Origin of the sequence: Lysobacter sp. OAE881, from assembly GCF_040546665.1 — a bacterium.
In the GTDB taxonomy this organism is placed as follows: Bacteria; Pseudomonadota; Gammaproteobacteria; order Xanthomonadales; family Xanthomonadaceae; genus Lysobacter_J; species Lysobacter_J soli.
Genome location: NZ_JBEPOG010000001.1, coordinates 3,585,589 through 3,699,824, shown reverse-complemented (window position 1 = coordinate 3,699,824; position 114,236 = coordinate 3,585,589). Strand labels below are relative to the sequence as shown.

Below are 114,236 nucleotides of genomic sequence, written 5' to 3'. Positions count from 1 at the left end.
CGAGAGCGGCGACGTGGTGGCCGCCGGCGCACCGCTGGTCACGCTCACCGGCCGCCAGCAGCAGGCCGCGTTCGAACAGGCGCAGGCCACCGCGAACGAAGCCGAGCGCCTCTACCAGCGCCAGCGTGAACTCGCCGACCAGCAGCTGGTCGCGCGCTCCACGCTCGATACGCAGGTGGCGTTGCGCGATGCCGCGCGTGCGCGCGTCGCGCAGATGCGCGCCGACATCGGCGATCGCGTGATCCGCGCGCCGTTTGCGGGCGTGCTCGGCATCCGCCAGGTCAGCCCGGGTGCGCTGGTGACGCCGGGCACGGCGATCGCCACGCTCGACGACACCGCGCGCGTCTACGTCGATTTCCCCGTGCCCGAGGCGATGATCGCCACGCTCGGCGTCGGCCAGCAGGTCGCCGGCACGAGCACGGCGTATCCGGGTCGCACGTTCGAAGGCCAGGTCAGCACGGTCGATGCGCGCGTGGACGAAGCCACGCGCTCGGTCGTGGTGCGCGGCGATTTCGCCAACCCGGACCGCGCGCTGCGCCCGGGCATGCTGCTGCAGGTGCGGTTGTCGCGCCCGGAGCGCCAGGCGCTGCTCGTGCCGGAAATCTCCATCGTGCAGGTTGGTACCGATTCGTTCGTGTACCGCGTGAAGCCCGATTCGTCGGTCGAACGCGTCGACGTGAAGATCGGCGCGCGCCGCGAAGGCCTGGCCGAAGTCACCGAAGGGCTGAAGGTCGGCGACCGCATCGTCGTCGACGGCACCGGCAAGCTGCGTGTCGGCGCGCGCATCGTCGACGCCGCCGGAGACAAGGTGCCGGCGGGCGAAGTCGGCGCGGCCACCAAGAGCAGTTCGGCCAAGGCCGGCTGACCACAGGGCGCATGCGATGAACCTGTCCGACCTTTCGATCCGACGACCCGTCTTCGCCACGGTGATGAGCCTGCTCATCATCGTGCTCGGCGTGATGGCGTTCTCGCGACTGACGCTGCGCGAACTGCCGGCGATCGATCCGCCCATCGTGTCGGTGCAGGTGGAATACCCCGGCGCTTCGGCGGCGGTGGTGGAAACGCGCATCACGCAGATCCTGGAAGACGCGCTCGCCGGCATCGAAGGCATCGAGACCATCGAATCGCGCAGCGTCAACGGCCGCGCCTCGATCAGCATCGAGTTCACGCTCAACCGCGAGATCGAAGCGGCCGCCAACGATGTGCGCGACGCGGTGAGCCGCGTGCTCGACCGCATGCCGGACGAGGCCGATCCGCCGGAAGTGGAGAAGGTCGAATCGGACGCCGATCCGATCCTGTGGCTGAACATGAGCTCCACGCGCATGGACACGCTGCAGCTGTCGGACTACGCCGAGCGCTACGTGGTCGATCGCCTGTCGTCCGTCGACGGCGTCGCGCAGGTGCGCATCGGCGGCCAGCAGCGCTACGCGATGCGCGTGTGGCTCGATCGCGACGCGCTCGCCGCGCGCGGCATCACCGTCAACGAAGTGGAAAACGCGCTGGAAGCGGAGAACGTCGAGCTTCCCGCCGGCCGCATCGAATCCAACGCGCGCGACTTCACCCTGCGCGTGGCGCGCAGCTACCAGAAGCCGGAAGACTTCGCGCAGATCCCGTTGGGCAAGGGCACCGACGGCTACGTCGTGCGCCTGGGCGACGTCTCGCGCATCGAACTGGCCTCGGCCGAGCGCCGCGCGTATTACCGCAGCAACGGCGAGCCGAACATTGGCCTGGGCATCGTCAAGACGTCCACCGCCAACAGCCTCGACGTCGCGCGCGCCGTGCGCGAGGAAGCCGAGAAGGTGCAGAAGACGCTGCCGGAAGGCACGAAGATCTTCGTCGCCTTCGACACGACGATCTTCATCGAGTCCGCCGTCGAGCGCGTGTACCACACGCTGATCGAGGCGATCGTGCTGGTGCTGGTGGTGATCTGGCTGTTCCTCGGCAGCTTCCGCGCTGCACTCATTCCGGCAGTCACCGTGCCGGTGTGCCTGATCGCCGCGTTCATCCCGCTGTATCTGTTCGGGTTCTCGATCAACCTGCTGACGCTGCTCGCACTCGTGCTCGCGATCGGCCTGGTGGTCGACGACGCCATCGTCGTGCTGGAAAACATCCAGCGACGCACGGACCTCGGCGAGCCGCGCCTGGTCGCCGCCAAGCGCGGCACGCAGCAGGTGGCGTTCGCGGTGATCGCGACCACCGCCGTGCTGGTCGCGGTGTTCCTGCCGGTCGGCTTCATGGAAGGCAATACGGGACGCCTGTTCCGCGAGCTGTCGGTCGCGCTCGCCGGCGCGGTCGCGATCTCGGCCTTCGTCGCGCTGACGCTGACGCCGATGATGTCCTCCAAGCTCGTGCGCCCGCATAACCAGGAGAAGTCGAACTTCATCCACCGCTGGGTGAACGCGCGCCTGGACGGCATCACCACGCGCTATCGCGGACTGCTCTCGCGCACGACGGCGCTGGCGACCTCGCGCATCTGGCTGCTCGTCGTCGGCGTGATGCTCGCGACGATCGTCGTGAGCGGCCTGCTGCTGAAGCTGGTGCCGTCTGAACTCGCGCCGGCCGAAGACCGCGGCTCGTTCCAGATCATGATCCAGGGCCCGGAAGGCGCCGGTTTCGACTACACCGTGAACCAGGTGCAGCAGGTCGAGAAGATCGTCGCCGCGCACACGGGCGAGGGCCAGACCATCCAGCGCTACAACCCGCGCGTGCCGGGCGGTTTCGGCGCGAGCGAGGAAATGCACACCGGCCGCATCGCGGTGTTCCTGCAGGACTGGAAGGATCGCAAGACCTCCACCGCCGAGGTCGCCGATTCGCTGCGCGCCGAACTCGGCAAGCTGCCCGGCGTGCGCGCGATGCCGCAGGTCTCCGGCGGCCTGGTGCGTTCGCGCGGCCAGCCGATCAACATCGTGCTCGGCGGCCCGGAATACGCCGAACTGGCGCAGTGGCGCGACAAGCTGATCGCGAAGATGGAAGCCAACCCGGGCTTCTTCTCGGTCGACTCGGACTACAAGGAAACGCGCCCGCAGATGCGCGTGGAGATCGACCGCCAGCGTGCGGCCGACCTCGGCGTGCCGGTGACCGACATCGGCCACGCGCTGGAAACCATGATGGGCAGCCGTCGCGTCACCACCTTCGTGCAGAACGGCGAGGAGTACGACGTGATCGTGCAGTCCGACCGCGAACTGCGCGCCTCGCCGGAAGACCTCGCGGCGATCCAGGTGCGTTCGCGCGACGGCGGGCTGATTCCGCTGTCGAACCTGGTGACGCTGCGCGAGCTCGCCGAACCCGGCAGCCTCAACCGCTTCAACCGCCTGCGCGCGATCACCATCAGCGCCGGCCTGACGCCGGGCTATCCGATGGGCGAGGCGATCAAGTGGCTGGAAGACAGCGTGCGCACGGAGCTGCCGGACCACGCGCAGATCGACTGGAAGGGCGAATCGCGCGAATACATCCAGGCCGGCGGCGCGGTGCTGCTGACCTTCACGCTTGCGTTGCTGGTGGTGTACCTGGTGCTTGCCGCCCAGTTCGAAAGCTTCATCCATCCGTTCGTGATCATGCTGACGGTGCCGCTAGGCGTGCTCGGTGCGCTCATCGGCCTGGCCGCGACCGGCGGCACGCTCAACCTGTTCAGCCAGATCGGCATCGTGATGCTGGTGGGCCTGGCGGCGAAGAACGGCATCCTGATCGTCGAGTTCGCCAACCAGCTGCGCGACGAAGGCCGAAGCATCCGCGACGCGATCGTCGAGTCCTCGTCGGTGCGCCTGCGCCCGATCCTGATGACCTCGATCGCGACCGTCGTAGGCGCCGTTCCGCTGGTACTGGCCGGCGGCCCGGGCTCGGCCAGCCGCGCGACCATCGGCATCGTGGTCATCTTCGGCGTGTCGTTCTCGACACTGCTGTCGCTGTTCGTCGTGCCGGCGTTCTACGTGCTGCTGGCCAAGTACACGCGTTCGCCGGAAGCGGTGAGCCAGGAGCTGGAGAAGCTGGAGGCGAGCACGCCGTCGGTGGGCGGGCACGCTTGATGTGGTAGTTCCTTCTCCGCTCGGATGATTCTGTCCCCTCTCCCGCTGGCGGGAGAGGGTCAGGGTGAGGGCAGCCGGCCGATATCGCTTCGGTTGCCCTCACCCCAACCCCTCTCCCGCTCGCGGGAGAGGGGCTATGAGCGCGGCGCTTCCGTTCGACCTGAACCGCCATTCCGCCACCGAATGGCGGGCCGGTTACCCTGTGCGCATGCCCGCCCTCGCGCCCAGCTCCCGTTTCGAAACCGAACGCCTGACCGGCGAGGGCTTCGTCCTGCGGCCCTGGCGTCCGGCGGACCTGGAATCGCTGCTGCATCACGCGAACGACGCGCAGGTCGTGCGCGGCCTGAGCAGCCGCTTCCCGCATCCGTACACGCGTCGCGACGGCGAGCGCTTTCTCTCCGGCGAAGTGGTCGACCTGGACGATCCGGTGTTCGCCATCGAGGTCGATGGACACGCCTGCGGCGGCATCGCCGCGCGACCCGGCGACGGCGAGCGCGGGCAGTCGGCCGAACTGGGTTACTGGCTCGGCCGCTCGCTGTGGGGCCGCGGGCTGATGACGCGCGTGGTCGCGCTGTATGCGCCGTGGGCGATGCAGCGCATGGCGCTGTTCCGCCTGCAGGCGACGGTGCTCGATTTCAACGAGGCCTCCGCGCGCGTACTGCTGAAGAACGGTTTCATCGAAGAGGGCGTCGCGCGCTGCGCCCTGTTGAAGAACGGCGAACCGCACGACCTGCGCGTGTTCGCCAAAGTGAGAAGGAGTCTGTGTGACGCACCGTGATCCCCCCAGCCGCCCGCCGCGCGGGCCGCGTCCGCCCGGCCCGCCCTCGCGCGATGGCGCCTCCCCGTGGGGCGGCACGCACGTGCGCAGCCGCAAGGAGCGCTTCGAAGACAACACCACGCGGTTCCGCCGCGATCGCGCCGAACACGACGCGCAGACGCACGGCGGCCGTCACCGCGATGCGCCTGCACACGACACGCGTGCGCACGAAGGCGAGCACGACGGCGAACACGCCGCGCATCCCGCGCGCGAACGCCGCAGCGCGGAGCTGCGCCTGTACGGCCTCAACGCGATCCACGCGGTGTTCTCGCGCCGCCCGCAGGCGATCCGCAAGCTGTACCTCGCCGAATCGCGCATCCCCGCGTTGCAGCCGCTGCTGAAGTGGTGCGTCGCCAACCGCGTGGGCTATCGCGTCGTCGACGAAACCGACCTGCACAAGCTCGCCGCGAGCAGCCATCACGAAGGCGTGGTCGCCGACGTGCTGCGCGAGGAGCCGGCCGCGCTGTCGACGTGGCTGCGCGACCTGCCGTCTGGCCCCCAATGCGCGATCTGGCTCGACGGCGTGGGCAATCCGCACAACTTCGGCGCGATCCTGCGTTCGGCCGCGCACTTCGGCGTCTCGGCGATCCTGCTGCCGAAGCATTCCAACCTCGCGTTGTCGGGCGCCGCCGCGCGCGTGGCCGAAGGCGGTGCCGAAGCGGTCCCGCTCGTGCGCCTGGGCCGCGAGGACAACGCCATCGCGCAGTTGCGTAGTGCGGGTTTCACCCTCGCCGCCACCGTGGTGAACGGCGGCACCGACGTCTTCGCTGCGCCGCTGCCCGAACGCACGATCTACGTGCTCGGCGCCGAAGGCGAGGGCATGGATCGCGAACTCGCCGCGGCGTGCGACCTGCGTCTGTCGATCCCGGGAACGGGGCTGGTGGAAAGCCTCAACGTGGCGTCCGCAGCGGCGGTGCTGCTGGCGGCGTGGAAGGCGAAGCGGGGCTGAGGCTCTACAGGCGGCAAGGCCATGTGCGCCGCCGCCCTGGCAAGCAGCGTTCCTGCTCATCGTGCCCGCCCGTCATTCCCGCGAAGGCGGGAATCCAGGGACGTTTCATGCTTTCCCTGTGAGATTGCCGTGGCGTGGCGCACACCACCGCCACCTGATCCATGCCGCGAAGGCGTGGAAAGTCCGTGGATTCCCGCCTTCGCGGGAATGACGGTGGAATGGTTCATCGCATGCGGAGTGCCCGTGCGTTTCGCGCCGGAGTCGAGGGGCTTCACTTCAAGCGGAGTGCCCGAAATGTACGGGCCTGGGTCCCGGCTTTCGCCGGGATGACAGCATCTGCGTGCCGAGGTGCTTCGCCTGCGAACGCACGCAGCCTGCGAACGCATGCCCCCCTACGAACGCGCGTCGCCCACCCGCACCGGCAAGCACGCCCGTATGCACGTCCCCGCACCGGGAACCGTTTCGATGTCGAAGGTGCCGCCCAGGTGCGTGGCGCGTTCGCGCATGGCGATCAGGCCAAGACCGTGCACGTGGTCGGGATCGAAGCCGCGGCCGTCGTCGATGATCGACAGCAGGATCTGATCGCCACGCGGCGCGAGCAGCACCGTCACCTGCGTCGCGCCGGAATGGCGCAGCACGTTGGTCAGCGCTTCCTGCGCGATGCGGAAACACGCCAGTTCGACCCTGGGATCCGGGCGATCCAGCAAAGGCGCGAGGTCCACCTCCAGCGCGGGCGTGCCGCCGCGGCGGAAGAGCCGCTCGCACTGCCAGCGCAGCGCGGCGACCAGGCCGAGCGCGTCCAGCTGCGGCGGACGCAGCAGGATAGAAAGGTCGCGCAGCTTGGCGATGGTCAAATCGGCGATGCCGACGATCTCCTCGACGATCTCGCGGCGGCCCGCCTCGTCCTCGCCTTCGAGGGACGTCGCCGACATCTTCATCGCCGAGATCGCCTGGCCGATGTCGTCGTGCAGTTCGCGCGAGAGCGTGCGGCGTTCGTTTTCCTGCACGTCGATCAAGCGCGCGTTGAGTGCATGCAGTTCTTCCTGCTGGCGTTGCAGGTGCGCGGCCAGTTCGACCTCGCGCGTGTCCGAACACGTGCGCCGCAGCATCGCGAACAGCAGAACCGCCACCAGAGGCAGCGACAGCGCATTGGCAATCCAGTGCGCGGCATCGCCGAAGAAGCGGCGCAGTTCCAGCGCCAGCGCGGGCGCGACGAGCGCCATCCACACCACCGCCAGCGCGGCCATCGCCAGCGACAGCAGGAACCCGTTGCGCCCACGCAAACGGGCGCGCAAACCTGCGCGCCCGTCCGGGGTGTGCCCTGGAGACCCGGTGGGTCCCGTCGGCGATGGAGGGATCTGGTTCATCCCGTCATGTGGAGGATCAGAAGAGTTCGACGCTACCAGCATCCATCGACTGCTGCATCACGGCCTTGTGAGGCGGACGCTCCCACTCGGACTTCATCTGGGCGATGCGCTGGCCGAGCTGATGCAGGGCCTGGCGGACCTCGGCATCGGCGCGGTCGGCGTTGTGCAGCAGCTGGTGCAGGGCGGTGGCTTCGCGGTTGATCGCGCTCAGGCGGTCCAGGTGCGTGGTGGCCGCGCCCAGGGCCTGGGTGGCGATGTCCTCGAACTGCAGCGAACGCACGGCCTCGGCGACGGAACCGTCGATGGCGCGACCGCAGTCGGCGATCTCGCGCATGCCGTTGCCCAGGCCACGGTTGATGCCGTCCACGCGTTCCAGCATCGCGGCGGCTTCGGCGCGGGCGCCGCGGGAGCGGTCCATGTCGCGGGAAGCCATCGTGGTGACGGTGTCGCGGACGCGGGCGATGGCGTCCTTGGAGCTGTGCGCGAGCTTGCGGATCTGTTCGTTGAACGCGGTCGAGCGCTCAGACAGGTTGCGCACCTCGTCGGCGACGACCGCGAAGCCGCGGCCCGCCTCGCCGGCACGCGCCGCTTCGATCGCGGCGTTCAGCGCGAGCAGGTTGGTCTGGTCGGCGATGGACTTGACGTCTTCCAGCAGCGCGAAGATGCCGTCCAGGTGCTCGGCCATCGCGTCGATGTGCGTGACGGTGGTGGTGCTCTGGCCGCTGACGGCTTCCAGCGCTTCCACCAGCTGTTCCATCTGCTGGCTGGCCTGCAGGGCGAAGCGCGAGACATCCACGCCGCCGTGTTCGCCGTCGGTGCGGTCGATGATGCGCGAGACCACTTCGCTCTGTTCGCGCGACTTGCGGTTCACCGCTTCGAAACTGGTGCCGAGCTTGGCGACCGATTCGCGGATCAGCACGCGGGTGCGGTCGATCTCGCCGCGCGAGCCCTGCACTTCGGAATTGACGAAGTTGCGCAGGTCATCGAGCAGGCGCGTCTGTTCGCGCAGCATCGCCGCGTCGTTATGGCTGGGACGCTGCATCGTCCAGGCGAAGCCCAGCCACGCGAGCGTCATGGCGACGAGCGCGCCCCATTGTACGGCGGCGGGCCAGTCCATCGCTTCGGCGGCGATGAGCAGGGTCGTCAGCACCAGCGGTGCTGCAAGGCGAATCAGTACGCGGGAATCCATCTTCGATCTCACCGAATGGGGCAACCTAGATAACGGCGGGCGGGGGCGGTGCTTTAGGTGAAAAGCGCTTGATTCGTGCGGCGTGTCGTGGCTGTGACGTGCTGCGCGTTTTGACGTTTCTTCGACAGCGCTCGGGTGCGGGGAGGCGAACCATGTCGCGGTGCGTTCGTCTTGCTTGCTGTCATCCCCGCGAAGGCGGGCATCCAGGCTTGCGCGCGTCAACGCTTCCGAAGGACGTGACGCGCCGGAGACATGGATTCCCGCCTTCGCGGGAATGACGGCACAAGAGGTGGCGTGACGGCGAAGCGCCAACGCCCGCCCGCAAGCCGTTACTCGTGCGCCGTTCCCGTCAGCAGCTTCTGCGCGACCAGCGAAAGCGGCACGGTTTCCTGCGCGGCGCCCAGCGCGACTGCGGCGCCGGGCATCCCCCAGACGACGCTGCTGGCTTCGTCCTGCGCGATCGTGGCCGCGCCGGCCTTGCGCAGCGCGAGCAGGCCGCGCGCGCCGTCGTCGCCCATGCCGGTCAGCAGGGCGGCGCTGGCGTTGGCGCCGACGTGTTCGGCGACCGAATCGAACAGTGCGTCCACGCTGGGGCGATGCCGGCGCACCGGATCGTCGTCGCCGAGGCGGCAATGCCAGCGCGCACCGCTGCGGTACACGCGCAGGTGGCGGCCGCCCGGGGCGACGTAGGCGTGGCCGGGCAGCAGTTCCTGGTCGCGCTCGACGTGGATGACCGTCATGCGGCTGTGGCGGTCCAGGCGGTCGGCGAAGGGCGCGCTGAATGCGCCCGGGATGTGCTGCGCGATCACCGTCGCGGGCGCGTCGGCGGGCATCTGCGAGAGCACTTCGCGGATCGCCTCCGTGCCGCCGGTGGACGCGCCGATGGCGATCAGCCGGTGCGTCGTGCGATACGCCACCGGCGGCGTGGCGATCGTTTCGCCCGCGCGCACCGGTGCGGGCGCGACGACGCGCGCCTTCGCGGCCTGCTTGATCTTCTCGATCAGCAGCCCCGCGTATTCGGTCAGGCCGCGCGCGACGTCGAGCTTGGGCTTGGCGATGAAATCCACCGCGCCGAGCGCGAGCGCATCCAGCGTGACCTGCGCGCCGCGCTCGGTCAGCGTGGACACCATCACCACGGGCATCGGGCGAAGGCGCATCAGGTTGCGCAGGAACGTCAGGCCGTCCATGCGTGGCATCTCGACGTCGAGCGTGAGCACGTCCGGATCGAGCTGCTTGATCTTGTCGCGCGCGATGTACGGATCGGCCGCGCTGCCGACGACGCGGATGCCGGGATCCTCTTCCAGCAGCTGCGTCATCAGCTGGCGCACCAGCGCCGAGTCGTCGACGACGAGCACGCGGATCGGGCCACGCGCGGCGGGATTGCCCCGCTCGGAAAGACGGACCGCGTTCATCAGAACAACTCCACGCTGCCGCTGGCGACCGGCTCGCGGGCGAGGCGACCGTAGTAGGCGCGTTCGGCGTCGACGATCACGTCGTTGCGCGCCGACGGCAGGCGCTTGACCAGCGTGCGCCCGGTCTGCGCGAAGAAGCAGACCTTGCGCGGGTGGATGTCGCCCAGGTCCTGCGCCATCACGGGGATCTGTTCGGCGCTGAGGTACTCGAGCACGAAACTCGCGTTGCGCGTGCCGATTGGATCGCTGTAGAAGCCCGACAGCACGTTGCCGCCGCCGAAGACCTTCGCCATCAGGCGCGAGCGTCGCGCGCCGCGCTTGAGCAGGTCGTTGATCAGCAGTTCCATCGCGTGCGCGCCGTAGCGCGAGGACACCGAACCGGCTTCGCCGCCGGGCAGCATGAAGTGGTTCATGCCGCCGACCTGCACCAGCGGGTCGTACAGGCACGCGGCCACGCACGAACCCAGCAGCGTGACCAGCGCGATCGGGCGGTCGGTGACGCGGTAGTCGGCCGGCAGCAGCTTGATCGCCTCGGTCTGCAGGACCGGATCGAAATAGCTGCCCGGTTCGACGGCGGGGCGGGCGGGGCTGATGGCGACGTTCATGGCGGTCACTTGCGGCCGGCGGGGCGGTAGGTCGTGCGTCCGCACGCGGTGACCAGGTCGTGCGCGTGGCCGAAGCTTTCCGAATGGCCGGCGAAGAGCAGGCCGTCGGAGGCGATCAGCGGCGCGATGCGCGACAACACCTGGTACTGCGTGGCCTTGTCGAAATAGATCATCACGTTGCGGCAGAACACCGCATCGAAGCCGCCACGCAGGCCGTAGTCGTCGTCGAGCAGGTTGAGCGGGCGGAATTCGATCAGCGCCTGCAGTTCGCGCTTCACGCGGCACAGGCCGGCGTTGTCGCCGCTGCCGCGCTGGAAGAACTGGCGTCGACGCTGCAGCGACAGGCCGTTGATGCGTTCCACCGGATACACGCCGCGCGCCGCGGTCTGCAGCACGTTGGTGTCGATGTCGGTGGCCAGGATGCGCACCGGCGGCGTCATGGTGCCGTACGCCTCGCAGGCGGTGATCGCCAGCGTGTACGGCTCCTCGCCGGTGGAGGCGGCGTTGCACCAGATCGACGCGCCGTCCCTGCAATGCGTGCGCAGGTGGTCGGCGAGCATGTCGAAGTGGTGCGACTCGCGGAAGAAGGAGGTGAGGTTGGTCGTGAGCGCGTTGATGAAGCCCTGCAGCTCGGCGTCCGGATCGGACTCGACGTAGTCGAGGTAATCGCCGAAGCGGTCCAGGTCGAGCGCGCGCACGCGCCGTGCGAGACGGCTGTACACCATGTCGCGCTTGTGCGGATGCAGGTGGATGCCGGCGTACTCGCGGATCATCTTGCAGACGCGGCGGAAATCGCGGTCGTCGAAGGTGAATTCGCGGTCGTCGGAGGTGCGCGGGGAAGGACGCATGGGCGTGATGGAGTGGGTGCGATCAAGCGCCTGCGTTCCGGCTCCTCCCCCTGCGCGCAGGGGGAGGTTGGGAGGGGGTCGTGAGGCGCGTCAGCGCCGAGCTCGCCGCGTTGCGGCGTCGCGACCCCTCCCCAACCCTCCCCTGCAGGCAGGGGAGGGAGTCACTGCATGTGGAACTGTTGGATCAGAACTCCTGCCAATCCCCGTCCGCGCTGTTCGCGGCGGCGGTGGCGCGGACCTTGCGGGCGGCAGGCTTGGCGGCCGGTGCGGCGGTGCGGGCGCGCGCGGGCTTGGCCTGGGGCATCTCGACCACGGTGGCCTGCGCGGCGCGCACGGCCTGGGCCGAATGCGCCAGGCGGAACACCGCGACCGTCTGCACCAGCTGCTCGGACTGCTGCTCCAGGCTGCGCGCGGCGGCCGACGCCTGTTCGACCAGCGCCGCGTTCTGCTGCGTGCCTTCGTCCATCTGCGTGATCGCGTTGTTGACCTGCTCGATGCCCGAGCTCTGCTCCTGCGACGCCGCCGAGATGTCGGCGATGATGTCGGTGACCTTCTTCACGCTGGTCACGATCTCGTGCATCGTGCGGCCGGCCTGGTCGACCAGCTGGCTGCCTTCCTCGACCTTGCCGACCGAGTCGCCGATCAGCTGCTTGATCTCCTTCGCCGCGTTCGCCGAACGCTGCGCGAGCGAGCGCACTTCACTGGCGACCACCGCGAAACCGCGGCCCTGTTCGCCGGCGCGCGCGGCTTCCACCGCGGCGTTGAGCGCCAGGATGTTGGTCTGGAACGCGATGCCGTCGATCACGCCGATGATGTCGGCGATCTTCTTGGACGACTGGTTGATGGCGTTCATCGTGTTCACGACTTCGCCCACCACCACGCCGCCCTGGCCCGCGACTTCCGCCGCGCTCTGCGCCAGCTGGTTGGCCTGGCGCGCGTTGTCGGCGTTCTGGCGGACCGTGCTGGTCAGCTCTTCCATCGACGAAGCGGTTTCTTCCAGCGACGCGGCCTGCTGCTCGGTGCGCTGCGACAGGTCGTTGTTGCCGGCGGCGATTTCCGCGGCGGCCGAGCTGATGGCGTCCGAACCCTGGCGGATCTGGCCGACGATCTGCGCGAGCTGGTCGACGGTGCGGTTCGCGTCGCTGGCCAAGCGGCCGAACTGGCCCGGCAGTTCCACTTCGACGCGACGGTTGAGGTCGCCATCGGCCACGGCCGACAGCAGCGTGCCGACTTCGTGCAGGCCTTCCTCGGCGGTGGCCATCAGCTGGTTCAGCGACTGCACCACGTCGTGGTAGACGAACTCGAAGCGCGAGGCATCGCCGCGGCGGCTGAAGTCGCCGGCGACAGCGGCGTCGACCAGCGTCTTGATCTCGGCGTTGATCGCGTTCATGCCGTTCTTGACCGAGTCGACGGCATCGGTGATGCGCGCCTTCTGGCCCGGCAGGCGGTCCATGTCGTGCGACAGGTCGCCGCGGGCGTAGGAGGCGACGATCTCGATGGCGCGCGTGTTCACCTGGATGTGCGAATCCACCAGCGTGTTCACTTCACCGGCCATCTGGCCGTAGGCGCCCGGGAAATCCTCGCTGCGCAGGCGGCGGTCGATCTCGCCCGCCTGGTGCGCTTCGAACAGGTCTCGCTGCGCGCCGGCGAAGTTGCGCAGCGTGTTGATGGCGCGCTCCAGGCCGCGCGCGATGTCGCGCACTTCGTCGCGGCTGTCCACGCGCACCGCGTCGGGGAATTCGCCGCGGGCGAGCAGGTCGGAGGCGTCCTGCACTTCCTTCAGCGCCGAACGCGTGCTGCGGCTGAAGCCCAGGAACAGGTACGTGGCCAGCGCGAGGATCAGGATGCACGAGCCCAGCGTCCACGCGGTGCGCTGCTGCAGGCGCGCGATCTCGGTCGTGGCGGCGTGGTTGAGCGAGGTGCTCGACGCCGACAGCGCGGAAGCCAGCGCAAGGCGCGTGGCCTCGGTGCGCGCGGCCATGATCTTCACCGGCAGCACCGGCGTTTCGGCGTCGAGGATGTGCTTCTGGATGTCGGCGTTCTGCTTGGCGACCGCGTCGAGCGCCTTGCGGAACGGCGCGCCCATGCTCGCGCCGAGCGACGCCATTTCTTCCTCGGCGTCCTTGATCTCGATTTCCGAACGCGTGCGGACGTAGTCCTGCATGTTGCGCGAGACGGCCAGGCCGGTGCGGTCGTCGACCCAGATCGCGCCGTCGCCCAGCACGCGCAGCGCGGTGGCGCTCTGCTGCTGGGTGTATTCGGCGAGCGTGGGCACCCACACGGTGGCGGCGCGGCCCATGTAGAGCACGGCGGCGTTCTGCGCCTGTGCCAGGCCGGTTTCGTCGGCGATCAGGCCGTGCACTTCACCGAGCTTGCGCACGGCGGCGGCGTGGTCGGTCGCGGCGGCGGCCGAATCGGCGTGGTCGCCGTTGGCCTTGTCCCACGCGGCGCGCGCGTCCTTCAGCGCGGCCGGCAGCGCCGACTCGGCCAGGTTGCGCGTCTGCCAGGCGGTGAGGGCGTCGAGCTCGCGGTTCACCACCGCGGCCGATTCCTGCAGCGTCTGGTCGGACACTTCGTCCTTGGCGAACTTGCGCACGACCTGCAGCTCGTGCTGCTGGATCGCCAGCATCGCGCGGTGCAGGTGCGACAGGCCCTGGACCGCGTCGCGCTGCTTCGTCGCGGCGTTGACCTCGGCGTTGGAGCGCACCACCAGGATGCCGGCGAGCACGCCGCAGGTGAGCATGAAAGCCGCACCGATGACCATCGCCTTCTGGTTGAAGCGAAGCTGGGACATCAGGCGGGTGGCCGGGGCCAGGAAGCGGTCCAGCAACGTGGCGGACGGCCGGGTGTGGGCAAGCGTGGACATGGATCCTCTCGGGCGGAACGGACCCTTTCGGGTCGACACCCGTTGCATCGGCGCCGCGCGAGGAAACTTTAGTGGATGAAGCCCCTCTCCCGCTGGCGGGAGAGGGGTTGGGGTGAGGGCGAAGGGTGCTTGTCGCGGCCGGTCTGCCCTCATCCGCCTGCCGGCAGGGCCGCTTTCATGGAGGCGGCAGGGAAGGGGCCCTAAAGATTCCGAAAACCCGGCCGATGACCCCGATGTCGCCCGACATCATCCCCAAGGAGTCATCCCATGCGCCGTTCCCTTCTGACCGCCACCGGCCTCGCCGTGCTGGCCCTGTCCTTCGCCGCCCCGGCTTCGGCCGACCTCAAGCCGACCAAGCGCGTCGAGCCGCAGTACCCGGCTGAAGCCGCGCGTGCCGGCACCCAGGGCTTCGTCGAAGTCGAATTCGTCGTGGACGAAGGCGGCAAGGTCGCCAGCGTCTCGGTCGTCAACGCCAAGCCGGCCCGCGTGTTCGAGCAGTCGGCCGTGCGCGCCGTGAAGCAGTGGGAGTTCGCTCCGGGCGGCGGCAAGGGCAAGGTCCGCCTCGACTTCTCGCTGTAAGCGATCGACGGCCTCTCCCGACATCGCCGTTTACAGGAAGGCGCGCCGGAAACGGCGCGCCTTTCTTTTGTCGAAACCGCGCGCGGCTCAGAAGCGGTGCGCGTTCGCGCAGGCGGCGACGTGGTTGTAGTCGCTGGACATGCAGCGGTAGAACGCCTGCTTCTCGCCGGTGGCAGCGGCGCAATCCTGCGGCGTCACTTCGGCCAGCGCCGCGCGCAGCTTGACTGCCTGGGCTTCGAAGCCGGCGCGGTCGATGTAGCCGCCGTCGGCGTTCTTCTGGCCGACTTCGAGCATCGTTTCCAGCCCGTAACGGGCGTTCTCGACGGCCTTGCCGCAGGACAGCTCGACGTCGGTCTCCTGCACCTGCAGCAGCCCCTGGGCGATGCCCTCGACGGTGGCCTGCACGTCGGGCGGGAGCTGTTTCGTTCCGTCGTCCTTCGCGACGGCGGCGAAGGCGCAGGCGAGCAGCAAGCTGGCGAACGACGCACGCAGCGCCGTGGTGATGCGGATGTGGTCCATCGAGTTTTCCCCTGTGCGGCTTCGTGCCGCGAGCGGGGAGCTTAACCCGAGCGTCTGATGGGTCCGCTATGGGGCGTTCTGGCGCTCTGCCGTCCGTAATGCGTCATCGGTCATCCGTCATCCCGGCGAAAGCCGGGATCCAGGCGCGCAACGTTTGGGCTCTAAGAAGTGAACAACCACACCGTCATTCCGGCGAATGCCGGGACCGAGGCCGGTCACGTGTGGGCACTCCGGATGCGACGAACCACCGCACCGTCATTCCAGCGAAAGCTGGAATCCATTTTGATTCCGCGCTCGACGTGAGAAGCAACATCGCAGCGCGGTACGGAAACCGTCGTTTACCGCCACCGCTCCGTTGCCCCTCACCCCAACCCCTCTCCCGGTGGGAGAGGGGCTCAACCGCCGTCCTCCCGGCGAAAGCCGGGATGACGGAGGTCACGTGTGGGCACTCCGGATGCGACGAACCACCGCACCGTCATTCCAGCGAAAGCTGGAATCCATTTTGATTCCGCGCTCGACGTGAGAAGCAACATCGCAGTGCTGTGCGGCAACGGTCGTTCGCCTGTCCCGCTTCGTTGCCCCTCACCCCAACCCCTCTCCCGGTGGGAGAGGGGCTCAACCGCCGTCATCCCGGCGAAAGCCGGGATGACGGAGGTCACGTGTGGGCACTCCGGATGCGACGAACCGCCCCATCGTCATTCCAGCGAAAGCTGGAATCCATTTTGATTCTGCGCTCGGCGTGAGAAGCAACATCGCAGTGCTGTGCGGCAACGGTCGTTCGCCTGTCCCGCTTCGTTGCCCCTCACCCCAACCCCTCTCCCGATGGGAGAGGGGCTTAAAGCACGTCATCCCGGCGAACGCCGGGACCCAGGCGCGCAACGTTCGGGCTCTAGGAAGTGAACAACCACGTCGTCATCCCGGCGAAAGCCGGGATCCAGGCCGGTCACGTGTGGGTACTCTGGCGGCGGTGAACCACCGCACCGTCATTCCAGCGAAAGCTGGAATCCATTTTGATTCCGCGGCTGAGTCACGAAGCAACATCGCAGCGCTGTGCGGCAACGGTTGTTCGCCGCAGAGGCTCCGTTGCCCCTCACCTCACCCCTCTCCCGTGGGGAGAGGGCTTAAAGCACCGTCATTTCGCGAAAGCGGGATCAAACGCCAGCGTCAGACTTCGACACCAACCTCACCGCCGCCCCGCGATCCGCGCCAGTTCCGCGCCCAGGGCAACGGCGCTCGGGCCCGCGCGGCCGACGCGGAACACTGCCACCGCTTCCACCAGCTGCGCGGCCTGCTGTTCCAGGCTGCGGGCAGCCGCGGCGGACTGCTCGACCAGTGCGGCGTTCTGCTGCGTGCCTTCGTCCATCTGCGTGATCGCGCCGTTGACCTGCTCGATGCCCGCCGTCTGTTCGTTCGATGCAGCCGAAATGTCGGCGATGATGTCGCTCACCTTGCGCACGCTGGTCACGATGCCCTGCATCGTGCGACCGGCCTGGTCGACCAGCTGCGTGCCCTGCTGCACTTCCACCACCGAGTCGGTGATCAGCTGCTTGATCTCCTTGGCCGCGTTCGCCGAACGCTGCGCGAGCGAGCGCACCTCGCCGGCGACGACCGCGAAGCCGCGGCCCTGTTCGCCCGCACGCGCGGCTTCGACCGCGGCGTTCAGCGCCAGGATGTTGGTCTGGAACGCGATGCCGTCGATCACGCCGATGATGTCGCCGATGCGGCTGGACGATTCGCTGATCGCGCTCATCGTGCGCACCACGCGGTTGACGATCGCGCCGCCCTCGGACGCGACCTGCGCCGCTTCGCGCGCCAGTTCGTTCGCATCGCGCGCGCTGTCGGCGTTCTGGCGCACGGTGGAGGTCAGTTCCTCCATCGACGAGGCCGTTTCTTCGAGCGCGGCCGCCTGCGATTCGGTGCGTCGCGACAGGTCGTCGTTGCCGGCGGCGATTTCCGACGCCGCGCTGCCGATCGCATCGGCGCCTTCGCGGATGCCGCCCACGATCTGCGCAAGGCGATCCACGGTCTCGTTCGCGTCCTGGCTCATGCGCGCGAACACGCCGTTGAAATCCCCGCGCATCCGCGACTGCAGGTCGCCCTGCGCCAGTCCACGCAGCAGGGACGACAGCGCGGTCAGGTTTCCGTCGGCGGTCGACATGAGGCGATTGAGCGTCTCCACCATCGTGCGGAAATCGTGGTCGAAGCGCGTCGCGTCGCCGCGCGCGGTGAAATCGCCGTCCGCGGCGGCGGCCGAAAGCCGCTGGATTTCCGCGTTGATCGCACGCAGGTTGGCCTTCACCGAATCCATCGTGCGCGTCAGCACGGCCTTCTCGCCGGGCAGGCGGTCCATGTCCTGCGACAGGTCGCCGACCGCGTAGCGCTCCATGATCCGCAGCGCACGCTGGATCGACTCGATGTGCGAGGCGACCAGCCCGTTGGTGTCGCGCACCATCGTGCCGTACGCGCCGGGGAAGGCCGATTCGTCGATGCGGAAGCTGATCTCGCCTTCATCGTGACGGCGCGCCATCTCGCCCTGTGCGAGCGAGTAGTCCTCCAGGCGGCGGCACATGCGCTCGAGCGCCTGCTGCAGCTGGCCGATCTCGTCGCGCTGTTCGGTGTGGATGACGAGGTCGAAGCGTCCGTCGGCCATGGCCTGCGCCGCCTGCGTCGCGCCGCGCACCGAACCGGCGATGTTGCGCGCGATCAGCACGCTCAGCGCGATCACGGCGGCCAGCGCGAAGAACGCGGCGATCAGCAGCGTTCCACCGAACCGCCACGCGCGCGCGGCGATGTCGTCGGTGTACTCGCCGCTGCCGATGACCCAGCCCCAGCGCGGGAGGTGTGCGACGTAGGAGATTTTTTCGACCGGTCCTTCGACGCCGGGCTTGGCCCACTGGTAGTCGACGAAACCGCCGCCGGCGCGCGCGACCTTCGCCATCTCCACGAAGATGCGCTTGCCGTCGGGGCTCACGTAGTCGGTGAGGTCCTTGCCGTCGAGCTGCTTCTGGTGCGGATGCATGAGCATGCGCGGATGCTCGTCGTTGACCCAGAGGTAATCGGTGCCGCCCTTGCTGCGCAGCGTGGAGAGCGCGTGGAGCGCTTCGCGTTTTGCGACGTCCTCTGGAAGCTTGCCGGCCTGTGCGAGGTCGGCGTAGCGCTGCACGAGCGCGAGACCGGCGCCGACACGCGTATGCAGCCGCGCGCGCTCATCGGCGATCTGGCCGTGGTAGTTGCGTTCGACGGCGATGCCGGTGAGCACCACCAGCCCCAGCGACAGCGTGACGATCATCCACGCGAACTTCGCGCGCAGCGAAAGGGAAGAGAAGCGGAACAGGTTCGACATGCACTACACCGCGATTGGTTACTCGACGCGGGAGCGCGTCTTGCACGTGTTATCGGCAGCGGACGCGTTTGATGCAGATCAAATCCGCTGGATTGGGCAAGTTTCTGGCTGAATGGGCGAAGTGGGGTGTGGGTCGCGGTCTTGAAGCGGCGAACCACACTCGTCATTCCAGTGGAAGCTGGAATCCATTTTGCTTCTGCAGCGAACGCACGAAGCAACAGCGCAGCTGTGCGGCGGTGGCTGTTCACCACGGTCGCTCCGTTACCCCTCCCGGCCCGAACGCATAGCGTTCGGGCGTTCGAAGGCGCGCGAACCAGTGGTTCGCGAGCAGCGCCTTCTCACCCCCAACCCCTCTCCCGATGGGAGAGGGGCTCAATGCACCGTCATCCCGGCGAAGGCCGGGATCCAGGCCTGTAGCGTGTGGGCACTCCAGGCGTAAGCGAATGACCACTTCGTCATTCAGCGGAAGCTGGAATCCATTGGCTTTTGCTCTTCGACGTACGAGCAACATCGCAGCGCTGTGCGGCAACCGTCGTTCGCCGGTACGGCTTCGTTGCCCCTCCCCGGCCCGAACGCATAGCGTTCGGGCGTTCGAAGGCGCGCGAACCAGTGGTTCGCAAGCTGCGCCTTCTCACCCCCAACCCCTCTCCCGATGGGAGAGGGGCTCAATGCACCGTCATCCCGGCGAAGGCCGGGATCCAGGCCTGTAGCGTGTGGGCACTCCGGGCGAATGACCGCTTTCGTCATTCCAGCGGAAGCTGGAATCCATTTTGCTTTTGCTGTTCGACGTACGAGCAACATCGCAGCGCTGTGCGGCAATCGCCGTTCGCCGGTACAACTCCGTTGGCCCTCACCCCAACCCCTCTCCCGATGGGAGAGGGGCTCAATGCACCGTCATCCCGGCGAAGGCCGGGATCCAGGCCTATAGCGTGTGGGCACTCGGGGCGTAAGCGAATGACCACTTTCGTCATTCCAGCGAAAGCTGGAATCCATTTGGCTTCTGCACCGAACGTACAAAGCAACAGCGCAGCGCTTTGCGGCAGTGGGTGTTCACCGGTATGGCTTCGTTGCCCCTCACCCCAACCCCTCTCCCGGTGGGAGAGGGGCTATAGGTCAATCATTCGCCGCCCGCAGATACTGCGGCGCGTTCGAACTCAGGCGGAAGGACGCGACGGTCTGCATCAGGTCCGATGCCTGTTCCTCCATGCTGCGGGCGGCGGCGGAGGCTTCCTCGACCAGCGCGGCGTTCTGCTGCGTGCTCTGGTCCATGTGCGCGATGGCCTGGTTGATCTGCTCGATGCCGGCGCTCTGCTGTAGCGTCGCGGCGCTGATGTCGCCGATGAGATCGGCCACGCGCTTCACGCTGCCGACGATCTCGTCCATCGTGCGGCCCGCGCTTTCCACCAGTCGCGTGCCGGCGCCGACGCGTTCGACCGAATCGCCGATGAGGTGCTTGATTTCCTTGGCCGCCGTCGCCGAACGTTGCGCGAGCGAGCGCACTTCGCTGGCGACCACCGCGAATCCGCGGCCCTGTTCGCCTGCGCGTGCGGCTTCCACGGCGGCGTTGAGCGCGAGGATGTTCGTCTGGAACGCGATGCCGTCGATCACGCCGATGATGTCGGCGATCTTCTTCGACGACTGGCTGATCTGCGACATGGTGTCGACCACGCCGTGCACCGCATCGCCGCCGCGCGAGGCGATCACGGTGGCCTCGATCGCCAGCTGGTTCGCCTGGCGCGCGTTGTCGGCGGTGTGGCGCACGGTGCTGGTGATCTCGTCCATCGACGAGGCCGTTTCCTCCAGCGACGCCGCCTGCGATTCGGTGCGCTGCGACAGGTCGGTGTTGCCCGCGGCGATCTCGCGCGCGCCCTCGCCGATGGTGTCGGCGGCGACCTTGATCTGGCCGAGGATGCCGGCCATTGCATCGACCAGCGAGTTGATGCCCTCGCACAGCTGCGCGATCGAACCGGTCTTGTCGGCGGTCTCGATGCGGCGCGTGAGGTCGCCGTCCTTCGCCGCGTTCACCACCACGTGCGTCTGCTCGACCGCGCGCTGCAGCGCCTGCGTGTCGCGCACCTGCGCGGTGATGTCGGCGGCGTACTTGACGACCTTGAACGGCTTTCCGTTCATGTCGAAGATCGGGTTGTACGACGCCTGGATCCACACTTCGCGACCGCCCTTGCCGAGGCGGCGATACACGCCGGCGTCGAACTGTCCGCGACCGAGCTTGGTCCAGAACTCGCGGTACCCGGCGCTGTTGCGGTACGACTCCTCGGCGAACATCGAGTGATGCTGGCCGCGCACTTCGTCCAGCGTGTAGCCCGTGGTGGCCAGGAAGTTCTCGTTCGCCGAGAGGATGCGGCCGGTCAGGTCGAATTCGATCACCGCCTGCGACTTGCTGATCGCCGCCAGCTGCCCGGCGAAATCGGCCGCCTGCATCTTCTGCGCGGTGATGTCGGTGGCGAACTTCACGACCTTGCGCGGACGGCCCGCACTGTCGAACACCGGGTTGTACGAAGCCTGGATCCAGATCTCGCGACCGTCCTTGCCGAAACGGCGGTACTGCCCGGCATCGAATTCGCCGCGCGCGAGCTTGGCCCAGAACGCGCGGTATTCGTCGCTGCCTGCGTGCTCGCGGTCGACGAACATCGAGTGATGGCGGCCCTGGATCTCGTCGAGCCGGTAACCGAGCGTGCGCAGGAAGTTCTCGTTGGCGTGCGTGATCGTGCCGTCGAGGTCGAACTCGATGACCGCCTGCACGCGGTCGATCGCGCGGATGCGGCCTTCCATGTCATGGATGCGCGCGTCGTTGGCGGGCGAGGGCGCGCGGGTGGCGGAGAACGCCGAGACGAGGCGACGGAGAAGCGACGGGGCCGCGGGCACGGAAAGCGCTGCCGCGGCGGGCTGGCGATTGGAACGCATGGCGGGTCCTCTTTATTCCATGTGAAACAAATCGAACGCGCCGCAGATCCCATGCGGCGCAGGACATGGCGTTGATTTGTGGACTCACGAAAGATCGCCCTGGGGGCGGCGGACCTTGGGTGGGGCACAACGCGGCTGGCTTGGCGGATTCGCTCCGCCTGGCGTGCTTTTTGGCGTTGTTTTTGTTTTCGGTACTGCGTGATGCGTGATGCTTTGCTGTTCTGTGTCGCTTCGTGCTGTTGCTAAGCCCCTCTCCCGCGTGCGGGAGAGGGGTTGAGGTGAGGGCAATCCAGCGATGTCGTCCTACTCGCCCTCACCCCAGCCCTCTCCCGCAAGCGGGAGAGGGGGCGTTTCGTTTTAATCATCAAGCCGCGTTCGCGTGCGCGACCAGGCCCATCTCGGCGCTGGTCATCAGCTTCTCGATTTCCAGCAGGATCAGCATGCGCTCGCCGTGCGTGCCGATGCCGGTGATGAACTGGCGGTCGATCGTCGCGCCGATTTCCGGCACCGGGCGGATCTGTTCGGATTCCAGGCGGACCACGTCGGAGACGCTGTCCACGACCATGCCCACGACGCGGTCGGCGACGTTGAGCACGATCATCACCGTCAGCGCGTTGTATTCGGCCTTCGCGAGGCGGAACTTCAGGCGCATGTCGATGACCGGCACGATGGTGCCGCGCAGGTTGATCACGCCCTTGATGTACTCGGGCGCGTCGGGGAGGCGGGTGACGGTGTCGTAGCCGCGGATTTCCTGGACTTTCAGGATCTCCACGCCGTACTCCTCCTCGCCCAGTGCGAAGGTGAGGTACTCGTCGGCCGATTCGATGGTGGCGGTGATGTCGTTCATGTGGGTGTCTCGTTCGTATCCGGTTTGCTGCTGTTCGATCACGCCGCCTGCGGCATGCGCTGCGCCTGCACCAGGCCGCCGACGTCGACGATCAGCGCGACGCGGCCGTCGCCCAGGATCGTCGCGCCGGAAATGCCCTGCACGCGGCGGTAATTGGCTTCCAGGTTCTTCACCACGACCTGCTGCTGGCCGAGCAGTTCGTCCACTTCCAGCGACAGGCGCTGGCCGTCGGCTTCCACCACGACCGCGATGCCGTTGCTGGCGTGGGTGCCCGGCTGCGATCCGGACAGTCCGTACTGCGCGGCGAGGTCCACCAGCGGCAGGTAGTCCTCGCGAACGCGCAGCACGCGCGCCTCGCCGGCGATGGTGCGGATGTCGCCCGCGGCCGGCTGCAGCGATTCGATCACCGAATTCAGCGGCAGGATGAACACTTCGCCGCCGACGGCGACGGTCATGCCGTCGAGGATGGCGAGCGTCAGCGGCAGGCGGATCGACACCGTGGTGCCGGTGCCCTTCTTCGAGCGGATCTCGACCTGGCCGCCGAGCGCGGCGATGTTCTTCTTGACCACGTCCATGCCGACGCCGCGACCGGACAGGTCGGTGAGCTGTTCGGCGGTGGAGAAGCCCGGGTGGAACACGAGGTCCCACACCTGCGCGTCGGTGGGATTGTCGCCGATCGGCAGGCCGCGTTCGGCGGCCTTGCGCAGGATGCGTTCGCGATCCAGGCCGCGGCCGTCGTCGGTGATTTCGATGACGATGTGGCCGCCCTGGTGCTGCGCGTTGAGGCTGATCGTGCCGGTTTCGTCCTTGCCGGCCGCGCGGCGGTCGGCGGGCGATTCCAGGCCGTGGTCGATCGAGTTGCGCACCAGGTGCACGAGCGGATCGACGATCTTCTCGATCACGCCCTTGTCCAGTTCGGTCGCTTCACCGCTGGTGCGCAGGCGCACCTTCTTGTCCAGGCGCGCGGCGAGGTCGCGCACCATGCGCGGGAAGCGGCTGAAGGCGAATTCCACCGGCAGCATGCGCACGCCCATCACGGCTTCCTGCAGGTCGCGCGTGTTGCGGTCGAGCAGTTCCAGGCCGGACAGCAGCAGTTCGTTGGCGACCGGATCCAGCTGCGTGGAGCGCTGGCGCAGCATCGCCTGGGTGATGACGAGTTCGCCCACCAGGTTGATCAGCGCATCGACCTTGTTGACGGCGACGCGGATCGAGGTATCGCCGGCGTCGGCGGTCGTGGCCTTGCGCGCGTCGCTGTTCGCGCGCGTGTCGAGCGCGACGACGTTGTCGCTGTCGACCGGTGCCGGCGGCGGCGCGATGGCGGACGTCGCGGGAATGCCTTCGATCGCCAGTTCGCACTGGTCCTCGACCCACGCGAACGCGTCGTCGATGGCGCTGCGCGGCACGCTGCCGGGCAGCATGAGGTCCCACGCGATGTAGGCTTCGTACGGATCGAGTTCGGAGAACTTCGGCAGCGTGTTGTCGAGCGCGGTGACGCCCAGTTCGCCGTGGGCCGGCCAGTTCGCGCAGGATGCGCAGCGGGTCGTTGCCGGACAGGAACAGCGACGGCGCCGGCTTGAAGCCGATGCGCCACTCGGCGATTTCCGGTTCCTTCGATGCGGCCTTCGTCGTGGCGGCGACTTCGCGGCCCATCATCTTCGCCAGGCCGTCGTGCGCGCGCTTGAGACCTTCGGTGTCGATCGCATCGCCGTGTTCGGCGGCGGCGAGCAGGCCGCGCAGCGCATCGCCCGAGACCAGCAGCGCGCCGATGGCGTCGGCGTCGAGCTGGCGGCGGCCGCTGCGCGCTTCGTCCAGCAGCGTTTCCAGCTGGTGCGTCAGTTCGCTGATGGCGGTGAAGCCGAATGTCGCCGCGCCGCCCTTGATTGAATGCGCGGCGCGGAAGACGACGTTGATGGTCTCGCCGTCGGCCGAGCCGGATTCCATCGCGAGCAGGCCCGCCTCCATGGCATCGAGGTTTTCGCGGCTTTCCTCGAAGAAGGCGGCGTGGAAGCGGGTGATGTCCATCGTGACGGCTCGGTTGGTCGGATCAGGCGGAAGGACGGAGACGGATCAGCCCAGGACCTTGCGGACCGTGGCGAGCAGCTGCTCCGGATCGAACGGCTTGACCAGCCAGCCGGTCGCGCCGGCGGCCTTGCCTTCGGCCTTCTTGTCGCCGCCGGATTCGGTGGTGAGCATCAGCAGCGGCGTGAAGCGGTAGTCCGGCAGCTGGCGCAGCTGGCGGATCAGTTCGATGCCGTCCATGCGCGGCATGTTCACGTCGGTCACCACGGCGTCGAAACGCTGGGTCTTGGCGACGTCGAGCGCGGCCTGGCCGTCCTCGGCTTCGCGGACGTTGAAGCCGCCGCCGGTCAGGGCGAAGGCGACCATCTGCCGCATGGAGGTGGAGTCGTCGACGATCAGCAGGTTCTTGGACATCGTGGCCGGCTTCTGTTGGAAGTTGAAAGGAGAGGTGGGGATGGGGTCAGGCGGTCGGCGCGTCGACGCCGAGGCTCTTGGCGAGCGCGAGCTGGCGCGCGGCGTCGGCGAGCACCGGCGATGCGCCGGTCACGACCGTCGCGAGGCCAAGCGCGGCGCGTTCGCGCACGAAGGCATGGAGCATCTGCAGCCCGGCCGTGTGCACGCGCTCGACGGCATCGCCGGTGAGCGACAGCGGTTCGGCGTCCTCCAGGTGCGGGCGCAGCGCGGCCTGCAGGTCGGCGACGTGTTCGATGCCGAGGTCGGAGGGTAGGGACAGTGCGTTCATGGCTGTGTGCGGTTCGCCGTGGTCATTCGAAGGGGATAACGGCGCGGGAAGCGGGGACTTGAGCGGCGGCGTGGCGGGCGTTGTGGCCGGGCTTCGCTGGGCGTCCGTGGGCCGCGGTGTAGCCCCTCTCCCGCTTGCGGGAGAGGGGTTGGGGTGAGGGCAGGCACCCGCTCCGCTCGCCCTCATCCGCCCTTCGGGCACCTTCTCCCGCACGCGGGAGAAGGGAGCAGCAAATGCCTGCCATCACCCAAACAACGCATTCGCATCCAGCAACACCGTCGGCTTCGCCACCACGCGCGCCACGCCGACGATCGCCCGCGACGGCGAGGCCATCAGCGGCGGTTCGATGCGGTCGGGGCCCAGCGTCACGACGTCGTCCACCGCGCTCACCAGCGCGCCGATCAGTTCGTTGTCGCGTTCCACCACGACGATGCGCGCGCGCTCGTCGGGCGTGACGCGACCGGTGCCCAGCCACAGGCCCAGGTCGAACACCGGCACGATGCGGCCGCGCAGGTTCATCGCGCCCAGCACCGACGGCGCGGCGCCGCGCATGGCGACGATCGGCACGGTGCGGCCGACTTCCTGCACGCGCAGCAGTTCGACGGCGTAGCTGTCCTCGCCCACGGCCACGCGCAGCCAGCGGTGCGTGGTCGTCACCGTCGGCATCAGCGCGGGCGGCGTCACTTCGACCGGGCGCAGGCCGCGCGCCTCGGCCGGTGGCATCGCGTTGCGCGGCGCGGCCGGTGCCGGCCGCGGCGCTGCGACAGGCGTCGGCGGCGCGGGCGGCGGCGACGGTTCGGCCATGGCCGCGGCGAAGAGCGGATCGGATTCGAGTTCGGCGAGCAGGCCCGGATCGATGCCCGGAATGTCGGGCCTCGAGGTTTCGTTCGACGCCAGCATCGCGGCGAACAGCGGATCGGAATCCAGTTCGGCCAGCAGGCCCGGATCGATCTGCGGCATCGCGGGCGCGACGTCGTTCGCGACCGCGGGTGGCAGCGCGGCGAACAGGGGGTCGTTGTCGAGCTCGGCGAGCAGGCCCGCGTCGATGAGCGGCACCGCGGACGTTTGGGGTGCTGGCGCCGCGAACAGCGGATCCGAATCCAGCTCCGCCAGCAGGTTCGCATCGATGCCGGGCGGCAGCGCGACCGGTGCCGGAATGTCGGCATCGACCGGATCCAGAGCGGGCTCATCGACCGCCGCCATCACCGGCGCGTTCGCCGCGACGGGCGCGGGCGCGACCGCGTCGACGTTGAGGTCGAGCAGTTCGTCGAGGTAGGCGTCGAGGGCGGGGTGGTTCATGTCAGATGTCCAGCAAAGAGCGCGTCGTCCCCGCGCGGGCGGGGAGCCATGGACGTTGCCCTGCGAATCGCATGCCAGCGGACGGCCATGGGTTCCCGCCTGCGCGGGAACGACGGTGAGGGGTCACGCCGCTTCCTTGTGCTGTTCGCCGGCGGCTTCCTGCTCCAGCAGCCACTTCAGCGCGCGGCGGTACATGTCGACGCCGCGGCCATCCGGCGGCGCGGCCTGCACCAGCGCCGAGGCGTCGCGCAGGCGCGTGTCCATCGGCACGGCATACGGCCAGACGCGGTCGCCGTAGCGGTCCTGCAGCTCGTACAGGCTCGCGACGCCGGTGCGCGTGCGGCGGTCGAACAGCGTCGGCAGCACGTGGCGCGGCAGCGGGCGACGGCGCGAACGCTCGACCATCTCCGCCGTGCGCAGCATGTCGGCCAGGCCGTGCAGCGCGAGCGGGTCGGTCTGCGTCGGCACGATCAGGCGATCGGCCGCTGCCAGCGCGTTGACCATCAGCAGGCCGAGCGTGGGCGGGCAGTCCATCAGCACGTAGTCGTAGACCTCGCGCACGGTGTGCAGCGCGCGACCCAGCGCGAGGCCGAGGCCCGGCTGCGTGGCGCCGCGGCGTTCCAGCGTCGCCAGCGCCGGCTGCGCGGCCACGACCTGGAGGTCGGGCACGTGCGTGTAGCGCGCCAGTTCGAGCAGGCCCACGCCGTTGCCGACGAACAGGTCGTGGGTGCCGGACGGCGGCGGATCGGCGGGGATCTCGAAGGCGCGCGTCAGCGATGCGTGCGGGTCGAGGTCGAGCAGCAGCACGCGGTTTCCCGCCGTGGCAAGCCCGCGTGCGAGGCAAAGCGACGTGGTCGTCTTGCCGACGCCGCCCTTCTGGTTGGCGATAGCCCAGGCGCGCATCAGCCCGCTCCCGGTTGAGTGGTGGAGGAATTGGTTCGTGCCGCCGCGGCGGCGCGTGCGGTGTCGGCGGCGATGCCTTCGTTTCCGGCGGCGTGCGCGCGTGCGGCGGCCGCCGCGGCGCCGGGCGCCTTCACCGCCGGGTAGAGGTCGGCATCGACGCCCGGTGCTTCGTCGGCCGGCTCGTCCATCGCGATGTTTGCCGGGCCGCGGTCTTCGATCGCATCCGGCCCCTGCGGGCTGGCGAGGATCACCAGCAGCACGCGGCGGTTCGCGTTGCGGCCTTCGGGCGTAGCGTTGTCGGCGATCGGCTGGTACTGGCCGTAACCGACCACCGCGAGCCGGCTCGGCGAAATGCCGGCCTGCGACATCACGTGCACGATGCTCGCCGCGCGCGCGGTCGACAGTTCCCAGTTCGACGGGAACTGCGCCGTCGCGATGGGCATGTTGTCGGTGTAACCCTCCACGCGCATCGCGTTGGGTTCGCCGGCCAGCACGGTGGCGATGCGGCGCACGGTGTCCACGGCCTGCGGATTGGGCGCGGCGACGCCGCTGGCGAAGAGGATGTCGCTCTGGATCTCGACTTCCAGGAAGTTGTAGCTGCGGCGCACGGTAACCAGCTTCTGCTTCACCAGTTCCGACAGCGCTTCCTGGATGCGCCGGCCGATCGAATGCAACTGCTCGCCCTGCGCGGATTCGCGCTCTGACACTTCGCGCGCGGCGTCCTTCCCGCTCGCGCCGAAGGTCGGCATGTCCAGCACCTGCTTCATGCGCGGCGAGGCGATGGGCGTGGACGAGGAGGGGCCGGACTTGGAACCTGGCGTCACCAGCGACGGCCGGTCGAACGCCGAACCGCGCAGCTGGTGCATGCCCAGCTGGATCGGCGAGACCGTGCGCGGCGGGCCGCCGAACGCGGAGGACAGCGCATCGGCCAGCACGCGGTACTTGCCCTCGTTGATCGAGGAGATCGCGTACATCACCACGAAGAAGGCCAGCAGCAGCGTGATCAGGTCGCCATAGGGAATGGCCCACGCTTCGTGGTTGGCGTGTTCTTCGTGCTGGTGGCGGCGGCGCCCGGCCATGGCTGTGCGTGCTCCGTCAGACCACGAAGCCGTTGAGGCGCGCTTCGATGTTGCGCGGGTTCTCGCCCTGGGCGATGCCGATGAGGCCTTCGATGATCATCTCGCGCTCGTCGGCCTGCTGGTTCACCAGGCCCTTCAGCTTGGCCGCCATCGGCAGCAGCATCAGGTTCGCCAGGCCAATGCCGTAGATCGTCGCGGTGAACGCGGCGGCGATGCCGTGACCGAGCTTGCTCGGGTCGGCGAGGTTCTTCATCACCGCCATCAGGCCCAGCACCGCGCCGATGATGCCCAGCGTCGGCGAATAGATGCCGGCGCCCTCGAACACCTTCGCCGCGGCGAGGTCGCGCTGCGACTGGCCGTGCAGTTCGATTTCCAGCATCGAGCGGATGTGCTCCGGCTCCACGCCGTCGACGACCATCTGCAGGCCCTTGCGCACGAACGGATCGTCCTGCGCGGCGACTTCGGCCTCCAGGCCCAGCAGGCCCTGGCGGCGCGCGACGGTGGACCACTCGACCAGGCGCGCGATCATCGCCGGGCGATCCTGCACCGGCGGACGGAACACCCAGCGCACGATGTTCAGCGCACGCTTGAACGTCGCCATCGGCGTCTGCACCAGGATCGCGGCGATGGTGCCCAGGATCACGATGACGAACGCCGCCGGCGACCACAGGCCGGACAGGCCCGCACCCTTGAGGATGCTGCCGCCGATCAGCGCCACCAGCGCCAGTACGATGCCTATGAGGCTGAGTCTGTCCATCGTTGGGAACGTCCGTGAAGGGTTGGGCTGTCATTCCCGCGAAGGCGGGAATCCATGGTTCCGGCGTGGCAGCCTCGACGGAGGGCATGCAGCGCCTGCGAGCTGGATCCCCGCCTGCGCGGGGATGACGGCATAAGTCTTGGCTCGGAGCTTGTTCGTCTTAACGGTCCCTGCCCGCACTACTTGAGCCGCGCAGTCCCGTTCTGAGCAGCGCGTCGACATCCAGGATCAGCGCCATGCGGCCGTCGCCGACCAGGCTGGCGCCGGCATAACCGGCCAGGCCGCGCAGCGTGCGGGGCAGGGCCTTGATGACCACTTCCTCGCGACCGCGCACGCGATCGACCGTCAGGCAGAAGCGCGAATCGCCCGACTGCAGCACCACGCAGGTCGTCGCCGCGCCGGGCTGCGGCGCAAGGCCGAGCCAGGTGCGCAGCTCGATGAGCGGCAGGGGCTGGTCGCGCAGGTCGAGCATGCGCTGGCCGTCCACCCACAGCGGTTCGATGCGGTCGTGCGCGAGCACTTCGACCACGCGCACCAGCGGCAGCGCGTAGACGTCTTCTTCCAGTTCGATCAGCAGCGTCGGCAGGATCGCCAGCGTCAGCGGGACGCGGATGGCGAAACGCGAGCCGCGACCGACTTCCGAATGGATCTGCACCTGGCCGGACAGTTCGCGGATCTTCGACTGCACCACGTCCATGCCGACGCCGCGCCCGGACAGGTCGCTGACTTCGCTTCGCGTGGAAAAACCCGCCATGAAAATGAGGTTGAGGCATTCGTCCGAGGTCAGGCGCGCGGCCGCATCGGAATCGATCAGGCCCTTCTTGATCGCGCTGCGGCGGATCTTTTCCGGGTCGATGCCGGCGCCGTCGTCGCTGACCTCGATGGAAACATGGTCGCCTTCCTGCTGCGCCGACAGGCGCACGGTGCCCTGTTCGGGCTTGCCGGCAGCGCGGCGTGCCTCGGGCGATTCGATGCCGTGGTCGATCGCGTTGCGCACCAGGTGCACCAGCGGATCGGCCAGCGCTTCGACGAGGTTGCGGTCCAGTTCGGTCTCGGCGCCGACGATTTCCAGTTCGACCGACTTCTTCACCTGCCGCGCGACGTCGCGCGCGAGTTTCGGGAAGCGCGCGAACACGCGGCCGACCGGCTGCATGCGCACCATCATCACCGCCGACTGCAAGCGCGAAGTGGCGACGTCGAGCGCGGTCACGGCGCGGTCGAGGTCTTCGTCGCGCAGGCGCGGGCGGATGGTCTTGAGGCGATTGCGCGCGAGCACGAGTTCGCCGACGAGATCGACCATCGCGTCCAGGCGGCGCACGTCGACGCGGACGGTGGGATCTTCGGCCTTCGCAGGTGCGTTCGCGGCGGGCGCCTTCGCCTGTCGCGCAGGCGCCGGCGCGGCGGCCGGCTTCGGCGCCGTGCCGGGAGCACCATGCAGCTGGTCGAGCATCGCGTCGAATTCGGCGTCGAGGTCGCCGTGCGCGGGCGCGGCTTTCGCCGGCTTCGGCGACAACGTCGGCATGTGCGTCGCGCCGGCACCGGTGCCGTCGCGCAGCGACTTCAGCAGCGCGGGCGGTGCATGTTCGGGTTCCTCGCCGTTGGAGATGGCGGCGAGCATGTCCACCAGCAGGTCCAGCGACTGCTGCGCGCCGTCGAACGCCTCGGCATCCATCGGCACGGTGCCGTCGCGCGCGACGTTGAGGCGATCCTCCACGGCGTGGCAGATCTCCACCATCGGGCCGAAGTCGAGGAAGCCCGCGCCGCCCTTGATGGTGTGGAAACCGCGGAAGACGGCGTTGAGCGCGTCGCGATCGGTGTGCGCGTGTTCCAGCGCGACCATCTGCTCGCCGAGCTGGTCGAGGATCTCGCGCGCTTCGATCAGGAAGTCGGCGGCGATGTCGTTGGCGATGGCGCTCATGTGGATCTCATTCCAGTTACGTCATTCCCGCGGAAGCGGGAATCCAGTGACTTCGCCCCGGCGCACGCAAGGCGCTGGATTCCCGCCTTCGCGGGAATGACGAGCAGGAGCGAAGGCACTGAGTGCATCTCAAAGCCCCAGCGACGACAGCAGGTCGTTCGCGTCTTCCTGCGTCGCAGGCGTCGGGTCCACGCCCGCCACCGACGGGCCGTAGCCGCGGTTGTTGTGGTTGAGGTGGATCGGCGTCGCCTCGCTGTCGGTGATCTCGCCCAGGCCGGCGTGCACCGCGCGGACGAGTTCGACGACGCGGCGGATGATCTGGCCCGTCAGGTCCTGGTAACCCTGCGCGGCGGTCATCTCCGACATGCGCGAGCGGATCGCGGCGATGGTCGCGGCCTGTTCCTCGGTCGACGCATCCGGCAGCGTGCCCAGCAGCACGCCGCATTCCTGGATGAGGTCGAGCGTGCGGTGGCTCGCGTCCTCGCTCACGTGCACGACGTGCTCGAGGCGCGCGCAGGCTTCGGGCAGCGAGGCGTTCGGGTTCGCGCTGCCATTGCCGAGCGCGGTGTCGAGCTCGCGCGCGAGCTTGGCCAGGCCCTGCACCAGCGGCTGGCTGCGCCACTGGATCAGCGCGTCGACGTTGCTGCGCCAGCCGGCGAGGTCGTCGTGTTCCAGCGCCCACAGCGCCGCATGCAGGCGGCCGATGACGGCCTGCCTGTCTTCACCGCCGAGCGCCTTCTCGCAGGAGGGCGCGTCGATCACGCGGCCGCTCCCAGGCGTTCGAACACCTTGTTGAGCTTGTCTTCCAGCGTGGCGGCGGTGAAGGGCTTGATGACGTAGCCGTTCACGCCGGCCTGCGCGGCTTCGATGATCTGCTCGCGCTTGGCTTCGGCGGTGACCATCAGCACCGGGATCTTCGCCAGCGACGCGTCGGCGCGGATCGCCTTGAGCAGGTCGATGCCCGGCATGCCCGGCATGTTCCAGTCGGTCACGACCAGGTCGTACGGCGCCTTCTTCAGTTCCACCAGCGCGGTCATGCCGTCGTCGGCTTCGGCGGTGTTGAAGAAGCCCAGGTCGTTGAGCAGGTTCTTGACGATGCGGCGCATGGTCGAGAAGTCGTCGACGATGAGGATGCGGATGTTCTTGTCCATGTGGGCTTGCTCGTTACGAAGGTGGAAATCAGAGGGGCGAACTCCCTCCCCTGCGTGCAGGGGAGGGTTGGGGAGGGGTGAAGTGCACAGCGCCGCTCCATCCGGTGCAGTGCCTGTGCCCGGCGCTGGCGCGCCGCTTACCCCCTCCCAACCTCCCCCTGCACGCAGGGGGAGGGGCGAAAACCATCAAAACTCGTCGTCGTCGTCGTTGTGCGAGCCGCGCCATTCGCCCAGTCGCGAACGCAGGCGCAACATCGCCTGGCCGTGGATCTGGCAGACGCGCGATTCGGAAACGTTGAGCACCGCGCCGATCTCGCGAAGGTTCAGTTCCTGCTCGTAGTACAGCGACAGCACCAGCTGCTCGCGCTCGGGCAGGTTGCCGATGGCGGCGCCGAGCGCCTGCTTGAAGGCGACCTGTTCGAACTCGCGCGCGGGCGTCGCACCGGCGTGGCCGCCCAGGTGCGGTTCGCCGTCGTGTTCGTCGACGTGCGCTTCCAGGCTGATCAGCTGGCCGCGCGCGGCGTCCTCGAGCATGCGGTGGTATTCGTCGAGCGGAACGGCGAGCCGGGTGGCCACTTCCTGCGCGGTCGCGGCGCGGCCGGTGCTCTGCTCGACCTCGCGCGTGGCCGCGACGACGTCGCGATAACGGCGATGCACCGAGCGCGGCACCCAGTCGCCACGGCGGATCTCGTCGATCATCGCGCCGCGGATGCGGATGGACGCGTACGTCTCGAACGCGGCGCCCTGGTCGGCCTGGAAATTGCGGGCGGCGTCGATCAGGCCGAGCATGCCGGCCTGGATCAGGTCGTCGATCTCGACGCTGGCGGGCAGTCGCGCGGCGAGGTGGTGCGCGATGCGGCGCACCAGTTCGCCATGCTTCTCGACGACTTCCGTCGCGTTGACCGTGTCGGCCGCGCGCTGGGTCGCCTTGTAGTGCTGGGCGGCGGCGTTCATGCGACGGCGCTCCTCAACGGATCGTTGGTGCTGGCGGCGCTGGCGCCGTGGGCGACGAGGCGCTCCATGAAGAACTCCACGCCGCCGCGCGGGCCGACCGGCGACTGCCAGCTGTTGGCGCGGCGCGCGATGTCGCGGAAGGCCAGCGCCGACGGGCAGCCCGGGAAGGCTTCGACGACGGCTTCCTGGCGCTGGATCGCGCGGCGCAGCCATTCGTCGCGCGGCACCGCGCCGAGGTAATGCAGCGTGACGTCGAGGAAGCGCGCGCTGACGCGTTCGAGCTTCTCGAACAGCTGCTTGCCCTCGATGGCGTTGTTGACCTGGTTGGCGAGCACCTGCACGCGGGTCACGCCGCGCTCGCGGCTGAGCACCTTGATCAGCGCGTAGGCGTCGGTGACCGAGGCCGGTTCGTCGCAGACCACCACGATCACGTCCTGCGCGGCCTGGCAGAAGGTGAGCACGCTGTCGGAGATGCCGGCGGCGTTGTCGACCACCATCGCGTCCAGCGGCAGGTCGAGCTGGCAGAAGGCGTGCACCAGGCCGATGTGCTGCTGCGGGAGCAGTTCGGTCATGTGGCGCTTGCCCGATGCGGCCGGCACGACCCAGAGGCCGCGCGGGCCTTCCAGCAGCGTGTCCTGCAGCTCGCAGCGGCCGGCGAAGACGTCGGCGAGCGTGAACTGCGGCGACAGGCCGAGCATCACGTCGACGTTCGCAAGGCCCAGGTCGGTGTCCAGCAGCAGCGTGCGCTGGCCGGCGTGGACCAGCGCCATGGCGAGGTTCACCGATACCGAGGTCTTGCCGACGCCGCCCTTGCCGCTGGCCACGGCGATCACGCGCACGGGCGGGCGTGCGGTGCCGTTGGCGGCGGGAATGGCGTTGATATCAGCTGGCGAATGCATGTCGGTCCTCGGTGGGGAGGGTCACGGGGCGGGGCTTGAGTTGCGTCAGTTCGAGAGACCCGAGGGGGTTATCGGCAGCACGTCGCACTTTCTCGAGGGTCGAAACCAGACGAGTTGCGTCGGCGGCGGCGATGTCCGTCGGGACGGCCTGTCCGTCGGTGGTGTAGGCCAGGCTCAGGCCCTGCTGGACCAGCACCGACAGGGGCGAACCCAGGCGGCCGGTCTCGTCGAGCTTGGTCAGCACCACGCCTTCCGGCGAGGCCGGGCGGTAGCGGCGGACCACTTCGCCCAGGTCGTGGGCGTTGGTGTTGGCGGGCAGGACCAGCAGGCTGCGCACGCGCTTGGCGGCGCGCAGCCAGAGGATCTGGCCGAGCAGGGCGCGGTCGCGCAGGCCGTGGCCGGCGGTATCGACCAGCACCAGCGGGTAGTCGGCCAGCTGGTCGAGCGCGTCGTTCAGCGCCTCCGGGCCGGCGGCTTCGCACACGGTCACGCCGAGGCGGCGGCCGAGGATGTGCAGCTGTTCCGTCGCGCCGGGGCGTTCGGTGTCGGTGGTCACCAGGGCGACGTCGCGTGCGCGGTGGCGCTGGGCGAAGCGCGCGGCGAGCTTGGCCGCGGTGGTCGTCTTACCGGCGCCGGTCGGGCCGACCAGGGCGATCACGCCGCCGTCGTCGATGGGTTCGTGGCGGGCGACGGAAATCGCGCGCGCCAGTTCTTCCAGCATCGGTTCGCGCACCTGCGCCGGATCGAGTCGGGCGTCGATGCGGCCGGCGATCGTCTGCGCCAGATTTTCGTCGCAGCCGTACCCGACCAGCATGTCGAACGCCGCCGCACGCGCCGGCGAACCGCGCAGGCGCTCGACGGTGAGCTGCCCGAGTTCGCGCTCGATCAGCGCGCGCATCGTCGCCAGTTCGTCGCGCATGGCGATGAAGGACGGATCGCGCTGGTCGGCAACGGCGTGGAGGTGCGTCGGGGCTGCTTCAGCCCCTCTCCCCTCGGGAGAGGGGTTGGGGTGAGGGGCAACGGAGTGGGTCGTCAGCAGATCGACGTAAGAGGCAGAACCCCCAGCGGCAGCGTTGTCCGCGGCCTGATGGCTGCCTTCTTCCTTCATGTCCAAAGAGGGAAGCGAAGCCTCATCGCTCCACAGATCCGCCAGGCTGCGATATTCGTGCGCCGGGTCGGCCGCTGCGACCTGCGTCGCGGAAAGCGCGGCCGGCACTTCAAACTCCGCCGCCTGCGCCGATAGAGAGGGTGCAGCGTCACCGATCACGACCGCAGCCGTGGGCGCGACCCGTGTCGGATCGGTGACGCTGTCCCTTGTTGCTTCTTGTGCGACCGCGGCCTGCGCAAGCGCAGCCACCGTCGCCTCGAACTTTTCGCCCTGCGGAATCAGTGCGGCCATCATCGCGTCGAAGCGCGAGGTGTCCGGCGGCGGCAGCGATGCCGCGACCCGCGTTTCGTCCTTCGGTGCGCGCGGCGCGGTCGGCACCGGCGTGCCGTCGCCGATGGCGAACACGGCGCGGCCGCGGATCGGCGACTCGGCGACCTTGGCCTTCGCCTTGGCCGACAGCGCGACCACGGCCGGTTCCTCGCGTTCGACTTCCACGCGCGTGGCGTGCGCGGGTTCGGATTGCGTCATCTCGATGCGCTCCACGGTGGCGCGGGTGTCGGCCTGCTGCGTTGCGTCGGTGGCCGGCGCGTCGTTCGACGGCGCCGTCCACGCGGCCTTGGATTTCGACGGCTTGGTGAGCAGTGCGGCGAGCGAACCGAAGCGGGTCTTCTCTTCGGTGTTCGCGGCCGCGCGCAGCGCTTCGGCCTCGCTGGAGATGGACGCGCGCGACGCATCCATCGCCGGCTGCGACGTGCGCATCGTCGGCACCGCGGCCACCGTCGCCGGCGTGACCGGCGAGGCCACCGGCGACGGCGCGGCCGGCATCGACGGCAGCGCGGCGCGCAGGGCCTGCTGCGCCAGCGATTCGTCGTAGTCGGTGGCCGCGACGATCTCGATACCGTCCTCGGTCGGACGGTTCGACAGGATCACCGCGTCGGGACCCTGTTCGTCGCGCACCATGCGCAGCGCGGTGCGCATGTCGGGAGCGGTGAAACGTTTGATTCGCATGGTGGGAGGCCGTGATTCGTGATTAGTGATTCGTGATTCGCAAAAGCATTGGGTGACTGCAGCGGTGATGCGCTTCGTAACCTGTGAGTCATCGGCGTTTGCTTCTGACGAATCACAAATCCCGAATCACGAATCACGGCTCAAACTCACCCGACCGCCCCCACCAACCGCAACCGCTTGTCCTCCGGCACCTCGCCGTAGGCCAACACGGTCAGCGCGGGGACGCTGTGCCGCACGAGCCGGGCGATCGCCGAACGAATCCCGCCTGGGACCAGCAGCACCGCGGGTTCGCCGCGGCCTTCCTGGCGGGTGACGCACTCGCTGAGGTTCTGATGCAGACGCTCGGCGAGTCCGGGTTCCAGCGCGGCGCCCTGGCCGCTGACGGAGTCCTGCAATACCCGTTCCAGAGCCGGCGCCAAGGTATAGACGGGCAGCTCGGCGCCCAGTCCGTTGAGTTCCTGCACGATGAAGCGGCCCAGCGCCGTGCGGACGGCGGCCGTCAGCAGCGCCGGGTCCTGCGTGTGCGGACCATGCTCCAGCAGCGCCTCGACGATCTGCCGCAGCTGGCGCACCGGCACGCGTTCGGCCAGCAGCGACTGCAGCACGCGCACGATCGTCGACAGCGGCAGCAGCTTCGGCGTCAGGTCTTCGACCAGGCGCGGCGAGGCCTTGGCGAGCGTGGCGAGCAGCTGCTGCACCTCCTCGTGGCCGAGCAGCTCGGCGGCGCGCTCGCGCACCAGGTGCGAGAGGTGCGTGGCGACCACGGTGGCGGCATCGACGACGGTGTAGCCCAGCGATTCGGCCTGCGCGCGCTGGCTCGGCTGGATCCACACCGCGTCCAGTCCGAACGCCGGATCCTTGCCGGGAATGCCTTCGATCTTTCCGTACACATGGCCCGGGTCGAGCGCGAGGTGGCGATCAGGTTGAATCTCGCCGCTGGCGATCGGCACGCCGTGCACCAGCACGCGGTACGTGCCCGGCGCGAGCTCGAGGTTGTCGCGCACGTGAACGGCGGGAATCAGGAACCCCAGGTCCTGCGTGAGCTTGCGGCGCACACCCTTCAGGCGCGCCAGCAGTTCGCCGCCCTGGTGCTTGTCGACCAGCGCGATCAGGCGGTAGCCGACTTCGAGCCCCAGCGGCTCGACCGGACGCAGTTCGTCCCAGCTCAGCTCGGGCTGCGCGGCGGCGGTGGCAGCCGCTTCGGCTTCGGGCGTGTCTTCCTTCGGCGCGAGCGCGCGCTTGTGCATCTTCCACGCGGCAAAGCCGAGCAGCGCCGCCAGCGTCAGGAAGGGCAGGTTCGGCATGCCGGGCACGATGCCGACCAGCCCGAGCAGCGCGGCCGAGACCGCCAGCGCACGCGGATGCAGCACCTGCGTGGTGACCGCCTGGCCCATTTCCTGCTCGCGCGTGGCGCGCGTGACGAGCATCGCGACCGCGGTGGAGATCAGCAGCGCCGGCAGCTGGGCGACCAGGCCGTCGCCGATGGCGAGCAATACGTAGGTGGTGCCGGCGTCCTTCAGCGCCATGTCGTGCTGGAGCACGCCGATCAGCACGCCGCCGATGATGTTGATCGCCAGGATCAGCAGGCCGGCGATGGCGTCGCCGCGCACGAACTTGCTGGCACCGTCCATCGAACCGTAGAAGTCCGCTTCGGCGCGCACTTCCTCGCGGCGCAGCTTGGCGTCCTCGCGCGACAGCAGGCCGGCGTTGAGGTCGGCGTCGATCGCCATCTGCTTGCCGGGCAGGGCGTCGAGGATGAAGCGCGCCGACACTTCCGAGATGCGCCCGGCGCCCTTGGTGACGACGACGAAGTTGACGATGGTCAGGATCGCGAAGACCACGATGCCGACCGCGAAGCTGCCGCCGATGACGAACTGGCCGAAGGATTCGATGACGTGGCCCGCCGCCGCCGGGCCCTGGTGGCCGTGCAGCAGCACCACGCGGGTGGAGGCCACGTTCAGCGCCAGGCGCAGCAGCGTGACCAGCAGCAGGACGCTGGGGAAGATCGAGAACTCCAGCGGCCGCCGGACGTACACCACCGCCAGCAGCACCACCAGCGACATGGCGATGTTGATGGTGAACAGCGCATCCAGCACCAGCGGCGACAGCGGGACGATGACCATCGCCAGCATGGCGAGGACGACGATGGGCGTGGCCAGGCCGCTCTTCACGGCGTGGCCCATGCTGGAGAGGGACAAACCTCCGCCGGAAGCCTGACTGCTCATGCTGTCGGGTCTTTGACGGTGGAGTCACCGTCCGCCAGGCCCTTTTCGACAGACACATCGCCCAGCGTGGGCATCGGCCCATGCGCCGGGTGCCAGCGCTTGAGCTGGTAGACGTAGGACAGCACCTGCGCGACGGCGGCGTAGAGCTTCACCGGGATCTCCTGGTCGATCTGCGCATGCCGATACAAGGCGCGTGCCAGCGGCGGCGCCTCGATGATCGAGACGCGGTGCTTGCCGGCGACGTCGCGGATCGCCAGGGCGATCTCGTCCACGCCCTTGGCCACAACCTTGGGCGCGCGCATCTTCCCGGCCTCGTATTTGAGGGCGACGGCGTAGTGGGTCGGGTTGGTGACCACCACGTCGGCGGTGGGCACGGCTTCCATCTGCTGGCGGCGCGACAGCTGCGCGGCGATCTGGCGCACGCGCGCCTTCACTTCCGGGTTGCCTTCGCTTTCCTTGTACTCGTCGCGCAGCTCCTGCTTGCTCATCTTCAGGCGGTTGCGGTACGACCAGTGCTGCCACGGCACGTCGATCAGCGCGAGCAGGCCCAGCGCGCCGACCATCGCAATCACCGCCTTGGTGATCAGCGACAGCCCGACGGCCACGCCTTCATGCAGCGACATGCCGGCCATGTCGGTGAGGTGGCGGAACGCCCCCCACACGACCATGCCGGCGAGCCCGCCGATCAGCAGGACGCGCAGCACCGAGCGCACCAGCTCGGCGAGGCTTTCCTTGCCGTACATGCGCTTGAAGCCGTTCATGGGGCTCAGGCGCGCGAAATCCGGCGCCAGCGACTTGCTGGCGAAACGCAGCCCGCCCATCACCATCGGTGCGATGAAGCAGGCGCCCAGCGCGGCGAGCAACACCGGCAGCATGGGCTTCAACAAACCCAGCAACAGCGAGGCGGCGTGCGGAACGAGGCGGTCCGGCTGGTCGAGGATCGCCGGATCGATGGTGAGCGCCTGCCGCAGCCAGTCCTGCGATGCGCTGCCGATGCCCGAGCCGGTCGCCACCAGCGCCATCGCCGCGCAGCCCAGCACCGCCACGTTGCCCAGTTCGCGCGATCGCGGGACGTCGCCGCGTTCGCGCGCCTCGCGCAATCGTTTCTCTGATGGCTGTTCGGTCTTGTCTTCCTGGTCTTCGCTGGACACGGTGCGCTTCCGTTAACCGTCATCCCCGCGAACGCGGGGACCCAGCGACGTTCAGTCCATCAGAAGCGAAGGCGCTGGGTTCCCGCTTTCGCGGGAATGACGAAAATCTTCGTCATGCGGTGACTGCGCGTGCCGCCTCGAAGGCGGAATCGAACAGACGCTCCACCGGACCCTGCATCTCGCGTGCCAGCAGCATCAGCAGCACCAGGCCCACCAGCAGCGCGACCGGAAGGCCCAGCTGCACCGGGTTGAGCTGCGGCGCCGCGCGGGCCAGCACGCCGAAGGCGAGGTTCACCGCGAGCATCGCCACGATCACCGGCAGCGCCAGCAGCAGGCCGGCCTGCAAGGCGGCGGTGAAGAACGTCGGCACCACCGACAGGAACTGCTGCACGTCGGGAATCGGCGTGCCAAGCGGCAGCGCGTGGTAGCTGTCCAGCAGCAGCCGCACCAGCGCCAGGTGCGCGTCGAAGGCGAAGAACAGCAGCCCGAAGACGAGGTAGAACCACTGCGACAGCACCGGCGAGGACGCACCGGACAGCGGATCGGCCATCGTCGCGAACGACAGGCCCATGCCTTGCGATACCAGTTCGCCGGCGAACTGCCCGGCTTCGAACGCGAGCCGCAGCACGGTGCCGATCGCAAGGCCGACGGCGAATTCGCGCACGACCGTCAGTACCGTGGCGGCATCCACGCCCGCCGCCGGCGGCGTGGGCAGCAGCGCCGACAGCGCGCCCGACAGCGCCAGCGTGATCATCAGCCGCGCGCGCATCGGCACGCCGCGCCCGCCGATCATCGGCATCGCCTGCATCGCCGCGCCGATGCGGATGGCGTGCCACAGCACCGTGGCGAGCATGCCGAACAGGTTGAGGCCGTCGATGACGGTGGCGGAGGTGGGTTCCATCAGGGCACCTGCCGCAGGTCCGGCATTGCCTTCCGAGCCGTCATTCCCGCGAAGGCGGGAATCCATGTCTCAGCCGCATCAGGCCTGACGTAGGCGGTGACACGTCGGATGGATGGATGTTCGGCTTCGCCGAAGTGAAGCGCGAGCCCGCCTGCGCGGGAATGACGAGCAAGAGCATCACGCCTCACCGCCATCACCCCACGATGTGCGGAATGCGATGAAACAGATCCGTCGTGAACCCGACGAGCTTTCCGAGCAGGAAGTTGCCCGTCAGCGCCAGCGTCGCCACCAGCGCGATGGCCTTCACGACGAAACCGATCGTCGGTTCGTTGAGCTGCGTGGCAGCCTGCACGATGCCGACGACCACGCCGACCACGAGCACCGCGATCAGCGGCGGCGCGCCGAGCAGCAGCGCCATCTGCAGGCCGCGGCCGATTTCGGTGAGTGCGGTTTCGGGCGTCATGGCGGCGCCCTCAGACCGGGTTGAACGAGGCGGCGAGCGAGCCCACCACCAGCACCCAGCCGTCCACCAGCACGAACAGCAGGATCTTGAACGGCGCCGAGATCAGCATCGGCGAGAGCATCATCATGCCCATCGACATCAGCACGCTCGCCACGACCAGGTCGATGATCACGAAGGGGATGTAGATCAGGAACGCGATCTCGAACGCGGTCTTCAGCTCGCTGGTGAGGAAGGACGCGGCGAGCACGCTGAACGGCACGTCCTGCGGCGTCGCGTACGGGCCGCTGTTGGACAGCCCGGCGAAAGTCATCAGGTCGTTCTCGCGGATCTGCGCGAGCATGAAGCCGCGGAACGGCTCCGACGCGGCGGTCCACGCGCTGCGGAAATCCATCTGGTCGTTGAGATACGGCGCGATGCCCGCGGCCCAGGCCTGGTCGAACACCGGCATCATCACCATCGCGGTGAGGAACAGCGCCAGCGCGAGCAGTACCTGGTTGCTCGGCGTCTGCCCGGTGCCCAGCGCCTGACGCAGCAGGCCCAGCACGATGATGATGCGCGTGAACGCAGTGAGCCCGAGCAGCGCCGCCGGCAGCAGCGTGATGCCGGTCATCAGCAGCAGCACCTGCATCGGCATGCTGACCGGCTCGCCACCGACCTTGCCGACGGTGACCGACGGCAGCGGCTTGTTCAGCGAGGGCAGGCCCGGTGCGGACAGCAGCGCGGTGGGTTGTGCGGTCGCCTGCGCGGCGACGGGGTCGGGGAGGGCCTGGGCGTTGGCGGGGCCGGTCATGACCAGCGTGCCCAACACCAGCAACGCGATTGCAAACGCGTGGGTCGCCAGCAACAAGCGCTTGCGCACCATAGCTGTCATTCCCGCGAAGGCGGGAATCCATCTGTCGGTGGCAGCACGCTCCACGAAAGACGTGATACCTCGGATGGTTGGATATTCGGCTTCGCCGAAGTGGAGCGCGAGCCCGCCTTCGCGGGAATGACAGCTCAAAGCGGAGGAACGGTCGGGCGTCACGGCTTCTTCCCAAGATGCTTGGCCAGCAGCTGCGCGAAAGGCGTCGCGAGGTTCTGCAGGTTGGGCGTTCCCTGCGAAGGTTGTGCCACGGGGAGCGGTTCGCTGAGCGTGTGCAGCGTCGTCATGCCGTTCTGGCCGACGCCGAGCAGCAACTGCGTGCCGCCCACGTCCACCACGACGACGCGATCGCGCGGTCCGAGGCTGAGCGAGCCGACCACGCGCAGGCCGTTGCCGCCGGCCACGCGACCGAAACCCGGCATGCGTTTGGCGAGCCAGCCGAGTCCAAGGATCAGCGAGACGACCAGGATCAGCGCGAACACCGCGCCGCCGACGCCGGGGCCCTCGGCGGGCTTGGCGAAGGCTTGCGGTTTGGTGGGCTGGCCCACGGTTGCGGTGTGCGCGGTCGCGGGCTTTTTCAGGACCTGCGCGGCCGTGGGTGCGGCTTGCGGTTCTGCCGGATTCGACGCGACGGCTCCGCTCGTGCCCTCACCCTGGCCCTCTGCCGCAGGCGCGGGAGCGGGGGCAGGAGCGGGGGCAGGAGCAGCGGCCTCGACCGTGTTCACCGTCGTGCCGATCACGATGTCGGAGCTGGAGCCAAGCCCCTCTCCCGCCTGCGGGAGCGGGGCTGGGGTGAGGGCCACCGCGGCGGCCGCCTCGACAGAACCCGAACCGCTCATCGCAGCCTCTTGATCCGTTCCGCCGGGCTGACGACGTCGGTCAGGCGCACGCCGAAGCGGTCGTTCACCACCACCACTTCGCCCTGCGCGATCAGCGTGCCGTTGACGTACAGGTCCAGCGGTTCACCGGCGGCGCGCTCCAGTTCCACGACCGAACCCTGGTTGAGCTGCAGCAGGTTGCGGATCGGGATGCGCGCGCGGCCGACTTCCAGCGACAGCGTCACCGGCACGTCGAGGATCACGTCCAGGTTGAGGTCGCTCGTCAGGCCGCCGGTTTCGGCGGTGAGCGGATCGAACGCGGCGCGTGCGGCGGAATCTTGGTTGTTCATCGGCATCAGGCCTGGGTGAGCGCGGTGTGGACCGCGATGGAATCGGGATTGGTCGGATCGAACACCGGCTTCTCGCGCACGGCGTGCACGGCGTTGACCTTGATGGCGTTGCGGCCGTTGTGCGTACCGAATTCGCCGGAGAACAGCGGCATCTGCTCGACCTTCAGCGTGGCCGTGCCGGGGATCTCGATCGGGATCACGTCGCCCACGCGCAGGCGGCAGAGGTCGCGCAGGCTGATCGAGCGCTGCGCCAGCACGCTGGACAGCTCGATCTCCGCGTCGTGCAGCTGCGAGCGCAGCGCGACCGTCCAGCTTTCGTCGCGTTCGATGCGGTCGCTCTGCACGCCGGCGTCGAGCTGCTCGCGGATCGGTTCGAGCATCGCGTACGGGAAGGAGACGTGGAACTCGCCGCCGCCGCCTTCCAGTTCGACGTGGAAGCGGCACACCACGATGTATTCGCGCGGGCTGATGATGTTGGCGAAGTGCGGGTTCACCTCGGAATTGAGGTATTCGAACTCCACCGGCATCACCGGCGCCCACGCGTCCACCAGGTCGGCGAAGGTCTGCTTGAGCAGCAGCTGGATCACGCGCATCTCGGTGGGCGTGAACTCGCGGCCTTCGATGCGCGTGTGGTACTTGCCCGAGCCGCCGAAGAAGTTGTCCACCACGGTGAACACCAGGCGCGGTTCGAACATCACCAGCGCCGTGCCGCGCAGCGGCTTCATCTTCACCAGGTTGAGGTTGGTCGGCACCTGCAGCGAGTGCATGTACTCGCCGAAGCGGATCAGGTCGATGCCGCGCACCGACAGGTCGGCCGAACGCCGCAGCAGGTTGAACAGGCCGATGCGCCAGGTGCGCGCGAAGCGCTCGTTGATCATCTCCAGCGTCGGCAGCTTGCCGCGGACGATGCGGTCCTGGCTGGCGAAGTCGTAATTGCGTGCCTCGCCCGGCGCCGGCGGCGGCTCGGTCTCGACCGCGCCGCTGTCCACGCCGTGGAGCAGGGCGTCGATCTCGTCCTGTGAAAGCAGGTCGGTCATCATCGAAATCGCGCTCCGGCGCTGTTTACTGCGTGACCAGGCTGGTGAAGAACACGGCTTCGACCTTGTCGGGCGCGCGTTCGGCCTTCAGCACGTTGCGTACTTCGGCCAGCGCCTGCTGCTGCAGGCGTTCCTTGGCCGAGCGCTGCGCGAGCTGCGCGGCGGTCTGCTGCCCGAACAGGAGCAGCAGGCGGTTGCGGATGGCCGGCGTGTGCAGTTCGAGCGCGGCGCCGGTGGCTTCATCGCGCGTCATCACCTGCACGTCGGCCTGCAGGTAGCGCACCGAGGAGGTGTCGGCGAGGTTCACCACGAACGCCGGCTCCAGCGCGTAGTAGCGCGCCGGCTGCGTGGCGGCGGATTCGGGCTTGTCGGCGGCATGCGCTTCGCCGCCGCGGCCCTGCAGGAACCAGAACGCACCGGCACCGGCCAGGCCGATCGCCAGAAGGGCGATCAGGATCCACAGCGCGAGGTTGTTGCTCTTGGGCGCGGGCGGAGCGGCTTGGGCGGCAGGCTTGGACATTGCGGTGGAACTCGGCGAATGGGGATGCCGGGTCCGTGCAAGGGGTGTGCCGGTGGGTTTGATGCAGGCGCGTTCCGCACCCTGCCAGTCGCCCCTGCGGGTCTAGCCCCTCTCCCGCTCGCGGGAGAGGGGTTGGGGTGAGGGTCGGCGTAGTGGCGACGCCACACTTCGCGCGGTTTTGGCCCCTCTCCCATCGGGAGAGGGGTTGGGGTGAGGGTCGGCGGAGGGGGGGGGACGGCGCAGGTCGTTGTTGCCTGCTTCTGCGCTTCAGAAGCAAAGAACCTAGCGCTGCAATGCACCGCCTCGCCAGCGCTGCGGCTTCGTTGCCCCTCCCCGGCCCGAACGCATAGCGTTCGGGCGTTCGAAGGCGCGCGAACCAGTGGTTCGCAAGCAGCGCCTTCTCACCCCCAACCCCTCTCCCGCGGGGAGAGGGGCTCAAGAGCGCCGGGCTTTTGACGCAAGGCGAGCGTCAGACTCCCGACAGCCCCTCGCGACCCCCTACGCGTACTCGTCCAGCAACCCCCGCGACGCGCGCACCGCCGGGCCGCGCGACCAGCCGGCGTCGTTCGCCGCCTCGCCACGCTCGTTCGAACCGACGAACGAAGCCGCCTGCCCGTTCGACTGCTGCTGCGCCTGGCGCTGCCCCACGTCGGCCTGGCCGAGCTGCAGACCCTGCTGGCCGAGCATGTCCTTCAGGCGCGGCAGGCTGGATTCCAGCGCGTGGCGCACGTCGGGCTGGGCGCTGTGGAATTCGGCGTTCACCCGGTTGCCGTCCAGTTGCAGGCGCACGTCGATCGCGCCGAGGTGATCAGGCGTGATGCGGATTTCGGCATGGCCGATCTTCTGGTCGGCCAGCCACGCGATGCGCGAGGAGAAGCCGTCGTCGAAACCGTTGTCCAGCGGAATCGGCGTGTTCGCCTGGACCGCCGCCGCGACACCGCGCGGAAGCGGATGGTTCGTCATCGTCGATACCGACGGCAGCGACGCGGACGTCGAAGCCGTATCGCCGATGCCGATCGAATCCAGCGCGGCGGTATCGGTAGCGCCCGAGGTCTTCGTGTCCGCCGAAGCGGCCGCGCCCATCGCCATCGCGAACGCCGCCGTGGCGTCGCCATCGGTCGGCGCAGCAGTCGCGGCTTGCGTGCCGGGCAGCGTCGGCAGGACCGGCGCGGTGGCATTGCCGCCGCGCGGATCGGAAGCCGTCGCCACGGCAACGTCACGCAGCAGGCCGGGCGGCTGCGCTTCGGGGGCAACGGCGAACGACGTCGCGGCGGCACCCGTGCTGGCGCCCGCCAGCCCGTTGAGCAGCGCCAGCATCTGTTCGGGAAGCGCCGGCGTCGTCGCATCGCCGGGCGCGGCCGTCGGAGCGGTCGAGGTCGTGTCGCTGGCGGCCGTGGCGTCTTCCGAAGCGGTCGCAGCGGGGTCGGACCCGGAACCGCCATCGCTCGCGTCGCGCGGTGCATCGTCCCTGGACTCGGCACGCGCGGTCTCGCGCGACGCGTCGTTCGATTTCGTCTCGTTGGACTTTGTTTCGGACGACTTCGATTCCTCCGACGCACGCGGCGATTCCGCATCGCGCGGTGACGCGTCCTTCGCCTTCGCCTGCGTGGACGCATTCGGCGATTCGTTCATGCGCGGCGCCGTGTTCGACGCGCGCGAACCCTGGGCCTGCAGCATCCGGTCGAATCCGCCCGACGAAGCTACGCCGTCATGCGCGTTCGAAGAACGCGAGGCATCCGGAGTCGTGTTGCGCGCCGGATTCGCGCGCTGCCCGCCGAAGAGGGCGTCGAACGCCTGCATCACTCCGCTCCGTCGCTGCCGTTGGTGCGGCGGCGGCCGCCGAGGTCGTCGAGTTCGCGCTGCACGCGCTGTTCGGCCACGCGCGATTCCTGCGCGCGGTAGCTGTCGGCCAGCTTTTCCAGCACCTTGTTGTCGCGGCTGGCGAGCATCAGGCGCGTGCGTTCGACGTCGCGGTTCTGGCGGCTGGAATCGACGATGCGCGTCTGCTGGTCCACGGCGGTTTCGAGCTTGGCGCGGAACGCGATGCGGTTGGCGAGCAGCGCCGGGGCGATGGTCGCCTCGCTGGGCGTGATCGCGTATTCCTCGGCGTAGCGGCGCAGCGCGTCCAGGCGCTGTTCCTGTTCGGCCAGCTGGCGGTCGCGCTCGGCGACGTCGCGCGCGGCGGCGTCCTGGCGCTGCTGCATCAGGTTCAGGAGCGGATCGAGGCGTTGGGAGCGGGTCATGCAGTCTCCATTGGTCGGGCGACAACGGGTTCTCGGACATCGTCGAGCAGGCGGGCGAGCGCGTCGCGGCTGGCGGCGACATCCGACGCCTCGCTCACGTCCTGGCCCAGGAAATTCAGGATCGCCGGCCAGCGCGCCAGCGCTTCGTCGACGACCGGGTCGTTGCCGCGCTGGTAGGCGCCGATCGCGATGAGGTCGCGCTGCGCGTTGTAGGCGGACATCAGGCGCTTGAGCTTGCGGATGCGCTCGCGCCACGGTGCGTCGGTGATGTCCTGCATCACGCGGCTGACCGAGACTTCCACGTCGATCGCCGGGTACTGGCCGGCATCGGCGATGCGGCGCGTCAGCACGATGTGGCCGTCGAGGATCGCGCGCGCGGCATCGGCGATGGGTTCCTGCTGGTCGTCGCCTTCGGTGAGCACGGTGTAGAACGCGGTGATCGAACCGCGCCCGTCGGCGCCGTTGCCCGCGCGTTCGACCAGTGCCGGCAGTTTCGCGAAGACCGACGGCGGATAACCGCGCGTGGTCGGCGGCTCGCCGACGGACAGGCCGATCTCGCGCTGCGCGTGCGCGTAGCGGGTGAGCGAATCCATGAGCAGCAGCACGTGCAGGCCCTGGTCGCGGTACCACTCGGCGATCGCCGTGGCGCGCAGCGCGCCGTGCAGTCGCGCCAGCGGCGGTCGGTCGGCCGGCGCGGCGACGACGACGGCGCGACGCAGGCCTTCCTCGCCGAGCGTGGCTTCGACGAAGTCGCGCACTTCGCGGCCTCGTTCGCCGATCAGCCCCACCACGATCACGTCGGCGGCGGTGAAGCGGGTCATCATGCCCAGCAGCGTGGATTTACCGACGCCGGAACCGGCGAACAGGCCCACGCGCTGGCCGCGGCCGATCGGCAGCAGCGCGTTGATCGCGCGCACGCCGACGTCGAGCGAGCGCGTGATCGGTTCGCGCATCAGCGGATTGACGGATTTGCCGGCCAGGCCGACCCAGCTTTCGGCGCGGATCGGGCCGCGGCCGTCGAGCGGCACGCCGTCGGAGTCGATGACGCGGCCGAGCAGGCCTTCGCCAACGGCGACTTCGCCACGCTGGCGCGAGGGCACGACGCGCGCGTTCGGAAGCAGGCCTTCGAGGTGCGCGCTGGGCATGAGGAACGTGCGGTCGCCCGAGAAGCCGACGACTTCGGCATCGACCCACACGCCGCCATGCGTTTCCACGCGGCAGCGCGAGCCGAGCGGCGCGCTGCAGCCGGAGGCTTCGAGCGTCAGGCCAACGGCGCGACGCAGCACGCCTTCGCGCGCCAGCCCCATCGAGACCGGCTGCGACGACGAAGCGCCCAGCCGCGCGGCGAGGCGGAGATTGCGGGCGTCCTGCCAGTGGGAGGCGGGGGTGGTCATGGGACGGTTACTGCAAGTCCCGTGCCCTTGAGCCCCTCTCCCGCGTGCGGGAGAGGGGTTGGGGTGAGGGCAGGCGGAGTGATGCCGCCCGCACTCGCGACAAAGCGCTCGTATCGGGACGCATGGCGACCATCGGCGCATCGCACGTCCCGACCCTCACCCTCGATCCCTCTCCCGGAGGGAGAGGGAAGCAAAGCGATGGCGGCGTCACCGCGCCACCCCATGCGCCGCGATGGTGCTTTCCAGCGCCGCCTGCAGGCGGGCGGCGAGCGTGCCGTCGATGCGCACGCTCTCGCTGTGCACGCGCAGTTCGCCGCGCGCCAGCGTGGTGTCGTTGGTCAGGCGCACGCCGTCCAGGCCGGCCAGGTGCGGGTACAGCACGCCCATGTCGTCCGGGTGCAGGCGCAGTTCGACGCCGCGCTGGCTGGTGCCGACGGCGTCGAGCGCTTCGCGCACCAGGTCGGCCAGCAGCGACGGATCGGCCGTGTACGCCGGGCCGATCAGCGAGCCGGCCACGCGCACGGCCAGTTCGGCGAGCGCTTCGGAAACCTCGTCGTCCAGCCGCGCGAGCGGACGCGTGAAGCCGTCGAGGATGCCTTCGATCTGCGCGACCAGCCGGCGAACTTCGGCCTGGCCCGTCGCGAAGCCTTCCGCGTGGCCGCGGGCGAGGCCGTCGGCGTAGCCCTGGTCGTGCGCGGCCTGTTCGATCTGCTGCAGCTCTTCCACGCTCGGCGGCGGCGGAAGTTCGACGACGGGCTCGGGCTCGACCGGCTCCAGTCCCGGCGCGGTCCAGCGCACCGCGCCGGCCATTTCGGTGTTCCACGCCGCGGCGGCACTCGCGAAGGCCGGACTCATACGAACGCTTCAGCCTTGGCCGCGAGCTGGATCGTGCCGGCGTCGGCCATCTTGCGCACGAGCGAGAGGATTTCCTTCTGCGCCGCTTCGACTTCCGCCAGGCGCACCGGACCGCGCGCTTCCATGTCTTCCACGAGGATTTCGGCCGCGCGCTGCGACATGTTCGAGGTGATCTTCTCGCGCACCTTCGCCTCGGCGCCGCGCAGCGCGACGGACAGCTTGTCGTTCGGCACTTCGCGCAGGATCGCCTGCATCGCGCGGTCGTCGATCTCGGCGAGGTTGTCGAAGACGAACATCAGGTCGCGGATGCGCACGCCGAGCTCGCCGTCGACCTCACCGATGGCGCCGAGGATCTGCTCGTCCTGGCCCGAATCCATGAAGTTGAGGATGTTCGCGGCGACCTTCACGCCGCCGACGGAGGACGACTTCAGGTTCTGCGCGCCGGCGAACTGGCGCGCCATGACGTCGTTGAGTTCGTTCAGCGCGTTGGGCGGAATGCCGTCGAGCGTGGCGATGCGCAGCAGCACGTCGGCGCGCACGCGGTCGGGCAGGCACTTGAGCGCCTCGGCGGCCTGGTCGCTTTCCAGGTGCGCCATGACGATCGCGATGATCTGCGGGTGTTCGTTGCGCACCAGGTCGGCGATCGCGCGCGGTTCCATCCACTTCAGCGTGTCCAGGCCCGACGTGTTGCGGCCCAGCAGGATGCGGTCGATCAGGCCGCTCGCGCGTTCCTCGCCCAGCGCCTGCACGAGCACGGCGCGCACGTATTCGTCGGCGCCCGAACCCAGCCCGCTCGGCTGTGCGAGCGTGTCGACGAACTGGTCGATCACCTTGCCCACCGATTCGCGCGAGACGCCGCTGACGGAGGTCATCGCGACGCCCAGCTTCTGCACTTCCTTGGCGCTCATGTGCTTGAGCACCTCGGCGGCCTGCGCTTCGCCCAGCGAAAGCAGCACCACCGCGGCGCGCTGCACGCCACTCAGTCCGGTCGTATCAGGCATCGGATTCCACCCAGTCGCGTACCACCTGCGCCACACGCTTGGAGTCGTTGCTGACCGCCGCGCGCGCCACTTCCAGCTTGTCGTCGAAGGTCATCGCGCCCGGCGGCAGCGCGGGCGTCGCCGCTTCCTGCGCCGGCGCGGACAGCGCGACGGAGATTTCCTCGTCGTCCACCGGGATGACGGTGGCTTCGGCCAGGGCCTTCTTGTTCTTCTTCGTGTCGGGTTTGGCGCCCATGAGCTGGCGGAACATCGGGCGCAGCACGAACAGGATCAGCGCGAGCACCGCCAGGCCGCCGACGATGATGCGCAGGAATTCCATCGCGCGCGGGTGTTCCCACAGCGGCGTGTTCTCTTCCTCGCCCATCGCCGTGATGTCGCGCGCGAACGGCGCGTTGACCACCGACACCGCGTCGCCGCGCTGCTGGTCGAAGCCGATGGCCTGCTGCACCAGCGACTCGATGCGCTTGAGTTCGGCTTCGTTGAGCGCGCGCAGCGACGGCTTGCCGTCCTTGCCCATCGCGGCGGGCACGTTGTCCACCAGCACCGCGGCGGTGACGCGGCGCACGCGGCCCGGACCCTGGCGCGTGTGCGTCAGCGTGCGGTCGATTTCGTAATTGCGCACCGAGCTGCGAGAAGACGGCCCGTTCGGCGCGGCCTGCTGCTGTTGCTGCGCGACGGCGGCGGCGTTGGGCGTGTTGGCATTCGGCGCGGCATTGGCCGGCGGTGCGGCGGCCGGCGTGTTGCTCGCGCTGCCGGGCACGCCCTGCGGCGCGTTGCCGCCACCGGCGCTGGATTCGGACAGCTGTTCGCTGCGGATCATCGGTTGCTGCGGGCCGTAGACCTCGCGCGCTTCCTCGGTCTGGGCGAAGTCCATGTCGACGCTGACCTGCGCGCTGACGCGGCCGTTGCCGGTCATCGGTTCGAGCAGTTCGTGGATGCGCTGGACGTAGGTCGCTTCGAGGCGATGCTGCTGGTCGAACTGCTTGGCGCTGATCGCCGCGTCCGAATCCGGATCGACGTTCGACAGCATGCGGCCGTACTGATCGACGACGGTGACGCGTTCCGGCGGCAGGCCGGGAATGCTCGACGCGACCAGGTGCACGATGGCGTCGACCTGGCCCTGTTCGAGCGCCGCGCCGCTGTGCAGCTGCAGGACGACCGACGCGCTGGCCGGCTCCTTCTGCCGCGTGAACGCCGACGGCTTGGGCATCGCCAGGTGCACGCGCGCCTCGCGTACCGGGCGGAGGTTGGCGATGGTGCGGGCGAGTTCGGATTCCAGCGCGTGCTGGTAGCGCGCGTTCTCGATGAACTGGCTGGTGCCGAAGCCCTGGTCGCCCTTGATCGCCTCGAAACCCGAATCGGCCTTGGCCGGCAGTCCGGCCGCGGCGAGCGCGAGCTTCGCGTTGCCCAGCTGGTCCTGCGGTACGGCCAATGCGCCGGAACCCGGATCGATGCGGAAGGGAATCTGCGCGGTGGTCAGCAGCTCGGAGGCTTCGCTGGTCGACTTCGGATCGAGCCCGGCGAAGACCGGCACGTAATCGGGCTTCTGCGTCCAGAAGAACATCCACAGCCCCAGCGCGATGACCGCCGCCACCAGCGCGAACAGCCCCAGCTGCCGCACGACCGGAATGTCCTGCAGCCCGCGCAGTTCGCGCAGCTTGGATTGGTTGGGGAGGGTGATGACGGCCATGGTTGTGGTTCGTGATTTGTGATTGGTGATTCGTGATTGGTGTTGCGGGCGCGAGGTGGTGGGCTGGCGATCAGGCGGTCGTGCGGTGGCTCTTTCGAATCACCATTCACGAATCACCAATCACGGTCATCAGACCGGCATGTTCATGACGTCCTGGTACGCCTGCACCAGCCGGTTGCGGACTTCGACCGTGGCGCGGAAGGCGACCTGCGACTGCTGCATGGCGACCATGACGCGGGCCAGGTCCGCGCGCGGATCGCCCAGTTCGAACGCCTGCTGCAGCGCGCCCGAGGTGTTCTGCGCGCGGCTCACGCTGTCGATGGCGTTGTTGAGCGTCTGCTGGAATCCCGGCGCGCCGGCCGCCCCCGTCGCGCCCGACGCCGCACCCGGGGCGAGCGCCGACGGGGCAATGGCATTGCCCGGCGCGGCGTCCGGCCCGCGCATGCGCATTTCGTGCGCGCGGATCTGGGACAGGATGGAGGAGATTGCGTCGGTCATGGTCCGTGGCGTGGCACGTTCAGGTCGTCCTGCGAGGTACAGGCAAGCGGCGTGCCACGGTTCATGAACGGGTTATTGGCGCGCGCCTGTGTCGCGCTGCGTCGCAAATCCGTCGCGGTGCTCTGAGCCCCTCTCCCATCGGGAGAGGGGTTGGGGTGAGGGTCTGGGGCGTGCGATGTGTTGGCGCTCGCGTCGGGGCACGGCGCTGTGCGCTCGCCTTAGTCGGGCGGCTCGGTCGCGCGCGGCGACTACAGGATCAACATCACGAGCAACAGCTTCCGCCCTGAAGGGCGGGTCACTTTTGTCTTGGCAAAAGTAACCAAAACCGTTCGCTCCCGACGCGAGCCGCCGCTGCGCGGCGGTGCCCTGCGCTCCTCACTGGAAAGGGGACGTCGCCCGAACGGACCTCGCCACATCCATGTGGCGAGCCTGCGCTTTGCGCCGGCGCCTGCGGCGGTCCAAATCGTTCCAGACGATTTGTCGCTACGCTACGCTCCGCTCAGACAGTGCGCGGCTCTTCGTCCCCTTTCCAGCTCCGGTGCTCGGCTCGCTTTAAGTCGCTGGGAAAGGCAGAAGCAACCGCAAAAGCGACAAGCGCAGTGGCCAAAGCAACAGCAACAGCAACAGCAACAGCAGGCTTGACGCTACTGGCGCGATGGCGCCGCTTTGAGCCCCTCTCCCATCGGGAGAGGGGTTGGGGTGAGGGGTAACGAAGCCTCTCCGTTGAACGATCGTTGCCGCACAGCGCTGCGCAGTTGCGTCTCGACCGAACGCAGAAGCCAGATGGATTCCAGCTTCCGCTGGAATGACGGTGACGTGGGTTCGCCGTGCAGGGAGTGCCCGTGCGTTACGGGCCTGGGTCCCGGCTTTCGCCGGGATGACGGCTTTCAGCCCCTCTCCCATCGGGAGAGGGGTTGGGGTGAGGGGTAACGAAGCCTCAGCGGTGAACGGTCATTGCCGCACAGTGCTGCGGTGTGGCTCCTCGACTCGAACCGGATGCCAGATGGATTCCAGCTTCCGCTGGAATGACGGTGACGTGGTTCGCCGTGCAGGGAGTGCCCGTGCGTTACGTGCCTGGGTCCCGGCTTTCGCCGGGATGACGGCTTCGGTGACGCATCCCGCTTCCCGCTTCCCGCTTTCCGCTTCCCGCATCACGAATCACGAATCACGAATCACGAATCCCGAATCCCGAATCCCGAATCCCGAATCCCGAATCCCGAATCCCGAATCCCGAATCCCGAATCCCGAATCCCGAATCCCGAATCCCGAATCCCGTTGCGAGCGCTACCACCGCCCGCCCAAAAAATCAGAGCTCCGCCAGCTCCATCGTGTCGCGTTCGATGCCGTACTTGCGCAGCTTTTCCACCAGCGTCGTGCGACGCAGGCCGAGCAGCGGCGCGGCGTGGGCGACGACGCCGCCGGTCTGGGCGAGCGCGGCGCGGATCAGGTCCAGTTCGATGTTCGCGATGTGGCCGCGCAGGTCGATGCCCTGCGGCGGGAGCGTCGTGGTCGGCGACAGCGTCGACGGATCCGGCGCCTCGGCTTCGCGCATCAGCGCCATTACCGGGGCCGGCTCTTCCGGCTGGATCGCGTCGATCGAGGCCAGCGTTTCGGCCGGCAGCGTGCAGCGGTAACGCGCCGGCAGGTCGTCGGCGCGCACCAGGCCGTTGGGATGCAGCACGGACAGGCGTTCGAGCAGGTTGCTCAGCTCGCGCACGTTGCCCGGCCACGCGTACTGCTGCAGCATCGCGACCGCATCGCCAGCCAGCGTCACGCGGCCGCGGCCGCTGTCGGACAGCTGGCGCGAGATCGCGTTGATCAGGTCCGGCAGGTCGGCGGCGCGCTCGCGCAGCGACGGCATCTCGATGGGGAACACGTTGAGGCGGTAGAACAGGTCCTCGCGGAACTTGCCTTCGGCGATGTGCGATTCCAGGTTGCGGTGCGTCGCGGCGATCACGCGCACGTCGCACTTCATCGTCGCGCCGCCGCCGACGCGCTCGAAGCAGCGTTCCTGCAGCACGCGCAGCAGCTTGACCTGCATCGCCATCGGCATGTCGCCGATTTCGTCCAGCAGCAGCGTGCCGCCTTCGGCCATCTCGAAGCGGCCCTTGCGCTGCGTCAGCGCGCCGGTGAAGGCGCCCTTCTCGTGGCCGAACAGTTCGCTTTCCAGCAGGTCCGGCGGGATCGCGCCGCAGTTGATCGCGACGAACGGCTTCTCGCGACGCTTGGAACGCGCATGGATCGCGCGCGCGGCGACTTCCTTGCCGGTGCCGGATTCGCCCAGGATCAGCACGGTCGTGTCGAAGTTGGCGACCTGGTCGATCATGCGGTTCAGGCGCAGCACGGCGGCGCTGCGGCCGGTCGGGCCGACCTGCGGGATCTCGCGGCGCGCGTCGTCGTCCAGGCGCTTGAGGCTCGCGCGACGCAGCACGTCCTGCAGCTGCGTGCGACGGATCGGGTAATCCAGCGCCCAAACCTGATCGGGGTGGAACTGCACGCGCCAGGTGGCGTTGTCGCCATGGCCCGGCAGTTCGAGCACCGGCGGATGCATCGGGTGCGAGCCCAGCCACGCTGCAAAACGGTCCCATGCCGCCGCGTCGCCGCTGGTGTCGCCGGCGATGACGGCGACCCAGTCGGTGGCGCGCGCGCGATCGAGGTTGATCTCGCTCGCGTCGGCCGCGATGCGCGGGGTGAAGTCCATGAACTCGAGCAGCGTCGCCACGCGCTCGGCGCGCGCAAGGTCGTTGTCGATCAGGAGGATGCGGGACTCGCTCATGGGGTTTCTTCCGTGGCCAGGCGCTCCAGCAGCGGGAGCACGTCCTGGATGTAGGCCAGCTTGCTGACGAAGGCATCGGCACCGGCGCGCAGGGCGTGCTCGCGGTGCTCGGTGTCGTCGAAATGGCTTGCGATGACGATGAAGGGCAGGGGTTCGTCCTGCGCCTTGATCAGGCGTGCGGCCTGCAGGCCGCCCATCTCCGGCATCGCCATGTCCATCAGCACCACGTCCGGACGCAGCGTCTCGCACTGGGTGATGGCTTCGATGCCGTTGCCGGCGGTGCCGACGACGTTCGCCCACGGCTGCTTGCGCAGGTGGCGGATCGCCGCGCTGATGAAGCCCGGATGGTCGTCGACGATGAGGATTCGCAGTTCACGCATGATGGTTTCAGCCCGCCTTCGCCATGAGAGCGGCCGGACGGCGGCGCTGGCGCGCCGGCGCGATGGCCAGCTGGTCACGGTACTTGGCGACGGTGCGGCGCGCCACGCGCACGCCCTGGCGGGCGAGCAGGCCGGCGATGGTGTCGTCGGCGAGCGGCGCGTGCGAGGGTTCATCGTCGATCAGGCGCTTGACCATCGCCTTGACCGCGCTGCCGGAGACTTCCGCGCCGTCCAGGCGCACCGCGAACAGGCGCTTGAGTTCGATCGTGCCGCGCGGCGTCTGCAGGTACTTGCCGCTGGTGATGCGCGAGACGGTGGATTCGTGCATGCCGATGGCGTCGGCGACTTCGCGCAGCGTCAGCGGGGCGATGGCTTCCTCGCCGCGCTCCAGGAACGCGCGCTGGCGTTCGACCAGCACCTGCGTGGTGCGCAGCAGCGTGTCGTTGCGCATCGCCACGCCGCGCACCAGCCAGCGCGCTTCATCGAGCAGGCCGCGCAGCGCGGACACGTCGCCCGGCGCATCGGCCAGGGCGCGTTCGCAATGCGGCGCGATGCGCAGGCGCGGGGCGGTGCGGCCGTTCAACGCGACGTGCCAGCGGCCGTCGGCGCGCCAGGCGACCACGTCGGGCACCACGATGTCGCGTTCATTCACCGCGGCATCGGCGATGGGATGGGCGCGCAGCGTGAGGATCAGCGCGACGGCGGCGCGCACGGCCTCGGCGTCGGCCTTCAGCGCCTTGGCGAGCGCGGCTTCGTCGTGCATCGCGAGCAGGTCGATGTGATCGGCCAGGATGCGCGCGGCGAGCGTGCGCGCTTCGGATTCGGGCTGCAGCGAGAGCTGCGCATCGAGGCATTCGGTGGCGTCGCGCGCGGCCACGCCGGGCCATTCGCCGTGGAGCAGGCGCTGGCGGACGATTTCCAGTTCCGTGGCATCGACATTGCAGGAGCTGGCACCGAGCAGGTGCAGTTCGTCGAGCGGGGCTTCGAGGTAGCCGCGATCGTCGCACTGGTCCAGCCACCACGCGGCCAGTTCGACGTCGCGCGGCTTCCACTGCAGCGACAGCGACTGCAGCAGGCGCACGCGCGGATCGCTCGATTCCCCGTCGGCGATACGCGAAGCGGCGTCGTCGTCGAACTCGCCGCCGCCGTTGCCGCCGGACAGGAACGACGGCTCCGGAAGCTCGTCCCATGCGGCCGCTTCCTGCTGCGCGTCCGTCGCCGAGTCGACCCCCTCGTCCTCGGCTTCGTCCTGTTCGAGCAGCGGGTTGCGCTCCAGCGCCTGGCGGAGCTCGAGTTCGAGCTGCGGCGCGGTGAGCTGCAACAGGCGGATCGACTGCAGCAGTTGCGGCGTCAGGTTGACGCCCAGCCCGAGCTTCGGGCTCATCGTTGCTTTCACGGTTGTGTCCCCATCCGCCGGAGCCGGCGGCACGGAAGTCATCGTGATGTGAAGGTGACGGCAAACGAATCAGGGCGTGCCCGGACATCTCTCGGGGCAAACCTGTCGTGTTGTAGGGGTGGCCCTTACTTTGCGACGTGTTCCTGACTGGCCCTGTGCGCCTGCGTCAGGCAGTGACGCGGGTGGGCACGGAGATGGCGGTCACAATTTGGCTTTGTGACGAGGAATTGGCGCCGGGGGTGTGACGGGTTCGTGGCGTCGCGGGGGTGTTGCAAGGGGTGGGCCAGAAGGGGCCCTGCCTTTTGCCTTTGCCCTCGCCTTTGCCTTTGCCTTTGCCTTTGCCTTTGCCGTTGCCGTTGCTGTTGCTGTTGCTGTGGCTGTGGCTGTGGCTGTGGCTGTTGCTTGCGCCTTGATCAGCGACTTAAAGCGAGCCGAGCACCGCAGCTGGAAAAGGGCGAAGAGTCGCCCGCTGTCTGAGCGTAGCGAGTTCGGGCGACGTCCCTTTTCCGGCGAGGAGCGCAGGGTACCGCCGCGTAGCGGCGGCTCGCGTCAGGAGCGAACGGTTTTGGTTACTTTTGCCAAGACAAAAGTAACCCGCCCTTCAGGGCGGAAGCTGTTGCTCGTGATATTGATCTTTGTTGTTGCGGACCGCCCTTCAAGCAGCAGCCAAGCAGCAGCCAAGCAGCAGCAAAGCAGCAGCAAAGCAGCAGCACTCAAGCAAGTGCAAAGCTTCCGCTCGCAAGCGAGCGGGTTACTTTTGTTTAGGCAAAAGTAACCAAAACCATCCGCTCCTGACGCGAGCCGGCGCCGCTACGCGACGCCGGTCCCCTGCGCTCCTCGCCAAAGAGGGGTCGTCGCCAAAACTCGCTGCGCTGCGCTCCGCTCAAACAGTTGGCGACTCTTCGCCCCCTCTTTGGCTGCGGTGCTCGGCTCGCTTTAAGTCGCTGATCAAGATCAACAGCAACAGCAAAGCAAAAGCAAAGCAAAAGCCACAGCCGGGGCGACGGCTTTGAGCCCCTCTCCCATCGGGAGAGGGGTTGGGGTGAGGGGTAACGAAGCGCTACCGGTGAATGCTCATTGCCGAACAGCGCTGCGGTGTGGCTTTAGACAGAACGCAGAAGCCAGATGGATTCCAGCTTCCGCTGGAATGACGAGGATGATGGTTCGCCAACGTCGGAGTGCCCAAACCCTACAAGCCTGGATCCCGGCCTTCGCCGGGATGACGGGTTCTTGAAGGCCAGGCCGCGGCACATGAAGTACGCCGGCTGCGGGAAGCGCAGACGTGCGCCGACCCTGCGTACAGCTGGCGGTAGGCCGCCACCCGGCGAAGAAAAACCTTAGCCCGTCGGCCGATCGTGCAGCCGCATCGCCATGCGCAGCAGTTCGATCGCGTTGCGGCAGCCGAGGGTGGCCATGATGCGGGCGCGGTGGGTTTCCACCGTCTTGACGCTGATGCCGAGGTCGGCGGCGATCTGCTTGCTGGTGCGACCGGCGCCCAATGCGGCGAGGATCTCGCGCTGGCGCGGCGGCAGGGCGTCGACGCCTTCCTCGCTGCGCGGGCGCGCGAACAACTGCGGCGCCGAGACCTGCGGGCTGAGGTAGGTCCGGCCGGCGGCCGCGGCGCGGATGGCGATTTCCAGTTCGGCCGGCGCGGCTTCCTTGACGACGAAACCGCTCGCACCTCGGGCCAGGGCTTCACGCACGTGGGTGGGATCGTCGTGCATCGACATCACCACCACGCGGCAGTCCGGATGGTCGCGGCGCAGTTCCACCAGCGCCTCGAAACCGCTGCGGCCGGGCATGGAGAGGTCGAGCAGGACGATGTCCGGCTGGTGCTGGCGCGAGCCGACCACGGCCTGGTCGGCATTGGCGGCTTCGGCCACGACTTCGATGTCGGCGAAGGACTCCAGCAGACGCCGCAGTCCAGCCCGCACGAGTGTGTGGTCGTCGCATATCAGTACGCGCAACAGCCCCGAGCCCAACTCCGTTCCCCAAAAGCGTCAACTCTCCGTCGGGGCACCTTAGCCGAGGTGACGCGAAGGGACCATTCGCTCACTTCCGGAATGTGACGGGTCTGACAAATGTTTCACCGTGCCCGCGAGGACCGGACGCACCGGTATGGGCCTTTTTGTCAGGCCTGTCGCATTCATTTTGGGGATTGAAGGCCCGGCGAACGCGAATGTTCCACGCTCCGGGTGTCGCGGGGGTCAGCGCAGGCGCCGGCTCTCGGCGACCTGCTTGCGATGTAGGCGGAACAGGTGACGCTCCAGGGCGTCGGCCAGCGTCGGTGCCATCGGTTCGAAGGCGATCCAGACGCGGGCGCCTTCGGCGGCGATCACGTGCGCCGGCAGTTCGATGCAATCCGGCAGCCAGTCGGCCGGCTGCACGCGCAACGTGCCGCGGGCGCCGGGACGGATCGCCAGCGCGTCGCCGAGGACGTCGATGCGCGCGCCGCGCGTGGACCAGCGCAGCACGGTCGGCGGCGGAAGGTCGCCGCGGTCGCGCAGCATCGTGCCGAGCAGGCCCAGCACCAGGTCGAGCTTGGCCTCGACGCGTTGCAGCGCGGAGGACGGTTCGGCGTGTTCGTCGCCGTCCTCGCTGCGCGCGTTGTCGCTCAGCGCCAGCGAGGTGAGCAGCATTTCGGCATGCGCCGCGGCGACGTGCGCGGCGGCGGTGTTGGTCGGACCGGGCAGGAACGCCGCCGGACGCCGGTCCTGGTGGACCAGCACGTCGTCGAACAGTTCCAGATCCGCCGACTGCGAGGTCATCCGGCCAGGCTCCGGTAGGCGAGGGCGCCGCGACGTTCGCGGCCCATGCGCGCGAGGATCGCCGCGGTTTCGTCGCGCATCACCACCAGGTCGGCCAGCAGCGCCTGCTGCTGCGCCAGCAGGTCGCGCCACGGTTCGGCCGACAGGCCCGACAGCTTTTCCGAACCGAGCGTCTCGCGGAGCACGCGGTCGTGCTCGGCGAGCAGTTCGATCGCCAGCTCCCACTGCTGCGCGTGCATCGCCGCGCGCACCTGCGCTTCGGGCAGGGCGGGAACGGCAGGCGTGGCGGCGTGGGTCATGGCGTGGTTCATGGCTTGGGCGCGATGGCAAGCCAGGCCGATTCGATGTCGCCCAGCAGGCCGTCCACTTCGGTCAGCGCGGCGGCGTCGTTGTCGCTGTTGGCGATCAGCAGGCGCTGCTGCGCATAGTCGTACAGCGACTGCAGGCCCTGCGCGATCTCGCCGCCGGCGTCGAGGTTGAGCGCGCCGCTCAGGCCGGTGATCAGGCCGCTGGCGTCGCTGATGGCCTTGGCCTTGCGCGGGATGTCGCCGCGTTCCAGGCACGCGCCGGCCAGGCGGATGCGATCGCGCGCACCCGACAGCATCAGCGCGACGAGGCGATGCGGATCGGCCTCCAGCACCGCGGCGCTGACGCCGGTGCTGCGGTACTGGTTGGCGTAATTGCGGTTGGCGCCGAGCATGACGATGAGCTCCTGGTATTTCTTTTAGCCGAATTGCTGCGAAAGGAAGCCGCTGGAGCCCTGGAGCTGGGTGACCATCTGCTCCATCGCGGTGAACTGCGCGGTGTAGCGGGTCTGCAGCGATTCCATGCGGCGATCCAGGTCCTCGTACTGCTTGTCGTACGTCTTCAGGCGCGCGTTGAGGCTGTCGCTGCGCGAGTCGAGCAGGCCGTCGGTTTCCAGCACGCTGTCGAGCATGCCTTCCAGGTCGGCGCCGTAGCCTTCCTCGCCCGAGAACAGGCGCGACAGCGCGCCCGGATCCTCGCCCAGCGCCTTGGTCAGCGTGCTGGTGTTGAGCGCGAGGGTGCCGTCGGTGTTGATCGACAGACCCAAGGCCTTGAAGGCGACCACGTTCTCGCTGGCCATGTTGCGCAGCGAGCTCTGCAGGCCGCGCACCATCGAATCGCCGGTGAGCGCCGAGGCGGTCTTGGTCTCGGCGTTGTAGGCGGTGAGCGACTTGGTGAGGCTGATCGAGGCGTTGTATGCGGTGACGAACGCCTGCAGCGTCTTCTGCACCGCGGCGTCGTCGGTGGCGACCTTCAGGCTGAAGGTTTCGCCGGGCTTGGCTTCGGTGAGGTTGAGCGTCACGCCGGGCAGCAGGTCGGTGAGGCTGTTGCTGCTGGACGTGCGCGTCAGGCCGTCCACCTTCACCACGGCGTCCTTCGCCGCGACGGTTTCGGTCATCGACGTCTGCACGCCCGGGTCGTAGACCAGTGCCGACAACCCGCCGTCGCCACCGCTGGTGGTCACGCGCAGCTTGCCTTCCAGGCCCGAATCGACCGCGGTGAGCACCAGGTGCTGGCCGCCGTCGGCGTTGACCAGGCTCGCCTGCACGCCCTTGCCGGCGGCGGCGGTGTTGATGGCGGTGCGGATGTCCGACAGCGTGTTGCGGCCGTCGGCGATGTCCACTTCGATCTTCGTGTCGCCGGCCTCGATGACGAGCTTGCCGGTGCCGATCTTCGCGTCGGCGGCCTTCGCCGGCGAGGTGAGGCGGTGCGCGCTGGCGAGCGATTCGACTTCGATCTTGTACTCGCCGACGGTCGCGGTGGTGTCGGCCGAGGCGGTGAAGCCGGCCTTGTCCTGCACGGTGGCCGTGCGGGCGTCGGTGCCGCCGTCCTTGCGCAGCTTTTCCAGCGAGGTCTGCAGGCTGGAGAAGATGCTCTTGAGCGAGCCCATCGCCGACAGCTGCGTCTTGGCGGCGTTCTCGCCGCGCGCGATGCGGCTTTCGATCGGGGAGCGTTCGGCGGCGACGAGCTGGGACACCAGCGACGGGATGTCGATGCCCGAGCCGAGCGTGGAAATGGCCATGACCGCTTACCCTCCGCGTCGACCGTGCACCGCGCGCGGCGGCAGGGGACGGGGCGAACGATGAGCGGTCATGGCGACTCCTTTCGGAAAAAGCCGGAGGGATGCGTTCGCGCGCATCCCACCGGGGTGCCATCGGGGCGCGGTTCGCGCGCCCCTTCCGGCGGTGGATCAGCCCAGCAGGCTGAGGACGTTCTGCGGTACGGCATTGGCCTGGGCGAGCATCGCGGTACCGGCCTGGCTGAGGATCTGCGTGCGGGTCAGCTCGGCGGTTTCCTTGGCGTAGTCCGCGTCACGGATGCGGCTGCGCGAGGCGCTCAGGTTCTCGCTCGTCGCCTGCAGGTTGGCGATGGTCGAGGTGAAGCGGTTCTGCACCGCACCCATGTCGGCGCGGGCGGAGTTGACGCTGGTCAGGGCCTTGTCGACGATTTCCATGGCCTGCTGCGCGCCGGTGAAGCTGGAGATGTCCAGGTCCTTGATGTACTTCGTGCTGCCCGCCGAGGCGGTGGCGGTGGCGGCGATGCCGGCTTCGGCCATCGTGATGCCCGTGCCGCCCGTCAGCGTGCCGGCGGTGAACGAGAAGTCCTTGCCCGCGGTGATCGAGGTCAGCGTCAGCTTGTTGCTGGAATCCAGCGAGGCGTAGACGCCGGTCTGGTCCATCTTGTCGTTGATCGAAGCGGCCATCTTCTTGGCCACGTCGGCGCCCGTGTCGCCCACGCCGATGTCGACGGTGTCGATCGTGACGCCGTTGACGGCCATGCTGGCCAGCGTGCCGGTGGCGGTCGCGGTACCGGTCGAAACGGCGGCGGTCGAGGTCTGCGCGGCGGCGAACTGGGCCTTGCCCAGCGCGTTGGCGTTGGCGTCGACGATGCTGTTGACGGCGATGGTCTGGCCCGAGTTGGCGCCGACCTGGAACAGCGCGCCGGCGAAGGAGCCGTCGAGCAGCTTGGTGCCGTTGAAGTTGGTCTGGTTGGCGACGCGGTCGATTTCCGAGACCAGCTGCGTGACTTCGGCGTTCAGCGCGTCACGGTCGGACTGCGAGTTGGTGGCGTTGGCCGACTGCACCGACAGCTCGCGGACGCGCTGCAGGTTGTTGCCGATTTCGACCATCGCGCCTTCGGCCGACTGGGCCAGCGAGATGCCGTCGTTCGCGTTGCGCACGGCGACGTCGAGGCCGCGGATCTGCGTGCTGAAGCGCTCCGAGATCGCCAGGCCGGCCGCGTCGTCCTTCGCGCTGTTGATGCGCAGGCCCGACGACAGGCGCTGGATGGTGGTGCCGAGGCTGGCGCTGCTGGTACCCAGGTTGCGCTGGGCGTTGAGCGACATCACGTTGCTGTTGATGACTTGTGCCATGGTGATTCTCCGTAGGTTTCGGTTAGGGCACCGGCGAAGCGCTCGCCGGCCGGCAAATACCGCAGTGGTTGGTCGGTGTTGCCGGCCCTTGCCGCTGCTGACCTAGATATCGGTGCCCCTGGGGAAACCTTTAGCTCCTGGTTGACACAAGCCGTGATTGGGGAGTCGGGATTCGGGATTCGTGTGAAACGTCACGGTTTCGACGTCGATCCTGGTTCCAACCCTGCTTCTTCGCCGTCATTCCCGCGAAGCGGAATCCATCGCTCGAATACGCCAGCTGCTGTAGCCCGGGTACGCGGAGCGCACCCGGGGTTTACCTCGCCGGAGCCGTTGCCCCGGGTGCGGCCTTCGGCCTTACCCGGGCTACAAACGCCGGTTTTTCCGTATCACGAATCACCAATCACGAATCACGCAGCTCGAGAACGTCACATCAGATCGAACAGCGAACTCGACTGCAGCCGCATGAAGGCCTGCTGCGCCGCCTGCAATGCCGTGCTTTCCAGCTGGAAGCGGCTGATCGCCTCGGCGTAGTCCAGGTCGCGGATGCCCGACAGCGTGGTTTCCAGCGTGACCGACTGCGCTTCGCGCAGGTCGGCCGCACTGTCCATCGCCGCCAGCTGGGCACCGCCGGTGGCGCGCCCGTCGATGAAGTGCTCCTGCGCCGTCGCCGCATCGCGCAAGGAGGCTTGCAGCGCGTTCTGCTGCGCCGCGCGCTGCTGCGGGGAGTCGTCGGGCATTTCCAGCGCGCCGACGAGGTCGTCGATCATCCCGAACACGTCGTTGGTCTTCGCCGGGCCGACGGAGAAGCTGTCGCCCGCGGCCGGTGCGCCGTCGATGCGCAGGTTCAGGCCGCCGACGTTGATGCCTTCGCCGCTGGCGTAGGTGCCGGTGCCGATCACCGCACCGCCCGCATCGCGCAGTTCGTACGCATCGGGCGCGGTGAACACGACGCTGTAGCTCGCGCCGTTCCAGCTGCCCGAATCGTCCAGGCCGAATTCCATCAGCACGCCGCTGCCGGCGTTGGTCGTGGCGGCGCTGCCGTCGATGCGGCCGTCGCCGGTCTTGACGCGCATGAACAGCTCGCTGCCCGGCAGCGTGTCGGACACGAACTGGTCCGGTGCGATCTCGACCTCGCGCTGGCGCTGGTCGCCGGTGTAGCTGACGTTGCCGCCGCTCACCACGAACGGCGCGTGATCGTCGGCGGTGCCGCCGAACAGATAACGACCGCTGCCGTCCTGGCTGTTGGCCAGGCCGATGAGTTCTTCGCGGATCACCTTCAGTTCGGCGGTGATCGCCTTCTTGTCGTCGCTCGACATCGCGGCGTTGTTGGCCTGGATGGTGAGCTCGCGCACGCGCGCCAGGCGATCGCCAGCCTGCGCGAGCACGCTTTCCTGGAGGTTCAGGCGATTGCCGAGCAGGTTCGCGTTCTCGCCGAAGCGTTCCAGCTCGGCCGTGGCGCGATCGAGCGACACCGCGGTGCCGGCGGCGACCGGATCGTCCTTCGCCGTGACCAGCCGCTGGCCCAGCGCGAGCTGCTGTTGCGTGTGCGACAGGCCCGCCTGCTTGCGCAGCATCGTGCCCAGTTGCAGTGAGTAAGCGCCGGCCGTGGAAATACGATTGTTCATCCGCGCACCGCGCTGAGCAGGGACTGGAACATGGTGTCGGCGGTTGAGATCACCTGCGCGGCGGCCTGGTAGGCCTGCTGGAATCGCAGCATGTTGGCCGCCTCCTCGTCGAGGTTCACGCCGGAAATCGAATCGCGCGCGGCCTGCGCCTGGTCGTACAACACCTGCTGCGCATCGGCGGCGTAGTCGGCCTGGCGTGCGGCGGAACCAATGGTGGTGGTGAGGCCGCCGATCGCGCCGTTGAGCGACACCGTGCCGCCGTTCAAGGCCTTCGCATCGTCGAGGTTGCCCAGCGCGATCGCGTTGCCGTTGTCGCTGGAACCGGCGCCCGTGCTGCCCACGCTGAACCTGTCGCCCGCGGCGGGAACGCCGTCGAGGCTGAGGCTCCAGCCGTTCGCGTTGATCGGCTGGCCCGGCGTGTAGGTGAAGGGTCCGGTGCCGTTGACGGTGTACTGCGTGCCGTCGATGAATTCAATGTCGGCCGGCGTCAGCAGGTTGGCGTTGGTCGAATCGGTGACCTTCACCGAACCGATCCGGCCGGTGCCGACGTTGTCCAGTTCGGCCTTCGCCTTCACCGGAGTCGCTGCTGCTATCCGGTTGGGATCGTCGATGGCGACGTTGATGCCGCCGGCCGCGCCCGCAGTGGGCTGCAGCAGGAAGCGGTCGCCCGACGCCGGTGCGCCGCCGACGACGAGTTCGACGCCGTTGATCACCAGCGGATCGGCGGCGGTACCGGTACCGGTGAGCGGCACATTCGCGCCGGTGTCGGAACGCGTGGCGCTCCACGCGGTGCCGTCGAATTTCAGGACGACGTTCTGCGCGTCGAGTTTCGACAGATCGCCGACGCTCGCCGTCAGCGTGCCGGTGCCGGTGTTGTTTGCGTTGCCGTTCACGCGCGGCGCGGGCACGGTGAAGAAGTCCGTGCCCATCTGGCCGTTGAGGTCCATGCCGGCGCGGTGCTGCTGGTTGAACGCCTCGGCGAGCCCCACCGCGATGCGGCCCAGTTCCGACTGCGCCGGATCGAGCACGTCGCTGCGGAAATCCATCAGGCCGCCGATCTTGCCGCCCAGCGAGGAATCGTTGAGCTGGATCTGCTGGCCGTTGCCGTCCAGTGCAAGACGCACGCGTTCGGGACGATAGGGATCGGTCGCGACGGTGAGCTTCGACGACGTGTTGCCCACCACCAGCGCCTGCCCGCCGGAAGTGAAGACGTTGAGCGAGCCGTCGCCCTGCTGCACGGCGGTGCCGCCGGTGAAGCCGACCATCTGCGAGACCAGGCGGTCGCGCTGGTCGAGCAGGTCGTTGGAGACGTTGTTCGGGTTGCTGACGATCTCCCCGTTGAGGCGCGCGATCTCCGCACCGATGCGGTTGACTTCCTCGGCGCTGCTGCGCAGGCCGCTGTTGACTTCATTGCTCAGCGAATCGAGCTGGTTGTTGAGCTGCTTGAAGCGCGCGGTGAGCGCCTTCGCGTCCGACAGCACGTCCTCGCGCGCGGCGGACGATGCCGCGTTGCTGGTCAGTCCGGTCGTGGCGTCGAAGAAGTTCGACCACACGCCGGCAAGGCCGGTCGCCTTGTCGGAGAACAGCGTGTCCACGCGCGAGGCCAGGCCCGACAGCTGCTGCGCGCGGGCGAGTTCGCCGCCGCTTTCCAGCAGTCGCGTGTTCGCGAGCTGGTCGGCGATGCGGCGCACGTCGCTCACCTGCACGCCGTTGCCGACGTAGCCGTAGCCCATGTCGGTGGGCGAGCGCGTCGACAGTTCGACGCGCTGGCGCGAATAGCCTTCGGTCGCGACGTTGGCGACGTTGTGGCTCACGGTCGCCAGCGCGCGCTGGAACGCGATCAGGGCGCCGGTGCCGGTGGACAGGACATTGGCCATCGTCAGCCTCTCGTGTTGCCATCGAGCGCGGCGAGCGCGCGGTTGAGCGTGGCGCCTTCGGCGATCGCGTTGATCTTCGCGGCGTAGGCGGGGTCGGTGGCGTAGCCGGCCTTCTGCAGCGCCTGCGCGAACTGGCGCGTGTCGCCGCCGGCCGCGCGCGCCTGCGCGTAGCGCGGGTTGTTCAGCAGCTTCGCGTAGTCGGCGAAGCTCTCGCCGATGGAACCGTAGGCGCGGAAGTCGGCGCGCTCGCTGACGCGCTGGCCGTCCACGTATTCGTGCGTGCCGGCGTTGACGCGGTTGCCGCTCCACTTCGAACCGGCCTTGATGCCGAACAGGTTGTGCGAGGTGGCGTCGCCGCCGCCCTTCGCCAGGCGACGGCCCCAGCCGGTTTCCAGCGCGGCCTGCGCGACCAGCGCCTTGGGATCCACGCCCAGTTCCTGCGCCGTGCGCTGCGCGTGCGGCCAGACCGAACGCACGAAGGCTTCGGGGCTGGAGCAGTCGAGCTTTGCGTTGGGATCGCATTCGACCTGCGGCGTTTCCACGCGCGGCAGGGCGGGCGCGGCGATGCCGGGCAGCGATACGCCGTCGCTGCTGGGCGTGAGCGACAGCGACATCGGCGAGGCGGCCGGCGTCATCGGGAAGCCGCCTTCGGGCGTCACGGTGGCGCTGGCGCCGCCGGCGTTGCGCGTGAGCTGCTGGACGATGATCGGCGCCAGGCCCAGGCCGCGGCCCTTGGCGATCTCGCGCGAGAGCTGCTGGTCGTACATGTCGCGGTAGGTCGAGTTGTCGCCCATCAGCGAATCGCCGAAGGACGCGCTGCGCATCGACTTGACCAGCATCTGCGCGAACTGCGCTTCCAGTTGCTGCGCCGCGTATTCCACGCGCGAACGGTCGGCGCGCGGGGCGTCGGTCGTCGAGAGCGGCTGTGCGGTGGTCGGGCGCAGGTGCATGGTGGGGTCAAGGCAAGAGTTGTGCCGTGACGCGATGTGGCGGGCGCACCTTCAACGCGCGAAACCCGGAGGCGCGATGCGACCCCGGGTTCCGGATGCGGCGCTGGCGGGCCAATGCCACTCAGATCACCTCCAGCTCCGCCCGAAGCGCGCCGGCGCGCTTGAGCGCTTCCAGGATCGCCACGATGTCTCCGGGCGCGGCGCCCACGGCGTTCACCGCGCGGACGATCTGCTCCAGCGACGTGCCGCCCTGGAACAGGAACATGCGACCGCCGTCCTGGCTGGCTTCGACGGTGGACTGCGGCGTCACCACGGTCTGGCCGCGGCTGAATTCGTTGGGCTGGTTGACCTGCGTGTTCTCGGAGATCGACACCGTGAGCGAGCCGTGCGACACCGCGGCCGGCAGCACGCTGACGTTGCCGCCCATCACGACGGTGCCGGTGCGCGAATTGACGATGACCTTCGACGCCGCGGCGCCCGGGCTCACGTCCAGCGATTCGAGCTTCGCCAGGAAACCGACGCGGTCGCCGTCGGCCGGCGGCGCGACCTCGATGGTCACCGCGTCCACGGCGCGGGCGCGGCCGTTGCCGAACTCGCGGTTGACCGCGTCGACGATGTGCGCGGCGGTGGTGAAGTCGGCTTCGTGCAGGTTGAGCGTGACGTTGCCCGACGCCGGCGCGCCGGCGACGGCGCGTTCGACGATCGCGCCATTGGGAATGCGGCCGCCGTTGGGCGCGTTGACCGAAATGCGCGAGCCGTCCTTGCCCGACGCGCCGAAACCCGACACGACCAGGCTGCCCTGCGCGATGGCGTAGACCTGGCCGTCGACGCCCTTCAGCGGCGCCATCAGCAGGCTGCCGCCGCGCAGCGAACCGGCGTTGCCGATCGACGACACGGTGACGTCGATCGGCTGGCCCGGCTTGGCGTACGGCGGAAGTTCGGCGTGGATCGCGACGGCGGCGACGTTCTTCAGCTGCGGGTTCACGCCCGGCGGAATGCTGACGCCGAGCTGGTCGAGCATCGTCTTCAGGCTCTGCACGGTGAAGGGCGTCTGGCTGGTGCGGTCGCCGCTGCCGTCCAGGCCCACGACCAGGCCGTAGCCGATCAGCGGATTTCCGCGAACGCCGGCAACCTGCGCGAGGTCCTTGATGCGCTCGGCACGCGCCGGCGGAACGACGGCGAGCGTGAGCGCGAGGCCGGCGATGGTGCAGGCGAGGGCGTAAGCGATGAGGCCGGAGCCTTTGGGCCACTTCCGCACACCGTCATTCCAGCGAAAGCTGGAACCCATTTTGATCTTCGTTACCAGGTGGGACAGCCCGAGGCTGCCGCGCTGCACTGTCACGGAACGACGGTTCACCGCGTCCGCTTCGTTGCCCCTGCCCGGCCCGAACGCACAGCGTTCGGGCGTTCGAAGGCGCGCGAACCAGTGGTTCGCAAGCGGCGCCTTCTCACCCCCAACCCCTCTCCCGTGGGGAGAGGGGCTCGAAGCCCGTAGTTGCCGGGAGGAATCACGACTGTCCATGGCCCCTCCTCAGTACGGGTAAACGGCGGAATTGAAGAACCGGCCGAGCCAGCCCATCGCGTTGGAACGCGCGAGCGTGCCGCGGCCGCCATAGACGATCTGCGCGTCGCCCACGCGATCGGAGGAAATGCGGTTGTCGGGACCGATATCGGCCGTCCGCACGATTCCTTGAACCTGGATCAGCTCGTCGCCCTGGTTCAGGCGCAGCTGCTTCTGTCCGCGCACCAGCAGGTTGCCGTTGCCCAGGTTCTGGATGACGGTCGCCGTCACCGAACCGCTGAGGCGGTTGCTCTGCGTGCTGTTGCCGGCGCCCTGGAAGTCGCGCGAGCCCTCGACCGACGCTTCGAGGATCGGGTTGCCCTTGTAGGTGATCGGCACGCCGGCGATGGTCGGCGCGGCCATGTCGATGCCCGATTCCTTGCTCACCGACGTGTTCGCCTGGGCGCGCGCGCTGGTGTTCTCCACCAGCACGATCGTGACGAGGTCGCCGACGTCGCGGGCCTTGTTGTCCTCGAACAGGCGCAGGCTGCGGCTGGCGTAGATGGAGCCTTCGCTGGCGGGCGCGGCCGGGGCGACGATCGCCGTGGGCGGCGCGGCCATCGGCGCGAACGGGCGCACGTCGCCGACGACGGCGGCGCAGCCGGCCAGCGCGAGCGTCGCACCGGCGATGGAAAGACGGAAGAACGCGTTCACGGCTGCACTCACAGATTGTTGTTGAGGAAGCCCAGCATCGAGTCGGTGGTCGAGATCGCCTTGGCGTTGGTCTCGTACGCGCGCTGGGTTTCGATCATCGACACCAGCTCTTCCACGACGTTGACGTTGGAGCCTTCCAGCTGGCCCTGCGCGAGCTGGCCGATGCCGTTGGTGCCCGGCGCGCCCTGCTGCGCCGGACCGCTGGCGCCGGTCTCGACGAACAGGTTCTTGCCGATGGCCTGCAGGCCCGACGGATTGACGAAGTCGGCCAGCGTCAGCGCGCCGACCTGCACGTCGTCGGCCTGGCCCTGCACCTTCACCGACACGGTGCCGTCGGCGCCGATGGTCACGCTCTGCGTGCCTTCGGGAAACTGGATGCCCGGCTGCACCGGATAACCGTCGCTGGTCACCATCTCGCCCTGCGAATTGCGCTTGAAGCTGCCGTCGCGCGTGTAGGCGCTGCTGCCGTCGGGCATGAGGACTTCGAAGAAACCGCGCCCGTCGATGCCGACGTCGAGCGCGCCGCCGGTGACGTTGAGGTTGCCCTGCGAGAACTCCTTCGCCGTCGCCGCCACGCGCACGCCGGTGCCAGTCGACAGGCCGGTCGGCGCCTGCGTCTGCTCGGACGTCGCGCCGCCGGGCTGGCGGACGGTCTGGTACAGCAGGTCCTGGAACTCGGCGCGGTCGCGCTTGAAACCGGTCGTGTTGACGTTGGACAGGTTGTTCGAAATCACCGCCATGCGCGTCTGCTGCGCGTCGAGGCCGGTCTTGGCAATCCATAGAGCCTGGGTCATGGCGTGTGTCTCCTGTTCGATGAAGCCCTTCTTCTTCCGTCATCCCGGCGAAGGCCGGGACCCAGGCTGGGAAGGCGTCAGTGGTCGAGCGTTGTGGATCGATGCGTTACGGGCCTGGGTCCCGGCCTTCGCCGGGATGACGGTGAAGGCGCGGCCCTCAAGAACCGCTATCAGCGCGAGCCCAGCAACGAATTCGCGCTGCGTGCGTTCTCATCCACGCTCTGCAAGACGCGTACCTGCATCTCGAACGCGCGGGCGGTCTGGATCATCTGCACCAGCATCGAGGTCGCCTCGACGTTGCTGTTCTCCACCGCGCCGGGCGTGAGCGAATCGCCCGCGGCGGGGGCGGGCGGCTGGCCGTTCGCCGGGCGCATCAGGCCGTCGTCTCCACGCACCAGTTCGGCGGTGCGCGCCTGCACGACGCCCAGGCGTCCCGCTTCGGCGATGGTGTTGGCGGGCTGGCCCTGGGGAACGATCGAGATCGTGCCGTCGCTGGCGATGTCCATCGACTGGTACGGCGGCACGGTGAGCGGCGCGCCGTCGGCACCGAGCACCGGGCGACCGTTGCTGGTCAGCAGGCCGTTGGCGTTCATCGCCAGGTTTCCGGCGCGCGTGTAGGCGGGGTTGCCCTGCGCGTCCTGCACGGTGAGCCAGCGATCCTGGTTCAGCGCGACGTCCAGCGTGTTGCCGGTATTGAGGATCGCGCCGTGCGTGTCGCTGACGCCGTAGGTCTGGGATGCGGCGGCCACGCGCGAGGCGTGGCCGTTGCCCTTGACCGGCGTGGCGGTGGAACCGGCGAGCGTCGCCTGGAACCCCACCGTGTTCGCGTTGGCGAGGTTGTGCGACACCGACGCCTGCGTCTTCAGCGACGTGCTGGCGCCGGTCATCGCGATGTAGAGCGCGCGGTCGGTCATGGCGGACCTCCTGTGTCATCCCACCCGCGCTTAGCGGATGTTGATGATCGTCTGGGTGACCTGGTCCTGCGTCGAGATCATCTGCGCGTTCGCCTGGAAGTTGCGCTGCGCGGTGATCATGTTGACCAGCTGTTCGGTGAGGTCGACCGTGGACGCTTCCAGCGCGCCGGACTGCAGCACGCCGAAGTCGGCGGTGTCCGGCGCACCGATGCGCGGATCGCCCGACGCGTAGGTTTCGGCCCACACGTTGTTGCCCTGCGGCTGCAGGCCCTGCGGGTTGGTGAACGTGCTCAGCGCGACCTGGCCCAGCGCCTGGTCGGCGCCGTTGGAGAAGCGTGCGTAGACCACGCCGGTGGAGTCGATGTCGATCTCGTTGAGCTTGCCGGCGGCATAACCGTCGGGGTTGATCTCGCGCAGCGCGAAGGCCGAGCCGTACTGCGCCGAGCCGGACAGGTTCAGCGTCAGGTTCATGACGCCTGCGCCGGTGGTCGGGGTGAACGGCGCCATCGTGATCTGGCCGTTCGCCGGCGTCACCAGCGCGCCGGAGCCGTTGAACTGCAGCGTCGTCGGCGCGCCGACGGCGGTGCCGTCGATGTAGTTGTGCACCTGCCACTCGTTCGGGTTGGCGGTCTTCACGAAGTAGGACGTCTGCACGTGGCCGACGCCGAGCGAGTCGTACACCGTCGCGCCGCCGGTGGAGTGGTTGTAGGTATTGGTGTCGGTCGGATCGAACGGCGTGACCGTCGGCGCGGCCGCGTTGCCCGGCAGCGTCACCTGCATGTCGACGTTGCCCGACGCCTGCGGCGGGCTGGTGGTGGTCAGCAGTTGCAGGTCGACCAGGCGGCCGACGTCGAAACCGTTGCCGTTGGCGTTGGGCGCGAACACCTGCAGGCGCTTGCCGTCGGGCGTGCCGATGAAGCCGTTCGGATCGGGCTGGAAGTTGCCCGCGCGCGAATACACGCGCGCGCCGTTGTCGTTCAGCACGAAGAAGCCTTCGCCGTCGATCGCGACGTCCAGGCCACGGCCGGTCGGATCGATGTTGCCCTGCGAGAACTGCTGCGCGACGTTGCTCAGCTTCACGCCCGAGCCGATCGCGTTGCGCGACAGGCCGTACGCGGTCGACGAGAACAGGTCGGCGAACTCGGCACGCGATTCCTTGAAGCCGGTCGTGTTGACGTTGGCGATGTTGTTCGCCGTGACGTTGAGGTCGGCGTTGGCGGCGTTGATGCCGGACAGCGAAGTGTTGAAACCCATTGGATGTTCTCCGGAGAGAGGAAGCCCTTCTCGCGCGAGCGGGAGAGGGGTTTGGGGTGAGGGCTGCGGTTCGTCAGCGGATGCGGAGCACGTAATCCAGCGGTGCCGTGCCCAGCCCCGCCAGGTCGAGGAACACGCCGTCGCTGCCGACGGTCACGCTGTCCACGCGCGACTCGACGTAGGTGCTCAGGTCCTTCTTCGTTTCGCCCGAGCCGATCGTCGCGGTGACGCCGTAGCTGCCGGCCGCGAGGCGGTTGCCGCTCGCGTCCTTGCCGTCCCATTCGAAAGCCACTTCGCCGGCCTTTTCGGCCTGCACGGTGATCTTGCGGACGCTCTGGCCGTTGGCATCGGTGATGTCGAAGGTGACGGTGCCGGCATCGGGCGCGGCGACGACGCCGTTGACGCTGCCCTCGGCGCCCAGCGCCATCTTGGCCGACGGCACCAGCACGCTGCGGCCGACGAGCGAGGCGCCGCGCAGCATCTGGTCGGTGGCGAGCGATCCCTTGAAGCCGTCCATCGACGTCTGCAGACCCTGGATGCCCTGCACGGTGGAGAACTGCGCGAGCTGCCCGAGGAATTCGCTGTTCTCCATCGGATTGAGCGGGTCCTGGTGCTGCAGCTGTTCGGTCATCAGGCGCAGGAAATCGGCCTGCCCGAGCGAGTCGGACTTCTTGGTGGTGTCGGTGCCGGTGGCGCTGGCGCCGTAGGTCGAGACGAAGTCGGATATGGAAGTCATCGGAAGTCCTGGTCAGGTTCGGCGGCGCGCGGTCAACGGCCCATCTGCAACGTCGACAACGCCAGTTCCTTGGCGCTGTTGAACACCTCGACGTTGGCCTGGTAGCTGCGCGAAGCGGAAATGAGGTCGACCATCTGCGCCACCGGATCGACCGCGGGCGCGTACACGTAGCCCTGCGCGTCGGCGAGCGGGTGGCCGGGTTCGTAGCGCTTGAGCGGCGCGTCGGTGCTCTCGCGCACTTCGGTGACGTTGACGCCGGCGAGCGAGGGATCGCCCGGCACGCCTTCGGCGCGGAACACCGGCTGCTTGGCGCGATAGACCTCGTCCGGATTGCCCGCGACGGAGTCGGCGTTGGCGAGGTTGGAGGCGATCGTCGACAGCCGCACCGACTGCGCGTTCATCGCCGAACCGGCGACGTCGAAAATAGGCAGGTTGCTCATGCGCGTTCCCCTTACTGGCCTGTGATCGCGGTGAGCATTCCGCGCACCTTGGATTCGACGAAGGTCAGCGAGGCGCGGTACTCCAGCGCCGCCTGCGCGAACAGCGCGTGCTCGCGCTCGCCATCGACGGTGTTGCCGTCGACGCTGGGCTGGCTGCTGGGCCGGGCGAAACGTGCGCCCTGCGATGCGGCGTCGATGGCGTCGCCGGCGGCGGCATTGGGCTGGAGCGCCGACTGCAGCGCCGAGGTGAAGTCCAGGTCCTGCGCCTTGAAGCCGGGGGTATCGGCGTTGGCGAGGTTGGCCGACAGCAACTGCAGCCGCTGCTCGCGCAGGGCCAGCGCAGTGCCGTGGATGCCAAGGAAATCGGACATGACGCCTCCGGGGTCGGGTTCACCCGGAGCAGAGGCAAGGCGCGTGCCAGAGGGCCGTGATTGGTGATTCGTGATTCGTGATTCGCCGAGGCCGGCGGCGGAGGCTGGTGTTGCGAATCACCCTTCACGAATCACAAATCACGGCTTCAAGCCAGCGCATTCACCCGAGCCGCCACGCGCTGGGCCAGCTCGTGTTCGGAGTACTTGGGCACGAAGTCGTCCGCGCCCACGCGCTCGACCATCGCCTGGTTGAACACGCCCGACAGCGAGGTGTGCAGCAGCACGAACATGTCGCGCAGGGCCGGGTCGCGTCGGATTTCCGTCGTCAGGGTGTAGCCGTCCATGGCGGGCATCTCGATGTCGGAGATGACCATGGCGTAACGCTCGTGGGGGTCGATGCCGCTCAGGACCAGCGCCTGCAGGTGCTCCAGCGCCTGGCGGCCGTCGGACAGCAGGGTCGAGCCCAGGCCCAGCTGCTCCAGCACCAGGCGGATCTGGTTGCGCGCCACGCGCGAGTCGTCGACCACCAGCACTTCGCGCGGGGCGGTCGGGCTGGTGGCGGCAAGCGGGGCGATGCGGTCGGCGTCGCTGGCGCGCGGCGCGGACTCGGCCAGCACGCTTTCCACGTCGATCAGCTGGATCAGCTCGCCGTGGTGGCGCGTGACGCCGGTGAGGTAGTGCTGCTCGGCGCCGTGCTCCGGCGGCGGGTGGATGTCCTGCACCGCGATGTTGACGATGCGGTCCACGGCCGAAACCAGGAAGCCCTGGACCGATCGGTTGAATTCGGTGACCACCAGGTACTTCGGTTCGACCGAGTCGGCGTCGCCATGGCCGATGGCGCGCGCAAGGTCGAGCACCGGGATGCTGCGCCCGCGCACGTCGGCCGCGCCGCTGAAGGCCGGCGGCAACTGCGGCAGGGTGAACAGCGGCGGGCGCGGGAGGACCTCCTGCACCTTGAAGACGTTCACGCCAAAAAGCTGACGCGTTCCCAGGCGGAACAGCAGCAGCGCCAGCCGGTTGTGGCCGGCCAGGCGGGTGCGTTGGTCGATGCGGTCGAGCAGGTCCTGACTCATGGTCGGGTTGTCGGCCGGGGACGGCGGGACTTGAGCATGCCGGCGGCGGTGCAAGGGGCGGGCCGGGAGCGGGATGACGCTGCCGGCCATTCCCCGACGCCCTGGCCCGTCATTCCCTCGATGCTTTTGCTCGTCATTCCCGCGAAGGCGGGAATCCAGGGACTTTCCGCGCTTCACTGGCCAGACGTCAGGTCGCGGGGTCGCGCCTCGCATCCCGCAACTTGCGGCGCTCCGGGGAAAGCATGAAACGTCCCTGGATTCCCGCCTTCGCGGGAATGACGGCGATTGGCGGGAAGGCGTTCCGGCACAAATCCTGCACGCACGCTTCGAATCTCTCCGGAGCCCGCCATGCGCGCCATCCTCAACGTCCTGCTGACCGCCCTCGTGGCGCTGGCGCCGTCGTGGGCGGTCGCGGGCGAGTTCCAGCCGGTCGGGTCCATCCGCGACGCCGCGATCGCCGCCCTCGGCGCGACGGCCGCGAACGGGCAGGCCGAGGCGGCCGTCGATTCGCGACTGCGCATGCCCGCGTGCGCGCAGCCGCTGGCGGCGACCGTCACCGGGCCGACTTCAGTGGCCGTGCGTTGTGCCGATACCCCGGGGTGGCAGCTCTACGTGCCGGTGCGGGTGCGGCGCGAGGCCGATGTGGTCGTCCTCGCCCGGCCCGTCCGCGGCGACGAGCCGATCGGGCCGGAACACCTGGCGGTGCAGCGTCGCGAACTGGGCGCCAGCGAAGGCCCGGTCGTCACCGACCCGGCCGCCCTGGTCGGCAAGCGCCTCCGCAAGGCGATGTCGGCCGGTGCGGTGCTGCAGGCCGACGATGTGGGCGGGGACGACGCGCTCAAGCGCGGCGATCCGGTCACGCTGGTCTCGCGCGCCGGCGGCATGGAAGTGCGCATGGGCGGCCGCGCGATGGGCGCGGGGAAGCTGGGATCGACCATCTCGGTCGAGAACACCGCCTCGCGCCGTATCATCCGGGGCCGCGTGGCGGGTCCCGGGCTCGTGGAAGTCAATTTGTGACGTTCCTTACAAAGTTGTCAGGTTTTCCCCTCAAGTCCGGCCGCGGGCGGCCGTTATCCAGTTCGAACACGTTCTCAAGGAGTCAGCCATGACCCACAAGATCGACGGCGCCATGTCGCCCGCCCTGCGCCAGATCGAAGCGACCGGCAGCACGTCCGTGCAGTCGCGCTCCGGTGCCGACCGCGGCCAGCCTGTCGGCGCCACCGCCGCGGCCGACCAGATGCGCCTGACCGGCGATGCCACGAACCTGCAGGCGCTGGAGCGCGAGCTCGGCGCGGCCCCGGCCGGCATCGACGTGGCGAAGGTCAACGCCATCCGCACCTCGCTCGCCGACGGCAGCTACAAGGTCGACCCGCAGGCGATCGCCGATCGCATGCTGTCGCTCGAGAACGCGCTGTCCAAGTGAGCCACCGCGGATGAACGCGCACCCGCTCGACGCACTCGAGTCCGCCCTCAACGAGGAGCGTCGCGCGCTGCTCGACCACGACGTCGAGGCGCTGCTGCGTTCCACGCAGGCCAAGCTCGAAGCGCTGCGCGCGGCCGAACACGCCGGCGCCGCGGCGAACGACGCACCGCGCGTGCTCGCGCTGAGCGAGCTCAACCATGCCAACGGCGCACTGCTCGCGCGTCGCCGCCGCGAAGTGAACTGGGCGCTGCGCCACCTCGGCCGCCTGGACGCCGACACCACCTACGACGCCACCGGGCAGTCGGGCGCGAAGCCGCACAGCCGGCTCAACGTGTCGGTCTGATTTCCCGACCGGTTCCGCGGCCTCGAACCGCACACGTTGCCGTCATCCCCGCGAAGGCGGGGATCCATGCCGCGAGCGTCACCGCCTTCGAAGGTCGAACATCATTGGATGGTTGGATGTTCGGCTCCGCGTGAATGACGCCTCCGAGCCAAGCCGTGCATCACGCAAACCGCTTCCCTCCCGCTCCGGCGTGATTCCGACACCCCGCATGCGATAAGTTGGCCCGGCCACACGCAGCAGGCCCGGAGCGGGATGAGCGAAACCACGAACACCACCACCGTCGACACCTGGAGCGAAGACATGCTCTGGGCGGTCGCCATGTCGGACCTTGCGGTCTTCCTGCTCGACGACCAGGGGCGGCTGCTGCACAGCAACGACGCCGGGCGCGTGCTCGCGATGCGACTGCATCCGGACGAGCCGCATCCCGATCCCGCGATCCTGCTGTCGTACATCCCCGAACAAGGCTGGCAGATCGCGCAGCGCGACGGTCGCTGGATCGGCGAGGTGCCCACCGCGCTCCCCGGCCTGGTGCTGGAGATCAAGGCGTTCGCCGGTCGCGATCGCGGCCGCTGCCGTCGCTACACGGTGATGACCGACATCTCGGTGCGTTCGGCGCGCGAAGGCGAACTGCGTCGTCGCCACGACGAACTCCAGTCGACCTACGACCGCCTCGCCAGCGCGCAGGAACAACTGCTGCAGTCGGAGAAGATGGCATCCATCGGCCAGCTCGCCGCCGGCGTCGCGCACGAAATCAACAACCCCATCGGCTACGTGCACTCCAACCTCGGCACGTTGCAGGAATACACCAGCGCGCTGCTCGCGCTCGTCGACGGTTACGCCGACGCGCTGCAGTCCAGCGATCCGGCATCGAGCCGCCCGTTGCTGAAGCAGATGCGCGACCGCCTCGACGTCGATTTCATCGTCGGCGACCTGCCGAAGCTGCTGGAGGAATCGCGCGAAGGCATCGAGCGCGTGACCAAGATCGTGCAGGACCTGAAGGAGTTCTCGCACGTCGAGCGCGACGAGCCGATGCGTCCGTCGGATCTTCGCAAAGGCCTGGAATCCACGCTCAACATCGTGTGGAACGACCTCAAGTACAAGGCGAAGGTCGAGAAGCACTACCACGACGTGCCGCTGGTGGAGTGCTACCTGTCGGAGATCAACCAGGTCTTCATGAACCTGCTGATCAACGCGGGGCAGGCGATCGACGACCGCGGGCTGATCACGCTCGCGATGGGCGTCGAAGGTGACGAGGTGTGGGTAAGCGTGGCCGACGACGGCGTCGGCATTCCCGAAGAAGCATTGCAGCGCATCTTCGATCCGTTCTACACGACCAAGCCGATCGGCCGCGGCACGGGCCTCGGGCTGGCGATCGCGTACCGCATCGTCGCCAAGCACCACGGCCGCATCGAGGTGCACAGCCGCCCCGGCGAAGGCAGCACGTTCCGCGTCGTACTGCCGATCTCGCAGCCGGTGCTGTCGCGTCCGCGGGGGAAGTAGCTTCCCCCGTCATCCCGGCAAAAGTCGGGACCTTGGCCCGCAGCGTCCGGGCATTCTCTCGAGGATTCCAAACCTTACCGTCATCCCGGCGAAAGCCGGGATCCGGGCCCGCATCGTCCGGGCACTCTCTCGACGGCTCCAAACCTCACCGTCATCCCGGCGAAAGCCGGGACCCAGGCCCGCATCGTCCGGGCACTCTCTCGACGGCTCCAAACCTCACCGTCATCCCGGCGAAAGCCGGGACCCAGGCCCGCAGCGTCCGGGCACTTTCTTCGACGGTTCCAAACCCCACCGTCATCCCGGCGAAAGCCGGGACCCAGGCCCGCAACATCCGGGCACTCTCTCGACGGCTCCAAACCTCACCGTCATCCCGGCGAAAGCCGGGATCCAGGCCCGCAACATCCGGGCACTCCGGCAGCGGTGAGCCACATCATCGTCATTCCAGCGAAAGCTGGAATCCATCTTGCCGTTGCTTTTGCTCGTCATTCCCGCGAAGGCGGGCCGCTTCTTGGCCGCCGAATGGCGGCACCATCCAAGGACGTTCCACGCTTTCCCTTCAACGCTTAAGAGCAAAGAAGAATCACTAGCCAAGCTTCCGATCGCCTGCGGCGCTCGGGTCACTTTTCTTTGCTCGCACAAAGAAAAGTAACCCAAAGAAAGTGCGTACAAGTCCAACCCAATCCCACGACCGGAAAGCAAAAGGGCGCGCTCGCGATTCGCCATCCATGGCTCATCGCTCACCGCCGCACATCCTGTGCGGCGCCCTTCGGGGCTAGTGACGAATAGGCTGTTCGATAGCAACAGCAACAGCAACAGCAACAGCAACAGCAACAGCAACAACGACAGCGACAGGGACAGCGACAGGGACAGGGACAGGGACAGCGACAGCAGCAACAGCGACAGCGACGGCGACAGAATCGTCATTCCAGCGAAAGCTGGAATCCATCTTGATCTTTCGATTGCAGTTCACGTTGCAATGCCGTTGCCGTTGCCGTTGCCGTTGCCGTTGCCGTTGCCGTTGCCGTTGCCGCGGCCGTTGCCGTTGCCGTTGCCGCTGCCGCTGCCGCTGCCGCTGCCGCTGCCGCTGCCGCTGCCGCCGTCGCCGTCGCCGTCGCCGTCGCTCTTGCTCGTCATTCCCGCGAAGGCGGGAATCCAGGGACTTTTCACGCTTTCCCTGCAGCCCGTCAGAGCAAATCAAAGCAAAGAAGAATCACGAGCCAAGTTTCCAAGCGCCCGCCGCGATCCACGCGTCGCAAACGCATGCCCGCATGAGCCCGCTACCGCGCCGCAAACGTCGACAGGCAAGCCCGGCGCGCACGCGCCATGCTGCACGCGCGATCAGCCCGGTGTCCGGCTTCCCGCGCGCTAGTCCCTCACATCCAGCACCACGCACCGCGCCCGCCGAAAACCTCACGGAATCGCCGGCCCCCACCCCATTCAGCCGCCTACACACCTCACGCGGTGCGTAAGGTTTCAACCGAAACCTGTGGCGCCACCAGCCCGTTGCTGCATTGCACGATGACAAACTCGGCACACTTTGCTTAGTTTTGGTTAAGGCGTCGTGGTAGCGCTATCACAGGGGTGGGCCACCCGACGCCGGGAACACGCGATTACTGCGACTGCACGGGTCACTGGAACCGCAAGGGAAGTCGGTTTTCGAGGTGCGGGACGGGCGACTCGAGCGCCCGGTTTGGAAGCGTGCGGGCGATGCCCGCGGGTGCCCTGGGGAGGGGCGAGACATCCATCGATCGAAGTAGAGGGCAGACCACATGATTTGGTTCCGGTCCGACGCAGCAAGCGCGTCCTGCAAGCAAGCGGCCACCATCGAGCCGCCGTCGCAGGACAAGGTTTTTTCCGATCAACGAGCCGTCCAGCGGAGGGCCGCGCCATGAGCCGCAGGACGTCCAACACGAAGTTCAACAGCCGCATCCTCAAGCGCACGGCGATGTTCACCTTCGTCGGCGGCATGCTGGTGATCAATCCCGCGTTTGCGCAGGACGCCACGCAGGCGACGCAGGGGCAGGTGCTGCAGGCACAGAACCCCGCGGACGAGGCCACCACGCTCGATTCGGTGACCGTCACCGGTCTTCGCAACTCGCTCAACCAGTCGATGGAGCTCAAGCGCGAAGCCGCCGGCGTTGTCGACGCGATCAGTTCCGAAGACATCGGCAAGTTCCCCGACACGAACCTGGCCGAATCGCTGCAGCGCATCACCGGCATCTCGATCGAGCGCCGCGACGGCGAAGGCGCGCAGATCACCGCGCGCGGCTTCGGCCCGCAGTTCAACATGGTCACCCTCAACGGTCGCCAGATCCCGGGCGCGGACGCCTTCGGTGCGCCGGGCCAGATCCCGATCGGCGGCGTCGACGGCGGCACGCGCGCGTTCAACTTCGCGCAGCTGGCATCGGAAGCGATCGACACGCTGGTGGTCTACAAGACCGGCCAGGCGACCGTGCCCAGCGGCGGCATCGGCGCGACGATCGACATCCAGACCGATCGCCCGTTCAATCACCAGGGCGGCAACGTCATCGCCAACCTCGGCGCCAAGGCCGTCTACGACGAATCGCAGCCGTTCGAAACCGACATCACGCCGGAAGTCTCGGGCATCTTCAGCTACGCCAACGCCGACAAGACGTGGGGCGTGGGCCTCTCGGCGAGCTACCAGAAGCGCCACGGCGGTTCGGTGCAGTCGACCGAGAACGCCTGGAACATGCAGCGCTGGACCGGCACCGATCCGGCATTGCGTCCCGACGCGATCGTGACCAACGCGCCGGCGATCGGCCAGCTGTACGGCATGCCGAACGACCTGCGCTACGCCTTCGCCGATTTCGAACGCGAACGCATCAACGGCCAGGCCGTGCTGCAGTTCGCGCCGACCGACGCGCTGACCTTCACGCTGGACTACACCTACTCCAGCAACGAGATCACCGAAGACCGCGGCGAGCAGACGATCTGGCTGCAGCGCGCCAACAGCTTCAGCCACCTCACCTTCGACACCGACGAGGAGGTCGCAACGCCGATCTACCTTCGCGACATCGTCGGCACCAAGGACTTCGGCTACGAGCAGCAGCGCCAGGAGCAGGAATACACGCTCGATTCGATCGGCCTGAACGTGAAGTGGGACGTCACCGATCGCTTCCGCCTGGCCTTCGATGCGCACAACACCACGTCCAAGAGCCTGCCGAACGATCCGGTCACCGGCGGCGGCTCGACGTTCTTCTCCATCGCCGGCACCAACAACTGCACCGTGGGCCCGTACTGCGGCGGCAACTGGGCGCAGGAGCTGTGGTTCAACAACGGCCTGCCGATCGGCGCGCGCACGTGGTACACCGATCCGGCTTCGGCCGCGAGCGGCGCCAACGGCACGGTCAACCCGGACTTCCCGCCGGAGCAGATCGGTTCGCAGGTGCTGCGCATCAACTCCCAGCGCCAGGAAACCGAGGTCAAGCAGGGCCGCATCGACGGCGAATACAACTTCGATGACGGCCGCTTCCTGTTCGGCGTGGATTCGTCCAACGTCACCATGAGGCGCATGCAGGCGACCGAGGCGTATTCCACGCTCGGCGACTGGGGCGTGGCCAACACCGGCAACGAACCGGGCCTGCAGGAACTGCTGACGCCGATCAGCATCGTCGGCATGTTCGAGGACTGGAACACCGACGGCGCGGCGCGCGGTGCATGGCGCGGCAATGCCACGGCCGGCGCGTTGTGGGCGGGCGATTTCTACGGCGCGCAGACGCGTCGCAACGACCAGCTGGCCGCCGACAACGAGATCGAGGAAGACACCGACTCGGTGTACGGCCAGGTCGAAATGGACGGCACGCTCGGTGGTTTCCCGACGCACACGCGCATCGGCGTGCGTTACGAGAAGACCTACCTGACCTCGACGTCGCAGGTCGCCATTCCCACCGCGATCCAGTGGCAGGCGAACAACGACTTCCGCATCCTGCGCGGCGAGGACACGCAGCCCTTCAAGGAAACGCACAGCTACGACTACGTGCTGCCGAACCTGGATTTCAGCATCGATTTCACCGATGAGATCAAGGGTCGCGCGTCGTTCAGCCAGACCATCGCGCGTGCGCCGTACGGCAGCCTGTACGCCGGCCCCACGCCGAACCAGCCCACCGGTTCGATCCTGATCAACCCGTCCACGCGTGCGGACGGCGATGCGCAGAACCCGGAACTGGACCCGCTGGAATCGGACAACCTCGACCTGGCGGTGGAGTGGTACTTCGCCGACGCGAGCTTCGTCTCGGTCACGTTCTGGAACAAGGACGTGAAGAACTTCGTCGGCAGCTCGGTGGTGCGTGAGAACCTGTACGGCCTGCGCGATCCGACCTCCGGTCCGGATGCACAGGCGGCGCTCGCGTTCCTCACCAGCCAGGCGTGCGCGACGCAGGCCACGGCGGCGGGCGCGGATCTCGCGCAGGCGTGTTCGGCCAACGACACCGCGCTGTTCACGGCGGTGGCGATGCTGCGCAATCCGGAAACCGGCGGCCTGGGCGCGTACAACGGTACGTCCGCGCAGTCGCTGGCGATGGAGAACGCCTACGACCTGGTCGGAGAAGCGGATGATCCGTTGTACGAGTTCGACGTGCAGCGTCCGGTCAACCAGAACAACGCCAACCTGCACGGTTGGGAAATGGGTGGCCAGTACTTCTTCGGCGAGTCGGGTTTCGGCATCTTCGCCAACTACACGCTGGTGGACGGCGACGTCGCGTTCGACAACACCGTGGTCGATCGCGACCAGTTCGCGCTGCTCGGCCTGAGCGACACGGCCAACGTGATGTTCATGTACGAGAAGTACGGCTGGTCCGCGCGACTGGCCTGGAACTGGCGCGACGAGTACCTGATCGCGGCCAACGAGAACGGCTCCAACCGCAATCCGTTCTACGTCGAGGAATACGAGCAGTGGGACCTGAGCGTCAACTACTCGTTCAACGACAACTGGCAGGTCGGCTTTGAAGCGATCAACCTGACCGGCGAGGACGTGCGTTGGCACGGCCGCTCCGAGAAGCAGATGATCAAGCTGGTCGACCAGAGCCCGCGTTACATGCTGGGCGTGCGCTGGCGCTACTGACGGCACGCGTACGAGGAAAGGCGGGTGCGGGAGCGGGAGGCGCGATGCGTCCTCCCGTTTCCCGGACTCCATCCAACGCGAGGAACGAGGGGCCATCGCACGCGGCACGGAGGACGCTCTCCCTCCCGTGACGCTCGCGATCCCGCGTTTCTCGCTTCTCGTTTGCGGCGCCGCAATCGCCACATTCCGAAACCCTTGCTTCCGTCGAACGGCAGGCGCATAACGTGCGAAAGCCTGCCCATTGCCAGCCCGACATGGCCCGATACGAACTGCTCAACAACATCACGCACAAGGACCTGCGCGTGGCCACGCGCTTCGGTCGCGAATTCGGCGACGACGTCGGCATGGTCATGGCGTTCCCGACCGAGTTCGCCGAGCTGCAGCGCGAATACCCGATCTTCTTCCGCAAGGATCGCGACAGCGGCCAGTGGCAGGCGGTCGCGCTGCTCGGTTTCGACGCGAAGGAAAACCTCTTCCTGCAGGGCGAACGCTGGAATGCCGCCTACCTGCCCGGTGCGATCGCGAAGGGGCCGTTCCTGATCGGCTTCCAGGAGCAGCGCATCGAAGGCGAACTGCGTCGCGAGCCGGTCGTGCACGTGGACATGGACCATCCGCGCATCCAGGCCGGCGACGGCGAGGCGGTGTTCCTCCCGCAGGGCGGCAACAGCGCCTACCTCGACCACATTTCCACCGTGTTGCGCGGCATCCGCGACGGCGTGGATGCCGGGCAGGCGATGTACGCAGCGCTCGACGCGCTCGGACTCATCCAGCCGGTGTCGCTGGAAATCACGCTCGACGAAGGCCATCGCGTGAGCCTCGCGGGCCTGCATAACATCGACCGCGACCGGCTGGCCGCGCTCGATGCCGACCAACTGCACGCGTTGCATCGCGCTGGTTATCTCGAAGGCGTGTACCTCGTGCTCGCTTCGGTCCACAACCTGCGCCGGCTGATGGCCGAAAAGCAGCGACGACTGCGAGAGACCGCGCAGTGAACGCAATGGCCGGCGACGCGACGATGCATGCGCGCGCCGGCGCGACGCAGCCGATCGCCGAGCTGCACGGCCTGCACGCGGATTCATTGCCGATCGACGAACTGCTCGCGGGCGGCGAACCGGTGGTGCTGCGCGGCATCGCGCGCGACTGGGACCTGGTAAAGGCCGGCGAGCAGTCGATGCAATCGGCGATGGACTACCTGCGCCGTCACGACAACGGCCAGCCGGTGACGTATTCGTGGGGCGCGCCGGAGATCCGCGGACGTCCGTTCTACAACGACGATTTCACGCAGCTCAATTTCGACGTGCGTCGCGGCGTGCTGTCGCAGGTGCTGGACGAGATCGCGTCGCACGCGAACGATGCGACGCCTCCGACCTGGTACGTCGCCTCGCTGCTTATCGACACGCGCCTGCCCGGATTTCGCGCGAAGAACGACATCGGGCTCGCAAGGCAGGGCATCGACGCACCGCCGAGCATCTGGATCGGCAATCGCGTCACCGCGTCGTGCCATTACGATGCGATGAACAACATCGCCGTGTGCGCGGTCGGGCGTCGCCGCTTCACGCTGTTTCCGCCGGAGCAGATCCACAACCTCTATCCGGGGCCGCTGGAACCGACGCCCGGAGGGCAGCAGGTCAGCGTGGTCGATTTCGACGCGCCGGATTTCGCGCGCTATCCGCGTTTCCGCGATGCGCTCGCCGCCGCGCGCACTGCCGTGCTCGAACCGGGCGATGCGATCTTCATGCCGAGCCTTTGGTGGCACCACGTGCAGGCGCTGGAAGCGTTCAACGTGCTGGTGAACACGTGGTGGAGTAGCGTGCCCGCGCACGTGCCCACGCCGATGCATGCGCTGTACCACGCGATCTGGGCATTGCGCGATCGCCCCGAGCGCGAGAAGCAGGCGTGGCGCGAGGTGTTCGATTACTACGTGTTCGGAGATCCGGAACAGGCCGGCGCGCATCTTCCGGCGCAGGCGCGTGGTGCGCTCGCGCCCGTCGACGACGTGCTCGCGCGGCAACTGCGCGCGATGCTGCTCGCCAAACTCAACCGCTGAGCGCATGCGCTCGACATCACGTCACACGAGGGAGTGAAGATGGAGAAGGGCAGGATCCGCAGGGTCGTGATCGCCGGTGGCGGCACTGCCGGCTGGCTGGCCGCGGCGGCGCTGACGCACCAGTTCCGCGATCTGCTCGACGTGGTGCTGATCGAATCCGAGCAGATCGGCACCGTCGGCGTCGGCGAATCGACCGTGCCGCCGATCCGCAATTTCCATCGCTTCCTGCAGATCGACGAGCAGGAGTTCCTGCGTGAAGTCGCCGGCACGTTCAAGCTGGCGATCTCGTTCGAGAACTGGCGCCGGCACGGCGAGCGCTACATCCACCCGTTCGGCATCACCGGGCAGGGCACGCTGGTCGCGGCCTTCCACCACTTCTGGCTCGAAAGCCTGCAGCGCGGCATGGACTCGAAGCTCGGCGATTTCTGCCTGGAAACGCAGGCCGCGCTTGCCGACCGCTTTGCGTTGCCGGCGCAGCCGCAGGTCAACTACGCGTACCACCTCGATGCCGGCCTGTACGCGCGCTTCCTGCGCAAGCGTTCGGAAGCATTCGGGCTCAAGCGCATCGAAGGCAAGATCCGCGAGGTGCGGCAGAACGGCGAGTCGGGTTTCGTCGAAGCGCTGGTGCTGGAAGACGACCAGGTCATCGAAGGCGATCTGTTCATCGACTGCACGGGCTTCCGCGGATTGCTGATCGAACAGACGCTCAAGTCCGGTTACGAGGACTGGCACCAGTGGCTGCCGTGCGATCGCGCGGTCGCGGTGCAGACCGAATCGACCGGCGGGCCGGTGCCGTACACGCGCGCCATCGCGCACGATGCCGGCTGGCGCTGGCACATTCCGTTGCAGCATCGCGTCGGCACGGGCTGGGTGTATTCCAGCCAGCACATGTCCGACGACGAAGCCACCGCGCGATTGCTGAAGGACGCGGCGGCGACGCCGATCCGCGATCCGTGGCGCGTGCCGTTCCGCAGCGGTCGTCGCCTGAAGGCGTGGAACAAGAACGTGGTCTCGCTCGGCCTCGCGAGCGGTTTCATCGAGCCGCTGGAATCGACCAGCCTGCACCTGTCGATGACGTCGATCATCCGGCTGATCGAGGCCTTCCCGTTCGACGGCATCCCCGAGTCGCTGACGGAGATCTACAACGACACCGGGCGTCGCGAGATGGAACACGTGCGCGACTTCATCATCCTGCACTACCACGCCAACCAGCGCGACGAGCCGATGTGGAAGCAGTGCCGCGAGATGGAGATTCCGGATTCGCTGTCGATCCGGCTGCGCGCATGGCGCGATCGCGCGCACGCGTGGCAGGGCGCGAACGAGCTGTTCCGCGTGGATTCGTGGACGCACGTGATGCTCGGCCAGGGGCTTGAGCCGCAGCAGCACCATCCGCTCACGCGCGCGCTGCCCGACGACCAGATGCGCCGCTTCCTCGAACAGATCCGCAAGCCCATCGACGAGGCGGTGGCGAAGTTCCCGACGCAGCAGGAATTCATCGACCGCTACTGCAAGGCCGCGCCGGAAGTGTGGGGCGCGCGGCGGCCGGCGGTCCAGGCATGACGACATCGCACGACACACAGGAGGCGGTACGGTGAAAGCAGGGAACCTCGGTCGGATCGGAAGTGGCGTACTGGTGTCGGCGCTGTTGCTGGCGCTGGCCGCATGCAAGGGCGACGACAAGCCGCAGGCCGGCGCGCAGCCGCAGGCCGGCGCATCGCCATGGCCGGAAGTGAAGTGGCCGCTGCCCGAGGATCCCGCGCTGGAGAAGCGCGTGAACGATCTGCTGGCGTCAATGACGGTCGAGGAAAAGGTTGGCCAGATCGTGCAGGGCGACATCAGCAGCATCACGCCCGAAGACGTGCGCACCTACCACCTCGGCTCCGTGCTGGCCGGCGGAAATTCCGATCCGGGCGGGCGCTACAACGCGACGCCGGCCGAATGGCTCGCGCTCGCCGATGCGTTCTACGAGGCGTCGATCGACAAGTCGAAGGGCGGCAAGGGCATCCCGATGATGTTCGGCATCGATGCCGTGCACGGGCAGAGCAACATCGTTGGCGCGACGATCTTCCCGCACAACATCGGCCTGGGCGCCACGCGCAATCCCGAACTGCTGCGCCGCATCGGCGAGATCACCGCGCTGGAAACGCGCGCCACCGGCATGGAATGGGCGTTCGCGCCGACCGTCGCCGTGCCGCAGGACGATCGCTGGGGCCGTTCGTACGAAGGCTATTCGGAATCGCCCGAGGTCGTCGCCAGTTTCGCCGGCGCGATGGTCGAAGGCCTGCAGGGCAAGGTCGGCACGAAGGAATTCCTCGACGGTCGCCATGTGATCTCGTCGGTGAAGCATTTCCTCGGCGACGGCGGCACCACCAACGGCGAGGACCAGGGCGACACGAAGCTCAGCGAAGCCGACCTCGTGCGCATCCACGCAGCGGGTTATCCGCCGGCAATCGCCGCCGGCGCGCAGTCGGTGATGGCCTCGTTCAACAGCGTCAACGGCGTGAAGATGCACGGCAACAAGGCCTTCCTCACCGACGCGCTGAAGGGTCGCATGAATTTCGGCGGCTTCGTCGTCGGCGACTGGAACGGCCATGGCCAGGTCGACGGCTGCACGCCGAGCGACTGCCCGGCGACGATCAACGCCGGCCTCGACATGGCGATGGCGCCGGACAGCTGGAAGGGCTTCTACGACACCGCACTCGCGGCGGCGAAGGCCGGCACGATTTCGCAGGAACGCCTCGACGACGCGGTGCGCCGCATCCTGCGCGTGAAGTTCCGCCTCGGTCTGTTCGAAGCGGGCAAGCCTTCGCAGCGCGCGGTCGGCGGCAAGTTCGAACTGCTCGGTGCGCCGGAGCATCGCGCGGTCGCGCGACAGGCCGTGCGCGAATCGCTGGTGCTGCTCAAGAACCAGGGCGGCGTGCTGCCGCTGGATCCGCGCAAGCGCATCCTCGTCGCCGGCAGCGGCGCGAACGACATGACCAAGCAGGTCGGCGGCTGGACCTACAGCTGGCAGGGTTCGGGCAGCAAGCGTGAGGACTTCCCCAACGCCGACACGATCTTCGAAGGCATCGCGCAACAGGCCAAGGCGGCCGGCGGCGAAGCGACGATGGCGGTGGACGGGAAGTTCACGCAGAAGCCGGACGTGGCCGTCGTCGTCTTCGGCGAGGATCCGTACGCCGAGTTCCAGGGCGACATTCCGAACCTGATGTATCGCCCGGGCGACGATTCCGATCTCGAACTGATCAAGCGCCTGAAGGCCGCGGGCATTCCGGTGGTGTCGGTGTTCCTCAGCGGCCGTCCGTTGTGGATGAATCGCGAGATCAACGCGAGCGATGCGTTCGTCGCCGCGTGGCTGCCGGGCTCGGAAGGCGCGGGCGTCGCCGACGTGATCCTGCGCAAGGCCGATGGCAGCGTGCAGAACGACTTCAAGGGAAAGCTCGGTTTCAGCTGGCCGCGCACGGCGACCCAGGTGGCCAACAACGTCGGGCAGAAGGATTACGACCCGCAGTTCGCGTTCGGCTTCGGCCTGACGTATGCCGACGACGGCAATCTCGCGCCGCTGCCTGAGGAATCCGGCGTGAAGCCCGGCCAGACCGAAGCCGGCACGTTTTACGCGCGCGGCACGCTCGCCGATGGCCTGCGTCTTCGCCTGAGCAACGCGGCAGGGCAGAACGTCGACGTGACGACGTTGCCGGCGAAGCTGCCCGACGGCAGCCTCACCGTTACCGCGGTCGACCACGAAGCGCAGGAAGACGCGCGGCGCCTCGACTGGTCCGGCGCGCAGGCGGCGACGGCAACGCTGCTCACCGACAAGCCGATGAACCTCATGCGCGAAACCAACGGCGAAGTGATGATCGTGCTGACCACGCGCTTGGAAGCCGCGCCGGCAGGCGATGTGTCCGTCGGCGTGACCTGCGGCGCCGGCTGCAAGCCTGCGAGCCTGCCCGCGCGCGACGCGCTGGCGAAGCTGCCTGCCGGGCAGTGGACGACGTTCGGTGTGCCGCTGAAGTGCCTGGCGACGGCGGGCGCGGACATGCGCAAGCTCGATTCGGTGCTGGTGCTGGAAAGCAAGGGCAAGCTGCAGATGTCGGTATCGCGCATCGCGCTGGGCGCATCGAACGAAGCCGAGCACGTGCTGCCCTGCAAGTGGTGAATCCCAACGCAATGCGTTGAGCAGAAGGCCGGCGATTGCCGGCCTTCTCTTTTTTCCGCCGCGCGATGCGTAGGTCCCCTCACGAACGCGTGAGTGCATGAACGACTGTGTGCGTCGCGCGATCGTCACGCGCAGCGCAAGCGTGCAACGGCCGAGTCCGCACCTCTTGCGCGCTGCTTGCACATTGTTCCGCAGTGCGCGCGCGTTGCGTTCTTCACCGGCATTGGACCTGCCATGTGCCATCGCGACACGTATTTCGTCGCGCGCACACTGAATGCGTAGCGGACGCGACCGCGGCGCGTATGCATCGCGCGAAAAATCGCTGGCATGACGCTTGCGTTGTCCATGTTGTCAGGCAATCCGCCTGAACATCGGAGATGCAGTAATGGCTAACAACAACCAGCGTGAGCAGAACCAGGGCGGCCAAAACCAGAACCAGGGTGGACAGGGCGGCATGCAGGGCCAGGGCGGTGGTGGCCAGCAGGGCGGCGGCCAGCAGGGTGGCCAGCAGGGCGGTGGTGGTCAGCAGGGCGGCCAGCAGGGTGGCGGTGGTCAGCAGGGCGGCCAGCAGGGCGGTGGCGGCCAGCAAGGCGGACAGCAGGGCGGCGGTGGCCAGCAGGGCGGCGGTGGCCAGCAGGGCGGACAGCAGGGCGGTGGTGGCCAGCAGGGCGGTCAGCGCGAGGATGGCGGCGGCCGCGGCGGCAGCCAGCGCGACGAAGAGCGCGGTGGAAGCCAGCGCCGCTGAGTGAAGCCACTGGCCAGGCAACGGCGCCCGGAACGATTCCGGGCGCTTCGCTGTTCGGAGCAAAGAGGACCACGGATGAAGCCATTCGCTGTCGACGATCTCTACCTGCATTCCACGCTGCTTTCGGTGCAGGGAGCGCCGGGGCATTCGATCGCGGTATTCGCACGCTCGCGGCCTTCGCGCAAACGCGACGGCTACAGCTCCACCGCATGGTGCGTGGACACCTCGGGCGATGCCGGGCCGCGTGAGCTGACCTCAAACGAATCCAGCGCCCGCTCGCCAAGACTTTCCCACGACGGAAAAACGCTGGCATTCCTGTCGAACCGGCAGCAGAAGCACGGCACGCAGGTATATCTGCTGTCGCTGTCCGGCGGCGAAGCGCGTCGGCTGACCGCGCTCGAACACTCGCCGGAAATCATCCACGGCTGGACGCCCGACGGAAGCGCGTTGCTGGTGGGCGCGTCCGTGCCGTGGGCCGAAGACGCGCAGGACGATGCAAGCCTTGCAGACGGCACGCGTCCGCTCGTCGTCATGCACCTCCCGTACAAGATGGACGGCAGCGGCCCCGCTGTCGGCAAACGCACGCACGTGTTCCGCATCGATGCGGACAGCGGTGAGGCGACACAGATCACGCACGGCGACTTCGACGTGAAGGAAGCATGCTGTTCACGCGATGGAAAACGCCTCGCCTTCGTGCGCACGCGCGAGGAAAAGCAACGACATCTCGCCGACCTGTGGCTGGCGGACGTCGACGGCGGCAACGCACGTCGCGTCACGACCAAGCTCGCGGCCGTGCAGGGATTGCAGTGGTCGCCCGATTCGAGCCGGCTGGTCTTCGGCGGGAACACGACGCCCGGCGATTCGCTGGATCACCCGTGGCTGCTGCGCGTGGCCGACGACACCCTTACCCAGCTCGGCGACGACGACCTGCACCTGGAAGGCGACCAGTTCTTCTGGCACGAGGACGGCGTGCGCATTGCCACCGTCGTGTCGATCCGCGGCATGCAGGAAATCTGCGTGATCGACAGCGAGCGGAATAGCGCGCGCCACTTCCCGCGCCGGCTGCGCCACGTGATGCAACTGGGCGAAAGCAACGGCCGCCTGATCTTCTCGTGCGCGACGATGCGCAAGCCCGAAGAACTGTTCAGTTGCGACTGGGACGGCGGATCGCAGCGGCGCCACACCAGTTTCAACCGTCCGTGGATCCGCGAGCGTGCGGCGCCGCGCGTGACGGTTCGCTCGTTCGACGTGCCCGATGGCGAAGGCGGGACCGAACGCGTCGATGCCTGGTTGCTGCGTCCGCCGGGCAAGGGCCCGTTTCCGGTCCTGGTCGACATGCACGGCGGTCCGCAGAGCACGGTGCTGGTGGATTACCCCAGCCACGTCTACTGGTACGAACTGGTGTCGCGCGGGTGGATGATCGTCGCGCCCAACGCCGTGGGTTCGGCCAGCTACGGCGCGGAGTTCGCCCGACGGTTGATCGGGCACTGGGGCGAGCGCGACCTGCCGCAGTACCTCGCCATCGTCGACCGCCTGCGCAACGACGGCCTCATCGACGATCGCATCGCCTGCGCCGGCAAGTCGTACGGCGGCTTCCTCAGCGCATGGGCGGTCGGCAACAGCGACGTGTTCCGCGCGGCCGTGGTGTGCGCGCCGGTCAGCGACGTCGAAGCCCACACCGGAACATCGGACACCGGGTTCTACGTGACGCCCTACGCGATGGGCGGCGAGATCGACGAAGCGCGCGAACGCTACCACCGCCTGTCGCCGATCGAGTACTGCGCGCACGTCGATACCCCCGTGCTGATGCTGCAGGGGCAGGACGACCAGCGCTGTCCGCTCGGGCAGTCGGAGGAGTTGTACGCGAACCTGCTGAGGCTTTCCCGCAAGGCGCCGACGATGGTCGTGTATCCCGGCGGCAGCCACGGCCTGTCCGGTAGCGGACGGCCGAGCCATCGCGTCGATTTCCACCGGCGTCTCGTCGACTGGGTGATGCGCTACGCGGGGGACTCGTCGGAACAGCAGGCGCAGCGCGAGGAAGACGAAGCCGCGACTGCGGCTGCGGAGGCGTCGTGACGCGTCAGTACACCGATTCGCCGGCCGCGCGTCGTTCGTGCGCGCGGAAGGCGTCGAGGATGTGCTCGCGCAGTTCCTCGTCGTTCCACGGCTTGGTGAGGAAGCGGTAGATCGCGCCGCGGTTGATCGCCTCGGTGATCGTCGCCAGGTCCGTGTAACCCGACAGCACCATGCGGATGGTGTCGGGGTAGAGGTCGCGCACACGCGTGAGGAATTCGGTGCCGCTCATGTCGGCCATCCGCTGGTCGGACAGGATGACCTGCGCGGTGTTGCTTGCCAGCAGGTCGAACGCTTCGCGCACGCTGTTGGCGGTGAGGATCTGGTAGCCGTCGCGGCGGAACAGGCGCACCAGCGAGCGCAGCACGTTTTCCTCGTCGTCCAGCAGCAGCAGCGTGCGTTCCGGTCGCGTCGCAGCAAACGCGCCCGGCAGCAGGAAGCGCTTGCTCACCATTTCGCCGAGCTGGTCGGCCGGTGCGGACGGGCTGAACAGATAGCCCTGGAAGAAATCGCAATGGTTGCGGCGCAGGAAGCCGAGTTCGGCCTCGCTTTCCACGCCCTTGGCGATCACTTTCATGCCCAGCTGGTGGCCCATCGCGATGATGCCGCGCACGATCGCGGCGCTGCGCGGATCGCTGGCGACGTTGCGGATGAAGCTGCGATCAATCTTGATGCGGTCCAGCGGGTATTGGCCGAGCGCGGCGAAGGACAGCCCGCCCAGGCCGAAGTCCTGCACGGTGAGCGTCGCGCCCATCGCGCGCAGGCCGGCGAGCGTGTCGTGCACGCGATGGCTGTCGGTGACCAGCACGCTCTCGGGAATCTCGAACTCCAGCGCGTTGCCGGGCAGTCCGTAGCGATGCAGCAGCTCGCCGATGCGGTCCAGGCAGTCGCGCTGCACCAGCAGCGGGCCGGACAGGTGCACCGACATCGACAGGTAATCCAGGCCTTCGGCGCGCCATTGCGCGAGCTGCGCGATCGCCGATTCCACCACCCACGCGCCAAGTCGCGCGGCGAGGCCGACGCGGTTGATCGGCTCGAGGAACTGGCTGGGGCGCAGCAGTCCGCGATCGGTCTGCCAGCGCAGCAGCGCGGCGAAACCGGTGACGCTGCCGTCGTGCGCGGCGACCTGCGGCTGGTAGTACAGGCGGAACTCGCCGCGATCGAGCGCCTCGATGAACCGCTGCGCGAAGCCGTCGTTGGGCGCGCCGCGATCCTCCGACGCCGCTGAATACAGGCCGACGTTGTTCAGGCCGTCCTGCTTCACGCGACGCAGCGCTTCCTCGGCCTTGGACAGCAGCGTCGCGGCGTTGGGTGCGTGGTCGGGGAACACGGCGATGCCGATGGAGAGCGTCACCGGCAGCGTGTACGGCGGGATCGACAGCGGCGTTTCGAAGGCGTCGCGCAGACGTTCCGCGAGGCCGGCGCCGTCGAGTTCGCCTTCGCGGTAGCCGATGCCGATGACGAACTCGTCGCTGGTCAGGCGCCAGATCCAGCCGTCGCGCGGCACCGCACGGCGCAGGCGCTGGGCGATGGCGGCCAGTGCCTGGTCGCCGGTCGCCGTGCCCATGTTGGTGTTGATCGAGCGGAACATGTCCACGTCGATGTGCAGCAGCGCGATGCGTCGTCGCGTCGCGCCGGCGACCGCGATGGCGGTCGCCAGGCTGGGTCCGTTGGCGCCGAGGCGGTGGAGCCCGGTGATGGGATCGACCGCGGTATCAACCTTCTCGTCGTACCGCTGCGCCATTTCTTCGGACTACTTCTTTGCTGCCGGGGGAGTTGCGGGTTTCTGCGGGGGCGTGCCGCTGCCGAAGTCGCCGTCCGCGGAGGCCGCCAGGTAGGCGAAGACCGCGTAGGCCGCGACGTTCTGCGCCAGCGCCTGCGGGTCGATCTTATCGAACGTGTCGTCCGGGGTGTGGTGAAGATCGAAGTAATCCGTGCCGTCCTGCGCCAGGCGCGCCCACGCCATGCCCTTCTCGGCCGACGGACCGACGTCCGGCCCCGGGCCGCCCTGGCCGGGCACGTATTCGATGCCCAGCGGCGCGAGCGCCTGCGCGATCTGCGCGTCGGCCGCCTTCGCATGCTCCGGCGCGGAGCTGGAATAGGCGTAGATGCGGCCCGCGCCGAAGTCGCTTTCGGCGCCGATCTGGTGCTTGGCCACGTCCTTCATGTGCGCGTCGGCGTAGGCCTTGCCGCCGTACAGGCCCTGTTCCTCGTTGGCGAACGCGACCACGCGGATCGTGCGCGCCGGATGCTGCTTGAGGTCGCCGATGAGCTTGCCGGCCGCCATCGTCAGGCCGACGCCGGCGCCATCGTCGATCGCGCCGGTGCCGAGGTCCCACGAATCCAGGTGGCCGCCGATCACGACCACTTCGTCCGGCTTTTTCGAACCGCGGATCTCGCCGATCACATTCTGCGAGGTGTACGTGCCGTCCCAGCCGCAATCCAGCGCCAGCTGCACCTTCACCGGCTTGCCGAGCGCGAGCAGGCGGCGGAGCTGGTCGGCGTCGGGCACCGCGAGCGCGGCGGAGGGAATCGGCTTGAGGCCCTCGTCGAAACGGGTGATGCCGGTGTGCGGATTGCGATGCGAATCGGTACCGGCCGAGCGCATCAGGTAGCCGATCGCGCCGGCGCGGATCGCCGCCGACGGCCCCTTGCTGCGCACGCGCGAGCCCGGGCCGTAGCCGGCGCCGTCGCGCGCGCGTTCCATCTTGTAGTCGATGAAGGCGATCTTGCCGGCGAGCGAACCGGCGGGCGCGGCTTCCAGTGCGGCGAGGTCGGCGAAGCGCACGACTTCGCCTTCGACGTTGCCCGGCGGGCTGCCGCCGAGCGCGGTCAGGTGCAACGGCTGCGCGTTTGCGCCGACGACGTGCGCCGACTCGCTGCGGCGTTCCCACTTCGGAAACGTGACCGGCTCGGTCCAGACCTTGTCGAAGCCCAGTTCTTTGAACTTGGCCACCGCCCACGCGACGGCGCGGGCATCGGCCTCGCTGCCGGCCAGGCGCGGGCCCACTTCGGTGGTGAGCGATTCGGTGATGCGGTAGCCCAGTTCGCTTTTGAGCGCGGTTTCGCGCAGCTGCGCGGCGGTGGCGATGGCCTTGTCGGGAATGCGCGTCTCGCGCTCGGCTGCGTGACCGCTTGCGGCGGCGGCGAACAGACAGGTGGCGATCGCCACCGACAGCATTGCGCGCATCGAACAACTCCCCTGGAAGACGGCGTCGAAAGGACGACGAAACCGCGAGCGTAGCAACTCGCGATGCGCGGGCAGGGTGTCGTCAGTCACGCAGCGATGTGGGGCGGTTTGCCGGGTGTGGCTGCAGCAGGATCGCTGTCATTCGGGCGGAGGTCGGGGGCCGGGTCGGAACGTGTAGGTCCTCGGTTTGCGGAGCCCAACACCATCGTCATTCCAGCGAAAGCTGGAATCCATCTGGCTTCATATGGCGGATCTGACTAAATCTAGCGGATCTGACGAAGCAACGCCGCAGCGCTGTGCGGCAGGGGCGGTTTGTTGCGCCAGCTTCGTTGCCCCTCACCCCAACCCCTCTCCCGTGGAGAGGGGCTCAAAGCTCCGCGGTTTCATGGGCTCAAGGCCCCGGCTTGTTCTTCAACTCGTCGCGGATCTCGCGAAGCAGCAGCACTTCTTCCGGGATGGCAGCTGCGGCGGCGGGTGCGCGCACGCGGTTGTATGCCTTGAGGATCAGGAAGATCACCAGCGCGATCAGCAGGAAGTCGATGATCGTCTGCACGAACATGCCGTAGCGGATTGCCAGCTCGGTCGCGACTTCCTTGCCGGCCGAATCCAGCTGCGCCGGCTTGATCACGTACTTCCAGTCGCTGACGCTCACGCCCTTGGTGAATGCGCCGATCGCCGGCATCACGATGCCGTCCACCAGCGCGGTGACGATCTTGCCGAAGGCTGCACCGATCACGACACCGACGGCCAGGTCGACCACGTTGCCGCGTGAGATGAATTCCTTGAACTCGGTGATCAGGCCCATGGCGTCGTGGTCTCCAGCGTTGACGTTAGGCGGCGGCGCGCGCCGCGCGGCTTCGGACTATACCGTCCGACCGGTGACGATCGTCCCGGAATGTTCGGCGATGCCTTCGATGGCGGCGTGGAAGCGATCGCCCGGTTGGAGCGGACCGACGCCGGCCGGCGTGCCCATGAAGATCAGGTCGCCGGCGCGAAGGGCATACAGCTTCGACAGCTCGTGCAGGATGTCGGGCACCGTCCAGATGAGGTCGGCGAGCGAGCCGTCCTGTTTCACCTGGTCGTTGATCGAAAGGCGGATGCGGCGCGCGCCGAGTTCACCGACTTCCGTGGCGGGCACGATCGCGCTGATCGGCGCGGCATGGTCGAACGCCTTGCCGGTGTCCCACGGCAGGCCCTTGGCCTTCGCGTTGCCCTGCAGGTCGCGGCGCGTGAGGTCCAGGCCGACGGCGTAGCCGTAGACGAGGTTCATCGCGTCGGCAGGATCGAGCACGCCTGCGGGCGCGTCCTTGCCAAGTGCGACGACCAGTTCGACCTCGTGGTGCAGGTCCTGCGTGCCGGGCGGGTAGGGCACTTCGGACTGCAGCGCGATCGCGTCGGCCGGCTTGAGGAAGAACACCGGCGTGCCGCGGTCGGCGGGCGAAGCCGGAACGGCGACGCCCATCTCGCGTGCGTGGTCGGCGAAATTGCGACCGACGCAGTAGATGCGGTGTACGGGGAAAGTCTGGTCCGTCCCGCGGACCGGAACGCGCGGCTGCGGCAGGGCCGCGATCACGTCGCTCATGCGGGCCCTTAAAGGGTGGTGTGCGTGCGGGGCCGTTCGATCGCCGGCTGGCCGACGACGCGGAATTCGCCTTCGACGATGCGCGCGTCCTGCTGCGAACGCGCCAGGCGCTTGCCGCGCTGCTTCCACAGCTTGTAGAGCATGCCGGCGGCGATCATCGCCGCGCCCAGCGCCACCGAGAACGCGACCAGCACCGCGAGCACGCCCAGGCCGACGACGCCGAGCGCGAAACGCAGCAGGCGATGGCGCGGCTTGCGCGGCTCGAACGCCGAACGCACGCGCGAATGGAAGTGGGAGGTACCGAAGCGGAAGGTCTGGGCAAACATCGGGTTGCGTCGTGACACAATGCGGCAACAAGCGCCGGGGAGGCGAGTATCGGGCCAGCCATGAGCGAGGGTGTGAGAACTTCGTTAAGCATTTCACACGATGTCGACCGTTCAGCGGAGCCGCTCGTGAAGCTGGAACGCTTGCCTGACGGGGCTTTCGCCGAGGTCGAGGCGGTCGTCGACGGCGATGCGGAAAGCCTGATTGTGTATCGTGACGGCGATCACGTCCGGGCCTGGCTCAACATCTGCCCGCACGCTGGTCGCCGCCTCGACTGGGCGCCGGGCCAGTTCCTCAAAAGCAAGGACGGCCATCTGGTATGTGCCGCGCATGGGGCGAGCTTCGAATTGACCGGTGGCGAATGCGTCGCCGGGCCGTGTCGCGGGGAATCGTTGCGCGCGGTCGGAGTGACGGTGCGCGACGGCGCGGTCTGGCTGGGCGACTGAAGCACCGCAACGCGGCAGCGCCGCATCGATAACAGACGCAACCGGGGACGACATGAGCACGGTGTTGTGGGCCAATTGCCTGGTCGGTGGAGAGGTGTGTTCCGATCAGGAGGATCGCGCGGCGCTGTACCGGCACGCGAAGAAACTCGATGCGATCTCCAGGTCGTTGCGGCTGCCGTCGTTCATGGCCGCCTGCGACGAGACCGACATGCGTTACAACCTCCAGGATCTCGAGCTGCCGGCTGGCATGACCTCGGCCAACGAGGTGATGGCCGCCGACGGTGCCTGGCTTGCGCGCGCCGACGCGTTGGCGATGCTGGAGGGATTGCACGCGCACATCCGCGAGACCAAGCCGCGGTTCGGCCTGCTGAGCGACCAGCACGCGACCATCGTGGACGAGCTTGCCGGCGTGATCGCGTTCGTGCGCTCGCAGCCGGACGCGGAGCGGTTCAACTTTGCCGTCGTGATGTGACCCGGCCGTACAGCCGCAGCGAGGCCCGATGCCTAACCCGCTGATCGTTCCGATGGCCGCCCACGTCGCGTGGGCCGCCTTCCTTTACGTGCTGCTGACCATCGCCCGCGCGCCGGCCGTGTGGGGCATCGGGCAGCGGGCCGACGGCGGCAATCCGTGGGCGAAGCTCGAGCCGCGCATCAGCGCCAATCTGTCGAACCAGTTCGAGTGGCCGCTGTTCTTCCACGTCGCCTGCGTTCTGCTGATCTTCGCCCGCGACATCGGGCCTCTGCCGCAGATGCTCGCGTGGGTCTTCATCGCAGGTCGCGTGCTGCACAGCATGGTGCAGATCTGCACGGCCAATGTGCGGCTGCGAGGACTGGTGTTCATGGTGAACTTCCTCGCCGTGCTCGCGCTGTGGGCGGTGGTGGTCGGAAGATCGCTTCTCGCTTGAGAAGTGCCTGGGCGCAGGCGCGCTGGACGAACCACTTTGCTCGAGCCGTCATTCCCGCGAAGGCGGGGCTCCATGCGTTGGAAGCATCACTTTTGCGCCGCTGACATGGCTGGGTTCCCGCCTTCGTGGGAATGACGATGGTATGGTTTGCAGGTAAGGGTGTGCCAGGCGCTGCGGGCCTGGGTCGCGGCTTTCGCCGGGATGACGGATCACGAACGCCGTAGCCGAATCCCGAATCGATCAATACAGCAGATTCACCATCGCCACGGCGACGACGGTGTAGATCAGCGAGAGCGGGCCGCCGATCTTCCAAAGCTCCTTGCCGCTGTAGCCGGCCGGGCCGGTGATCATCGAGATGACCGGGTTGGACGCGGTCATGAAGTTGTTCGATGCCGACAGCGCGACGATCAGCGCGAACGCCGTCGGGTTGCCGCCCGCGGCCAGCGCGAGGTTGATCGCCAGCGGCACGGTGACGATCGTCGCACCGACGTGGCTGATCACCAGCGAGAACAAGGTCGTGAACAACCCGACCAGGATTTCCAGCAGCCACACCGGCGTGCCGGTCGGCAATCGCTCGATGGTGTGGCCGGCGACCCACGCCGCCGCGCCGCTGGAGTCCATCGCCCAGCCCAGTGGAATCAGGCACGCCATCAGGAAGACGGTCTTCCAGTTGATCGCGGCGTACGCCTCGTCGATATGGATCACGCCGGCGATGAGCATGCCGGCCACGCCGGTCATCAGCGCGATGGACACCGGCAGTCGCGAGGAGAGCGCCAGCAGCATCGACACGGCGAAGATCGCCATCGCGATCTTGAACTTGTGCGGGCGCTGCTCGCCCTTGGGGTAGTCGGTGACGACCACGAGGTCCTTGCTAGCGGCCGCTTCGTGCAGGTCGGTCCAGATGCTGTGGAAGACCAGCATGTCGCCGGCGCGCAGGTTCACGTCGCGCACGTTCTCGCGCAGCACGGCCTTGTCGCGGTTGATCGCCAGCAGGCTCAGGCCCATCTGCTTGCGCAGCTGCAGGTCGCGGCCGTTCTTGCCGATGAACTTCGATGTCGCAGGCACCACCGCTTCGGAAATGCCCGCGCGGCTGGGATTGAACAGATCGCCGAAGTTGCGCAGGCGCGAGGACAGGCGCAGGAAATGGTTCTGCGCGAAGTCGCTCACCTGCTGCTTCGGGCCCATCGCGCCGAGCACGCTGCCGACCCAGATGCGCGTGTCCGCCGCCGGCGCCAGGCGCGCTTCGCCATCGCTCTTGAGCGCCAGCAGCAGCGGCGCGTGGTGCAGCGCTTCGGCTTCGCCCAGCGACATGCCCACCAGCGGGCTGTCGGCGGTGACGGTAAGTTCATACACGTCGCCGTCGATGCCGTAGGCCTTCGCGAAATAACTCTGCGTGCGCGCGGGCGTCGCGCCCGTGCCGTCGTCGTCGTGGCGCAGGCGCTTGTCGCCGAAGAAGTGGAAGTACGCCAGCGACGCGGCGAGCAGCGCGATGCCGATGGGCAGCGGCGCGAACATCTTCAGCGGTTCCAGCGTCGCCGCACCCGAGGGCAGGTTGCTGTTGGCCGCGATCAGCAGGTCATTGAGCAGGATGAGCGGCGAGTTGCCGACCATCGTCAGCGCGCCGCCCATCACGATCGCCGCGGCCAGCGGCAGCAGCAGGCGCGGCAGCGCGATGCCCGTACGCGAGGACAACCGCGCGGCGACCGGCATGTAGAGCGCCATCACCGACGGGTTCTGCATGATCGAGGAATTGATGCCGGCCACGCCGCTGGTGAGCAGCAGCAGTCGGCTCTCCATGCCTTTCGCGCGGCGCAGCAACCAGCCGGCGAGGCGGTTCAGCGCGCCGGTGCGATCCAGGCCGGCGCCGAGGATCATCGTCGCCACGATGCTGATCACCGCGTTACCGGAAAAACCGTTGAACAGTTCGTCCGGTTCGACCAGGCCCGACAGGCCCAGCAGCACGAGCACCACGAGGGCGACGACGTCGGCGCGGATGCGTTCGAAGAGGAACATCACCATCGTGAAGCCCACCAGCCCGAGCACGAGCTTCATGTCGGTGGTGAGCGTCAGCGCGGTGTCCATCAGGCGCGGGTTTGGATATTCGGGATTGGGGATTCGCAAAGGCAGGCATTCGGGCCTGCAGCGTTGCCGGCGTGGACGCAGCTATGGTGGCGGGCGGTTTCCAATCTCGAATCCCGAATCACGAATCCCGGCTTCTGTCGTACAGCAGGTCCCACACGCCGTGGCCGAGTTTCTGGCCGCGGGTTTCGAAATGCGTTTGCGGTCGCCACTGCGGCCGCTCGACGCTGCCGCGCGGACCGGCGCGATTCACCAGGCCGGGCGTGGCATCGAGCACGTCCCACATCTGCTCGGCATAGTCCTGCCAATCGGTGGCGAGGTGCAAGCGGCCGCCCGGCGCCAGTTTGGCCACGAGCAGGTTTGCGAACTCCGGCTGCACCAGCCGGCGCTTGTTGTGCCGCTTCTTGTGCCAGGGATCGGGGAAGTAGATGCGGATCTCGTCGAGCGCGCCGTCGGCGATCTCGTTGCGCAGCACTTCCACCGCATCGTGGTGGTAGAGGCGCACGTGCTGCGCTTCGTCCTGCGCGAGCGCGTTGAGCAGGCGGCCGACGCCGGGCGCATGCACCTCGATGCCGATCAGGTCGCGCGCGTGGTCGTGCTGTGCGGCGAAACGCAGCGCCTCGCCATTGCCGAAACCGATCTCCAGCACGCGCGGCGCGCTGCGGCCGAAAGCGGCGTCGAAATCGCGCGGCGTGCCGGTGTAATCGAGGCCGTAATGCGGCCACAGCGTATCGAACGCGCGCTGCTGCGCTTCGGTGAAGCGGCCCTGGCGCAGCACGAAACTGCGTACCTGGCGACGGCCTTCCTCGAGGGTGAAGGGCTTGGGCGGAAGCTTGCCCTTGGACGACGAATCGCTCATCAGCCGATCAGGCCGTCCACCGGCGACGACGCCGAAGCAAAGCGCTTGCGCGGGATGCGGCCAGCCTTGAACGCGGCGCGACCGGCGTCGACGGCCAGCTTCATCGCGTGCGCCATCAGCACCGGATCCTTCGCGCCGGCGATCGCGGTGTTCATCAGCACGCCGTCGCAACCGAGCTCCATTGCGATGGCCGCATCGGACGCCGTACCCACGCCGGCGTCGACGATGATCGGCACCTTGGCGTTCTCGACGATTTCCAGCAGGTTGTACTTGTTCTGCACGCCCAGGCCCGAGCCGATCGGCGCGGCCAGCGGCATCACCGCGACGCAGCCGATCTCTTCCAGGCGCTTGGCGAGGATCGGATCGTCGGAGGTGTAGACCATGACGTCGAAGCCGTCCTTCACCAGCAGCTCGGCGGCCGCGAGCGTCTGCACGACGTCGGGGTAGAGCGTCTTCTGGTCGCCGAGCACTTCCAGCTTCACCAGCGAATGGCCGTCGAGCAGTTCGCGCGCGAGGCGGCAGGTGCGCACCGCGTCGTCGGCGGTGTAGCAGCCGGCGGTGTTGGGAAGGATCGTGTAGCGATCGGGCGGGAGGACGTCGAGCAGGTTCGGCTCGCCGGGGTTCTGGCCGATGTTGCTGCGGCGGATCGCGACGGTGACGATCTGCGCGCCGGCGGCTTCGGTGGCCAGGCGGGTCTGCTCGAGGTCGGTGAACTTGCCGGTGCCGGTGAGCAGGCGCGACGCGTAGGCCTTGCCGGCGATCACCAGCGGATCGGCCGGAAACTGGGGGGAGTGCGGGGCGGTCATTTCGCTAGTTTAGCAGCCGGGGTGACGGCAGCCCGGCGTGCTGGTGCGCGGGAGAAGCGACGCGTTCTGCGTGGGCATCGTGGCCATCCATGGCGAGGCGCCATGGCTTCGGATCGCCCGGCCCGTCCATCCATGGACGGTCGTTCGGCCGCGCGCGAAACAGTGGTTCGCAAGCGCGCGGCCTCACCCGCCCCCCAAGGCGTGCACGATCTCAACACGATCCCCATCGCTGAGCGCGTGTTCGCCATGCCGCCCGCGCGGCACGATTTCGCCGTTGACCTCTACCGCGACGCGGCGCTCGCCCAGGCCCTCGGCCTGCACGAGCTGGAGCACGGTGGTCTGCGCCGCGATCGCGCGCGGCTCGCCGTTCAATTGGATCTGCATTCGCGTATTGTCGCCGCTCGCCGCAGTGGCGGGCCAGTCGGCACGGTTTTTGACGCAGTGCGGCGTGAGTGCGTTCACGTCGCGTGGTTCGATGCCGCCATCCGCGGGCGTATGTACTCCCGGATCCGCCTCCCACGGCGTCACGACACGTCCATCAAAGCTCATCCACCAAGGAATCGAAGATGACCAAACCCGTCCGCTCCGTGCTCGCCGCCGCCCTTGCGCTGGCGACCGCGCCGGCTTTCGCGCAGGACTATTCGCAGACCGTGTTCTTCGGCGACAGCCTGACGGACGCGGGTTACTTCCGCCCGGCGATCATCGCCCAGGCCGGCTCGGCCGGCGCGCTGCTGGGCAAGTTCACGACCAACCCGGGCCTGGTGTGGTCCGAACAGCTGGCGACGGAGCTGGGCACCAACGCCAGCCCGTTCAACGCCGGTGGCACCAACTACGCCATCGGCGGCGCGATGGTCAGCACCGACCGCGCCGGCCTGACCGCGCAGCTGCCGACGCTCTCCGTGCGTTCGCAGATCACGCGCTATCTCGCCGCCAACGGTGGGGCCGCGGATCCGAATGCGCTCTACACCGTGTGGGGCGGCGCGAACGACCTGTTCGCCGCGGCCGCTGCTCCGGCGTCGGCGCAGGCGATCGTCGGCGCGGCGGTCACCGGCCAGGTCACCAACGTCATGACGCTGCAGAACGCCGGCGCGCAGTACATCCTCGTGCCGAACGTGCCGGACCTCGGCATCACGCCGCAGTTCCGCGCGCAGGGCGCTGCGGGCGCGGCCGCCGGCACGGCGCTGGCGACGGGCTACAACAACGGTCTGTACGCGGGCCTGGCGTCCGCCGGCGCGCGCTTCATCCCGGTCGACACCTTCCACCTGCTGCAGGAAATCGTCGCCAACCCGGCGCCGTACGGCTTCACCAACACCACGGGCACGGCCTGCAATCCGCAGATCACCGCGCAGTCGATCACCTGCAACCCGGTGACGCCGGGCAGCATGGTCTCGCCGGATGCGGCGAACACCTACGTCTTCGCCGACGGCGTGCATCCCTCGTCGCGTGCGCACGAGATCGTCGCCGACTACGCGCTGTCGCTGCTGGAAGCGCCGCGCCAGATCGCCGTGCTGCCGCATAGCGAAGCGATGGTCGGTCGCGCCCGTGCCGAACGCGTCGGTGCGCAGGCGGCCACGCGTCCCGAAGGCGACGGCATGCGCTGGTGGGCCGACGTTCGCGGCGATTCGCAGCGTTATGGCGGCGGCGACAACTACGACGGCTTCGGCCCGACGCTGACCGCCGGCCTCGACTGGGCCAGCGGCAACCTGGTGTACGGCGGTTTCGCCGGCTGGGGCCAGCAGAAGATGGACTGGGGCCTCAATCGCGGCCAGTTCGACCAGGACGACGCGACCCTCGGCGGCTACCTCGCGTGGTCGGCCGGTTCGGCGTGGATCAACGGCCAGCTGAGCTACACCTGGGTCTCGTACGACATCGACCGCCGCGTGAACCTCGGTCCGACCTCGCGCGTGCACAGCGGCTCGGCCGACGGCACGAACCTGACCGCCGCGTTCGCGGCCGGCTGGAACTTCGGCGAAGGCTCGCTCAAGCACGGCCCGGTGATGCAGCTGGTGTCGCAGACGATCGAAGTCGACGGCTTCGACGAAAACAGCAACGAGTCCACCGCGCTTTCCTTCGGCGACCAGGAATTCGATTCGCTGATCGGCAGCCTCGGCTGGCAGGTCAACTACGCGATCAACGAGCACCTGCAGCCGTACGCCAAGCTGACCTACGACCACGAGTTCGAGGATGCCCCGAAGGAAGCCACCGCCTCGCTGCGTTCGCTGCCGGGCGTCGGCGCGTACGCGGTTCGCGGCCTGGAATACGACCAGGACTACGGCACGCTGGTCATGGGCGCGCGCACGGAGTTGTTCGGCCTGCGCACCGACATCGGCGCCAACGTCACGGTCGGCCAGAAGGGCGGCAACGACGCGACGCTGTTCGTCAGCTTCGGCGGCGGCTTCTAAGTCGACGACGACATGCTGAACCGGCACGCGGCGCCGCGGGGATGTCCCGGCGCCGCGTTGCCAAGCCTCCGTGCGGGGGCATAGACTTCATCGCGACGCGGGTGTAGTTCAATGGTAGAACTGCAGCTTCCCAAGCTGCTAGCGTGGGTTCGATTCCCATCACCCGCTCCAAACAATTGCGACGGCGGCCTGCTTTACAGTGGCCGCCGTTTTTGTCTTTCAGGCGAGGTCCTGGAGGCGCGATGGCAAGCAAGATCGTGCTCGGCTGGCGTGAGTGGATAGCCCTGCCGGAACTGGGTATCGAGCGGTTGCGGGCGAAGGTGGACAGCGGCGCGCGCAGCTCCGCGCTCCACGTCGACACGCAGTGGCGGTTCACCGAACGCGGTAGTCCGTGGGTGGGTTTCTGCCTGAGCCCCGGACACGGCGCGCGCGTGATCGAAGCGGCGGCTCCGGTGTTCGACGAACGCGAGGTCACCGATTCGGGCGGCCACTGCACGCGCCGCGTGTTCGTGCGCACGACGCTGGCGGTGGCCGGCATCGAGCGCGAGATTGAAATCAATCTGTCCGATCGCCGCGGGATGCTGTTCCCGATGCTGCTCGGGCGTACCGCGCTCGCACGTGCCTTCACGGTCGATCCGGGACGATCCTTCCTGCACGGCCGGCTCAGCCGGCGCGAGCCGGGTGTCATCTCGCGTCCCGCCGCTCCCGGCGAGGCGCTTCCCTTTCCCACTCAGCCCCCACACCGCCGCCCTTCATGAAACTGGCGATCCTCTCGCGCAACAGCAAACTGTATTCGACGCGCCGCCTGGTGGAAGCCTCGCGCGACCAGGGCCATAGCGTGCGCGTGCTCGACCCGCTGCGCTGCTACATGCGCATCGCCAGCGACGGATTCAGCATGCGCTACAAGGGCAAGCCGATTTCCGGCTACCAGGCGGTGATCCCGCGCATCGGTGCGTCGATCACGCGCTACGGCTCGGCGGTGCTGCGGCAGTTCGAACTGATGGGCACGCTTACGCCCAATTCGTCCGACGCCGTGCTGCGCGCGCGAGACAAGCTGCGCTGCCACCAGTTGCTCGCGGCCGAACGCATCGGCCTGCCGACCACGGTCTTCGGCGACAACCCCGACGACACGCACGACCTGCTGTCGATGCTCGGCGCGCCGCCGCACGTCATCAAACTCAACGAAGGCACGCAGGGCGCCGGCGTCATGCTCACCGAGAAGCCCTCGGCGTCGCAGGGCGTGATCGAAGCGCTGCGCGGCCTGTACGCGAATTTCCTGGTGCAGGAGTTCATCGAGGAAGCGCGCGGCGCCGACCTGCGCTGCTTCGTCGTGGGCGGTCGCGTGGTGGCGGCGATGAAGCGGCAGGCGCCCAAGGGCGACTTCCGTTCGAACCTGCATCGCGGCGGCACCGCCAAGGGCGTCAGCGCGAGCGCGGCGGAAGAAGATGTCGCGATCCGCGCCGCACGCGTGCTTGGCCTCGGCATCGCAGGCGTGGATCTCATCCGCTCCAAGCGCGGTCCGCTGGTGCTGGAGGTCAATGCGTCGCCCGGACTGGAGGGGATCGAGGAGGCCAGCGGCGTGGACGTGGCCGGCGAGATCGTCACCTACCTGGCCGAGCGGGTCCGGCGTAAAGCCTCCAAGCGAGCTGCCGCCCGCTGAGTCCGGTGTTCGCGACGAATGGCTACACGTTCGGCGAACTTCGGCGATCTGGGCGGGTTCAGCGGCTATTTTCCGAGCTGAATAACATCGATTTAACGGGCGTTTTTAACGACGCTTTAATCGAAATCGGCGTAGCCTGTCCCTACCGCAGCACTGCCGCTCTTCCTCGTCAGCAACAGGTCGATGCAGGTTACGGTAATCGGGGCAATACCTTTTTGGCCCAGGCACGGTGGCCCCGTGTCTGGGCCTTTGTTTTGGCTGCTCTCCGTCCGAGGCTTCGTTTCGCGTCATGGCAAACGTGCGTTGCGACGTCAGCGCGCGGTGATCGGCGCACTCCAGCGGCTCTGGCAGAATCGTTAAGCTCCCCGGCAACGCCATCGCGCGCGCATTCAGTTCTCGCACCTCCGGAACTGCCGCGGCGCACGCCGGTCGAAGGCCCATTACCCAGGAAAGGTCACATGCGCATTCTCGTCATCGAAGACAACCAGGACATCGCGGCGAACCTCGGCGACTTTCTCGAGGACCGCGGCCACACCGTCGACTTCGCCGCCGACGGCGTCACCGGCCTGCACCTGGCCGTGGTCCACGACTTCGACGCGATCGTCCTCGACCTCAACCTTCCGGGCCTGGACGGCCTGGAGGTCTGCCGCAAGCTGCGCAACGAAGCGCGCAAGCAGACGCCGGTGCTGATGCTCACCGCGCGCGATTCGCTGGAGAACAAGCTGGCCGGCTTCGATTCCGGCGCCGACGATTACCTCATCAAGCCCTTCGCGCTGCAGGAAGTGGAAGTACGCCTCAACGCACTCTCGCGCCGCGGCCGCGGCGTGCAGACGCGCGTGCTCAACGTCGCGGACCTGGAATACAACCTCGACACGCTCGAAGTTCGTCGCCAGGGCAAGCTGCTGCAGCTCAACCCGACCGCGCTGAAGATCCTGCAGGCGCTGATGGAAGCCTCGCCCGCGGTGGTCACGCGCCAGGAACTGGAAACGCGCGTGTGGGGCGAGGAGCTTCCCGATTCGGACAGCCTGCGCGTGCACATCCATGGCCTGCGCGCCGTGGTCGACAAGCCCTTCGACGTGCCGCTGATCCAGACCCGCCATGGCATCGGTTACCGCATCGCCGCCCCCGACAACGGCTGACCGGATGGCCGAAGCGTCCCCGCAGGAGCCCACTCCGCCGCGCAGGCGAACGCGCTACCGGCGGCAGCTTCGCAGTCGAATCATCCTGGCCTTCGTGCTGCTGGGCTTCGGCCTGACGGCGATGTTCGCGTGGGCGACCAACTGGACGCGCAACCGCGTGGAGAACCAGCTGGTGGAGGACGTGATGAACCGGAACATCGAAATGGCCGCGCGCCAGTTCGAACTGGATCCGGAGAATCCGCAGTTCGCCGTCGACCAGATCCGCGCCTACGTCTATCCGATCGACAAGATCGATTCGGTGCGCGTGAACTGGCCGGAGTGGTACGAACTGCGCGACGGCATCTACGGCATGACCGGCGTCGCCAACGGCGAGCCGTTCGCGTACAAGCTCGCCGTGCGCAAGACGCCGAAGGCGTGGTTCTTCCTCGCCTACGACATGTCGCAGGCGACGCGCGGCGAGGCGCAGTTCCAGCGGGCGATCTGGGCCGCGGTGTTCCTCTTCACCCTGCTTTCGCTGCTGGTCGGCTGGTGGTCGGCCTCGCGCGTGATGAGCCCGGTGACCGAACTCGCCAATCGCCTCAAGCAGTCCGGCCGCAGCGCCGAACCCGAAGGCTTGGCGTCGCACTTCCCGAGCGACGAAGTCGGCCAGCTCGCCGAGGCGCTGGACGACTACGCCGAGCGCCTGACCGAAGTGGTGCAGCGCGACCGCGAGTTCAACGCCGACGTCAGCCACGAACTGCGCACGCCGCTGGCGGTGATCAAGGGCGCCGTCGAACTGCTGCTGTCGCGGCCGGACGTCGACGAGAAGACGCGCAGTCGCCTGCAGCGCATCCAGCGCGCCGAGCAGCAATGCACGGACCTGATCAGCGCGCTGCTGCTGCTCTCGCGCAACGAGCGCGGCCACGGCGCGACCGACGTGGCGAAGGTCGCCGAACAACTGCTCGATGCGCACCGCGCGCAGCTTGGCGGCAAGCCGATGGAACTGCGTGTCGTCGGCGAGCCGAGCCTGATCGTCGATGCGCCGGAGGCGGCGGTGTCGGTCGCGCTCGGCAACCTCATCGGCAACGCGGTGAAGTACACGACCGAAGGCGAGGTCGAAGTGCGCATCGGCAAGCGTTCGGTGGACGTGGTCGATTCCGGCCCCGGCCTCAGCGAGGAAGATGCGGCAAAGCTCTTCCAGCGGGGTTATCGCGGCACGCACGCCGGGCACTCGCAGGGCGGCGGCATCGGCCTGTCGATCGTGCGGCGCCTGTGCACGCTGTATTCGTGGGAAGTCCAGGTGCGCCCGGGCAAGCCGCGCGGCGTCATCGCGACGCTCACGTTCGACGCGCCGGTGCTTTCCATCGGCAAGGCGTGAGGCCTGCAAACCGCATGCAACAAAAAAGGCGCCTTGCGGCGCCTTTTTCATGAGCGGAAGCCTGAGCGCTTAGACCGCTTCCAGCCAGCCGTACTTGTCCGGCGTCTTGCCGTCGAACAGGCCGAAGAACAGCTCCTGGATGCGGCGCGTCACCGAACCGGGCTTGCCGGCGCCGACCTGGCGGCCGTCGACCGAGCGGATCGGCGTGATCTCCGCCGCGGTGCCGCACATGAAGAGTTCGTCGCACAGGTACAGGTATTCGCGCGGCAGGTCGCGTTCGATCACTTCGATGCCGGCGTCGCGGGCGAGGGTGATGATCGTGTTGCGCGTGATGCCGTTGAGCAGCGCCGCGCTCACCGGCGTGGTGTGCAGCGCGCCGTCGAAGACGAGGAACAGGTTTTCGCCGGCGCCTTCCGACAGCAGGCCGGTGGAGGCCAGGGCGATGCCTTCGCCGAAGCCCAGCCGACGCGCCTCGCGCGCGACCAACTGGCCGGACAGGTAATTACCGCCCGCCTTGGCACCGGCCGGCAACGTGTTCGGAGCGAAGCGCTGCCAGCTCGACACGCAGGCGTCGATGCCCTGTTCGAGCACGCTCGCGCCCAGGTACTGGCCCATCTTCCACGTGGCGACGGCGACGTCGGTCGGCGTGTCGGCCGACAGCCCGAAACCGCCCAGGCCGCGGTACGCGACGGGGCGCAGGTAGTCGGTGGTGTTCTCGTTGGCCTTGAGCACTTCGCGGCAGGCCGCGTTGATCTGCTCCAGCGAGTACGGCATCGCCATGTCATAGATCTTGGCCGAGGCGAACAGGCGGGTGTTGTGGTCGGTCAGGCGGAAGATCACCGGGCCGTTGGGCGTCTGGTAGCAGCGGATGCCCTCGAAGACGGACGAACCGTAGTGCAGCGCGTGCGACATCACGTGCGTGGTGGCCTCGGCCCAGCGCTTGATCGCGCCGTTGTGCCAGATCCAGTCGGGGTATTGCATCGCGGCCGTCCGTCAGGGGAAACCGCTATTGTGCCTCGCGGTGCCCCCGCTCCCCAAACCGCCGGGCGTGCCGGTCCGGGCCGCTCAGCCCTTGATCCACCAGCAGCCGAAGTGCTTCTGCAGGCCGAAGACGGTCCGCGACGGCGTGATCCCGTTTTCCTGCGTCTGCTCGACGCGCACCGCCACGGGGGTGCGTGGACGCGGCGGTGCGGCGGGCGCCTCGGGGGCGGCGGGCGACGCCGCGGCGTCGGTGAAGGCGGGGTAGGGCGGCGCGTCGTCGGCGACCGGTGCGACCTCCTCCGGCATTACCGGAACGATGTCCACCAGCGGCCGCTGGACGATCGCATCCAGCCGTTCCATCACGTTGTAGGCCGTGCTGCCCGACATCCCGGTCCAGTGATAGACGCCGGCCAGCCGGTTCGCGTCGTGCGCGCTGAAGGCGGTGTTCATCTCGAACAGCAGGTCGTCGATGTTGCGGGCGCAGCCGGGCGCGCGCTTCTTTTCGACATTGCCCACGACCGGGCGCTGCTCGGTCTGTTCGACGCCGCCGACTTCCGCGCAGCCGCGGTCGGTGAATACGCTCTGCCCGTCGGGTAACACGCAGTGGCGTACGTCCGCCGCTGCCGGGGCGCACCAGGCGAGCAGGACGAGCGCGGAGAGTGCGGCGATCGAACGAAAGTACGGGGCGTGCATCGGCGCAGCCTAGCGGGGCGGTGCGCCCGCAGACAGTGCGTGCATCGCAGTCCTGGCGCCGGCGTTCAGAAGCGCACGAAATAGCAACCGGCGTAACGCTCCACGCCGACTTCCATCACGCGTTGCGGGCGATCGAAGGTCAGCTGCATGGCGCCGCCGCTTCCATCAGCCAGTCCCGGCCAGAAGCTGGCGTCGACCAGCGACGTGCGCGCGAGCTGCATCAGCCGGTTCATCACGACCTGCGCCTGGCGGTGGCGCAGGCCGGGCCAGTGCACGCTTTCGGCGATGCGGTTCACGTCGCCCATGGCAAAGGAGGCGAGCAGGTCCATCGACAGTTGCCCGGGGCTGCGCGCGCATCCGGCCTGCGGCGCGCGACGCACGCGGATGGCCGTCGACAGCGATCGCGCACGCGACGAGTCCGCATTGAACACCGCGTCGTCCATCGCAAGGCGGTTCAGCAGCTCGGTCGACATCGGCGCGGGCTTCGCATCGAATGCGGCGCACGCGCTGTCGGTATAGACGGCCGAGCCGTCGGGCGCTTCGCAGCGATGAAGGCCGCCTGCTGCGTGCGCGGGGGCGAGTGCGCACAACAGCAGCAACACCGGACTCCAGGCGGCCATCGCGCGTGTCATGCGATGACGCAGCGCGCGGTCGATGCGCGCGCGGTGGTGGAACGTGTTCATGTCGGTTCCCGGGGGGAGCGGGTGCGCTCATCGTCCGCCCGGAACCGTCAATGTCGCGTGTGAGATTCCCGCGTTTTCCCGCGGATTCAGCGAATCCGCGCGAGTACCGACAGCGTCGGTTTGGTCAGGTTCAGCGTGTAGAAATGCAGGCCCGGTGCGCCGCCGTCGATCAGGCGCCGGCACATGTCGGCAACGAAGTCGGCGGCGAAATCGCGGATCGCTTCGACGTCGTCGCCGTAGGCCTGCATGCGCTTGCCGATCCAGCGGGGGATCTCCGCGCCGCACGCATCAGAGAAGCGACGAAGCTGCGAGAAGTTCGAGATCGGCATGATGCCCGGCACGATCGGAATGTCGACACCGAGCTTGCGTGCATCGTCGACGAAACGGAAATACGCGTCGGCGTTGTAGAAGTACTGCGTGATCGCGCCGTCCGCACCGGCATCCACCTTCGCCTTGAAGTGGCGCAGGTCGGCGAGCGCGTCATCGGATTGCGGATGGCACTCGGGATAGCAGCCGACTTCGATGTGGAAATAGCCGTCGTGCTCGCGGCGGATGAACTCCACCAGTTCGGTCGCGTAGCGGAAATCCCCGGTGTGGCCCATGCCCGAGGGCAGGTCGCCGCGCAGGGCGACGATGCGCCGGCATCCCATCGCCTTGTAGCGCTCGAGCAGTTCGCCCAACTCCGCGCGCGTACCGCCGACGCACGACAGATGCGGCGCCGCGTCCATCCCGTGTTCGCGATGCAGGCGCTCGACCGTTTCGGGCGTGTAGCTCAGCGTAGAACCGCCCGCGCCGAACGTGCACGACACGTACTCGGGCTCTTGCGATTTCAACTTCGCCGCGGTCTTGTCCAGCTGCGCGCGCTGCTCGTCGGTCTTGGGCGGATAGAACTCGAAGCTGATGGGCGTGGGCATGCGGTCCGCTCGCGGAGGGTTCGGGAGAGTTTATCTCTTCATCGCGATGAATTGAACGCACTTGGGCGGCGCGGGCGGCCGTCCAAAAGAAACGGGCGCCGAAGCGCCCGTTTTCGTGCATCGCGATGCGATACCGCCGTGGATCAGTAGCGGTAGTGGTCCGGCTTGTACGGGCCTTCGACCGGCACGCCGAGGTAGGCGGCCTGCTCGTCGGTCAGCGTGGTCAGCTTCACGCCGATCTTCTCCAGGTGCAGGCGCGCGACTTCCTCGTCGAGCTTCTTCGGCAGGATGTAGACCTTCGGCTCGTAGCTGTCCTTGTTGGCCCACAGGTCGATCTGCGCGAGCGTCTGGTTCGAGAACGAGTTCGACATGACGAAGCTCGGATGGCCGGTGGCGCAGCCCAGGTTCACCAGGCGGCCTTCGGCCAGCAGGAAGATCGAGTTGCCCGGCTTTCCGTCGGCACGATTGAAGGTGTACTTGTCCACCTGCGGCTTGATGTTCAGGCGCGTGGCGCCCGACTCGTTGAGGCGGTCGACCTGGATCTCGTTGTCGAAGTGGCCGATGTTGCAGACGATCGCCTGGTCCTTCATCTGCGACATGTGCTCGAGCGTCAGCACGTCCTTGTTGCCGGTGGTGGTGACGTAGATGTCGCCACGGCCCAGCGTCGATTCGACGGTGTTGACCTCGAAGCCTTCCATCGCCGCCTGCAGGGCATTGATCGGATCGATCTCGGTGACGACAACGCGCGCGCCGTAGGCACGCAGCGAGTGCGCCGAACCCTTGCCGACGTCGCCGTAGCCGCACACGACGGCGACCTTGCCGGCGAGCATCACGTCCATCGCGCGCTTGAGGCCGTCGGCCAGCGACTCGCGGCAGCCGTAGAGGTTGTCGAACTTGCTCTTGGTGACCGAGTCGTTGACGTTGATCGCCGGCACCAGCAGCTTGCCGGCTTCGGCCAGCTGGTACAGGCGGTGCACGCCGGTGGTGGTCTCTTCCGAGACGCCCTTCCAGTCGCGCACGACGGTGTGCCAGAAGCCCGGACGCTCGGCATGCACCTTCTTCAGCAGGTTCTTGATCACCTGCTCTTCGTGGTTGCCCGACGGGGTGTTGACCCAGTCGCTGCCGTTCTCGAGCTCATAACCCTTGTGGATCAGCAGCGTGACGTCGCCGCCGTCGTCGACCACCAGCTCAGGGCCGAGGTACTTGTCGGCGCCCGAACCCGGGAAGGTCAGCGCGGCGAGCGTGCAGTCCCAGTATTCCTCCAGCGTCTCGCCCTTCCACGCGAAGACGGGCGTGCCCGACTTGGCGATGGCGGCGGCGGCATGGTCCTGCGTCGAGAAGATGTTGCACGAGGCCCAGCGCACGTCGGCGCCGAGGTCGCGCAGCGTCTCGATCAGCACGGCGGTCTGGATCGTCATGTGCAGCGAGCCGGTCACGCGAACGCCCTTGAGCGACTGCGCGGCGGCGTACTTCTTGCGGATGGACATCAGGCCCGGCATCTCGTGCTCGGCGATGTCGAGCTCCTTGCGGCCCCAGTCGGCCAGGGAGATGTCGGCGACCTTGTAGTCGCCTTCGGTCGAGAAGGTCTTGATCTGTGCGTTCATCAGATTGCTCCGGTTTGTTTCCCGTTCTCCCGCAAGGGAAGAGGGTGGGGTGAGGGCAGGCCGCGAAGGCTGCCAAACCGGGCGCCGTTGTTCGTGCAGGTCCTGCCGAGCCTGATTCCGAAGCCACGCGATGGTGGGATCCGGACTTGCAG

General features: G+C 68.1%; 100 protein-coding genes, 1 tRNA gene, 1 pseudogene and 1 riboswitch (2 of these 103 only partly in view). Of the genes and pseudogenes, 25 read left to right on the top strand and 77 right to left on the bottom strand.

What is annotated here, in order from left to right; genetic code table 11:
• From ABIE51_RS16990 to ABIE51_RS16975, 4 genes are all read left to right on the top strand, one after another.
• Positions 1-865 carry the 3' portion of an efflux RND transporter periplasmic adaptor subunit gene (locus ABIE51_RS16990; RefSeq protein WP_115843988.1) on the top strand. Its footprint begins 260 nt before the window's first position, so the window shows 865 of its 1,125 coding nt (coding positions 261-1,125); its start codon lies beyond the left edge, outside the window; the stop codon is at positions 863-865.
• 16 nt (positions 866-881) lie between these two features.
• Positions 882-4,022: an efflux RND transporter permease subunit gene (locus ABIE51_RS16985; RefSeq protein ID WP_157031085.1), complete on the top strand. Its 3,141-nt coding sequence runs from the start codon at positions 882-884 to the stop codon at positions 4,020-4,022.
• A 208-nt stretch (positions 4,023-4,230) separates the two neighbouring features.
• A complete protein-coding gene (locus ABIE51_RS16980; protein WP_192631755.1) occupies positions 4,231-4,800 on the top strand; it encodes a GNAT family N-acetyltransferase in 570 nt (189 codons plus the stop codon).
• On the top strand, positions 4,787-5,788 hold the full coding sequence (locus ABIE51_RS16975; protein WP_253337622.1) for a TrmH family RNA methyltransferase: 1,002 nt from the start codon (positions 4,787-4,789) through the stop codon (positions 5,786-5,788). Before ABIE51_RS16980 ends, ABIE51_RS16975 begins: the two co-directional genes overlap by 14 nt.
• 392 nt (positions 5,789-6,180) lie before the next feature.
• On the opposite strand, the gene ABIE51_RS16970 is transcribed toward ABIE51_RS16975, so the two are convergent.
• The 6 genes from ABIE51_RS16970 to ABIE51_RS16945 all read right to left on the bottom strand — a co-directional run bounded on the left by ABIE51_RS16970 (position 6,181) and on the right by ABIE51_RS16945 (position 14,075).
• A complete protein-coding gene (locus ABIE51_RS16970; protein ID WP_192631556.1) occupies positions 6,181-7,083 on the bottom strand; it encodes a sensor histidine kinase in 903 nt (300 codons plus the stop codon).
• Between the two features lie 88 nt (positions 7,084-7,171).
• Complete coding sequence (locus tag ABIE51_RS16965; RefSeq protein ID WP_192631555.1) at positions 7,172-8,344, bottom strand: methyl-accepting chemotaxis protein; 1,173 nt, start codon at positions 8,342-8,344, stop codon at positions 7,172-7,174.
• 329 nt (positions 8,345-8,673) lie between these two features.
• Positions 8,674-9,756: a protein-glutamate methylesterase/protein-glutamine glutaminase gene (locus ABIE51_RS16960; protein ID WP_192631554.1), complete on the bottom strand. Its 1,083-nt coding sequence runs from the start codon at positions 9,754-9,756 to the stop codon at positions 8,674-8,676.
• Positions 9,756-10,349 (bottom strand): chemoreceptor glutamine deamidase CheD, encoded by a 594-nt coding sequence (cheD, locus tag ABIE51_RS16955; protein WP_386840401.1) that lies wholly within the window; start codon positions 10,347-10,349, stop codon positions 9,756-9,758. Before cheD ends, ABIE51_RS16960 begins: the two co-directional genes overlap by 1 nt.
• A 17-nt stretch (positions 10,350-10,366) precedes the next feature.
• Positions 10,367-11,209 carry a CheR family methyltransferase gene (locus ABIE51_RS16950; RefSeq protein WP_157031081.1) on the bottom strand — a complete coding sequence of 281 codons (843 nt, stop codon included), beginning with the start codon at positions 11,207-11,209 and terminating at the stop codon, positions 10,367-10,369.
• Between the two features lie 184 nt (positions 11,210-11,393).
• The gene (locus ABIE51_RS16945) at positions 11,394-14,075 is read right to left on the bottom strand and encodes a methyl-accepting chemotaxis protein (protein ID WP_269750030.1); all 2,682 of its coding nucleotides are present in this window, start codon (positions 14,073-14,075) and stop codon (positions 11,394-11,396) included.
• A gap of 267 nt (positions 14,076-14,342) precedes the next feature.
• On the opposite strand from ABIE51_RS16945, the gene ABIE51_RS16940 reads away from it, so the two are divergent.
• On the top strand, positions 14,343-14,654 hold the full coding sequence (locus ABIE51_RS16940) for an energy transducer TonB (protein WP_115844936.1): 312 nt from the start codon (positions 14,343-14,345) through the stop codon (positions 14,652-14,654).
• Positions 14,655-14,741: 87 nt separating this feature from the next.
• Here the strand turns inward: ABIE51_RS16940 and ABIE51_RS16935 are convergent, their stop codons facing one another.
• From ABIE51_RS16935 to rpoN, 36 genes and pseudogenes are all read right to left on the bottom strand, one after another.
• Positions 14,742-15,173, bottom strand: a complete 432-nt coding sequence (locus tag ABIE51_RS16935; RefSeq protein WP_192631553.1) for a hypothetical protein — start codon at positions 15,171-15,173, stop codon at positions 14,742-14,744.
• 1,183 nt (positions 15,174-16,356) lie between these two features.
• Positions 16,357-18,516: a methyl-accepting chemotaxis protein gene (locus ABIE51_RS16930; RefSeq protein WP_192631552.1), complete on the bottom strand. Its 2,160-nt coding sequence runs from the start codon at positions 18,514-18,516 to the stop codon at positions 16,357-16,359.
• Positions 18,517-19,629: 1,113 nt separating this feature from the next.
• The gene (locus tag ABIE51_RS16925) at positions 19,630-21,438 is read right to left on the bottom strand and encodes a methyl-accepting chemotaxis protein (RefSeq protein WP_354504575.1); all 1,809 of its coding nucleotides are present in this window, start codon (positions 21,436-21,438) and stop codon (positions 19,630-19,632) included.
• A 364-nt stretch (positions 21,439-21,802) separates the two neighbouring features.
• On the bottom strand, positions 21,803-22,285 hold the full coding sequence (locus tag ABIE51_RS16920; RefSeq protein ID WP_115844928.1) for a chemotaxis protein CheW: 483 nt from the start codon (positions 22,283-22,285) through the stop codon (positions 21,803-21,805).
• A 38-nt stretch (positions 22,286-22,323) separates the two neighbouring features.
• A pseudogene (locus ABIE51_RS16915) lies at positions 22,324-24,307 on the bottom strand (chemotaxis protein CheA).
• A 45-nt stretch (positions 24,308-24,352) separates the two neighbouring features.
• Positions 24,353-24,718: a response regulator gene (locus ABIE51_RS16910; RefSeq protein WP_115844924.1), complete on the bottom strand. Its 366-nt coding sequence runs from the start codon at positions 24,716-24,718 to the stop codon at positions 24,353-24,355.
• Between the two features lie 46 nt (positions 24,719-24,764).
• Positions 24,765-25,046 carry an STAS domain-containing protein gene (locus tag ABIE51_RS16905; protein WP_115844922.1) on the bottom strand — a complete coding sequence of 94 codons (282 nt, stop codon included), beginning with the start codon at positions 25,044-25,046 and terminating at the stop codon, positions 24,765-24,767.
• 243 nt (positions 25,047-25,289) lie between these two features.
• The gene (locus ABIE51_RS16900) at positions 25,290-26,345 is read right to left on the bottom strand and encodes a chemotaxis protein CheW (RefSeq protein ID WP_192631550.1); all 1,056 of its coding nucleotides are present in this window, start codon (positions 26,343-26,345) and stop codon (positions 25,290-25,292) included.
• 123 nt (positions 26,346-26,468) lie between these two features.
• The gene (locus ABIE51_RS16895) at positions 26,469-27,248 is read right to left on the bottom strand and encodes a ParA family protein (RefSeq protein ID WP_115844918.1); all 780 of its coding nucleotides are present in this window, start codon (positions 27,246-27,248) and stop codon (positions 26,469-26,471) included.
• The gene (motD, locus tag ABIE51_RS16890) at positions 27,248-28,327 is read right to left on the bottom strand and encodes a flagellar motor protein MotD (protein WP_192631549.1); all 1,080 of its coding nucleotides are present in this window, start codon (positions 28,325-28,327) and stop codon (positions 27,248-27,250) included. Before motD ends, ABIE51_RS16895 begins: the two co-directional genes overlap by 1 nt.
• 16 nt (positions 28,328-28,343) lie before the next feature.
• Positions 28,344-29,084 carry a flagellar motor protein gene (locus ABIE51_RS16885; RefSeq protein ID WP_115844916.1) on the bottom strand — a complete coding sequence of 247 codons (741 nt, stop codon included), beginning with the start codon at positions 29,082-29,084 and terminating at the stop codon, positions 28,344-28,346.
• Between the two features lie 160 nt (positions 29,085-29,244).
• Entirely contained in the window at positions 29,245-31,002 is a 1,758-nt protein-coding gene (locus tag ABIE51_RS16880) for a chemotaxis protein CheA (protein ID WP_192631548.1), read from the bottom strand.
• A 129-nt stretch (positions 31,003-31,131) separates the two neighbouring features.
• Positions 31,132-31,764, bottom strand: a complete 633-nt coding sequence (locus ABIE51_RS16875; RefSeq protein ID WP_157031072.1) for a protein phosphatase CheZ — start codon at positions 31,762-31,764, stop codon at positions 31,132-31,134.
• On the bottom strand, positions 31,761-32,153 hold the full coding sequence (gene cheY / locus ABIE51_RS16870) for a chemotaxis response regulator CheY (protein ID WP_115844909.1): 393 nt from the start codon (positions 32,151-32,153) through the stop codon (positions 31,761-31,763). Before cheY ends, ABIE51_RS16875 begins: the two co-directional genes overlap by 4 nt.
• Positions 32,154-32,339: 186 nt before the next feature.
• On the bottom strand, positions 32,340-33,107 hold the full coding sequence (locus ABIE51_RS16865; protein WP_115844907.1) for an RNA polymerase sigma factor FliA: 768 nt from the start codon (positions 33,105-33,107) through the stop codon (positions 32,340-32,342).
• Positions 33,104-34,006, bottom strand: coding sequence for a MinD/ParA family protein (locus tag ABIE51_RS16860; RefSeq protein ID WP_115844905.1), 903 nt, complete (start codon positions 34,004-34,006; stop codon positions 33,104-33,106). Before ABIE51_RS16860 ends, ABIE51_RS16865 begins: the two co-directional genes overlap by 4 nt.
• Positions 33,990-36,122, bottom strand: a complete 2,133-nt coding sequence (locus ABIE51_RS16855) for an AAA family ATPase (protein ID WP_192631547.1) — start codon at positions 36,120-36,122, stop codon at positions 33,990-33,992. The genes ABIE51_RS16860 and ABIE51_RS16855 overlap by 17 nt, the downstream gene beginning before the upstream one ends.
• A 146-nt stretch (positions 36,123-36,268) precedes the next feature.
• Positions 36,269-38,305, bottom strand: a complete 2,037-nt coding sequence (gene flhA, locus ABIE51_RS16850) for a flagellar biosynthesis protein FlhA (protein WP_253338038.1) — start codon at positions 38,303-38,305, stop codon at positions 36,269-36,271.
• 38 nt (positions 38,306-38,343) lie between these two features.
• Positions 38,344-39,498: a flagellar biosynthesis protein FlhB gene (flhB, locus tag ABIE51_RS16845; RefSeq protein ID WP_192631545.1), complete on the bottom strand. Its 1,155-nt coding sequence runs from the start codon at positions 39,496-39,498 to the stop codon at positions 38,344-38,346.
• A 112-nt stretch (positions 39,499-39,610) separates the two neighbouring features.
• Entirely contained in the window at positions 39,611-40,399 is a 789-nt protein-coding gene (fliR, locus tag ABIE51_RS16840) for a flagellar biosynthetic protein FliR (protein ID WP_192631544.1), read from the bottom strand.
• 193 nt (positions 40,400-40,592) lie between these two features.
• Positions 40,593-40,862 (bottom strand): flagellar biosynthetic protein FliQ, encoded by a 270-nt coding sequence (locus ABIE51_RS16835; RefSeq protein ID WP_115844895.1) that lies wholly within the window; start codon positions 40,860-40,862, stop codon positions 40,593-40,595.
• Positions 40,863-40,872: 10 nt separating this feature from the next.
• A complete protein-coding gene (gene fliP / locus ABIE51_RS16830; protein ID WP_192631543.1) occupies positions 40,873-41,724 on the bottom strand; it encodes a flagellar type III secretion system pore protein FliP in 852 nt (283 codons plus the stop codon).
• A 158-nt stretch (positions 41,725-41,882) separates the two neighbouring features.
• Entirely contained in the window at positions 41,883-42,272 is a 390-nt protein-coding gene (gene fliO, locus ABIE51_RS19365; protein WP_192631751.1) for a flagellar biosynthetic protein FliO, read from the bottom strand.
• 287 nt (positions 42,273-42,559) lie between these two features.
• Complete coding sequence (fliN, locus tag ABIE51_RS16820; RefSeq protein WP_115844942.1) at positions 42,560-42,892, bottom strand: flagellar motor switch protein FliN; 333 nt, start codon at positions 42,890-42,892, stop codon at positions 42,560-42,562.
• A gap of 5 nt (positions 42,893-42,897) precedes the next feature.
• Positions 42,898-43,929, bottom strand: a complete 1,032-nt coding sequence (fliM, locus tag ABIE51_RS16815) for a flagellar motor switch protein FliM (RefSeq protein ID WP_115844891.1) — start codon at positions 43,927-43,929, stop codon at positions 42,898-42,900.
• Positions 43,930-43,954: 25 nt separating this feature from the next.
• A complete protein-coding gene (locus ABIE51_RS16810) occupies positions 43,955-44,449 on the bottom strand; it encodes a flagellar basal body-associated FliL family protein (protein ID WP_157031066.1) in 495 nt (164 codons plus the stop codon).
• A 498-nt stretch (positions 44,450-44,947) separates the two neighbouring features.
• On the bottom strand, positions 44,948-46,249 hold the full coding sequence (locus ABIE51_RS16805) for a flagellar hook-length control protein FliK (RefSeq protein WP_354504564.1): 1,302 nt from the start codon (positions 46,247-46,249) through the stop codon (positions 44,948-44,950).
• Positions 46,249-46,692, bottom strand: a complete 444-nt coding sequence (fliJ, locus tag ABIE51_RS16800) for a flagellar export protein FliJ (protein ID WP_192631542.1) — start codon at positions 46,690-46,692, stop codon at positions 46,249-46,251. The genes ABIE51_RS16805 and fliJ overlap by 1 nt, the downstream gene beginning before the upstream one ends.
• Positions 46,689-48,086: a flagellar protein export ATPase FliI gene (fliI, locus tag ABIE51_RS16795; protein WP_192631541.1), complete on the bottom strand. Its 1,398-nt coding sequence runs from the start codon at positions 48,084-48,086 to the stop codon at positions 46,689-46,691. Before fliI ends, fliJ begins: the two co-directional genes overlap by 4 nt.
• A gap of 207 nt (positions 48,087-48,293) precedes the next feature.
• Positions 48,294-48,896 (bottom strand): FliH/SctL family protein, encoded by a 603-nt coding sequence (locus ABIE51_RS16790; RefSeq protein WP_115844940.1) that lies wholly within the window; start codon positions 48,894-48,896, stop codon positions 48,294-48,296.
• Between the two features lie 41 nt (positions 48,897-48,937).
• The gene (gene fliG, locus ABIE51_RS16785) at positions 48,938-49,924 is read right to left on the bottom strand and encodes a flagellar motor switch protein FliG (RefSeq protein ID WP_115844938.1); all 987 of its coding nucleotides are present in this window, start codon (positions 49,922-49,924) and stop codon (positions 48,938-48,940) included.
• A gap of 10 nt (positions 49,925-49,934) precedes the next feature.
• The gene (fliF, locus tag ABIE51_RS16780) at positions 49,935-51,632 is read right to left on the bottom strand and encodes a flagellar basal-body MS-ring/collar protein FliF (protein ID WP_192631540.1); all 1,698 of its coding nucleotides are present in this window, start codon (positions 51,630-51,632) and stop codon (positions 49,935-49,937) included.
• A 129-nt stretch (positions 51,633-51,761) separates the two neighbouring features.
• Positions 51,762-52,130, bottom strand: coding sequence for a flagellar hook-basal body complex protein FliE (fliE, locus tag ABIE51_RS16775; RefSeq protein ID WP_115844879.1), 369 nt, complete (start codon positions 52,128-52,130; stop codon positions 51,762-51,764).
• A 1,306-nt stretch (positions 52,131-53,436) separates the two neighbouring features.
• Complete coding sequence (locus tag ABIE51_RS16770) at positions 53,437-54,906, bottom strand: sigma-54 dependent transcriptional regulator (RefSeq protein WP_192631539.1); 1,470 nt, start codon at positions 54,904-54,906, stop codon at positions 53,437-53,439.
• Complete coding sequence (locus ABIE51_RS16765) at positions 54,903-55,286, bottom strand: response regulator (protein WP_115845006.1); 384 nt, start codon at positions 55,284-55,286, stop codon at positions 54,903-54,905. Before ABIE51_RS16765 ends, ABIE51_RS16770 begins: the two co-directional genes overlap by 4 nt.
• A gap of 7 nt (positions 55,287-55,293) precedes the next feature.
• Positions 55,294-56,682: an RNA polymerase factor sigma-54 gene (gene rpoN, locus ABIE51_RS16760; protein ID WP_192631538.1), complete on the bottom strand. Its 1,389-nt coding sequence runs from the start codon at positions 56,680-56,682 to the stop codon at positions 55,294-55,296.
• 241 nt (positions 56,683-56,923) lie between these two features.
• Here rpoN and ABIE51_RS16755 point away from each other — a divergent pair, with 241 nt between their 5' ends.
• The gene (locus tag ABIE51_RS16755; RefSeq protein ID WP_192631537.1) at positions 56,924-57,457 is read left to right on the top strand and encodes a hypothetical protein; all 534 of its coding nucleotides are present in this window, start codon (positions 56,924-56,926) and stop codon (positions 57,455-57,457) included.
• 562 nt (positions 57,458-58,019) lie between these two features.
• Here ABIE51_RS16755 and ABIE51_RS16750 read toward each other — a convergent pair.
• The 18 genes from ABIE51_RS16750 to ABIE51_RS16665 form a co-directional block, all read right to left on the bottom strand.
• Positions 58,020-58,649 (bottom strand): response regulator transcription factor, encoded by a 630-nt coding sequence (locus ABIE51_RS16750; RefSeq protein ID WP_192631536.1) that lies wholly within the window; start codon positions 58,647-58,649, stop codon positions 58,020-58,022.
• A gap of 240 nt (positions 58,650-58,889) precedes the next feature.
• Positions 58,890-59,450 carry a PilZ domain-containing protein gene (locus tag ABIE51_RS16745; protein ID WP_115843548.1) on the bottom strand — a complete coding sequence of 187 codons (561 nt, stop codon included), beginning with the start codon at positions 59,448-59,450 and terminating at the stop codon, positions 58,890-58,892.
• Positions 59,447-59,749: a hypothetical protein gene (locus ABIE51_RS16740; RefSeq protein WP_157031060.1), complete on the bottom strand. Its 303-nt coding sequence runs from the start codon at positions 59,747-59,749 to the stop codon at positions 59,447-59,449. The genes ABIE51_RS16745 and ABIE51_RS16740 overlap by 4 nt, the downstream gene beginning before the upstream one ends.
• A gap of 8 nt (positions 59,750-59,757) precedes the next feature.
• Positions 59,758-60,150, bottom strand: a complete 393-nt coding sequence (fliS, locus tag ABIE51_RS16735) for a flagellar export chaperone FliS (RefSeq protein ID WP_115843544.1) — start codon at positions 60,148-60,150, stop codon at positions 59,758-59,760.
• A 24-nt stretch (positions 60,151-60,174) separates the two neighbouring features.
• Complete coding sequence (gene fliD, locus ABIE51_RS16730; RefSeq protein ID WP_115843542.1) at positions 60,175-61,497, bottom strand: flagellar filament capping protein FliD; 1,323 nt, start codon at positions 61,495-61,497, stop codon at positions 60,175-60,177.
• Between the two features lie 168 nt (positions 61,498-61,665).
• Positions 61,666-62,847 carry a flagellin gene (locus ABIE51_RS16725; RefSeq protein WP_192631535.1) on the bottom strand — a complete coding sequence of 394 codons (1,182 nt, stop codon included), beginning with the start codon at positions 62,845-62,847 and terminating at the stop codon, positions 61,666-61,668.
• Positions 62,848-63,272: 425 nt separating this feature from the next.
• Positions 63,273-64,472 (bottom strand): flagellar hook-associated protein FlgL, encoded by a 1,200-nt coding sequence (gene flgL, locus ABIE51_RS16720; protein WP_192631534.1) that lies wholly within the window; start codon positions 64,470-64,472, stop codon positions 63,273-63,275.
• Positions 64,469-66,349 (bottom strand): flagellar hook-associated protein FlgK, encoded by a 1,881-nt coding sequence (flgK, locus tag ABIE51_RS16715; RefSeq protein ID WP_192631533.1) that lies wholly within the window; start codon positions 66,347-66,349, stop codon positions 64,469-64,471. Before flgK ends, flgL begins: the two co-directional genes overlap by 4 nt.
• A gap of 2 nt (positions 66,350-66,351) precedes the next feature.
• Entirely contained in the window at positions 66,352-67,299 is a 948-nt protein-coding gene (gene flgJ / locus ABIE51_RS16710; protein WP_192631532.1) for a flagellar assembly peptidoglycan hydrolase FlgJ, read from the bottom strand.
• A 121-nt stretch (positions 67,300-67,420) separates the two neighbouring features.
• Positions 67,421-68,557, bottom strand: a complete 1,137-nt coding sequence (locus ABIE51_RS16705; protein ID WP_502913311.1) for a flagellar basal body P-ring protein FlgI — start codon at positions 68,555-68,557, stop codon at positions 67,421-67,423.
• Between the two features lie 273 nt (positions 68,558-68,830).
• Entirely contained in the window at positions 68,831-69,514 is a 684-nt protein-coding gene (gene flgH / locus ABIE51_RS16700; protein ID WP_192631530.1) for a flagellar basal body L-ring protein FlgH, read from the bottom strand.
• Between the two features lie 8 nt (positions 69,515-69,522).
• A complete protein-coding gene (gene flgG, locus ABIE51_RS16695; protein ID WP_115843532.1) occupies positions 69,523-70,308 on the bottom strand; it encodes a flagellar basal-body rod protein FlgG in 786 nt (261 codons plus the stop codon).
• 170 nt (positions 70,309-70,478) lie between these two features.
• Entirely contained in the window at positions 70,479-71,222 is a 744-nt protein-coding gene (locus ABIE51_RS16690) for a flagellar basal body rod protein FlgF (RefSeq protein ID WP_115843529.1), read from the bottom strand.
• 30 nt (positions 71,223-71,252) lie between these two features.
• On the bottom strand, positions 71,253-72,476 hold the full coding sequence (flgE, locus tag ABIE51_RS16685; RefSeq protein WP_115843527.1) for a flagellar hook protein FlgE: 1,224 nt from the start codon (positions 72,474-72,476) through the stop codon (positions 71,253-71,255).
• 73 nt (positions 72,477-72,549) lie between these two features.
• On the bottom strand, positions 72,550-73,212 hold the full coding sequence (locus ABIE51_RS16680; protein WP_192631529.1) for a flagellar hook capping FlgD N-terminal domain-containing protein: 663 nt from the start codon (positions 73,210-73,212) through the stop codon (positions 72,550-72,552).
• A 32-nt stretch (positions 73,213-73,244) separates the two neighbouring features.
• Positions 73,245-73,652: a flagellar basal body rod protein FlgC gene (gene flgC, locus ABIE51_RS16675; protein ID WP_115843523.1), complete on the bottom strand. Its 408-nt coding sequence runs from the start codon at positions 73,650-73,652 to the stop codon at positions 73,245-73,247.
• 11 nt (positions 73,653-73,663) lie between these two features.
• A complete protein-coding gene (gene flgB / locus ABIE51_RS16670; RefSeq protein WP_115843521.1) occupies positions 73,664-74,023 on the bottom strand; it encodes a flagellar basal body rod protein FlgB in 360 nt (119 codons plus the stop codon).
• Between the two features lie 146 nt (positions 74,024-74,169).
• Positions 74,170-75,096 carry a chemotaxis protein gene (locus ABIE51_RS16665; protein ID WP_115843519.1) on the bottom strand — a complete coding sequence of 309 codons (927 nt, stop codon included), beginning with the start codon at positions 75,094-75,096 and terminating at the stop codon, positions 74,170-74,172.
• 348 nt (positions 75,097-75,444) lie between these two features.
• Here ABIE51_RS16665 and flgA point away from each other — a divergent pair, with 348 nt between their 5' ends.
• The 4 genes from flgA to ABIE51_RS16645 all read left to right on the top strand — a co-directional run bounded on the left by flgA (position 75,445) and on the right by ABIE51_RS16645 (position 78,362).
• Positions 75,445-76,113, top strand: a complete 669-nt coding sequence (gene flgA / locus ABIE51_RS16660) for a flagellar basal body P-ring formation chaperone FlgA (RefSeq protein ID WP_192631528.1) — start codon at positions 75,445-75,447, stop codon at positions 76,111-76,113.
• An 88-nt stretch (positions 76,114-76,201) separates the two neighbouring features.
• Positions 76,202-76,519 (top strand): flagellar biosynthesis anti-sigma factor FlgM, encoded by a 318-nt coding sequence (flgM, locus tag ABIE51_RS16655; protein ID WP_115843515.1) that lies wholly within the window; start codon positions 76,202-76,204, stop codon positions 76,517-76,519.
• Positions 76,520-76,529: 10 nt separating this feature from the next.
• Positions 76,530-76,862, top strand: coding sequence for a flagellar protein FlgN (locus ABIE51_RS16650; RefSeq protein WP_192631527.1), 333 nt, complete (start codon positions 76,530-76,532; stop codon positions 76,860-76,862).
• 252 nt (positions 76,863-77,114) lie between these two features.
• Positions 77,115-78,362 (top strand): ATP-binding protein, encoded by a 1,248-nt coding sequence (locus ABIE51_RS16645; protein WP_232338450.1) that lies wholly within the window; start codon positions 77,115-77,117, stop codon positions 78,360-78,362.
• A 294-nt stretch (positions 78,363-78,656) separates the two neighbouring features.
• Here ABIE51_RS16645 and ABIE51_RS16640 read toward each other — a convergent pair whose 3' ends face one another.
• Together ABIE51_RS16640 and ABIE51_RS16635 are read right to left on the bottom strand one after the other, a co-directional pair.
• The gene (locus ABIE51_RS16640) at positions 78,657-79,286 is read right to left on the bottom strand and encodes a hypothetical protein (protein WP_192631526.1); all 630 of its coding nucleotides are present in this window, start codon (positions 79,284-79,286) and stop codon (positions 78,657-78,659) included.
• A 42-nt stretch (positions 79,287-79,328) separates the two neighbouring features.
• Positions 79,329-79,529 carry a hypothetical protein gene (locus ABIE51_RS16635; protein ID WP_192631525.1) on the bottom strand — a complete coding sequence of 67 codons (201 nt, stop codon included), beginning with the start codon at positions 79,527-79,529 and terminating at the stop codon, positions 79,329-79,331.
• 721 nt (positions 79,530-80,250) lie between these two features.
• Between ABIE51_RS16635 and ABIE51_RS16630 the strand changes: the two genes are divergently transcribed.
• The 5 genes from ABIE51_RS16630 to ABIE51_RS16610 all read left to right on the top strand — a co-directional run bounded on the left by ABIE51_RS16630 (position 80,251) and on the right by ABIE51_RS16610 (position 89,642).
• On the top strand, positions 80,251-83,442 hold the full coding sequence (locus ABIE51_RS16630) for a TonB-dependent receptor (protein WP_192631524.1): 3,192 nt from the start codon (positions 80,251-80,253) through the stop codon (positions 83,440-83,442).
• Positions 83,443-83,696: 254 nt separating this feature from the next.
• The gene (locus tag ABIE51_RS16625) at positions 83,697-84,434 is read left to right on the top strand and encodes a SapC family protein (RefSeq protein ID WP_115843507.1); all 738 of its coding nucleotides are present in this window, start codon (positions 83,697-83,699) and stop codon (positions 84,432-84,434) included.
• 5 nt (positions 84,435-84,439) lie between these two features.
• Positions 84,440-85,489: a cupin-like domain-containing protein gene (locus ABIE51_RS16620; protein WP_502913338.1), complete on the top strand. Its 1,050-nt coding sequence runs from the start codon at positions 84,440-84,442 to the stop codon at positions 85,487-85,489.
• 39 nt (positions 85,490-85,528) lie between these two features.
• Complete coding sequence (locus tag ABIE51_RS16615) at positions 85,529-87,049, top strand: tryptophan halogenase family protein (protein WP_192631523.1); 1,521 nt, start codon at positions 85,529-85,531, stop codon at positions 87,047-87,049.
• A 31-nt stretch (positions 87,050-87,080) separates the two neighbouring features.
• Positions 87,081-89,642 carry a glycoside hydrolase family 3 protein gene (locus ABIE51_RS16610; RefSeq protein ID WP_354504552.1) on the top strand — a complete coding sequence of 854 codons (2,562 nt, stop codon included), beginning with the start codon at positions 87,081-87,083 and terminating at the stop codon, positions 89,640-89,642.
• A 214-nt stretch (positions 89,643-89,856) separates the two neighbouring features.
• Here the strand turns inward: ABIE51_RS16610 and ABIE51_RS16605 are convergent, their stop codons facing one another.
• On the bottom strand, positions 89,857-90,498 hold the full coding sequence (locus ABIE51_RS16605) for a hypothetical protein (RefSeq protein ID WP_192631522.1): 642 nt from the start codon (positions 90,496-90,498) through the stop codon (positions 89,857-89,859).
• Here ABIE51_RS16605 and ABIE51_RS16600 point away from each other — a divergent pair.
• The gene (locus tag ABIE51_RS16600; RefSeq protein ID WP_192631521.1) at positions 90,463-92,463 is read left to right on the top strand and encodes a S9 family peptidase; all 2,001 of its coding nucleotides are present in this window, start codon (positions 90,463-90,465) and stop codon (positions 92,461-92,463) included. The genes ABIE51_RS16605 and ABIE51_RS16600 overlap by 36 nt on opposite strands.
• A gap of 4 nt (positions 92,464-92,467) precedes the next feature.
• Here ABIE51_RS16600 and ABIE51_RS16595 read toward each other — a convergent pair whose 3' ends face one another.
• The 5 genes from ABIE51_RS16595 to ABIE51_RS16575 form a co-directional block, all read right to left on the bottom strand.
• Complete coding sequence (locus ABIE51_RS16595; protein WP_115843501.1) at positions 92,468-94,204, bottom strand: EAL domain-containing protein; 1,737 nt, start codon at positions 94,202-94,204, stop codon at positions 92,468-92,470.
• A gap of 9 nt (positions 94,205-94,213) precedes the next feature.
• A complete protein-coding gene (locus tag ABIE51_RS16590; protein ID WP_192631747.1) occupies positions 94,214-95,641 on the bottom strand; it encodes a M28 family peptidase in 1,428 nt (475 codons plus the stop codon).
• Between the two features lie 400 nt (positions 95,642-96,041).
• Positions 96,042-96,455 (bottom strand): large-conductance mechanosensitive channel protein MscL, encoded by a 414-nt coding sequence (gene mscL, locus ABIE51_RS16585; RefSeq protein WP_115843497.1) that lies wholly within the window; start codon positions 96,453-96,455, stop codon positions 96,042-96,044.
• A 57-nt stretch (positions 96,456-96,512) separates the two neighbouring features.
• Positions 96,513-97,232, bottom strand: coding sequence for a fumarylacetoacetate hydrolase family protein (locus tag ABIE51_RS16580; protein ID WP_192631520.1), 720 nt, complete (start codon positions 97,230-97,232; stop codon positions 96,513-96,515).
• A gap of 8 nt (positions 97,233-97,240) precedes the next feature.
• Entirely contained in the window at positions 97,241-97,558 is a 318-nt protein-coding gene (locus ABIE51_RS16575) for a hypothetical protein (RefSeq protein ID WP_192631519.1), read from the bottom strand.
• A 60-nt stretch (positions 97,559-97,618) separates the two neighbouring features.
• Here ABIE51_RS16575 and ABIE51_RS16570 point away from each other — a divergent pair, with 60 nt between their 5' ends.
• The 3 genes from ABIE51_RS16570 to ABIE51_RS16560 are packed head-to-tail and all read left to right on the top strand — an operon-like array spanning position 97,619 to position 98,907.
• Complete coding sequence (locus ABIE51_RS16570) at positions 97,619-98,002, top strand: Rieske (2Fe-2S) protein (RefSeq protein ID WP_192631518.1); 384 nt, start codon at positions 97,619-97,621, stop codon at positions 98,000-98,002.
• 52 nt (positions 98,003-98,054) lie between these two features.
• A complete protein-coding gene (locus ABIE51_RS16565; RefSeq protein ID WP_192631517.1) occupies positions 98,055-98,474 on the top strand; it encodes a hypothetical protein in 420 nt (139 codons plus the stop codon).
• A 52-nt stretch (positions 98,475-98,526) separates the two neighbouring features.
• Positions 98,527-98,907: an MAPEG family protein gene (locus ABIE51_RS16560; RefSeq protein WP_354504547.1), complete on the top strand. Its 381-nt coding sequence runs from the start codon at positions 98,527-98,529 to the stop codon at positions 98,905-98,907.
• Positions 98,908-99,147: 240 nt separating this feature from the next.
• On the opposite strand, the gene ABIE51_RS16555 is transcribed toward ABIE51_RS16560, so the two are convergent.
• The 4 genes from ABIE51_RS16555 to thiS all read right to left on the bottom strand — a co-directional run bounded on the left by ABIE51_RS16555 (position 99,148) and on the right by thiS (position 103,035).
• Complete coding sequence (locus tag ABIE51_RS16555) at positions 99,148-100,989, bottom strand: SLC13 family permease (protein ID WP_115843483.1); 1,842 nt, start codon at positions 100,987-100,989, stop codon at positions 99,148-99,150.
• 118 nt (positions 100,990-101,107) lie between these two features.
• A complete protein-coding gene (gene trmB / locus ABIE51_RS16550) occupies positions 101,108-101,845 on the bottom strand; it encodes a tRNA (guanosine(46)-N7)-methyltransferase TrmB (RefSeq protein WP_192631515.1) in 738 nt (245 codons plus the stop codon).
• Entirely contained in the window at positions 101,845-102,651 is an 807-nt protein-coding gene (locus tag ABIE51_RS16545) for a thiazole synthase (protein WP_192631514.1), read from the bottom strand. The genes trmB and ABIE51_RS16545 overlap by 1 nt, the downstream gene beginning before the upstream one ends.
• Positions 102,652-102,834: 183 nt before the next feature.
• Entirely contained in the window at positions 102,835-103,035 is a 201-nt protein-coding gene (thiS, locus tag ABIE51_RS16540; protein ID WP_115843562.1) for a sulfur carrier protein ThiS, read from the bottom strand.
• A gap of 182 nt (positions 103,036-103,217) precedes the next feature.
• On the opposite strand from thiS, the gene ABIE51_RS16535 reads away from it, so the two are divergent.
• The 6 genes from ABIE51_RS16535 (at position 103,218) to ABIE51_RS16510 (ending at position 109,209) form a co-directional block, all read left to right on the top strand.
• Positions 103,218-105,053: an autotransporter domain-containing protein gene (locus tag ABIE51_RS16535; protein WP_115843477.1), complete on the top strand. Its 1,836-nt coding sequence runs from the start codon at positions 103,218-103,220 to the stop codon at positions 105,051-105,053.
• A 97-nt stretch (positions 105,054-105,150) separates the two neighbouring features.
• Positions 105,151-105,224 (top strand) — tRNA-Gly (locus tag ABIE51_RS16530).
• A 71-nt stretch (positions 105,225-105,295) separates the two neighbouring features.
• Positions 105,296-105,811 (top strand): ATP-dependent zinc protease family protein, encoded by a 516-nt coding sequence (locus ABIE51_RS16525; protein ID WP_115843475.1) that lies wholly within the window; start codon positions 105,296-105,298, stop codon positions 105,809-105,811.
• Positions 105,808-106,713 carry a 30S ribosomal protein S6--L-glutamate ligase gene (gene rimK, locus ABIE51_RS16520; protein ID WP_192631513.1) on the top strand — a complete coding sequence of 302 codons (906 nt, stop codon included), beginning with the start codon at positions 105,808-105,810 and terminating at the stop codon, positions 106,711-106,713. Before ABIE51_RS16525 ends, rimK begins: the two co-directional genes overlap by 4 nt.
• A 458-nt stretch (positions 106,714-107,171) precedes the next feature.
• Positions 107,172-107,852, top strand: coding sequence for a response regulator transcription factor (locus ABIE51_RS16515; RefSeq protein ID WP_115843471.1), 681 nt, complete (start codon positions 107,172-107,174; stop codon positions 107,850-107,852).
• A 4-nt stretch (positions 107,853-107,856) separates the two neighbouring features.
• On the top strand, positions 107,857-109,209 hold the full coding sequence (locus tag ABIE51_RS16510; protein ID WP_233433601.1) for a sensor histidine kinase: 1,353 nt from the start codon (positions 107,857-107,859) through the stop codon (positions 109,207-109,209).
• Positions 109,210-109,278: 69 nt separating this feature from the next.
• Here the strand turns inward: ABIE51_RS16510 and ABIE51_RS16505 are convergent, their stop codons facing one another.
• From ABIE51_RS16505 to ahcY, 5 genes are all read right to left on the bottom strand, one after another.
• Positions 109,279-110,190: a branched-chain amino acid transaminase gene (locus ABIE51_RS16505; protein WP_115843467.1), complete on the bottom strand. Its 912-nt coding sequence runs from the start codon at positions 110,188-110,190 to the stop codon at positions 109,279-109,281.
• A gap of 84 nt (positions 110,191-110,274) precedes the next feature.
• Complete coding sequence (locus tag ABIE51_RS16500; protein WP_192631512.1) at positions 110,275-110,883, bottom strand: hypothetical protein; 609 nt, start codon at positions 110,881-110,883, stop codon at positions 110,275-110,277.
• A 65-nt stretch (positions 110,884-110,948) separates the two neighbouring features.
• Positions 110,949-111,566: a hypothetical protein gene (locus tag ABIE51_RS16495; RefSeq protein ID WP_192631511.1), complete on the bottom strand. Its 618-nt coding sequence runs from the start codon at positions 111,564-111,566 to the stop codon at positions 110,949-110,951.
• A gap of 86 nt (positions 111,567-111,652) precedes the next feature.
• Complete coding sequence (metF, locus tag ABIE51_RS16490) at positions 111,653-112,480, bottom strand: methylenetetrahydrofolate reductase [NAD(P)H] (RefSeq protein ID WP_192631510.1); 828 nt, start codon at positions 112,478-112,480, stop codon at positions 111,653-111,655.
• 143 nt (positions 112,481-112,623) lie between these two features.
• On the bottom strand, positions 112,624-114,084 hold the full coding sequence (ahcY, locus tag ABIE51_RS16485) for an adenosylhomocysteinase (protein WP_192631509.1): 1,461 nt from the start codon (positions 114,082-114,084) through the stop codon (positions 112,624-112,626).
• Between the two features lie 72 nt (positions 114,085-114,156).
• Positions 114,157-114,236, bottom strand: a riboswitch (S-adenosyl-L-homocysteine riboswitch) (it continues 14 nt past the right edge of the window).

Bases quoted from the DNA above. Each gene is read 5' to 3' on its own strand.
- ABIE51_RS16985 (WP_157031085.1), top strand. From the start codon at position 882: ATGAACCTGTCCGACCTTTCGATCCGACGACCCGTCTTCGCCACGGTG.
- ABIE51_RS16930 (WP_192631552.1), bottom strand. From the start codon at position 18,516: ATGTCGAACCTGTTCCGCTTCTCTTCCCTTTCGCTGCGCGCGAAGTTC.
- ABIE51_RS16725 (WP_192631535.1), bottom strand. From the start codon at position 62,847: ATGGCACAAGTCATCAACAGCAACGTGATGTCGCTCAACGCCCAGCGC.
- fliE (WP_115844879.1), bottom strand. From the start codon at position 52,130: ATGACCGACGCAATCTCCTCCATCCTGTCCCAGATCCGCGCGCACGAA.
- ABIE51_RS16900 (WP_192631550.1), bottom strand. From the start codon at position 26,345: ATGAACCACCCCGCCCTCGACGCCTACCTCGACGAACTGCTCGACCTC.
- ABIE51_RS16525 (WP_115843475.1), top strand. From the start codon at position 105,296: ATGGCAAGCAAGATCGTGCTCGGCTGGCGTGAGTGGATAGCCCTGCCG.
- ABIE51_RS16960 (WP_192631554.1), bottom strand. From the start codon at position 9,756: ATGAACGCGGTCCGTCTTTCCGAGCGGGGCAATCCCGCCGCGCGTGGC.
- ABIE51_RS16645 (WP_232338450.1), top strand. From the start codon at position 77,115: ATGAGCGAAACCACGAACACCACCACCGTCGACACCTGGAGCGAAGAC.
- ABIE51_RS16945 (WP_269750030.1), bottom strand. From the start codon at position 14,075: ATGTCCACGCTTGCCCACACCCGGCCGTCCGCCACGTTGCTGGACCGC.
- flgG (WP_115843532.1), bottom strand. From the start codon at position 70,308: ATGACCCAGGCTCTATGGATTGCCAAGACCGGCCTCGACGCGCAGCAG.
- ABIE51_RS16745 (WP_115843548.1), bottom strand. From the start codon at position 59,450: ATGACCTCGCAGTCGGCGGATCTGGAACTGTTCGACGACGTGCTGGTC.
- ABIE51_RS16940 (WP_115844936.1), top strand. From the start codon at position 14,343: ATGCGCCGTTCCCTTCTGACCGCCACCGGCCTCGCCGTGCTGGCCCTG.
- ABIE51_RS16805 (WP_354504564.1), bottom strand. From the start codon at position 46,249: ATGCAGGCGTTCGACGCCCTCTTCGGCGGGCAGCGCGCGAATCCGGCG.
- ABIE51_RS16570 (WP_192631518.1), top strand. From the start codon at position 97,619: ATGAGCGAGGGTGTGAGAACTTCGTTAAGCATTTCACACGATGTCGAC.
- mscL (WP_115843497.1), bottom strand. From the start codon at position 96,455: ATGGGCCTGATCACCGAGTTCAAGGAATTCATCTCACGCGGCAACGTG.
- ABIE51_RS16740 (WP_157031060.1), bottom strand. From the start codon at position 59,749: ATGACCCACGCCGCCACGCCTGCCGTTCCCGCCCTGCCCGAAGCGCAG.
- ABIE51_RS16860 (WP_115844905.1), bottom strand. From the start codon at position 34,006: ATGCATTCGCCAGCTGATATCAACGCCATTCCCGCCGCCAACGGCACC.
- flgE (WP_115843527.1), bottom strand. From the start codon at position 72,476: ATGGGTTTCAACACTTCGCTGTCCGGCATCAACGCCGCCAACGCCGAC.
- ABIE51_RS16910 (WP_115844924.1), bottom strand. From the start codon at position 24,718: ATGTCCAAGAACCTGCTGATCGTCGACGACTCCACCTCCATGCGGCAG.
- ABIE51_RS16885 (WP_115844916.1), bottom strand. From the start codon at position 29,084: ATGGACAGACTCAGCCTCATAGGCATCGTACTGGCGCTGGTGGCGCTG.
- flgB (WP_115843521.1), bottom strand. From the start codon at position 74,023: ATGTCCGATTTCCTTGGCATCCACGGCACTGCGCTGGCCCTGCGCGAG.
- ABIE51_RS16580 (WP_192631520.1), bottom strand. From the start codon at position 97,232: ATGAGCGACGTGATCGCGGCCCTGCCGCAGCCGCGCGTTCCGGTCCGC.
- flhA (WP_253338038.1), bottom strand. From the start codon at position 38,305: ATGGGCCACGCCGTGAAGAGCGGCCTGGCCACGCCCATCGTCGTCCTC.
- ABIE51_RS16545 (WP_192631514.1), bottom strand. From the start codon at position 102,651: ATGACCGCCCCGCACTCCCCCCAGTTTCCGGCCGATCCGCTGGTGATC.
- ABIE51_RS16965 (WP_192631555.1), bottom strand. From the start codon at position 8,344: ATGGATTCCCGCGTACTGATTCGCCTTGCAGCACCGCTGGTGCTGACG.
- ABIE51_RS16765 (WP_115845006.1), bottom strand. From the start codon at position 55,286: ATGCGTGAACTGCGAATCCTCATCGTCGACGACCATCCGGGCTTCATC.
- ABIE51_RS16535 (WP_115843477.1), top strand. From the start codon at position 103,218: ATGACCAAACCCGTCCGCTCCGTGCTCGCCGCCGCCCTTGCGCTGGCG.
- fliF (WP_192631540.1), bottom strand. From the start codon at position 51,632: ATGGCCGTCATCACCCTCCCCAACCAATCCAAGCTGCGCGAACTGCGC.
- ABIE51_RS16640 (WP_192631526.1), bottom strand. From the start codon at position 79,286: ATGACGATTCTGTCGCCGTCGCTGTCGCTGTTGCTGCTGTCGCTGTCC.
- ABIE51_RS16595 (WP_115843501.1), bottom strand. From the start codon at position 94,204: ATGGCGCAGCGGTACGACGAGAAGGTTGATACCGCGGTCGATCCCATC.
- ABIE51_RS16950 (WP_157031081.1), bottom strand. From the start codon at position 11,209: ATGCGTCCTTCCCCGCGCACCTCCGACGACCGCGAATTCACCTTCGAC.
- ABIE51_RS16905 (WP_115844922.1), bottom strand. From the start codon at position 25,046: ATGAACGCACTGTCCCTACCCTCCGACCTCGGCATCGAACACGTCGCC.
- ABIE51_RS16630 (WP_192631524.1), top strand. From the start codon at position 80,251: ATGAGCCGCAGGACGTCCAACACGAAGTTCAACAGCCGCATCCTCAAG.
- ABIE51_RS16810 (WP_157031066.1), bottom strand. From the start codon at position 44,449: ATGTCCAAGCCTGCCGCCCAAGCCGCTCCGCCCGCGCCCAAGAGCAAC.
- ABIE51_RS16865 (WP_115844907.1), bottom strand. From the start codon at position 33,107: ATGAACGCCGCCGCCCAGCACTACAAGGCGACCCAGCGCGCGGCCGAC.
- ABIE51_RS16620 (WP_502913338.1), top strand. From the start codon at position 84,440: ATGGCCGGCGACGCGACGATGCATGCGCGCGCCGGCGCGACGCAGCCG.
- flgK (WP_192631533.1), bottom strand. From the start codon at position 66,349: ATGGCCAATGTCCTGTCCACCGGCACCGGCGCCCTGATCGCGTTCCAG.
- fliR (WP_192631544.1), bottom strand. From the start codon at position 40,399: ATGGAACCCACCTCCGCCACCGTCATCGACGGCCTCAACCTGTTCGGC.
- flgL (WP_192631534.1), bottom strand. From the start codon at position 64,472: ATGAACAATCGTATTTCCACGGCCGGCGCTTACTCACTGCAACTGGGC.
- ABIE51_RS16835 (WP_115844895.1), bottom strand. From the start codon at position 40,862: ATGACGCCCGAAACCGCACTCACCGAAATCGGCCGCGGCCTGCAGATG.
- ABIE51_RS16790 (WP_115844940.1), bottom strand. From the start codon at position 48,896: ATGGCCGGCGCGGTGCGCTGGACCGCGCCGGGACTGGAGCCGGTCGAG.
- ABIE51_RS16680 (WP_192631529.1), bottom strand. From the start codon at position 73,212: ATGACTTCCATATCCGACTTCGTCTCGACCTACGGCGCCAGCGCCACC.
- ABIE51_RS16560 (WP_354504547.1), top strand. From the start codon at position 98,527: ATGGCCGCCCACGTCGCGTGGGCCGCCTTCCTTTACGTGCTGCTGACC.
- ABIE51_RS16505 (WP_115843467.1), bottom strand. From the start codon at position 110,190: ATGCAATACCCCGACTGGATCTGGCACAACGGCGCGATCAAGCGCTGG.
- ABIE51_RS16690 (WP_115843529.1), bottom strand. From the start codon at position 71,222: ATGACCGACCGCGCGCTCTACATCGCGATGACCGGCGCCAGCACGTCG.
- ABIE51_RS16855 (WP_192631547.1), bottom strand. From the start codon at position 36,122: ATGCGAATCAAACGTTTCACCGCTCCCGACATGCGCACCGCGCTGCGC.
- fliS (WP_115843544.1), bottom strand. From the start codon at position 60,150: ATGCTCGGCGCCAACCGCAATTACGCCAACCAGTACCGCAGCACCGGC.
- ABIE51_RS16880 (WP_192631548.1), bottom strand. From the start codon at position 31,002: ATGAGCGCCATCGCCAACGACATCGCCGCCGACTTCCTGATCGAAGCG.
- flgJ (WP_192631532.1), bottom strand. From the start codon at position 67,299: ATGCACCTGCGCCCGACCACCGCACAGCCGCTCTCGACGACCGACGCC.
- metF (WP_192631510.1), bottom strand. From the start codon at position 112,480: ATGCCCACGCCCATCAGCTTCGAGTTCTATCCGCCCAAGACCGACGAG.
- ABIE51_RS16555 (WP_115843483.1), bottom strand. From the start codon at position 100,989: ATGGACACCGCGCTGACGCTCACCACCGACATGAAGCTCGTGCTCGGG.
- flgA (WP_192631528.1), top strand. From the start codon at position 75,445: ATGCGCGCCATCCTCAACGTCCTGCTGACCGCCCTCGTGGCGCTGGCG.
- fliD (WP_115843542.1), bottom strand. From the start codon at position 61,497: ATGGCCATTTCCACGCTCGGCTCGGGCATCGACATCCCGTCGCTGGTG.
- ABIE51_RS16665 (WP_115843519.1), bottom strand. From the start codon at position 75,096: ATGAGTCAGGACCTGCTCGACCGCATCGACCAACGCACCCGCCTGGCC.
- ABIE51_RS16600 (WP_192631521.1), top strand. From the start codon at position 90,463: ATGAAGCCATTCGCTGTCGACGATCTCTACCTGCATTCCACGCTGCTT.
- ABIE51_RS16515 (WP_115843471.1), top strand. From the start codon at position 107,172: ATGCGCATTCTCGTCATCGAAGACAACCAGGACATCGCGGCGAACCTC.
- flgM (WP_115843515.1), top strand. From the start codon at position 76,202: ATGACCCACAAGATCGACGGCGCCATGTCGCCCGCCCTGCGCCAGATC.
- ABIE51_RS16920 (WP_115844928.1), bottom strand. From the start codon at position 22,285: ATGAACGACATCACCGCCACCATCGAATCGGCCGACGAGTACCTCACC.
- ABIE51_RS16935 (WP_192631553.1), bottom strand. From the start codon at position 15,173: ATGGACCACATCCGCATCACCACGGCGCTGCGTGCGTCGTTCGCCAGC.
- ABIE51_RS16495 (WP_192631511.1), bottom strand. From the start codon at position 111,566: ATGAACACGTTCCACCACCGCGCGCGCATCGACCGCGCGCTGCGTCAT.
- trmB (WP_192631515.1), bottom strand. From the start codon at position 101,845: ATGAGCGATTCGTCGTCCAAGGGCAAGCTTCCGCCCAAGCCCTTCACC.
- ABIE51_RS16895 (WP_115844918.1), bottom strand. From the start codon at position 27,248: ATGCGCGCCTGGGCTATCGCCAACCAGAAGGGCGGCGTCGGCAAGACG.
- ABIE51_RS16980 (WP_192631755.1), top strand. From the start codon at position 4,231: ATGCCCGCCCTCGCGCCCAGCTCCCGTTTCGAAACCGAACGCCTGACC.
- ABIE51_RS16500 (WP_192631512.1), bottom strand. From the start codon at position 110,883: ATGCACGCCCCGTACTTTCGTTCGATCGCCGCACTCTCCGCGCTCGTC.
- ABIE51_RS16615 (WP_192631523.1), top strand. From the start codon at position 85,529: ATGGAGAAGGGCAGGATCCGCAGGGTCGTGATCGCCGGTGGCGGCACT.
- ABIE51_RS16925 (WP_354504575.1), bottom strand. From the start codon at position 21,438: ATGCGTTCCAATCGCCAGCCCGCCGCGGCAGCGCTTTCCGTGCCCGCG.
- ABIE51_RS16650 (WP_192631527.1), top strand. From the start codon at position 76,530: ATGAACGCGCACCCGCTCGACGCACTCGAGTCCGCCCTCAACGAGGAG.
- ABIE51_RS16590 (WP_192631747.1), bottom strand. From the start codon at position 95,641: ATGCTGTCGGTGGCGATCGCCACCTGTCTGTTCGCCGCCGCCGCAAGC.
- flgC (WP_115843523.1), bottom strand. From the start codon at position 73,652: ATGAGCAACCTGCCTATTTTCGACGTCGCCGGTTCGGCGATGAACGCG.
- fliP (WP_192631543.1), bottom strand. From the start codon at position 41,724: ATGGTGCGCAAGCGCTTGTTGCTGGCGACCCACGCGTTTGCAATCGCG.
- rimK (WP_192631513.1), top strand. From the start codon at position 105,808: ATGAAACTGGCGATCCTCTCGCGCAACAGCAAACTGTATTCGACGCGC.
- fliJ (WP_192631542.1), bottom strand. From the start codon at position 46,692: ATGACCCGCTCCCAACGCCTCGATCCGCTCCTGAACCTGATGCAGCAG.
- ABIE51_RS16575 (WP_192631519.1), bottom strand. From the start codon at position 97,558: ATGTTTGCCCAGACCTTCCGCTTCGGTACCTCCCACTTCCATTCGCGC.
- fliI (WP_192631541.1), bottom strand. From the start codon at position 48,086: ATGACCACCCCCGCCTCCCACTGGCAGGACGCCCGCAATCTCCGCCTC.
- ahcY (WP_192631509.1), bottom strand. From the start codon at position 114,084: ATGAACGCACAGATCAAGACCTTCTCGACCGAAGGCGACTACAAGGTC.
- ABIE51_RS16510 (WP_233433601.1), top strand. From the start codon at position 107,857: ATGGCCGAAGCGTCCCCGCAGGAGCCCACTCCGCCGCGCAGGCGAACG.
- fliM (WP_115844891.1), bottom strand. From the start codon at position 43,929: ATGACCGACCTGCTTTCACAGGACGAGATCGACGCCCTGCTCCACGGC.
- fliN (WP_115844942.1), bottom strand. From the start codon at position 42,892: ATGAACAACCAAGATTCCGCCGCACGCGCCGCGTTCGATCCGCTCACC.
- ABIE51_RS16770 (WP_192631539.1), bottom strand. From the start codon at position 54,906: ATGAGCGAGTCCCGCATCCTCCTGATCGACAACGACCTTGCGCGCGCC.
- ABIE51_RS16565 (WP_192631517.1), top strand. From the start codon at position 98,055: ATGAGCACGGTGTTGTGGGCCAATTGCCTGGTCGGTGGAGAGGTGTGT.
- cheY (WP_115844909.1), bottom strand. From the start codon at position 32,153: ATGGACAAGAACATCCGCATCCTCATCGTCGACGACTTCTCGACCATG.
- motD (WP_192631549.1), bottom strand. From the start codon at position 28,327: ATGGCCGGGCGCCGCCGCCACCAGCACGAAGAACACGCCAACCACGAA.
- ABIE51_RS16605 (WP_192631522.1), bottom strand. From the start codon at position 90,498: ATGCAGGTAGAGATCGTCGACAGCGAATGGCTTCATCCGTGGTCCTCT.
- thiS (WP_115843562.1), bottom strand. From the start codon at position 103,035: ATGCAGATCCAATTGAACGGCGAGCCGCGCGCGATCGCGGCGCAGACC.
- ABIE51_RS16625 (WP_115843507.1), top strand. From the start codon at position 83,697: ATGGCCCGATACGAACTGCTCAACAACATCACGCACAAGGACCTGCGC.